Here is a 115343-nt window from a genome sequence, read left to right as displayed (position 1 = left end):
GAGAATGCTACGAAAATATTTTTGTTGATGATTTTATCATCTTTTGTTTATGCTGGTCCTATATGTGAATATAAAATTAATGACATGAAATATCAACTTGTTTATGCAAAAAAACAACATCTAGATAAACAAATCCCTTTATTAGAAAAAAATCTCCAAAAATTTAAAGATAAATGCAAGGATTCTGATATCCTTAATGATATCTATCAAAATATTGAGATGACTCGTGATAATCTTAAAAATGCAAAATCTGATTTCAGCCAAGCTCAAATTGAAGGGAATGCTTATAAAATCAGACAAGCACAAATTCATCTTGAGATAGCCAATAAGCAATATATCGCAGCACAACAAGAATTATTACGCATGAAAGATTTGCTTAGGACAGAAAAATAAATCATAACCTACTTTTTCTTCAGGTTATAGTATAATAGTTATGTAATTTTGTAAAAAATAAATTTTTAGGGAGAAAATATAGATGAAAAAAGTAATTATTTTGGGTGCTTTAGCCCTTAGTATTTTAAGTGCTGGACCAATATGTGATTGGAAAGCAAAAGATGTACAATCCCAAATAGATTTTGCAAATAAAAATGGGCATAAAGATAAAGTTGATGGTCTTCAAAAAGCACTCAAAGAGCTTAAAGATCATTGTTCTGATGCTAAAGTTCTAAAAGAGAGTCAATTGCGTGTAGATAAACTTGAGAAAAAATTTTCTGAAGCTACTGATAAGCTCAAAGAATCAAAAAAGAAAGACAAAGCTTCTAAGATAAAAAAAGCAGAGATGAAACTTAAGCTCATACAGACCGAGCTTGAAAGTGCTAAAAAAGAACTCCAGCAGATGAAAGATTTGCAGGCAAGCAATAAAGCATAATTAAAAACACAAATATAAAAGGCTTGAGTACATTTTGGTATGATTCCATTTTTGTAAAATCTAAATATGGGGGATTTGATGAATTATGCTGATTCTGTCTTGAGTTTATGTGTACCTATTTGTGTAATTTTAATGGTTTTTTTCACCAAAAGAGTATTACTTTCTTTATTTGTAGGTATTCTAATTGGTGGAATTTTTATGCATCATGACAATATTTTTGAGGTATTGTTTTATGTTTATACAAGAATATCTTCTGTCCTTTATACTCTTCAGACTAATGAGCAAGGTCATCTTACTTTAGATTTTAATTATTCAAGTGTATATGTTTTTGGTTTTTTGATTTTACTTGGTATTTTGAGTCAAGTGATTTTTTATTCTGGTGCTGTGAATGCTTTTGTAAAATGGGCTAGAAAACGTGTCCAAAGTGCTAAAGGATCAGAATTTATTGCTTTTATTGCAGGTATTGTTATTTTTATTGATGATTATTTTAATGCTTTGACTGTAGGGCAAATCTCAAAATCCTTAAATGATGCTAATCATTCTACGAGGGAAAGGTTAGCTTATGTTATTGATTCTACTTCTGCACCTGTATGTATTTTGATGCCTATTTCAAGTTGGGGGGCTTATATCATTGGGATTATGCAAACAAGTATTCCTTCAACGGCTGGGACTGGAGATAGTTTGTTGGTATTGATAAGTAGTGTATGGAGTAATTATTATGCTTGGTTTGCTCTTTTGGCTGTATTTTTGACTATTTATTGGCAGATTAATCTTCCAGTAATGTCAAAAAATAAGAATGTAGGGGTTGTTGATTTTCTCCAAGACAATGATTTGAATAGGCAGTCTTCAAGCTCAATTTGGTTGATAATAATCCCTGTATTTGTCTTAATTTTCAGTATTGCTTTTATGCTTTTATGGACAGGTTACAAGGCTAGTGAAGAAATCAATATTTTGAATATACTTAAAAATGCTGATACTGCTTTTTCTTTATTTTATGGAGGTCTTTTTGCTGTAGTGATAAGTATTGTTATCTCTTTAAGGTATTTAGACAAAAGTTCTTTTTTGCCAATGTTTTTACAAGGGATAAAAAGTATGTTGCCTGCAATTTTTATTTTGATTTTAGCTTGGGCGATTGGACCAGTGATTCGTGATGATATGCAAACAGGTTTATATTTGGCAAATTTAAGCAAAGAGTTTTTATCTCAGGGGACTGTTGTTATGATGCCTGTGATTTTATTTTTAATATCAGGATTCATCGCATTTGCCACAGGTACAAGTTGGGGGACTTTTGCGATTATGTTGCCTATTGGAGTGAGTGTAGTGAGTGCTTCAGGGGGTGATATTATCCTTTCTATTTCTGCAGTGCTTGCTGGGGCAGTGTATGGGGATCATACTTCTCCTATTTCAGACACCACTATCCTTTCAGCTACTGGAGCAGGATGTTCGGTGCAAAGCCATTTTATCACACAGCTTCCTTATGCTAGCACTGCAGCATTAGCAGCATTAATGAGTTTTGCTATCGCTAGTGTGAGTTCTTCAATTTTGGCAGGCTATATTGTGGGTATTATTTTTTTGGTAGGTATATTTTATTTTTATAAAAGATTTTATAAATAGTTTAAAATCTTGCCTTCTAAAACAAAACAATTTTCTCTAAAACCATATTTTTAAGTATTCATTAACAACATTCTATGACAAAATAATTTTATTTAATTTTTCTTATGTTCTAAAAATTTATATTTTGATGAGCGTTTTTATGTTTTTTCAAACCTTTTAAGACATGTCTTAAATTTTATTTTTTAAGCATTATAATGAATACATCAATTATAACTACCATTTATTTGTTTGAGTCTTATTTAAGCACCTTTAGCTTCTTGTTATAAATACGAGTAACACCGCTTTAAAGAACAGATTTGTTCTATTATCAGTCCAAGTTGGGATAGAAGTTTAAGACTTTATCCCAACCAGAAAACATTTTATTTGCTAAGCACTTATAGAAAATTTTTTATTTAAATTTAAAATAAGCTTTTTTATGGGTCTAAAAATAAAATCTATAATCTAGATAGATTTTTGAAGTATTTGCTATTGCTTGAGATAATCAATATTCCCGCAATAAATCCTTTTTCGTTGAGTGTCAAAATCAGGACTAAAAATATCTTTGTTTTTGATATTATCTTTTGTCTTGATATCAATGAGGGGTAAAAGAGATTGAGAGAAATCATCTGTCATGAAAGGTTTTTTGAGGGCAGATTTTATAGATTTTATTTTATCTGGGTGGTTGTGTTTGAACTCATCAGTTACAAAAATCATAAATGGTATTTCCACTCCATAGTTATCGCAAGTGTGTCCGACAGAATTCCTACTTTGAAACACATCTTGAGCATGATCGCTGAAATAGAAAATGATGGAATCAGTGTTTTTGAAAAGATTGAAAATTTTATTCAGTATTGCATCTGTATAGTAAAATGAATTCACATAATCAGCGACTATTCTTAAGTCACTTTTATGTGTTATATGCAGTTTTTTAGTATCAATATCACTTGGTTTGAATTTTGCATATGATTTTGGAAATCTATTTTTGTATGGAATGTGAGATCCTTGCAGATGAAAAATAATGAAATTTTTATCGCCTAAATGTTGTTTGTTTTTTTCATATAAAGGGATTAATTCTTCATCATAATTATTGCTCACCCCATTTGATAAATGTGTCCAAAAGGCAAAATTTGCTCGAGTTGAAATAGCTGTTGGGGCATTTCCCCAAACACTTATTTTTTCTTGATTAGAAAACCAAAAGGTTTTATACCCTGCTATCTTCATGATATCTAAAAGATTCATTTGTTTGTACCAAGGTATTTTTCTATTTTCATAATCGCTAAAATTCAATATTGTTTCAAAAACACCTGATGTATGTGCTTGAGGGCTTATAACATCATCAAATACAAATAAATTGCCCTCCTTTTTTAGTTTGTCTGTATTGGGTGTATTGTCTAAATCATAGCCATAGATATGCATAAAATTTCTTGAAGCACTCTCACCTATGATGATGATGACATTAGAAATTTTTGTATCGTTTTGTAATATGTAGTTATTAAGGTTTTTGAGGTTTGCTTCTAGACTTGATTTATAGGTTTGATATTCTTTGATATAAGTTTTAGTATGGTATGCACTAAGACTTAAAGAATATATAAAATTAGTCATATTTACGAGTTCTGCAAATTTTCTAATTGTATGAAAACTATCATTCCTTATATAATCTTTGATACCTAATCCTGATAAAATGAGCAGAGCAATAGCTAAAAAAATGCCTGCAAATTTTTTGTTTATTTTTAAAATAAAATCTTTTTTAATGGCGAAAAATGCAATACAAATGCTTGTATAAACTATAACGAGAATAATGTTATTTTCCATTTGAAAATAAAACTTCAAAAAACCATCAATTTCAAATTTTTGAGTAGCAAAAATTGTATCGGTAAGACCTTCTGAAATGGGTGTGTTGAAGTTCAAGATACAAAATAAATCAATGAAACCTAAAATCATACAGAAAATAACGATTATATTTTTAATCATAATTTTTAATTTTTTAGATTTGATAAAATCTAGTAGAAAATATATTGCCAATAATAAGATAAAACTATATAATACTATTCTAAGATAATTGCTTATTTTAGTGAATGGTTCGAAGAATGGAATGATGATATTTATTAAAATAAAAATATAAAATCTTTTATCTAATATCAAAAAACTATCCTAAATTTAAAATAGACAGAATTTTAATATAAAATATAAAAATATGCAATATATTATTTTATTTTTTATACAAATTATTTATTTTTTGAGATTCTGATAGTTTTTGGGATAAGGCTATTGCCAAAATATGCAATAATTTGATTGAAAATTAAAAACATAAAATTTATCCTAAGGTCTATAATGACATTTTTAGAGCTTTTAAAAACCAATGATCAGGAAAAAATTCAGTCTGAAATTTCATATCGATTTTCTAAAAATATGGAGTTTTTTCATCATACTTCTCCTAGACTTTTTGATGCATTGAGATTGCCTCCAGATGAGTATAATTTACTCTTTGATGAAAAAGGGTTTAATATTATCCACCTTAAAAATCATCAACTGACTTATCCTTGTAATGATAATAAACACACTATGGTTGAGGTTTGTGAGGATATTGCCAAATCACCTATTTCTAATCCAAAATGGAAGATACATACTAATAATATTTATTTGCATAAAATGGATACATCAAAGCTTTCTATCACAGGATTTGCTTGTAATCAATTTATTGATTTATTGCATAAGCATGGAGGGATTAAAGAATATTATTTGAGCCGATCTTTTTTGCCTTCAACAACTATTTTTGGATTACTTGGAGGATTATTTTTAGAATTCATACGTGAAAGGGGAGTTTTTTTTCATTCTCTTTTGATTTTTGAAGAAAATATAGATATTTTTAGGATTAGTTGTTATTTTGTTGATTATGAAAAGCTTTTTGAAAATACTTCTCCAAAGAGTTGTTATATTTTTGTGAAAGATTTGATAGACAAATTTTTTATCCGTAATTTTTTTACCCAAAAAAAAATCACTAATAATTTTTTAAGGCTTGAGCTTAAACTTTACTCTAGTCCAAAACTGGATGCGACCCAAAAGATTATTGAAGAAGAATATGCAAGCAATGCTCGAGGTTGGGGTAGTTTTGAAGATGAGATGATTGGTGTAGATAATGCGTTTAAAAATCTTTCATACAAATCACTTAAAAATCCTGTTTTGAATTTACCTAAGAGGGTGAATGCTCCTATTTGTGTCGTTGGGAATGGGGCAAGTTTGGATAGTTTATTGCCTTTTATTAAGGCTAATGAAGACAGGATGATAATTTTTAGTTGTGGGACAGCACTCAAACCTCTTAAAGATTACGGAATTCAACCTGATTTTCAGATAGAGATTGAGCGAATAGATTATCTTGTAGATGTGCTTAAAAATGCACCTTTAGGTGAAACGTCTTTGTTGTGTGCAAATATGGTCAATCCTTCTGCCCTTGCCCTAGCTAAAGAAGCTTATATTTTTATGCGAGGAGGGAGTTCAAGTGGCTACCTTTATGGATCTAAAAGCGTGATAGAGTTTAGTGCTCCTTTTGTCGGTAATGCAGGTTTTGCGTTGGCTTGCCAGCTTGGTGGTGAAGTCTTGATGTGTGGTTTAGATTGTGGCTATATTGAAGGGATGGGCAAACATGCTTCTTCTTCATTTTATGGTAAAGAAGAGTTTGTATTGCCTGCTGATGCATTTCTAGTCAGAGGAAATTTTGATAAAACTGTTTATACAGATTCTATTTTTTTACTTTCTCAACACCAAATCACGCAAGCTATCAAAACTTTCTCCCCTAAAATGGCTTTGAATCTTGGCGAGGGTGCTTATATTGAAGGGGCTAGACCGACTCGACCAGAAGAGTTTAATTTAGTAAAAATAAAGAAAAAAAAGATACTTAGACAAATGAAGAGTTACTTCAGTAAAAATTCTAAAGATATTTTTAGTGACTTTAAAGAAGATCTTTATACATCAGAAATTTCAAATTTCAAAGATCAATTGATGAAGTGTTTTAAAACCCGTATTAATACTAAAAAAGAGCTTTTTGGTTTGATTGATGATATAAATACAATATGTGCGAAAAAAAGTTTTGTTTCGCCATTTGTTGGTATTTTATTTGAAGGGTCTTTGGCACATATTTCTCAAAGCTTGATGATAGCGTCTTTACACTTGCCAAATGATGAAATCAGTTCTTTTTATGAAGATGCCAAGTTTATTATTTGGGAAGCTTTAGACAAGATGATGTTTAAGTATCGTTTGAGGGCACTAATGGAACCTAGTTTGTAGTATTTTAGCTCGATATTTTATGCATCCAAATAATTTTTGTCACTGAAACTTTCTGCATGGATATTTGAAAAAGCATTTTTAAGTGATTTGAAAAATTCAGGATTTGTGTTTTCCATATTTGAGAGGAAATTTTTTGTACTCAATCTAGCAATAGGTGGTTTATCTGAATCAGGTTGTTTGGCAGGGCAGTTGCAGTCTGGAGCTGTCGGGATATTTTGAGAATGTACAAAATCAATACTTTGTCTTTCACGGATATGGATGAGGGGTCTGATGACTTGAAGTCCATTTTCAGCTCTATATATTGGTGCCATACTCCTTAAAGATCCATTATAAGTTAGGTTCATAAAAAAGCTTTCTGCAGCATCATCTAAATGATGAGCGATAGCAACTTTATTGTAACCCATTTCTAATGCTTTGCTATAAAGAGCTCCTCGACGCATTCTAGAACAAAAGCTACAATATGAACTGCCTTCTCGTCGTTTTTCTTTGATAGTTTCTGCGATGCTAGTATAGTGGATTTCGTGTGGGATGTTTTGATCTTGGCATAATTTTTTGAGCCATTCAAACTTTTCTCCCAAACCATAATGGATAGTGATGGCTTTGAACTCGAATCTAAAAGGAGCATGTCGTTTCATTCTTGCCAATATACAGGCTAATAAAATAGAATCCTTTCCTCCGCTCAATCCTAATAAAACCTTGTCTCCTTCTTGAATAAGTCCATATTCGGCATTGGTTTTGCCTACAATATTGAGGATTTTTTTGCTGATTTGATATTTTTGAGGTTGGTCATTTGAACATATTTGATTCATCAGTTGGATTCCTTGTTGAATTTTTTGCAGATTTGAATGATTTGCTCTTCTGTATGGATTTGTGCTTCATATTTTACAATGATTATTTTTTCATTTTCATTCACATACCATTCTATGATGCCTTCAATTTGATTGAGTGCTTTGAATTTTTTTTTGTCATAATCATCCAATGCAAGATAAACATTTTTTTGTTTGGCAGGATTTTTTAAAAAAATCAATGTCAATATCCAAAATATACAGATACATACAATGAGCAAGGCTACTTTTTCTACACCTAATTGATGATAAAGGATACCACCAGCAGTCCCCCCCACAAATGAACCTATATAACCATATGTGGTGAATATGCCTAATGCAGCTCCTCTTTGATGAGCTTTAGCATATTTACTTGCCAAAGATTGCATTATAGGTTCTAAAGTGGCAAAACCAATAAAGAATATCATAATACCTGTAATAAAAAGCCAGATTTTAGGAGTATGGATATGGATATCAGCCAATGCAATGCAAGTGTAAGCAATCAAAAACATTGCCACTCCATAAAACATTACAAATTTAGCTTTGCTATATTTTTCAGCAATAATACTTGCAGGAGCCATTGCAAGTACTCCTATGATTGCACCAGGGGTATAGATTTTCCATAGATTTTCTTCGCTCCAGCTAAATTCTTGCACAATCACCAAAGGTATGATGACAAATATCAATGTCATCAATGCTTTTTCAAAAAAAGAACTTAGATTGATGACCCATAGATTTTTATCTTTTAAGGTATCTTGCCATTTTGGTTTCCCTTCGAAAGAATAAGTGATTTTTGGGGTTGAGGGGACTTTAGTGTAAAGTAATATTATAGAACAGAGGGTCAAAAATGCAGTGATACTGAATAATAATCCTACCCCCAAATTAGCAGCTATGATGGGACCAATAAGCATAGCTAGGGTAAAGCTAGCGAAGATCCCACCACCCATTATTGCCATGGCTTTAGTGCGTTGTTCTTCTCTGACAATATCAGTGATTTGTGCACTGACTACTCCTCCAATGGCTCCTGCTCCTTGAATAAGTCTTCCAATTACAAGGAGTTCAATATTTTTTGCAAGTGCACAAATAATAGATCCAACTAGGAAGACAAAAAGCCCTAGCATAACAATTTTTTTTCTATCATATCGATCGCTTGCAATTCCAATAGGTGTTTGGAATATTACTTGAGTCAGGTAAGCACCACCTACAGCAAGTCCGAGCATTGTTGCAGAAGCATTAAAACTCACTGCATAAAGTGAGATAACTGGTAAGACAATAAAGAGTCCTAAGAATCTGAGTACCGCAATTCCTGTTAAGGGAAGAATATTTTTTATCATAAAAGCGACCTTTTTGCGGAGTGGGTTATTATTTTAGGTATGATTATACTAAAATAATCTGTTAGATTTTGGGGATTTGATAGTCAAAAGAAAGGAAAAATATTTAGAAATGAATCCAAAAATTTTAGTTGGTAGTTCTAATGAAGGGAAAATCAAAGAAATAAAACAGATTTTAGATCAATTTGAAATCATTTCTAATGCTGAAATTTTCAATACCCTTGAGATTGTCGAAAATGGAGATACATTTGAAAAGAATGCTCTTTTGAAGGCAAATATTTTTTATGAAGCTTTGAATATTGTGGATGAAAATTTGATCGCAATAGCTGATGATAGTGGTTTGTGTGTAGATATTTTGGATGGAGAACCAGGAATTTATAGTGCTAGGTATGCTAATTTAAGTTCAGGTATTTTAGAGAATGCAAGCGATGGAGAGAATATAAAGCATTTGATTGAAAATTTACATAAAAAAGGTGTGAATTCTTCAAATGCAAGATTTGTTTGTATGATTGGCATGATAGGTAAAATAGAGGGAAAAAAGGTTAAAAAAATATTTAAAGGTGAATTGATTGGTAAGATTATAGATACCCCTTGTGGTAAAAATGGATTTGGATATGATCCTTTATTTATACCAGAAGGGTATGAAAAATCACTTTCACAAATGGAAGATAATGAAAAAAATAAAATTTCACATAGGAAAAATGCTTTAGAAAAATTTAAATATTTTTTGATAAACTATTTGTCTATCTGAATATTTTTCATTTCAAGTTTTGAGAATAATGTTTTGCTTTCAGATTCTAGTGCTTGAATATCTGTAATGATATTTTTAGAAATTTCAGGAGTAAGAGGTTTAGAAATAGCTGAAAAAGCATTGTTTGAGTACTCTAAGATTTTATTTTTTATTTTTTTTACTTCATCTTCATTTATAAATCGATAGAGGACAATTTTTGTTTCTTTGTTTTCAAAGAGTTCAGAAATGGGATTTTTTGTCGTATCTTGGATTTGTTTTTGATAGTTAAGGCTCAAATAAATATAAGATTTATATAAAATATGATCAAGCTTAGCGATATTAATAATTAGATGTTCAGAAAGGTTGGCAAATACATTTGATAGATTATTATTATCTTGTTCCATTTCATCAAAAATTCCATTAAAATCAGTAATTTTTTCTTGAGAAGTGATGGCAATTTCATAGACTGTTTGACTATTTGTTTGTATGCTATCAATTTCTTGTTGCATTGTTTGGATGGACATAGAGATTTCATTGGTAGCTTTATGGGTTTTTTCAGCAAGTTTTCTGATCTCATCAGCTACGACGGCAAACCCTTTTCCATGTTCGCCTGCTCGTGCAGCTTCTATGCTAGCATTGAGTGCTAAAAGATTAGTCTGTGTGGCAATATCAATAATGAGACGAATAACATTACCAATATCTTGAGATTTTTCTGCAAAGCTTGAAATGGCAGCATTGCTTTGATCCATTAAAATCATTAGATTATTTATAGATTCAGTGATAGAAATGACATCTTTTTTACTTTTTTCTGAAAGGTTTTTGACAACATTGATTCGGTGGTTTACATCGCGTATTTGCTCTACATCCTTACTCATTTCACCTGATATTTTTTCTAAATTATTATTTTGATTTTCTAAGCTCATATTCATCAGAGATTTTGATAGTGCATTTTTGATATTTTCTTTATAGTTTTCTTCAATATCATGGAGTACATGATTGATGTTAAGGATATTTTGATAAAATGATCCCTTCAAGCCTTCTTCAATACCTTTTCTATAGAATTCATTTTTTGAAGAACATTCTATAGAGGTTTTCATTTCTCGCAAAAAGGCTTCTAAATGATCAAGTAAATCATTGATATTGTGAGTGATTGAGATTAATTTTTTTGATCCTTTAGCTTTAATGATTCGATTTTCAAAATTGCCTTCTCTAAGGTGTTTTGAAATAGTTAATATTTTTTGAGTCATTTTTTCATCAATGTTATTTTGATAAAATCTGATTGCTTCAAAAAAGATTAAAATCAATAATAAACCATCAATGATTAGGTTTTGATTTATTTGTGCATTGAAAATAGAATTTAAAATTATTGACATAATTGCTAAAGAGATGATTGCAATTGAAGTTTTAGTATTCATTTCAAAATCCTTTTTTCAGTAATTGTATTTACAGATATTTTAATCCTGTTGCATTTCAAAAATGATTTGATTGTAAGGTTTTTTTAATTTTTTGATGAGGTCATGAATTATTTTTATCCCACCTGCAATTCCTTCAATTTTTTCAGATTCTAGCATTTGTTTGTAGATACTTGAGATAGTTTGGATTGCTTTGGGGTTAGCTTTACGTCTGACTGAATAATACCCAATGATATTTTCATTAGCATCAAAACTTGGTGTGATATTGGCAAAGACCCAATAAAAATTATGTTCTTTATTTCTATTCTTTACGAAAGCAAAAATTTCTTGCTTGTTTTGGATATAATCCCATAATAGTTTAAAAACAGCTTTTGGCATATCTGGATGGCGGATAATATTATGAGGTTTGCCAATGAGTTCGGATTCAGTAAAATGGGCATATTGTAAAAAATCTTTATTGCAATAGGTGATTTTTCCTTTTGTATCTGTTTTTGAAGTGATAAGGGTAGCTGGCTTTAAGATCAGTTCCTGCTCCATAGTTTTGACTCCTATTGAATCATTTAAGTATTCATTAATACTATTAAAATATCAATTTGATTATTTCATTATAAAGATAAAAATAATATTAATTTTTCAAAACAAGGAGATTTGTTTGGATATTTTGTTATCAGCCTTTAAGCCTGTCCACATTTCTTGTAATTTTTTTTTAAATCAGCTTAAGCATCGTTATGGTATCAAAAAAGCAGGTTATTCAGGGACTTTAGATCCTTTTGCACAAGGAAGTGTTATTGTTGGATTTGGCAGCTATACAAAGCTGTTTCCTTTTATTTCTAAAACACCTAAAATTTATGAGGCAGTGTTGTGGTTGGGAGCAAAAAGCTTGAGTTTGGATATGGAGAATATTGTCTCAATTGATATTTTAGATGAATTTGATTTGAAAACCATAAGGACTGTTCTTGCACCTCTGAAGGGAGAGATTTATTATATTCCCCCTAAATATTGTGCAAAAAAGATTGATGGTAAAAGGGCTTATGAACTTGCTAGATCTGGAAAAGATCCGATTTTAAAACAAATAAAAATGCAAGTTTTTGACCTGCAACTTTTGAGTTATAATCATCCTTATATCACTTTTCGTATTAGTGTGAGTGAGGGGGCATATATCCGTAGCATAGGAGAGATAATAGCAAATGCTTTGGGCGTAAATGGAGCTTTGTGTGCTTTAAAGAGAGTCAGTGAAGGAGGTGTGGAAGCATTGTGGGGCAAGGATAATGTGATTGATCCTTTTGATGTCTTGCCTTATCCTTTAATATCAGATTTTTCTAGTCAAATCAAAGAAAATTTATGGTTAGGTCGAAAATTTTACCTAGAGGATCAAAAATCTGGAATCTATATAGCTGATTTTGAGGAATTTTTTTCTATAATTGAAATCAAAGAAGATAAAACTGTTAAGTATCTATTGAATAGGATGAAAAAAAATGTTGATTTTATCAAGAAAACCTGATGAAAGTATCGTTATTGGAGAGAATATTATTGTAAAGGTAATATCTGTAGATAGGGGTAGTGTGAAGCTTGGTTTTGAAGCCCCTCCAAATACATTGATACTTAGAGCTGAGCTTAAAGAAGCTATTGTTTTTGAGAACAAAAAAGCTTCTGTTGATGTTACTCAAGATACATTGAGCACTATAGGTAAACATATAAAACATTAAAAGAGGACAAATTGATATTTGATGTATTCCCAAAATTAAATATATTTTTAAAAATTTTAGGTTTTAGAAGTTCTTATCATTTGATAGATTCAAGATTTGTTTTGGCTAAAGGGAAACTCAAAGATATTATTGAATTTAAAATTTCTGATAGATTTTCTTTGAAAGGAGATTTTGATTTTCCTATAGAGGAAAATTTAATCTATCGTTGTGTTAAGGCATTGAAAAAATATTTAGACAATGTAAATAAAAATTCTTCAATGCTAGAATTTCTAAGCATAGAAGTTGAAAAAACTATCCCAAAAGGTGCTGGTTTAGGCGGTGGGAGTGCAAATGCTGGGGTTTGCCTAAGTAAGATAAATGAGTTTTTCAATCTAGGATTGTCTCAAGAAGAGCTGTACTCAATAGCAATAGGGGTTGGAGCAGATGTATCATTTTTTGTAAGTGGTTATGCGAGTGCAAATGTCGGTGGTATTGGTGAAATTTTAGAAAAATTTGATGAATCAGAATATAATTTTGATATTTTTATCCCGGATTTATTTTGTGATACTAAGATTGTTTATGCAAAATATGATGAATTGTTAGCAAAAAATATAATTTCTTTTAATCCTGTTTTTGAAAAGAGAAAAAATCATAGTGATGAGATTTTATCTTCTTATAAAGGTAGGGCTTTGAATGATTTGTTCATCCCTGCAATTCAAGCTTATCCTATACTTATGAATATTAGTGATGAGCTTGGAGATGAGTGGTTTTTTAGCGGGAGCGGGAGTAGTTTTTTTCGTTTGAAGGGTTGTGTTTGAATATTATTGCTAGGAATAAAAAAGCTTTTTTTGATTATGAAATTTTAGAGACATTAGAAGCTGGTATTTGTCTTTTGGGTTCAGAAGTCAAAGCATTGCGAAAAGCTAGGGTAAATCTTAAGGATAGTTTTATCAAGATCATACGTTCTGAAGCATTTTTATTTGGTATGCATATTTCTTATTTGGAAACAACCAATCCTTATTATAAGCCTAATGAAACGCGTGATAGAAAATTGCTTTTGCACAAAAAGCAAATTGATAAGCTTTTTGGTAAAGTAGGTTTAGAAGGACTGAGTATAGTGCCTTTAAAAATCTATTTCAACCAAAAAAATAAAGCAAAAGTACAGATCGCACTTGTAAAGGGTAAAAATCTTTATGACAAAAGGCAAAGCATAAAGAAGAAAATATTAGATAGGGAAATTGCAGCAAATTTGAAAAATTATAATAAGGGTTTGTCATGAAAGAATGGCTTGATTATGGGATTTTAGGTTTTTTAGGTTTTTTATCTGTTATTGTCATTGCTATTGGGATTGAAAGGGTATGGTTTTATGCTACAGTGCGAGTTGATGATTATGCTGATAAAAGAGAACTTGAACTTGATTTGCATCGCAGACTTACTCTAATAGCTACGATTGGTTCAAATGCTCCATATGTAGGACTTTTAGGTACCGTAGCGGGGATTATGATTACATTTGTTGATATTGGGTCTGCTTCTTTTGTTGATACTAAAGCCATTATGACAGGACTTGCTCTGGCACTCAAAGCTACAGCAATGGGGCTTATTGTAGCGATACCTTCAATAGTGATTTATAATATGTTGGTAAGGAAAAGCGAGATAATTGTCACCAAATGGGATATTTATCACAATCCTCCTGAATATATCAAGTCTGCCCCTAAACGTTTGGATAGAGATTCTTGAAAGGATAAAAATGAAAAAAATGGATTCTATGAATCTGGTTCCTTTTATTGATATAATGCTTGTACTTTTAGTTATTGTACTTACAACAGCTTCGTTTGTATCAACATCAAAATTACCTATCAATATCCCTAAAGTAGATGAAAATTCCTCACATAATCAAAAAGAACCTAATAAGAAGCAAGTTCGTATTAGTATTAGCAATGATGGAAATTATTTTATTGATGATAAAAAAGTAAGTTTCAATCAGCTTAAAAATACAATAGCTTCTTATTCAAAAGATACACCGATTGTTTTGCAAGGCGATAAAGACAGCAATTTGGATAGCTTTATTAAGGTAGTAGATTTGCTCCAAAGCAATAACCTCAAAGAGCTTTATATTTTGGTTGAGGATAAAGATAAGTCAAAATAATATTAAAATCCTTTCAAAGTATCTTTAAGTAAAAAGTCATTATAATAAGGGTTTTATTTTGTATAAAAGGTATATTAATGAAGCGAACATATCAACCACACAATACACCAAGAAAAAGAACACATGGTTTTCGGCTCAGGATGAAGACCAAAAACGGCAGGAAGGTCATCAATGCAAGGAGAGCAAAAGGAAGAAGAAGGCTTGCAGTTTAATTGTAGTGGATTCTTTAAAAAATAAAAAAGAATTTGATTTTGTTTATAAAAAAGGCAACAAAAGGTATGCAAAGAATTTTACTCTCTATTTGCTACCTTTTTGTTCTAAAACTTCATTCCCCTTTTTTAGAGAATTTGGGAATGATATTTTTTTACTTGGTCTTAGTGTTTCTAAAAAGAATGGCAAAGCAGTTCAACGTAATTTTATTAAGCGAAGGATAAGATTTTTGTGCAGGAGTCATCTTGAAAAACTTAGGAATTATGCTTTGATTTTCGTAGTTAAACAGGGAATGCTTGAGCTTTCTTATAAACAACTTGAAGAAGATTTTTTAAAATGCTTAAAAGGTTTATCTCAAAGAGAAAGATTTTAGCAACACTAGCAGTTGTTTGTAGTAGATTTTCTAAAGGATATTGGTAGGAAAGATGAAAAAAATTTTTTTTGATTTTTGGATATTTTTTTCTGAAGGTTTCATAACAATCTATCAAAATTTTTTTTCTCCTTTGTTTCCAAATAGCTGTCGATATTATCCAACTTGCTCTCAATATGCCCTTTGGATATTAAGATTTAATCATCCTTTTATTGCAGTTTGTAAAATTTGTAAAAGAATCTTAAAATGTAACCAGTTTTTTAAAGGTGGGATTGATTATCCTATAGGTTATGGAGTTTTGGATGCTAGGTATTTAGCTCCTCAGAAAATTATCTTTTGGCTGATACCTTTAGAGAAGCTTCAGTCATCAAAGATTAAATTTTATATCATTAAGTCATTGTAAAGGTATTGGGAAGTGAAAAAAGACAATTCAAATTTGAGGATTATTTTAGCAGTAGCTTTTGCATTTTTGTTTATTGTTGTTTATAGTTATTTACAAAAGCCTACGCAACTTCCTGCTGAACCAGTAAACCAAATTACACAAGATGGAGTTACTCAAAAATCTTCTATACCTTCAGCTATCAATACTTCTGACCCAACGATTTCAAAAACAGATACAGATAGTTTGGGTTTTGGAAAAATAATTGCGACTGTTGTTTCAAAAGATGTTGAAATACAGATTGATTCATTGGGTAGGATAGCTCAAGTTTATTTAACCGATAAAAAATTCACTGCTCCTAAACAAGAGGGATTTTTTGATCATATCAAGAGACTTTTTGGTTTTGCAACTAAACCACAAGAGGTTATTGATAAATTACCTCTTCTGGGGCAGGATGCACTCAGGCCTTTAGAGATTAGATTTTCAGATATCGCTACTAATAATGAAGCCTTTTCTGAACCTTATACATCTTCAACAAACAAACTTGAGCTTAAAGATACTCCTCAAACAATTATTTTGATCCAAAAACTCAAAAATGTAATCGTAAAAAAAATAATCACTTTTTATCCAAACCTCAAATATGATATAAAAGTCGAAATGGATAATAAAAATTTGCCCTATGCCATTACAAATGGCTCTAGACCTGTTGCAGATGCAGATGGATATGCTTTTCATGGGGTATTGCTAGAGACAAATGAAGGTAAAATCACAAAAGTAGAAGATAAAGATGCTGAGAAAAGAGAGAATTTTAGTAATGTGAAGTTTATAGCCAGCGTAGATCGCTATTATACTTCACTCCTTTTTAGTTCTTCTTCAAATGGTTTTCAAACAATTATAGAGCCAGAAGCGGGTACTAAAAATCCTCTCCCATTTATTTCGTTAAAAGGTGATGTTGATTTAGAAGGCTATATAGGTCCAAAATATTATAAAGAACTCAAACAAATCAATCCTATATTAACAGATGTTGTTGAATATGGCATGATTACTTTTTTTGCTAAGCCAGTGTTTTTATTATTAGATTTTTTGCATACTTACATTGGAAACTGGGGTTGGGCTATCATTTTTTTAACTTTGATTATTCGTATTATTTTATACCCATTGAGTTATAAAGGTATGGTGAGTATGCAAAAACTCAAAGATATTGCCCCAAAAATGAAGGAAATACAAGAAAAACATAAGGGAGACCCTCAAAAAATTCAATCACAAATGATGCAGCTTTATAAAAAACATGGTGCCAATCCAATGGGTGGATGTCTGCCTTTATTGCTTCAGATACCTGTATTTTTTGCTATTTATCGTGTGCTTTATAATGCTGTGGAGCTTAAGAGTGCTGGTTGGATTTTATGGATACATGATCTTTCAGTGATGGATCCATATTTTGTCCTTCCAATTTTGATGGGTGTTTCAATGTATATCCAACAAACGCTCACTCCAACCACTATTGCCGATCCAACTCAAGCAAAGATATTTAAACTCCTGCCAGTAGTTTTTACAATCTTTTTGATTACTTTTCCAGCAGGCTTAGTGCTTTATTGGACATTGAATAATATTTTTTCAATCATCCAACAGTTGCTTATCAATAGAATGCTTGATAGGAAAAAAGCTTTAGAGATTCAAGAGCATAAATATCCTCAAAATGGTGAGAAAAAATGAAAAAAATTGTTGCTAAAACTTTACAAGAAGCTATAACTCAGGCTTCATCAGAATTAGGTTGTTCGGTCACTGAACTTGATTATGAAATCCTCCAAATTCCTTCTAAGGGATTTTTGGGTGTAGGTAAAAAAGATGCTATTATTGTTGCAGCTGTTATAAAGGATGTTTCAAGCCAAAGACACTTGGGAAATTCTTCAAATACAGATACTTTTTTGCAATCTAACAAGAATCATCCTTCTTTGATGAGTGAAAATAAAGAATCTTTTGTGCATATCCAAAATAATTCAAATACATCTGAAGAGGATGATATTAAAGATATTGAGCTTGAACTCAAAGAATTGTTTTCTTTTTTGCCTTATAAAATCAATCATATTGAGGTAAGTCTTTATGATCCCCAAACCCTTTTGGTTACTTTTGATGGTGAGGATTCAGCACTTTTGATTGGAGAGAAAGGTTATCGTTATAAAGCACTTTCTTATTTATTATTCAATTGGATACAGCCTAAATATGGTTATAACATTCGTTTAGAAATCGCACAATTCTTAAAAAATCAAGAAGAGGCAATGGATATTTATCTTCAAAGTATTATTACTACTGTATATGAAACAGGTAAGGCTCAAACAAAGCCATTAGACGGAATCTTAGCATATATTGCATTAAAAAAGCTCCGAGAAACTTTCCCTACTAAATATGTTTCATTCAGAAATAATGCTATGGATGAACGTTATATTATTGTGAGTGATTTTATCAGGAATGGATGATACTTCCACTATCGTTGCTATCAGCACATCTAAAGGGAATGGTGCTATTGCGATTGTTAGAATGAGTGGATCTAGGGCATTTGATATCACTTGTCTTATCACAAAAAGAGATAATTTTTCTCCTCGTTATGCTACTTTATCTTCAGTATATGGCACTGAAGGCGACCTTATTGATGAAGCGATAGTTATCTATTTTAAAGCACCTCATAGCTATACGCGTGAGGATTTGTGTGAAATCCAATGTCATGGAGGTTGGGTGAGTGCTAAAATGATTTTAGAATCTTGCTTGCACAATGGAGCACGTTTGGCTAGACCTGGAGAATTTAGCAAGAGAGCATTTTTAAATGGACGGATTGATTTTTCTCAAGTCAATGCTCTTTCCAAGCTTATGAATGTTGCTAATGAAAATGTTGCTAAAGCTCTTGTAAGACAGCTTAAGGGTGAATTGAGCATATTTGTATCTCAAATAAGAGAGTCTTTAATGCGTTTGCTTGCTCATAGTGAAGTGATGATTGATTATAGTGAAGAAGATATCCCTAGTGATATGCAGGTACATATCATTTCTACTTTAGAGGACATAAGGCAAAAACTAAGCAATATTTATGAATTTTCTAAAATGCGTCAAGGGATTGTGCAAGGGTATTGTTTGAGTATCATTGGCAAACCAAATGTTGGTAAAAGTTCAGTCCTTAATGCTATTTTACTTGATGAAAGAGCAATTGTTAGTCCTATTGCTGGGACGACAAGGGATACCATTGAAGAAAATATTCACATCAATGGAGATATAATAAAACTTATTGATACTGCAGGAATCAGGGAGACTCAAGATATTGTAGAGTCTTTAGGGATACAAAAGAGTCTCTCTGCTATAGAGCAAAGCGATATTATTTTAGCTATTTTTGATGCTTCAAGGGTTTTGGAAAATGAGGACAGAAAAATTATTGAATTGCTCAATACTCAAGAGAAAAAACATTGTATCATTGCACTAAATAAAAATGATTTACCACAAAAACTACAACTCAACGAGATTGAAACACTCTTAAATATATCTTATCAAAGTGTTTCTATTACAACTAAAGATACCCAAGATTGCTTGTTGAAATTAAAACATCTTCTTTCTTTGATTTTGAATCAAGAAGATTTGAATAATGAAATCCTTTTGACTTCAAGTTTTCAGATAATGGCAGTTCAAAAAACTCTAGATCATATTCAGAATGCAATAAAAGTTTTTAATACCTTTGAGTTGGAACTTTTTTCCTATCATATCAAAGATGCAGTTCAATCAATATCAAACATTACCCAACCTTATGATATTTCAGAAATGTTTGATAAGATGTTTGGAGATTTTTGTTTAGGTAAATGAGTTTTTTATCAACTCCTTCACCACTACAACAATATATTTGGCGAGATAGAAAATTTTATATTAAGCGTGATGATTTACTCCATCCTTTTATCAATGGCAATAAGGCACGCAAGTTTGAAAGTCTTTTAAATGTATCATTGACCGGAAAAATACTTTTGAGTTATGGAGGGCATCAGTCAAACTCAATGCTTGCACTTTCTTATATTAGCTCTTTAAAGGGTTGTAATTTTGTTTATATTACTAACCCTTTGAGTAATTATCTGAAAGAAAATCCAAAGGGTAATTTTGCTATAGCTTTGCATAATGGTATGTATTTAGAGTTTTGTAAAGGGGATATAGGGGTTTTGAGAGATAGGGCTTATGAGATTTGTAGAAGTTTGGGAGAAAAGGTTATTTTTATCCCTCAAGGAGGTGCTTGTCAGATTGCTAGTTTGGGGATAAATAAGCTTGCTTTGGAATTATTTTTAGATATAAAGGATTTGAAAAATCCTATGATTTTTTGTACTTCTGGAAGTGGAACAAGTGCTGCTTATTTGGGGCATTATCTCCCAAATGTTTATACGACTCCAGCCTGTGGAGACAAAGCATATTTACGAGTATTGTTGAATAGCATTTGTTTTGGGACACCTGTTGAAATTTTGTCCTTAAAAACAAAACCTCCGTTTGCAAAACCTGACATAAGACTCTATAAAATTTATGAAGAATGGTTGAAATTGGGTGTTGAATTTGATTTGATTTATGATTGTTTGGGTTGGTTATGTTTGAGTGAACATATGAAATTATTTGAAGATAGAGAAATTGTTTTTATCCATTCAGGTGGTTTGAGTGGAAATGGGACTCAGAAAGAAAGGTATAAGAAAGCAGGGATAATTTAAGGATAAGCATTCAAATGAGTTATAAAATAATCAGGCAGGTAAAATCTAATTCTTTTCTCTTTCATAGATAGTCTATATACCCATCTTTTGGAAGGTGTATGTTTATATTTTTTGGTAAATAGTGTAATATTTTGTCTAAAAAGATTTTTTCACCTAGCATATCTCCACAAATCAAAATATCTTTTATGGCAAAATTAGTACTTGTATCACGGATAAAATTGCCTAAAAACTCAGCCATTGAGTCGATGAAGCCATAACTCAAAGTAGCCTCATCTAATCCAGCTATCCTAAAGCTCATTGCAGATCGTATGATACGTGTATAATCTAATTTGATTTTTTCCTCTTCCTTGATGAGTTTGAAATCAATCCTTGGTCCTTTGTCTCGAACGAATTTTTTTGCATGATCTAAAATATTATTAAGTTCTAAGTCAAACTTTGATTGATACCCTAGTATAAAAGAAGCACTGCAGAATATATCCATAAGGTTTTGGCTTTGTATGGGTATATCATCTAGATTGTAGATATTCTCTAAAATTTCTTTGAAATATTCATTGAAATTTTTTAATAATTTATCACCATTTTTATAATCATTTTGTATTTTTTGAATTATTATTTTCGGATTAGCTTCAAAAGAAATTTTTAGCGGTGTTTTATATGATATTCCTTCTTTTATCAAAATATTTGTTGGGTGATTTTTGCTTAAAAAAATGATGAGTTTTTGGTGATTATTGAGGGGCGTATTTTTTTTGGGTCTGGGTGGGGGCAAATCTTTTTCATCAAAGTGCTTTGAAATGATATTGAAGATATTTTTAGAATCTTTTTTGATGGTTTTGTTTATCAAAAAACCACTTTCGCTAATAGTTATGTCTTGTTTTTTAACTAAAGGATAATGTTCATAGCTCAAATCATAATTTTTAGATTTTGGATGGTTTTTGAAAAATACATATCCCATATCCATTTTCAACACAAATATTCCTAGAGTAGAAAGAAAAAGATCATCAGCTAGGATTGTATTGATTTCAACATTTTTATCTTGTAGCAATGAAGGAACAAAAACTTCTTTAGGGCAGAGTTTGGTCATAGGTTTTTCATAGCTTGCTAAGAGATGAGATTGTGTATTTTGAAGACGCATATAAGTTGATAGATTTGAAAGATCCCAAAACATAATATTTTCACTTTTGTTGATAAAAGAAAATTCTCTGACCCCATTAGCAGTTTTGATAAAAAGTGATTCAGCATTTTTTAGCTTTGAAGCTGTCTTTTTAAATGCTTCAATCAAACTGATTTTATCTGTGATATTTTGTCCATAAGCTTGGATATTTTTTACCCAATCAAATAGATCACAAAAAGTTTTAGAATTTTCATTTGAAATTTCTTTTGTTTGGAGCACATCTATGAAAGCTATTTTTTTTATTGGATTTTTTTTCCATTTTAAGGATAGATTTTGATGGGTTTTGATTTCAACAAAATTAAAATCAATAGACATTGGCAATCTATTTGCAATATCATTGGCAAAATCTAGTGCAATTTGAGGCTCTGTATCAATAAAAAATGAATAAGAATAATGATTTTTTTGTTTTTCAAACATATCGCTAAAATCCAAATTTCTTTTGTTTGCATAGAACTGAAGGAAATGAATAAAATGCTTGATAGAAGATTTTGTTTTGGTCGAAGAAAAAATAAACTCAAATATCATCAATAGCCTTTGAAAGAAAAATTAGCAATGTCTTGTAAATCTTTATTCCCTATTTTTTCTATTTTCACTCCCAATTCTTGAAGGTATGTGATAGCTAATTTTTCTGCCAATACGGATCCTTTTTTGACTTTATTAGAAAGTTCAAAGGTAGTATTTTCTCCAATCACTTCAGGGATGATGCCTATGATTTTTACTGGTGGGAGGTCTTCTAAAAGTGCAGTGAGTTTCAAGGTTTGTAACATTTCTACTTCGTGGGCACTACCTGCCCAAGTGATAGTCTCAGGGACATTATCAAAATCAAAAAAATATACTTCTCCTACACATTCATTCTCTACACTGACGCAATCAAGTATCAAAACCCTGTCATAAGAGATGATGATAGGGATAAGGGTTGCTGCCATTGTCCCACCATCGATAATATCAATTTGGTGTTGACCACTTAATTTGTAATTAAGTTTTAAGAGATTAGAGAGGTGCACTCCAATACCTTCATCACCAAATAATATATTTCCAATCCCTAATATTAAAATTTTCAATATTATACTTTTAAATCTTTTTTATACCGCAAACCACTTATCATAGCATCAGCACCGCCATTAGGATATTTTATTGAATTCCATATCACCATATAAATATGAACAGGGATAAATATGATAAATCCCCAAGTTGCAATATGGTGAATGAGTCTTATATTTGGCAATCCTCCACACATTACTTCAAACCATTTGAAAGAGGTTTGTAATATTGCTCCTAAACCGTTGTGATAGACATTATAATACAAAACAATCCCTGTGAGGGAAATAATCAAAACCAATATAGCTAGAGCAAAATAAGTTACAAATTGCAGTGGGTTGTAGGCACCTTTGATATGTGGATGTTTACCTATCCATAGATAAGTTTTGATTTGATCTATCCAGATTTTTATGGATAGGCATTGTGCAAAAGAGATGCGTTCAGGTTTAGAATCTCTATCAAATATGAATAAATAAAGTCTGAAAATAGACACCCCAATCAAGGCAAATCCTAAAAACAAATGCCAGCTACGTATATAAGCTTGTAAAAAATTTGTTGGGTTTGGGTTAGAATCAGGCTGTAAAAATGGATAGGCAATGTAGAATCCAGTGAATATGAGACCAAAAATAGAAAATGCTCGAATCCAGTGGAAGATTCTAGTCAAACCAGAAAATTCTTTTTCAACTTGAAACTCTTGAGTGTCTTTTTGAAGTGTATTTTTCATTTCTCTCTCCCTATATCCTTGCAAATGCAGGGTCTACTTTATATTCCCCGATTTTATTTCCTTTGGCATCTATCATATGAACTGAACATGCAATACAAGGGTCGAAAGAATGTATAGTTCTAATAATTTCTAAAGGCTTGGTAATGTCTGCAATTTTGGTACCAATAAGGCTCATTTCATAAGGACCTTTTTGACCTTTTGAATCTCTAGGTCCTGCATTCCAAGTCGATGGAACAACAGCTTGATAATTTTCTACCACACCATTTTTTATCCTCACCCAGTGACTAAGCATTCCTCTAGGGACTTGACCAATGTATCTTCCTTTGTATTCTTTATTTTTATCAATGACATAAGGGGCACAGGTTTGTTTATCAGATTTTAGGTTTTCTATCAAAGAATCCAAAGTTTTTAATCCATTATTTGTGATGACTTTTGCTTCAATACATCTAGCTGCTGTCCTTCCAAGTGTGCTAAAAAGTGCTTCAATAGGTAGCCCACTATCTTTGAGGAATTGTGTGGCTACTTCGGTTATATAGGGATTTTTTGCAGCCAGACCAACAACAACTGCTGCTAAAGGTCCTACTTCCATAGGCATTCCGTTGTATCTTGGAGATTTTATCCAAGAATATTTTCCTTTCATATCAAGCAATTTGGTATCTATAGGTTTGCCATCAGGTCCTATACTTTGACCATCTTTAAATCCTGTATATTTAGGATTGGTTTGACCATCGTAGGGTTGAAGTTGGATTTCTTGAGTATTTTCATATTCATACCAAGAGTTAGTCACTTCTTCTTTGATAAGGTTTTCATCAATTGGGTAAAGTTTGCTCAAATCACCATTCAAGACAATCCCACTACTGAGCAGATTGTGATCTTTTGAAAGTAGAATCTCTTCATGAGCAATGAAATTTGTAAGCCCACAACCTTTTGTTACTGATTGCTCATCTTTAAAGGTTTTGCCTGCCATAATGAGATCTGGGTAATAGGCACGATCAACAAAATCTTTGACTTTTAAGAATTTTGCTTTCCATTCAGCAAGTCTGGTAGGATCCATTATATCCATTACTGAAGTTATACCCCCGACTGTTAGGCTTTGTGGATGGGGTTGTTTGGCACCAAAAATAGCTGTCATTTTGGCAGCTTCTCTTTGGATTTCTAAAAGTTTAAGGTAATGCGAAAGTACTATGAGATTTTGTTCAGGAGAGAAATGGTAAGTTGAATGCCCCCAATATCCATTATTAAACGGACCTAATGCTCCTTGTTTTACAAAATCACTTACTCTTTTTTGTACTGCTTTTAATTCATCTTCGCCTGCTGATAAAGGATAATCAGTGTATTTGAAAGCAAGTTTAGCTGCTTTTGCAGGGTCTGCTTTCAAAGCAGAAGTAATATCGCACCAATCTAGTCCATGTAAGGTATAAAAATGCACAACATGATCGTGTAAAATCAATGCAATGTTCATCAAACTCCTAACTAAAAGTGCATTCAGTGGAGGATTGATACCTAAGGCATCTTCTACTGCTGTTATCCCAGCTTTGTAATGAGAATATGTACATACTCCACAAATCCTTTGAGCGATAAAGCCTGCATCTCGAGGATCGCGATTTTTTATAATTGTCTCTAGTCCTCTAAAAAGTGTTGAAGAAGAAAAAGCATCTTGTATGACATTATTTTCATCTACGATTACCTCAATCCTTAAATGTCCTTCTATCCTTGTGATCGGATCTACTACAATTCGTTTTGTTGTCATTAAACTTTATCTCCCTTTTATTGTTCATCTTTGTTTTTTACTAGACTAGAAACTATAGCGTGGGCAGCAATACCAACAGCTGTTGCTGCTAAAACTACAGTACCTATAGTGTTTGCAGTCTTATCTGCTCCAAGACCATTATAAGAAGTATGGAATAGATGATTGCCAATGGGTTCTTCAAATGGACTCATTGTATCCCAAAAATTTGGTTCTGAACATCCTATACAACCGTGTCCAGCTTGTATAGGCCAGCTTGTATGAGAGTTAAATCGTAGTTTTGAACAGTTATTGAATGTATAAGGACCTTTGCAACCTACTTTATAAAGACAGTATCCATTTTGTGCATTTTCATCACCAAAATGTTGCACGAATTCACCTGCATCAAAATGCCCGCGTCTTTCACAGAGATCGTGGATTCTATGTCCATATGCCCAAGTAGGACGATTGTAGGCATCCACAGCAGGTAATGTCCCAAACATTATGAAATACATAATATTGCCCACAATGTTTTTTTCACTTGGTGGACAGCCAGGTACATTAATGATAGGTTTATTGATGATTTTACTCAAAGGTTTAGCATTGGAAGGATTTGGATAAGCAGCTTGCACTCCACCAAAGCTAGAGCAAGTTCCAATCGCAAAAATAGCTGCAGCACCTTCTGCAGCTTCCCTGCATTCATCTGCACCTGTGTGTGCATCTGCACCAATAGTGAGGAAATATTCAGTACCTTCAGGGATGCCTCCTTCAACCATTAGGATATAGTTGCCTTTATGTTTAGCAATGGCATTTTTTAGATTTTGCTCGGCTTGGTAGCCTGAGGCTGCCATAATGGTTTCATGATATTCAAGATTGATGTAATCAAAAATAATACTATCAATACTAGGATCCTCACTCCTCAAAAGACTTTCGCTACAACCCGTGCATTCTGCCATATGTAGCCAAATTACGGGGACTCTATTAGCTATTTCAGCAGCCTTGAGTGTCAAAGGAGCAAAACTCGCTGGCAATGCTAATGTGGCTGTCATTGCTCCTGCCCATTTTACAAAATCCCTTCTTTGAACACCTTTTTTATTGAGTTCTTCATTGAGATTTTTGTCTGCATTGTGTGCTTGCAATAAGGAAAGTTTCTCAAGTCTTTGGGAAATTTTTTGGAATAAATGTCTGTCTTTATCGTGATTGTGCATTGTTCTTCCTTTTTGGTGTTTGTTTAGTTTGAAAATGTTTTTGCCACTGGTTACTTTATATCTTTTTTTCTAATAAAACAATATAAATGAGAAAAATAATTTAAATTTATAATATTTATTGGAATGGATGTTTGTGACCAAATTAATTACAGATAGAGGATTATTAAGAAATTTTTAGGTAGACTCATAGGTTAAAAACTTGGATATAAATCCACCATAGAAAACATAGTTTGAGGAGAAAAGATTGAAATTTGGGATTTTATTTGGAGGTGTTAGCTGGGAACACGAAATCAGTATTGTGAGTGCTATTTCACTCAAGAAAGTTTTGAAAGAAAAAATTGAATATTTTATCTTCCTTGATCTAGCTCGTAATTTTTATTTGATCCCTACTGAAAATATGAAATCAAATTTTTTCTCTTCCGGGGATTATGAAAAATGCCCCCAGATAAGCCTCAAATCAGGTGGATTTTACAAGCCTTCATTTTTTGGGCAAAAAGATATCTCTATAAGAACACTCATCAATCTTATACACGGAGCTGATGGAGAAGATGGCAAAATTGCTTCTATTTTGGAATTTTATAAAATCCCCTTTATAGGACCTCGTATTGAAGCTTCTGTGTTGAGTTTTAATAAACATTTCACTAAGCTTTATGCTAAAGAGAGGGGAGTAAAAACTTTGCCTTTTGAAGTGGTGCAAAAATACAGTCCCAGAGTGATTGATGATAATTTTCCTTTTATAGTTAAACCAAGTCGATTAGGGAGTTCTATCGGTGTGAATGTGATTGATAATGCTAGTGAGATTGATTATGCCCTTGATAGTGCTTTTGAATTTGACGATGAGGTTATCCTTGAACCTTTTATAAAAGGAGTGAAGGAATACAATCTTGCAGGTTGTAAGATAAGTTATGGTGATAATACAGATAATGAGTATATTTTTTCTATTATTGAAGAACCAAGAAAGAAAGATTTATTAGATTTTGAAAACAAATACCTTGATTTTGCTCGTACTGAGCAAGTCATCAAAGCAGATATTTCCAAAACGATAGAAGAAAAAATAAAAGAAGCTTTCAAGAAGCTTTATATACACAAGTTTGAAGGTGCTCTAATTCGCTGTGATTTTTTTGTGATTGAAAATGAAGTGTATCTCAATGAGATAAATCCAATCCCAGGCAGTATGGCTAATTATCTCTTTGAAGATTTTCAAAATACATTAGAGCAACTAGGTTCGAATCTTCCAAAGAAAGATCCAATAAGGGTTTCTTATAAATATATTGAGAAGATACAGGGTATCAAAGGCAAATAATGGCTATTAGGAATATCTTTTATAAGGATAATGAATTTGATATTTCTTATGTTTTTCAAAACAATCATTCACAAAAAAATATTGTATTTTTGCATGGATGGGGAAGCAATAAAGAGCTTATGCAATTAGCTTTTAAGGATACTTTTAAAGATTATAATCATTTTTATATTGATTTACCCGGATTTGGAAATAGCCCTAATGATATTATAATCTCTACTTTTGATTATTCTAAAATCATTGATTTATTTTTCGAGTCTTTAGATGTCAGTGTTGATATTATCGTTGGGCATAGTTTTGGGGGAAAAATAGCTTTATTGTGCAAATGTGATGAAATTATTTTATTGGGTTCAGCAGGCATTCCTACGCCCAAACCCCTAAAAATAAAAATAAAAATATTGTTAGCTAAAATATTGAAAAATTTAAAAATCAAATCAAGGGTTTTAGCAAGTGCAGATGCCAATAATCTTAATGATGCTATGTATGAAGTATTCAAGCAGGTCGTGAATGAAGATTTTAGTGATATTTATGCAAGATATGATAAAAAAGCGACTATTTTTTGGGGTGCAGATGACAAGGCTACACCTTTATCTTCTGGGTATAAAATTTCAACACTTCTTAAAAATAGTCGATTTTTTATTTTTGAAGGGGATCATTATTTTTTTCTCAAACAAGGTAGAGTAATTGATAAAAAATATCATTATGAAGGAAAATCATTGAATATAAAAACAATTAAAATCATTATAAAAGGCGTTGTTCAAGGGGTAGGGTATCGTAAATTTTGCAAAGCTATAGCCGATGAGCTTGGCATAAAAGGAAATGTAAAAAATCTTTCTGATGGGAGTGTAGAAGCTTATGCACAAGGTGATGAATCTGTTTTAAATGATTTTATAAAATCTTTAAAAATGGGACCCAATAGAGCCCAAATACAGAGTGTTGAGTTTGAAGATATTGTTGATATGTTTTTCAATGATTTTGAGGTTTTGTGATGATATTAGGAGTTAGTGTGGGTTGGTTAGAGATTGTGGATATTATTTCAAGATGGGTTTTTATTTTTTGTCTCAGCTATTATTTAATAATCAATCTCCAATGGTATAACTATAGTCTGCATCGTGTTGTGACAAAACATCACAAACAAAGGTGGCATTTGATTCATTTTCTATTGCCTATTTGTGTCTTTTTGATTTCAGGGTTTTACCAACAAAATATTATTTTTTATCTCTATCTTTATTTGATACAGGTGCCATTATTAGGTATATGGACTTTAAAAATTGATAAAAAGCTTGTTTTTACCAGACGAGTGACAAGATTTTTTGTTATTTGTTTTGCTTTTATGGCTTTCAATGAAATATTGACATTTATTTCTAATAATTTTAATCATAATTTACGTTTTCTTTATTTGTTGCCTTTGGTATTTGGTTGTATTTTTTCAAGACTTTATGAAAATATTTTACTCAATCGGTATACTCAAATGGCAAAAGAGAAGCTTGCTAAAATGTCTTCTTTGAAAATCATTGCCATTACAGGCAGTTTTGGTAAAACAAGCATTAAGAATTTTATTTCCCAGATTTTACAAAAAAAATATAATGTGTATGCTTCTCCAAGAAGTGTGAATACACTCAAAGGATTGATTGAAGATATAAATAAAAACTTAGATACGGATATAGAAATTTATATTGCTGAGGCAGGTGCACGTCAAAAAGGAGATATCAAAGAGATTTCTTTTTTGTTGCAACATCAATATGCCATTATTGGGGAAGTTGGCAACCAACATATAGAATATTTTAAAACTTTTGAAAAAATTTTACAGACAAAATTTGAGCTTTTGGATTCAAAGCATTTATTGAAAGCTTTTGTTTATGATAAAAACCCACTTACTTATGTAGATGATGATAAAAAAGCTTTGATACATCCTTATTCTAATCAACTTAGGAATATTCTTGCTACCCTTGAGGGTACTTCATTTGAAATGCAGATTGGGGATGTTTGGTATCCATTTGAAACCAAAATTTTAGGAGAATTTAATATTGTCAACATCAGTGTGGCAATTTTAGTAGCCCATACATTTGATATCCCTATTGTAGAGATTCAAAAGTCTGTTTTGAATCTCCAGCCTATCCCTCATCGCCTCAATCTCCTTACTGTGAATCAAAAGGTTATACTTGATGATAGTTTTAATGGCAATCTTAAAGGCATGCTTGAAGGCATTCGTCTCTGTACGCTTTATGCAAAACGGAAAGTCATCGTTACGCCTGGTTTGGTAGAAAGTGATGAAGATTCTAATATAAAACTAGCTAAAGCGATTGATGATGTATTTGATATTGTCATCATTACTGGCGAACTGAATTCAAAAATACTTGCTCAAAATATCCAGAAATCTCAAAAAATTATCCTTAAAGATAAGACACAATTAGAAAATATTCTAAAGGCAAGTACTGCCGAAAATGATTTGATATTTTTTGCCAATGATGCTCCAAATTATATTTAGGAAAATAAATGGATAGGGTATATTCTCCTTGGCGTAGTGATTATTTTAGCTCAAAGATTGATGAATGTGTTTTTTGTCAAATCAGTCTTGCCAAAGAATCAGATGAGGAAAATAGAGTTTTTTATCGTGATGATATTTGTTTTGCATTGATGAATCGTTACCCTTATACGCCTGGACATTTTATGATAATCCCTCATTTGCATATTGATAGTCCAGAGATTTTGCCTCAAGAACATTGGTTGCATATCCATAAGCTTTCTCAAAAAGCTATTCCACTTTTGTATGAATATGGAGCTAGTGGTATCAATTTAGGGATGAATATTAAGCAAGCTGGTGGTGCTGGTATACCTGAGCATATTCATTTGCATATCTTACCCCGGTATATGGGCGATACAAATTTTTTTACTACTATTGCAGAAGCTAGGACTTATGGAGTAGATTTTGATGATGTCTATCAAAGGATAAAAGAATTGTCTAAAAAATATTTTGAGGAGTGAAGATGAAAAAAGTCTGGGTATTTTTTATCTTGAGTGTATTTGTTTGCAATCTTTTTGCTAATAAATATGACTATTTGCTTTTTAGCAATAATTATACTGATGTGCGCAAAGGGATTGATTTAGGTGCAGATGTAAATGCACGTCTTCGTGGTAGTACGCCTTTATATGATGCCTCACGTAAAAATAATATGGATATTTTATATCTGCTTATCCATCGGGGTGCAAAAGTTAATGCACTCAGTCATGGAGAAACTGCTTTGCACAAAGTAGTTCAATTTGGCAATCTAAAATTTGCTCAGATTTTATTGAAAGAAGGTGCAAACCCTAATATCAAAGATTCCATTAGAGGCAATACACCTCTGCATTATGCAGTGAGTCGACATGATAAAAATATGATTTCTCTTTTGATGAATTATGGTGCGGATATGTATATTGAGAATGATAGTGGTGATACCCCAGCACGTTATATATTGTCCAAAGTGAATGTGCCATCAATGAGGGTAAATAATAATGACATTATGCTTACTTCAAGTTCGTTTAATATTGGACAAGGTTCTGCAGGTATCCAGATTTCTAATTTGACACAAAATTTTATTACCATCACTTATGCTGCCCTTTATATCAATGGCGATTTGATTTCAGAAACACAGCTCAATCGCACCTTGCCACCAGAATCAGCGAGCAATGTCGGAAGTTTGCCTATCACAAGAGATGCTTACAAAAGTCTTTCTATTAAAAAGTCTGGAAGTTTGGGTATCAAATATGGATTTGCTATTGAATATAGCATCAATGGTAGCACAGAAAGCATGTATAAAACCACCAAAGTTGAAATGCAAATGTGGTGATTTATAATTCTTATGCTGATTTTATCTGTATGGATGGGCAAAATCAATTACTATGTAAAAAGAAAATCAAATATTACAACACTACAAGATAAAAAGATTTTATATGAAAATCAAAATTCTCATTTTGGACTCAAAAATATTTAAGTATAATTGATTTAGAATTACTAGATTTTTCTACTGAGTAATAAAAATCAACTTGACAAATTAGGCAATTCTATACTAAAAGGAGAATAAGCAATGGCGGAGATTAAAAGACGCGATTTTCTAGGGATGGCCTTAGGGGGGGTAACTGCCGTAGGTGCAATCGCATCCCTTGTGGCTATGAAAAAGACTTGGGATCCTTTGCCAAGTGTAGTTTCTGCTGGTTTCACGACCACAGATATTGGTGGTATGAAAGAAGGTGATTTTTCTACTGTAGAGTGGAGAGGTAAACCTGTTTATATCATCAAAAAAAATAAAGATGCTGAATTCAATCCTTCAAGAGATTTTAAAATCAATGATGAAATTTTTACTGTTGGAATTCAAATTTGTACTCATTTGGGTTGCATTCCAATTTTTCACTCAGATTTGAAAGAATTTTTATGCCCTTGTCATGGAGGTAAATTTACCATTGATGGTATCAATATACCCGGAACTCCTCCTCCAAGACCTTTTGATATCCCACCTTTTAAGATTGATGGGACAAAAATAGTTTTTGGTGAATCAGGAGCTGAATATCAAAAAATGATAGGCAAGGCATAAGGAGGATAAAATGGCAGAAATTAAGAAAGCAGATGGGCTGATTGATTGGCTTGATCAAAGGTTGGGTGTCAAAAAATTAGTAAAAGTTTTGATGACTGAATATTGGATACCTAAAAATATTAATTTTTTATGGGCAATGGGAGTTGTGCTTACAGCATTATTTACACTCTTGATTGTTTCGGGGATTTTTTTATTGATGTATTATAAGCCAGATGCAAAAATGGCTTTTGATAGTGTCAATTATACAATCATGCAAGAGGTCGCTTATGGTTGGCTATGGAGACATATCCATGCAGTAGCAGCAAGTATCATATTTGTCATCATTTATATCCATATGTTTGTAGCGATTTATTATGGTTCTTATAAACGAGGGCGTGAGATGATATGGATAAGTGGGATGCTTTTATTTGTAGTGTTTTCTGCAGAAGCATTCAGCGGATATATGTTGCCTTGGGGTCAGATGAGCTATTGGGCAGCTACAGTTATCACGAATCTTTTTGGTGGCATTCCTTTTATCGGCAATGATGTGGTAGAGTGGATAAGAGGGAATTATGTCGTAGCTGATGCAACATTGACAAGATTTTTTATGTTGCATGTATTTTTGTTGCCTGTCGTTATTATGTTACTTATCGTAACACATTTTTATTCACTTAGGATCCCTCATGTCAACAATCAAGATGGTGAGGTGTTTGATTTTGAAATTGAAGAAAAAAAATACATTGAAGGTAAGAAAAAAGAGTCAAAAGTTATTCCTTTTTGGCCTGTTTTTCTCTCAAAAGATATTTTTGTCATTTGTGCATTCATGATATTTTTCTTTTATTTGGTCGCATACCATTATGATTTTGCTATGGATCCGGTGAATTTTGATCCTGCTAATAGCCTAAAAACCCCTACTCATATTTATCCTGAATGGTATTTTTTGTGGAGTTATGAAGTATTGAGGGGATTTTTCTTCAGTGCGGATTTAGGGTTGATTGCTTTTGGTGTGGTTCAGGTTATCTTTTTCTTTATACCTTGGTTGGACAGGAGTCAAAAGGTTGCTCCTGCACATAGAAGACCTGCGTTTTTTGTTTGGTTTTGGCTCGTGGTTATTGATTTGATTGTATTGACTGTTTTTGGAAAGCTCCCACCAGAGGGTATAAATATTTATATAGGTTTTGTGGCTTCAATTACATTTTTGGCATTGATGATTATTGTTTTGCCAGTCATTACCATTATTGAGAGAAAAAAAGGAGGTGCCCAATGAGGGAGCTAAAAATTTTAATCCTTTTGATCGTCATCTTTGGTATTACTTATTGGGGAGTGGAGCCTTTGGCACATTCTATCATGCATCCAAAAGTAGCTCCTGCTGATTATGAATTCAGCGATTTGGAAAAAATTGATTTGAATGGAGGGGATGCCCAAAAAGGTAAAAAACTAGTCGAAGAAAACTGCACTGCTTGCCATAGTATTAAATCTCAAAATATCCCTGCACCTATGGATAATGTGAGTGCTGCTGGAGCTTATGGAGTTGTGCCTCCTGATCTGTCTAATGCAGGAGCGGTTTTTGATACTAATTATTTAGCCAATTTTGTAAAAAATCCCATCAAAACAACATTGCTCACGCATAAATTTGGTGATAGTAACCCTTATCCAATGCCTGCTTATGATTGGATGAGTAATGAAGATATTTCAAATATCGTTGCTTATTTGGTTTCTATAGCACCTAAAACACTCACAGATAAAGAGGTATTTGCACAGGCTTGCGAACGTTGCCATAGTGTAGAATATAATAAAACTTATGCTTTGACTCCTGAAGCAGATTTAGAAAAATATTTGGGGACAAAGGCTCCTGATTTGTCAATGATGATTAGAAGTAGAGGTGAAAAAACTTTGAGTGTCTTTATCAATGACCCTCAAAAGATACTTCCAGGAACACCTATGCCAAGAGTAGGGTTAGATGAAAAAGCTGAAAAACAAGTCATTTCATATTTACAAAAAGTAGGTGATAGCAAAAAGGACCAAAGGAATTCTTTAGGAATTAAAATAATGATATTCTTTGCAGTGATGGCACTACTTGCTTATGCATGGAAAAGAAGAATCTGGAAAGATTTGCATTAAGCCTATCTTCAATCAAAAATCCTAGCTATCTAGCTAGGATAAATTTAATACTCTTTTTATCTAAACTTTTATCTTTAAAGATTATTTTTTCTATTAAAATAAATGAAAATTATCAGAGTTTTTTAGTAAGTGATTTATGAAAGATTTTTTGACAATATAATTTTGTTATAATTTATAAATTTAATTATTAAAACTAAGGGATTTTATGGAAAGTGTTCAACAGAGGGCAAAACTGCATAGAGCCATTTGGAAAATAGCAGAGGATTTGCGTGGGAGCGTTGATGGTTGGGATTTTAAGACTTATGTTTTGGGTTTTTTGTTTTATCGATTTATCTCTGAGAATTTAAAAGCTTATGCTAATAAAAATAAGGGAGATATAAAACAAGATTATTCTCAAATGGATGAAAAGATAGCTGAAGGTTCTAAAAAAGAACTTGTCAGTGCAAAAGGTTTTTTTATCTATCCTAGTGATTTATTTGAAAATATCTTAAAAGAAGCACAAGAAAATCAAGCTAAGAAAGCAAATCTAAATGAGAGGCTTAAAAATGCATTTGATAATATCCAAGCATCTTGCATAGACAATGAGAGTGAAGAGAATTTTAAAGATCTTTTTAGTGATATTGATGTGAATTCAAATAAGCTTGGTGGTAGCACTATTGCACGCAATGAAAAATTGCTAAAGATTATGGAGTCAATCAATGCATTAGAACTCAATTATAACAACAATAAAATTGATGCTTTTGGCGATGCTTATGAGTTTTTGATGATGATGTATGCTAGCAATGCGGGTAAAAGTGGTGGTGAGTTTTTCACTCCTCAAGAAGTCAGCAAGCTTTTAGTAGAAATCACTCTAAGCAATAATCAAAAACCAAATAAAGTCTATGATCCTGCTTGTGGATCAGGTTCATTGCTATTACAATACAAAAAATCTTTAAATCAAGATCCAAAGAATGGTTATTTTGGGCAAGAAAAAAATATCACTACTTATAATTTAGCCAGAATGAATATGTTTTTGCATGATGTTGGGTATGAAAAATTTCATATTGCACATGGAGATACATTGATAAATCCTTGCTCTAAGCATGGGGAAGAAGAGCCTTTTGATGCTATCGTTAGCAATCCTCCTTATTCTACGAAATGGGAAGGCAAAAATAATCCATTATTGATTAATGATACTCGTTTTTCTAAAGCAGGGGTTTTGGCACCGACTTCAAAGGCGGATTTGGCATTTGTGATGCATATACTTTCTTGGCTCTCAGAAAAAGGAAGTGCAGCGATTGTTTGTTTTCCTGGTGTGATGTATCGTAGTGGAGCAGAAGAAAAAATCAGAGGCTATCTGGTAGATAATAATTATGTTGATTGTATGATTTCATTGAGTGATAATCTATTTTTTGGCACAAGTATCGCTGTTTGTATAATGGTATTGCGTAAAAACAAGCAAGATAATAATATCCTTTTCATCAATGCTTCTAATGAATTTTTAAAAGTTACTAATAAAAATATACTCAGTGAACAAAACATACACAATATTTTAAATCTCTATAAAAAACGCCAAAATATACCTTATCTTTCCTCATCAGTAGACAAAAGAGAGGTCAGGGCAAATAATTATAATTTGAGTGTTTCAAGTTATATAGAATCTGAAGATACACGGCAAAAAATTGATATCAAATCCCTCAATAAAGAGATAGGAGAAATCGTTAAGAAGCAATCAATCCTAAGGACACAGATAGATTCTATTGTTATGGAATTAGAAAAAATTTCTTAAATTAGCTATATTAGATTCTTTTAGCGGAGGGGTAGGTTTTTTCTCATATCTTTAAACCTTTCAAAGAAATTTTTGAGCTTTGAGATGATATTCTCCCTCTTTTCTCTATTTTTTGCCTGTATTTCTGGAGGTTGAAATAGTGGGATTTCTGGAAGAGCGTTATCTATATCAGTACCTAAATCTTGAAATTTATTGATTTCAAAGGCATTTTCTAAAAATTCTTTTGTTTTTTCTTCATTGAGATTTTCATCTTTTATGATCTTTTGGAGTTCATTTTTTTGTTTTTCTTTTATGAAGTTCTCAAAGAGTTGATTAAACTCTTCATCTTGTTTTTTATCAATTTCTTCTAAAAATGAATGTATCAAATCTCTTTTATTACGCAAGCTGATGCTAGAGTCAACCATACGCAAAATACTTTTTTTGGAGTTTTCTTCTTTGTTTTTGTAATACCCTTCTAGTAAAAATAAAATATAATCCACATCCACTTCTACTTGCCTGATGAGTTCTATTTCAAAGCTAATGTCATTTTCAATAGAGGCTTTTTCTTTGGCATTTTCTATTTGTTGGTGTAGTTCAATATATTGACTTTGATAATCTTGCTCTAGTGCTTTATCTAAGGTGTTTTGATCGCTAAAATCATCAAAAACATCTAAGATATTTTTTAATTTGAGCAACTGACCAAAGCATTGGATGAATTCCTTTTTTTGTTTATCAGATTTGAGAGGAAAATTATCTAAACTAAATTTTTCTTCTAATTCTATTACCAGTTCATTATATCCAATCTGATGCTTGCCATTCTCATCATCATAGCCTTTCAAGTATTCTTCAAATGTCCTCAATAAAACGATATTTTTAGCATCCTTATCCCCAAACATTTTTAAGCTATCATTTGTCGCTTTTTCTAGGTTCCTAAAACACACGATATTTCCAAAACTCTTAACATCATTGAGTATCCTATTGGTACGTGAAAAGCTCTGTAAAAGCCCATGATGACGCAAATTTTTGTCCACCCATAATGTATTGATAGTTTTGGAGTCAAATCCTGTCAAAAACATATTCACCACAATCAATAAATCTAATTCTTTATTTTTAAGTCTGAAAGAAACATCTTTGTAATAATCATCAAAGTTATTTAAAGAAAAATTGCTTTTAAATATTGCGTTGTAGTCTTGGATGGCAGATTCTAAAAATGTTTTAGAATCTTGATTTTCTGCTCCTGGATCTATATCATCGTCTATATCTTCATTAGGTGCATAAGAGTAGATGATGCCTACTTTGATACCATCTTGTTTCCCTGCTAATTGTTTTTTGAATTCAAGATAATATGCTTTGGCAAATTCTACGCTTGCAGTAGCAAAAATAGAATTGAAACCTAATATTTTTTTATTATTCAAATTGTAGTGATTTTTTCGCTTTGTTTTTTGGTCGAAATGCTCTAGGGTATAATTCACGATTTTGTGAATCCTATCTTTGTGCAATAAGGCAGATTCTTTTTGGATATCTTCTACTTGCTCATCAGAGATATTTTCTTCTTCTTTCATTGTTGATAAGTATTCAACTTTGAATGGCAAAACATTGTGATCGCCAATAGCATTTAGGATTGTGTAAGCGTGTAGCTGTGTCCCAAAGATGAGGTCTGTGGTTTTTATGGTAGCTTTTTGTATGGTTTGTCCTGATAGATTTTTTGTTTTGATTGAGGTGTAGTTTTTAGCAGCATTTTCTTGGAATATAGGGGTCCCAGTGAAGCCAAAAATATAATATTTTTTAAATTTTTTCTTGATTTGGTCATGCATGCTGCCAAATTGACTCCTGTGGCATTCATCAAAAATAAAGACTATTTCTTTATTGAAAACATCAGAATTGCCATATTTGGTTACAAATTTTGAGAGTTTTTGAATGGTAGTGATGATGATTTTTTCATTGTTATTATCAGATTCTATTAGTTTTTTGAGTGCATCTGTGTTTTTGGTTGCATTCGCAGAACCTTTTTGGAATGAATCGTATTCACGCATAGTCTGATAATCCAAGTCTTTTCTATCGACTACAAAGATGACTTTTTTGATGAATTTAAGCTCACAGGCTAACAGGGCAGTTTTGAAAGAAGTTAAGGTTTTACCACTCCCTGTACTATGCCAGATATAACCACCTGCTTGCACTTTTCCATAAAGTTTTTCATTATGTGCTAGGATTATCCTATAGATGATAGATTCACTCGCTGCGATTTGGTAGGGACGCATCACTAGGAGTTCTTTGTTGGTATTGAACACACAAAATTTCGTGAGGATATTCAGTAGGGTGCGGTTTGCAAAAAATGTTTTTGTAAAATCTTCAAGCTCTTCAATGATGTTGTTTTCAAAATCTGAAAAATTAATACAAAAAGCAAAATGATTATTTAGGTTTTTTGAGTTTTCTAATTTATTGCGTGTGGAGTTGCTATAATACTTGGTTTTTGTCCCATTACTGATGACAAAAATTTGTACAAATTCAAACAATCTATTGCCTGCCCAAAAACTCTCTCTGTTGTAACGTTTGATTTGATTGAAGGCTTCTTTTAAATCTATCCCTCTTTTTTTCAATTCAATATGCACTAATGGCAAGCCATTCACTAGTATCGTGACATCATAACGATTTTTGTATTTCCCTTCGTTGTTTTCTAATTGAGAAATCACTTGTAAAGAATTGTTAAAAATATCTTCCCTGTCAATGAGTTTGATATTTTTTATACTCCCATCATCTCTGGTTAATGGCTCTGTATGCATTTGTGTTTGTAACATTTCTGTTTTATCTTCAGGGGTTTTTTGTGGATTTGTCAGGATATTTTTATAAAATCTATCCCATTCATTTTGACTGAATGTAATATCATTTAGTTTTTCTAGTTGTATTTTTAGATTGGGTTCTAGTTCTTCTAGGGATTTGATAGGTTTCCTTTCATAACCTTGTGCTTGTAAGTCTTGTAAAAGTTTTTCTTCTAGCTCTGCTTCGCTTTGATAACTTTTGTTTTTTCTTTTTTCTCTGACATAGTTTGCGATGATAGTGCTATTTGGGTTTTGTGAAATCAAATTATTTATCATTATAATTCCCTGAGATATTTTTATTTTATTTTATCTAGTTTGGGATTTAAAATTTATAATTTTGTATATTTTTTACCTTTTTTTAAAAAGAAAGCAATTTTTCTCTGTAGTAAACATATTGTTGATGACGAGCAGTGATTTCAGCTTTTAATCCTTTGTTTGAATCATTTATCAAATCATCAAATTTATCTAATATCTTGACAATCTCTTTTTGCACTTCAAGAGGCGGGATGGGGATTTGGAGATTCCATAAATAATTTTTATTTAATTTTGGTATTGAACCACCATAAAGATGTTGTTGTAGTTCATATGATTTTGTTTTTAAAAAATAAAAAACAAATTTTGTCACAACATCTTTACCAATTGCTACAAAACAAACATCTGTAGCCCAGAATTTATTTTTTTGAAATCCTACAAAACCAGCATTTGCTCCTGCTCTTGAAATCGTGATGGCATTTTCAAAATTAAAATCAGAATAAAATCCTGTTGGTTCCACCCCTCCACCAATAACGGGATATTTTAAATTATTTCTCATCATTGCTTTAGTGATTCTATCACCTGCTTTCAAATCACAAGCTTTATATAACTCTTTAAACTCTACCTTTGTGGAGTCATACCCCCCCCCCATTTGTCTGATAACTGACTCAATGTTTCTATACTCAAAAGTTTTTCTCTATAGAATTCGTATTGCTTTTTCCTTGCTTGTAGCTCTGCTTGTAGCTCTGCTTGTAGCTCTGTGAATTTGTCAAGTATCTTGACAATTTTTTCTTGGATTTCAAGAGGGGGGATGGGGATTTGGAGTTGTTTGAATTTGTTTATATCAAGATGAGTGATAGTTGTCCCTTTCACAGTTCTCATTTTTAATTTTTCAAACCAGCTTGAATTCAATAAATAGACTAAAAAACCATCATTTTGCTGATGTCTTAATAGTACTGCATCTCCACCTAAAAAAGCTTCATTATCGCAACGATATGCCGAAACTTTTCCTATTTGGGCATTTTTTGTGGTGCTAGAAAGAGGAAGCAATAAATCACCTTTTGAAATCATAGGGCTATTATTTATATTTTCCCTTTGAGTACTTGATTTCACTTCATTGATATAATTACCATAAATAGTATAAAGTTCACCATAATGGATAATGGGGATATTTCCTTTACCAGTATTTTTTTTACTTAATCCTTTTCCTCGAATAAATTTTGCTATATCACCAAGAGTTTTAAACTCTACCTTTATAGAAGAAGAGTCATATGCCCCCCCCCCCCTCATTCATTGCTTTTAGCAATTCTTGTATTTCTTTCATTTTTTTCCTTAAAAATTTTGGTTTATTCTAACCAGTTTAGAATGCTTGATTTGATTTTATCTTTGTCTAAAACCTCTGTATGGACAATGGGTTTGGAAAAAAGATTTTTTATAAAAGGATGGATTTGAATATCTTTTTGTTTTTGCATCATATTGATAGCTTCTTTGTCATTGAGCTGTTTTTCAAAGATAGCTTGTATAACAGTGGGGGCAAATTTACTCCATTCTGCTGTGGAGCAAATAATAATCGGAGTATCTTCACAGAATGTTTTTGCAGCCTTGAGTCCTGTAGCAGTGTGTGGATCAATCAGGTAGCCTTTTTCAAAAGATTCTTTGATGGTTTGGAGGCATCCTTTGTCATCACAAAAAGTAGCTAAGAAATGCGATTGGATTTGAGATAATTCTTTTGGTTTTAGCTTGTAAAAAGAGTTTTCTTCAAGGTTTTGCATCAATTCTTTGGTGCGTGAGGCACCAAAAAGGGCAAAAAGTAGTCTTTCTATATTGGAGCTTTTTAAGATATCCATTGCAGGAGAATAGCTTTTGATTAGAGTTTTATCTTTGATATTATAGATCCCTGTTTGGATAAATTCTGTGAGGATGTTGTTTGGATTTGAAGCGATGATGATTTTTTCAATGGGTAAGCCCATCATTTTTGCATAAAAAGCCCCTAAGGCATTGCCAAAATTGCCACTAGGTATGACGATATAAATTTTTTGCCCAAAAGGGATTTTTTTGTCCCTCACTAAGGTCAAATAACCCCAAATATGATAAATAATCTGAAAAGCAATGCGCCCAAAATTAACAGAATTTGCCGCTGATAGGGAAAAGTTTTTAGCTTCTAGGGCTTTTTTAAAATCTTCATCTTTTAAGAGGGATTTGAGTATGTTTTGAGCAGTATCAAAATCCCCCTTTATGCCTAGTATTTTTAGATTTTTTGCCTCTTGGGTGATCATTTGAAGTTCTTGAACATCACTTGTCCCACCTTTTGGATACAGACAGAGTACAAAAATATCAGCTTGATTTGCGAAGGTTTGGAGGGTCGCAGGTCCAGTGTCTCCACTTGTGGCTGTGAGTATAAGGTATTTTTTATTTTTATTTTGTGCGAGTTTGGAAAAGATGATTCCAAAAGGCTGCAAAGCCATGTCTTTAAACGCTCTTGTTGGTCCGTGATAGAGTTCTTGAAAATAAATATTTTTTTCTGTTTGTATCAAAGGGGCAGGATTTTTAGGATTATCAAAAGTTTCATAACTTTTGAGGGCTTCTTGTAAAATCTCTTTATCAAGAGTTAGTTGAAGTTCATCAAAGATTTTTTCACTCAGTTGTGAATAATTTAGATTCAAAAGTGGCTTGAAATCTATTTGAGGCAATTTTTCAAGTGTATAGAGTCCCCCAAAAGAAGCATTAGGATTTAATATTACTTCTTCAAAACTTGCTTTTTGATTTCTTGAATTGTCATTGCCACGAGTTTGTATAAAGTTATTCATAAAAATCCTTATTTTTTAGATTTGTGATAGTGTGATTTTAACAAATATAATATTTTTGTGGTAGAGTTTCTTTTAGTGAATGAATGTATATTTTACTGAAGGCTATAAAAATGGATTTTCAATACAAATTGATGATGTTTGGTTTTTCAGCTTTGTGTGAAGATATCGATGAAGTCAATCAAAGGCTTCGTCAAATACCTATTGAGAGAGCCCTAGCAGAAACAATTGAGCAATGTTATCTTATTGATCTTGATAGTGGAGAAAAATATGATGTTGTCTATAATGAAAAGGGATTTTATATCAAATACTAGTTTTTGAGGATGATAGAATGAAGCAGACACTTTTTTCTACTTGGAATATAAAAGATTTGGAAATCAAAAATCGCATTGTGATGGCACCAATGGATCAATACAGTGCTGAAAATGGAATGATAAATCAATGGCATCATACCCATTACCTCACTAGGGCAGTTGGTCAAGTGGGCTTGATTATTGTTGAAGCAAGTGCAGTGTCTGCAGATGGAAGGATATCCAATCAAGATTTAGGCATATGGAGTGATGAACATATTGAAGGGCTAGCTTGTGTTGTAAAAGCTTGCAAACATTATGGAGCCAAAATGGCTATACAAATAGGGCATGCAGGTAGGAAATGTGAGTGCGAGTGTGAAGAGATCATTGCACCATCTCCTATTGCTTTTTCTAAGGATTCTAAGATTCCAAGAGAAATGAGTCTTAATGACATACAAAATACCATACAAGATTTTGCCAATGCTGCACAAAGAGCGTTAAAAGCTGGGTTTGATGCTATTGAAATCCACGCAGCACATGGGTATTTGGTGAGTGAATTTTTGTCTCCATTGAGCAATCGACGTCATGATAGTTATGGTAAAGATAGGGCACTCTTTTTAAGGGAGATTCTTGAGGCAGTCAAATCTGTTTTGCCTAAAGATTTTCCCTTAATGATTCGTATATCTGCCAGAGATTATATAGATGGCGGAAATGAGATTGAAGATTGCATAAAATTATTATCCCCATTGAAAAATCTTTTTGATGTTTTGGATGTCAGTACAGGCGGGGTTATTGAAGCTAGTATCAAGACATATCCGGGATATCAAATAGAATGTGCAAGGATTTTGAAAGAAGCACTTGAAATCTCTTGCATCGGTGGGGGTCTCATCACAGAAGCAAAAATGGCAAATAAATTGATACAATCAAATATTATAGATTCAGTTTTTTTGGCTAGAGAGTTGCTTAGGAATCCATATTGGAGTATTCAAGCAGCTTTGGAGCTTGGTGTTGATATAGAAATCTCCAAGCAATATGAAAGGGCAAAATATTTTTAAAAATTAAATTTTATTAATTGATAAATTTTTAATTTAAAAATCAAAATTGTTTAATAGTTGACAAAAACTATAAATTCACTCATTATAATTTAGTTTTATAAAAAATGTCTCAAAAGGTAAGTGATGAAGAAATTACTTGTTTATTTATTTATTATTTCTTGTGTTTTTGCTGATAATTGGAGAGATCTCAATGAATTACACAAAGATTTAAAAGAGGCAGATTTAGACCATCATCAAGAAAAAGAAGTCAAAGAGTTATTCAAAGAATATCATCATGAGCTTAAAGAATGGTGGCATGAGAATGAAAAAATAGATGCATTGGCAATGAGGTCTTTTAATAAAAAAGATTTTGACACAAAAGAAATTGAAATCAAGATGAAAATGATTACTGATAAGAAAATTAAAATTGATTTGAAGTTTTTGAAAGATTTGCATGTAATCCTTAATGATGAACAAAGGAGTAAGATTTCAAAAGAATATAGTGAAATAGATTAAAATTTAAATTCATTGAAGGAGAAAAAATGAGCAAATTGTTGTTAGTCGAAGATGATTTGGAAATGCAAGCATTGATAAAAACTTATTTAGAACAGGCAAAATTTGAAGTTTTGGCTACAGATTCACCTAATAGATCTATTGATTTGCTTAGAGAAAATCAGGGAAATATTGATTTGATTATTTTGGACTTGACATTACCTGAAATGGATGGTTTTGAACTTTGTAAGAAAATCAGGAATATTTCACAAATTCCTATCATTATTTCTACTGCTAGAGGGGATATTTATAATAAGATTCAAGGTTTTGAAAAAGGAGCTGATGATTATTTGGCTAAGCCTTATGAGCCTGCTGAGCTTATCGCACGAATCAATGCAATGTTAAGGAGATTCAAGCCAAAAGAAATGTCTTTTGATAACCTCAATATCAATATCCAAAAACGAGAAGCTAAGCTTTCTGGTCAAGTGTTGGACTTGACAAATACAGAGTTTGATATTTTGATATTTTTGATAGAAAATAGATTGCACCCAGTTTCAAGAGAAGTCATCGCCAATACGATCAATGCTATCCATGAAGACAGCTTATTGCGTAGTATTGATACTCATGTTAGGAATCTCAGAGCAAAACTCAATGACAATGCCAAAGAACCTAAGTTTATCCAATCAGTATGGGGGATAGGGTATAAATTTTGTTTATAGGTAGTTTACGTTTAAAATTCAGTTTGCTTTTTGGGATGGCATTTTTATTTGTGATTGGTCTGTGGTATCAAACTGATAGGATTATTTTAGAAAAGCAAAATGAACGTGCTAAAAATGAAACAATGCTTTTTATTCAAAGTATTCTGCCCAATTACACCACAGGGAATCTTAATGCGGTAATGTTGGCTGTAAAAAAATTCGAATATATCAGATTGCCTCAAATGCCAAAAAATTATAAAGTCCTTGAAGTCGTCAAAGATGATATGTTGCGTATAACGATTTTTCGCACCAAAAATAGGATTGGTTTTAGTGTGAATTATTTTGGTGATACTTTTATTGTAGTGAAAGATTTTGAAACTGATTTTTGGGAAGAAAATAGACTTCAGGTTTTTTTCTTGCCTATTGTTTTGATTTTGATTATCTTATATATCATATCTTTTACTCTTTTGGCACCTTTGAATAAACTCAATTTTGCTATCAAAGAGTTTGCGAAGGGACAATACAATAAAATCCTCCATACTTGTCGCAAGGATGAGATTGGAGATTTGATAAAGACTTTTAATTTAATGGGGGATAAAATCTCAAAAATGCTTAAAAGTCGAGAGTTGATTTTGAGGAATATTGGTCATGAACTCAAAACACCTTTAGCAAAGATGAAATTGATTTTAGCTATGGAGGGCAATAAAACCCCTGAAAACAAAAAACTTGAGCGATATGTTTTAGATATGCAAAAAATTTCAGATAATATGTTGGAATTTGAGAGGGTTAATAGTGGTAATATTATCATTGCTAATGAAGAATTTTTGAGTGAAACACTCGTGTTTGAATCGCTTTTTAGTTTTGTTGATGAAGAGAATAGGATTGAGGTGAATTTTGGGGAGAATTTTTTCATTCAAGGTGATTTGAGGCTTTTATCTGTCGCATTAAAAAATCTAATTGAGAATGCACTTAAATATACAAAAGAAGATAAAATCTTTATTGAATGCATTCAAAATAAAATTGTCATTAGAAATAAAGGCAATAAGCTTGAACACGACATTAGCTATTATCTGGAGCCTTTTTGTAGAGATCCTTCACATAATGCTGTGAGCGGTCATGGACTTGGGCTTTCTATTGTGAGTGAGATTTTATCTTTGCATCATTATAGATTGGAGTATGTTTATGAAGATGGATATCATATTTTTGGAATTTCTTTCCATACCCATAAACTTGTTTGACAATTCTTTGACTTTTAAGTATATTTTCATTCCAAATACTAATGTATTTAAAAGTTTTTAAGATTATGCCCCCCCCCCTAAGGAAAAATATTGAGATTAGTAAATATTGTTTTTAAGGATAAAATCCAATTACAGGCTGAATTAAAACATTATCAGGTTTGTCATAATAGTGGAGAAAAATATTTCATACAGATTTTTGGCTCTTTGGGCAAAGAGATGTCAGAATATCTCATTGATATCCTCAATGAATTTTTGCCCGGTAGTGAAATTTTGCTTGCATCAAGCTCTTATCAATTATTTGAATCTAAGGCATTGAGTGAAATTTGTTTGGGCATATCTTGTTTTTTATATTCTGATGTGAAGACTGCACATTTTTCTCTCCAAACAGATGAAAAACAAATGGCTCAAAATATTATTTCTTCTTTGGTGAGTCCTAGAACAAAACTTTTGATCATGTTCATAGAATATTTTAGCATTTTGGGTGAAGAGCTTTTGAGTGAGATTTATCGTTTGGTTCCTGATTTGATTGTGAGTGGAGGGAAGGCAGCTGCAAGTGATATGAGGGCAGTGAGGACTGTGATAGGCAACACACAGGGCGTGTATACAGATGGGGTTGTTTGTGCAGCGATTGATTCAGATGTGTTGAATGTTCAAAATAGCTATATTTTTGGCTGGAAACCTATTGGTTTGGGTCTTAATGTCACTAAGTCTTGTGAAAATATTGTTTATGAGATAAATGGTATACCTATCAAAGAAATTTATAAAAATTATCTTGGTCAAGAGGTTTTCAATAATCTTGAAAAAGAAGGCTGGAATTTCCCTTTTGTTTTTGAAGATTCTCAAGGTAATTTAGTCGGGAGGGTGTTAGATAGGGTTTGTGATGATGGAGGGATTGCATTTTTAGGCAACATCCCAGAGGGCACTCAAGTAAAGTTTTCTTTCGGGTTCCTTGAAAATGTCAAAAAAGATCTTTTAGAAGAAGATAGTAAACGTCCAAGAAGACCTGAAGCTATTTATATGTATTCATGTATTGGTAGGATATTGTTTTTAGGTTTGGATGGCATTAATGAGTTGTTAGGTATTTTTACAGATACGACTTCTGTGTGTGGTTTTTTTACTTTTGGTGAGATATTTCATTTTGAACAATCTAATGAGATTTTGAACCTCACAAATACAAGGGTCATATTAAGTGAGAATGAATTTGATTTTTCTTCAGAAAAAGATTCTTTAGGATTGACTTGGAGTAAGGAATCCTCTATTTTAAATGCAATCACACATTTATCACAAGTAACTTCTAAGGAGCTTGATGCTACTACGCTTTCATTGAGGAGTTATCGTGAGCTTGTTATTGAGGCTATCCAGCATCTTGAAACCGATAAGGATTTGAACATCACTTATGTCAATGATAAGATGTCTAAAATATCAGGCTATACAAGAGAAGAGACTTTAGGTAGGAATGCTTTAGAATTTTTGAATCAAGAGATGATTGATTTTACATTGAGCGAAATTGTCCCGACTCTAAAGAAAAATGGTGTATGGAGTGGTAAAATGACTCATCTTCGCCAAGATGGTAGTTTATACTATGTCAATACCTTTATTAAGGCTATTTTTGACAATAATGGAGAAGTGATTTCTTATATTGTTGGTGAAATTGATCGGACAGATGAAGAGATGAGGCAAAAGAGACTTGAAAATGATATCAAATTTTTGCAATATTCCGAGGAAGAAAAACAATACCTTTTGAAACAATATGAAAATGTCATTGATAATAGTCAAATCCTTTTTCGTCTGAATATGAATCGTGATTTTATTTATACCAATGAGACATTTTTAGAAGTATTTGGGAATAAGGAAAATGTTTTGGGTAGGAATCTTTATGATTTTTTAGATGAAGAGCAAAAAGAACAATTTTTAAGTATTGGCAAAATCTTAAGTCAAAAAGGGATTTATAAGGGTGTTTTAGGATGGACAAGATCTGATGGGAAGGAATTTTATATCAATAGTTTTGCGGTGTGGATTTATGATCTTGAAGGCAATCCTATTGAAATTATGGCTACAGGTACAGATATTACAAAAATTATTGAAGCCCAAAAAGAGATTGAAAATGTCCAAAGGGATGTTATTTTTTCTATGGGTGCAATATGTGAGGGAAAAAGCAGAGAAACAGGCAATCATATCAAGAGGGTGGCAGATTATTCTAAACTACTTGCCAAGCTTTATGGTTGCTCAGCTCAGGATCAAGAACTCATACAAATAGCTTCTCCAATGCATGATATTGGAAAGGTTGGTATCCCTGATTCTATTTTGAATAAGCCTGGTAAATTGACCCCTGAAGAATTTGAAGTGATGAAAACACATACAACATTGGGTGCTGATATGTTAGAAGGCTCTAATCGTTCAATTTTGCAAGCAGCATCTATCATAGCAAGGACACATCATGAATGGTGGGATGGGAATGGTTATCCCAATAAGCTTAAAGGAGAAAATATCCCTCTTTTTGGTAGGATTACAACTGTTGTAGATGTTTTTGATGCTATCAGCAATGATAGGTGTTATAAAAAAGCTTGGCCTTTGCCTGAAGTAGTAGAATACATTAGGAACCTCAAAGGCAAACAATTCCAGCCTGAATTAGTGGATTTGTTGTTAGATAATATTGATGAATTTTTACTTATCAGTGATAAATATAAAGATGAAATGACAAATTGATATGAAGTTTTTCCTACGATTTTGGATAAAAAAAGAAAATAAAAATTTTTTAGGCAAGGGTAGGATTGAATTACTTGAGCATATCAAAACGACTGGCTCAATCTCAAAAGCAGCTAAAAATATGAAAATGAGCTATAAGGCAGCTTGGGATAGTATTGATAGTATGAATCGTCTTTCTAAAGAGCATTTAGTAGAAAGTAATAATGGTGGTAAAGGAGGGGGAGGGACTGCCATCACTCCTGAAGGACAAAGACTCATAATAGCTTTCAAAAGGCTTGAAAAAGTAATGGTAGGAGTGGAATCTTATTTGGATAATATAGTAGACTTAGACGATTTAGAGGAGAGAATCCAAATCCTTGAAAAAAAGCTTGAAATTTCTTAAAATCGTTATATATAATATTATATAATGAATCTAAGGCATAAAATAAAGCAAATAGGGTTAATATGAGGGTGTTTTTCTTAATTTGGATTTTATTGAGTGTGGGATTTGCAAGAGAAATTAATGTAGCAGCAGCAGCGAATCTTTCACATGTATTAGGTGAAATTCAAAAAGAATTTTTATCTACTCATCCGCAAGATAAGATTAATATTAGCTATTCTTCATCAGGGAAAGCTTATATTCAGATTATGCAAGGGGCTCCTATTGATATATTTCTTTCTGCGGATGAGGAGTTTCCTCATAGGTTGTATATGGAGGGCAAAGTTCCTGATAAAGAAGAGGTCTATGCTCAAGGAGTTTTAGTACTTTGGAGTGCTGATCCCAAAATCAAAATTACTTCATTAAAAAATCTTACTGATAAAAAAATTTTTCATATTGCTATCCCTAATCCTAAACTTGCTCCTTATGGTAGGGCTGCAAAGCAAAGTTTAGAAAAAAGTGAATTGATGAGTATTGTAAGCTCTAAACTTGTGAACGCAACATCAATTTCTCAAGCCCACCAATTTGTAGCTACTCGAAGTGCAGAAGTAGGGTTTGGTGCATTTTCTTTGATAGATAAATACAATAAGAATGTCAGCTATATTTTAGTTGACAAAACTCTTTATGCACCTATCAATCAAGCTTTGGTTTTGACAAACTATGGTAAAAATAATCCTTTAGCTATAGAATTCAAAGATTTTATTTTAAGTGCAGGTGTAAAAAAAATATTCAAGAAATATGGGTATGGGTTTGATGAATAGAATCTTGTGCAAGATAGAAAGTATTTTTTATGATGAGGGTTTGATTTTTATTAGGCTTAGGTCTGGAAAACATTTTTTGAGTGCGATGCTTTTAGAAAGTCAACATATCCTTGAGGTTGGTAGAGAGGTTTATGCAATCTTTAAGGAGACAGAAGTGATGGTTTGTGATGAAGGTTATTCAAAAATCAGTGCAAGGAATCGTTTTGTTTCAAGAGTTGTGAAAGTAGAGCTTGGAGGGGTTATTGCTAGGGTAATTTTTATGTTTGAGGGTAGAGAGATTTCTTCACTCATCTCTTTAGAAGCTTATAGAGAACTTGAAGTAGGGATAGATAAAAAATTTGGTTGGTTTGTAAAATCTTCTGAAGTGATGCTTGAGTATGTTTGATATAGAATTTTTACAAACGATGCGTTTGACTTTTGTATTAGCATCTATTACGATGTTGATTTTACTGCCTATTGGGATTTTTTTAGGTACTTATTTGGCTTTTAGCAGAAGTATTTTGAGGACTTTCATAGAGACTTTGATTTGGATGCCATTGGTTTTGCCCCCAACGGTTTTAGGATTTTATTTGTTGATTTTATTTTCTCCTCAAAAGCCTTTTGGAGCGATTTTGCAAGATATTTTTGGTGTGCGATTGGTTTTTAGTTTTTGGGGTTTAGTGGTGGGGAGTGTGATTTTTTCTTTGCCATTTATGGTTGGACCCATTAAAAATGGACTTAGCTCTTTAGATACATCTTTAAGGGAAGCGAGTTATACATTGGGTAAAGGCAAAATTTATACTCTTTTTTTCGTGCTTTTGCCTAATATCAAATCGAGCATTTTAATGGCAATGGTAACGACTTTTGCACATACTGTTGGAGAATTTGGAGTGGTGATGATGATAGGAGGCGATATAGCGGGGGAGACTAGAGTTGCTAGTATTGCTATTTATACACAAGCAGAAGCAGCAAATTATTCAATGGCTAATCAATATGCTATGAGTTTGGCTTTGGTGAGTTTTATTTTGCTTTTTGTGGTCATTTTTCTCAATAAGAGAGGCAAATATAAAGGCATTTTATGATTGAGCTAGATTTTGAAAAAAAACTTGATGGCTTTAGTATTGAGGTTTCTTTACGATTGCCTATGGGGGAATTTTTTTCTATTTTTGGTAAATCAGGTGCTGGGAAGACAACGATTTTACGCATTATTTCTGGATTGGAGAATCCTGATAAGGGAAGGATAGTAGTTGGAGATAGGATTTTTTTTGATTCTTCTAAAAAAATCAATCTAGCACCAATGAAAAGACGAATAGGATTTGTTTTTCAAAATTATGCTCTTTTCCCTCATTTGAATGTTTATCAAAATATTATTTTTGGGCATAAAGGTGATAGGCAACGTCTTGAAGAAGTGATTACTCTGATGGAGCTTGAAGAATTATATCAAAATAAAATACATACCCTCTCAGGTGGACAGGCTCAAAGAGTGGCATTAGCTAGGGCAATAGTGAGTTCACCAAATATTTTACTTTTAGATGAACCTCTGAGTGCTTTGGATGGAGGGATGAGATTGCGACTTCAAAGAGAATTGAAAAAATTGAGTCGATATTTTGGACTCAGTGTTTTTCTTGTCAGTCATGATCTCGCTGAGGTCTTTAGGCTTTCTGATAAAATCATTATGATTGAATCTGGAAAAATTAATAAAATTGGCACTCCTGATGAGGTATTTTTGAATGAACGGCTGAGTGCTAAAATACAAATTACAGGAGAAATATTGCAGATTGTGAAAAATTCTATTGTTTTTATTGCTGATGTGCTTATCAATCAATCTATTGTCAGGGTTGTTTTGGATGAAAATGAGGCTGCTAGGTTTAAAGAAGGTGATCAGGTCGCTGTTATAACAAAAGCATTCAATCCTATGATCGTGGCTTTATAAAATTGGCATAGATTTTGCTTTATACATTCCAAACAATATTTCAAAGGATGTTTTTATGACAAGAAGGTTATTGAGCGGTTCAGCTTTTTTAGCGGTAAGTTTAGTATTGGCAGGGTGTAATTCTTTGGTAAATCCTTCAGATGATACAAGCCTGATACCTCCATCAGCAGTTTATCAACCCGGTGTCCAAGCCCCTATTTATCCTCCTACAGGTTTTAGTAATCCAAACTTGAATGCAGGTAATATTCGTTCTTCAAGGAATGATGATTTGCCCCCTCCGGATACTCGATTTGATAATTCTAATGAATCATTAGCACCTAAAAATTCTGATCCGATGATACCTAATGCTCCTATTTTGACACCTACAAATGTCATTGAGCTTAGTGCAGTAGGTATGGGTGTGGCTCCAGAATCTACTATTTCTCCTTCTCAAGCTTTGGCTTTAGCAAAACGTGCAGCTATCGTGGATGCTTATAGACAGCTTGGTGAAAAGATGTATGGTATCCGAGTGAATGCACAAGATACTGTAAGAGATATGGTATTGCAAAATTCTACTGTTAAGACAAAAGTCCAAGCCCTTATTAGGAATGCTGAGATTACTGAAACTGTTTATAAAGATGGTTTATGTCAAGTGAGTATGGAGCTTAAGCTTGATGGAAGGATATGGTATCGTGCCCTTAGTGGTGGTCGTGCTTAAAAATGCCTTTTTATAAAACATTCTTAAATAAACTCAGTTTAGTTTTTGGAGCAAGTTTACTTTGTTTGATACTTGCTTCTTGTGCTTCTCTTGGGGATTTTTTTTTAAATAAATCTCCCAAGGAATCTCAAAAAACTAACATCCAAACTCAAACCCAAAAACCAAAATTCAAGCTAGTTTATATTAAGACTGCGATGTTTAGATTTTATGATTATGGTATTTTAGATGTTGAACCTAATGAGATAAAATTAGAGCTTTTTCAGTTAGGCAAAAGCATTGGTAGTATTCGTGTGAAAAAAACTAAAATATGTTTTTTGAATGATTGTGCTCCAAAATGGCCTGCTGCAAAAAATTTTTTTGGTAAAGTGAGTTATGGAGATTTGTTTGATGATATTTTGTTGGGTAAAGATATTTTTGGAGGGATTGGCAAACAGATAGGACCAAATGATGCAATGATACAAAGATTCCAAAAAAGTGGTGAAATTATATTTTATGAAAGGAAGCCTGGTCATGTGCTTTTTCGTAATATGAGTACAGGTGTAGCGATTTCTATTGATGATTATGATGAAGTTACAAATCCTCCTGAACAAGAATGACTATCCATTTGTGTGGGGATTAGGGAGTGTTTTAATAAATTCATTCATATCAATGAATCCCTTAAAGTAGAGTAGTTTTAATCCTAAATCTTTGATTTTATCAATGATATTTTTATGCTGCTTTCATACGCCCCCCCCCCCTCTCTCATTCATTGCTTTTAGCAATTCTTGTATTTCTTTCATTTTTTTCCTTAAGATAGATGTTTTTTAGATAATAGGAATTTTAACGATATTATTATAAAATAGTCAGCAAAATTCAGTTGTCTATGCAACTATAATATCTAATATAATTATTTGGGATGAGATGAAAAAGATTTTATCATTGCTTGTACTGTCTTCTTTTGCTCTTGGAAATGGATTTAAAATCCAAGAACAAAGTCTTAATGCCACAGCCCTCAGTTCTGCCTATGTTGCAGGGGCTAGAGGAGCAGATGCAACCTATTATAATCCTGCTAATATGGGATTTAAAAATGATTGGGGAGAAAATAAAAGCGAGTTTGAGATCGCTACTTCTATCATCACAATACCAGGATTTAAATTTGACGTGCCTACGACTAATCAAGGATTGTATTCGTCTACAAGCTTAAAATTTGATGATAGCAAGATTGGAAAAATTGCTTCAGGGATTATGAAAGATCCTATCAATTTATATCATTCTTCTCCAGATGAGCAGGTAGTCTTTGGCTCTACAGGTGATACGAACTTTATCTTACCAAAGTTTTTTTATAAGTCAAAGACTCATAATGGATTCACATTTGGAGCTAGTTTTGTTGCTCCTTCGGGTTTGGCAATGAATTGGGAGGGTAAGGGTGGAGAGTTTTTGCAAGATGTTTTTATCATGATGGTTGAATTTGCACCCAGTATAAGCTATACGATAGGAAATCGATTTTCTATAGGCTTTGCACCAAGACTTTTATATGCAATGGGGAGTTTTAATAATGTGGTTTATGTCCCTTTGGACAAAGATGGCACAGGCATTTCATTGAGCAAAGATCAGGTTTTAAATCTTGATGATGATCAATTGAATGCCTTGATACCCAAAGATAATCCATTGATAAATTTAGCATTAAAGTTTTGTAAGGTATTTGATTGTACAATGAAGGATTTGATGGGTTCTCTTGAGTCTGAAACTACTAATCTTTATGGCACTGCGAAAGTTTATCAAAAATCTGATGGTAAAGCCCTATCCGGCGGATATCGTGTGGCTGCTTCTTTAAAGGTTTTTGATCATGGGATGTTTTCAGTCGTGTATAATTCACCTGTAAAATTTGATATGAAAGGTAATTTATCTGCGACTACTTATATTGGTGGGGCTATAGGGAATGTTTTGACTACAGGTGATCTTAATATTGCTGTTACAATGCCAGAGATATTGACTATTGCCTATGCACAGACATTTTTTAAAGATAGATTACGGATCGAAGGTGTGTATGAGAGGACATTTTGGAGTCGTGGGAGTAAATTTTTAGTCACACCTGATTTTGCTAATGCAACTTATACTGGACTCAGTGGTATGGTGGCTAATCAAAATGTTTTCACAAGCAATACTTTGAAAAATATGGTTGGACTTGCTGATTTTGCTGGCGTGATGAATATGGGTGCTGGCTGGAGGGACACCAATACTTATCGTTTAGGTGTTACTTATACCAATAGTTTAGTGCGTTTGATGGGTTCTTTGGCTTATGATGAGGCACCTAGCCCACAAGATAAAATAGGTATCCCAGATTCAGATGGTTATATGGTAGGTTTGGGGGCAAAATTTAATTTCAGAGGATTTGATTTGGGTGTAGCGTATTCAGTAACTTTTAAGGATAATCGACGGAGTATGTATCAATCTGATGGGTTAGGACAGCTCAAAATTGCTACAATGAGTTTAGGTTATCGCTGGTAAAGGAAAAAAATGCCTCATTTGATTGATGATAAAACAATTTTGATTACTGGAGGCACAGGGAGTTTTGGCAAGAAATTTGTTTCAACAATCCTAAGAAAATATAACCCTAAAAAAATCATTATTTACAGTCGTGATGAGCTTAAACAATATGAAATGGCTAGGGTTTTTTCTGACAGACGGATGAGATATTTTATTGGCGATGTACGGGATAAAGAAAGGCTTGATAGTGCTTTGAGGGGGGTAGATATTTGCATACATGCAGCCGCACTCAAACATGTCCCTATTGCTGAGTATAATCCTATGGAATGTATTAAGACTAATGTTTATGGTGCGTCTAATGTTATTGATGCTGCTTTGAGTAATGCAGTAGGATATATCCTTGCTTTGAGTACTGACAAGGCTGCTAATCCTATTAATCTTTATGGGGCTACTAAATTATGTAGTGATAAGCTTTTTGTCACAGCAAATAATATCAAAGGTGTTCAAAAATCTAAATTTGGAGTCGTGCGTTATGGCAATGTTGTTGGGAGCAGAGGGAGTGTTATCCCTTTTTTCAAGCATTTGATTGCACAGGGAGCTAAAGAGATTCCAATCACAGATGATAGGATGACGCGTTTTTGGATTACTCTTGAACAAGGAGTAGATTTTGTGCTTGATAGTTTGGAAAGGATGCAAGGGGGAGAGATTTTTATCCCAAAAATTCCAAGCATGAGGATTGTAGATTTGGCGAAGGCTTTGGCACCAAATCTACCTATAAAAATCGTAGGAATCAGACCTGGTGAGAAATTGCACGAAGTGATGATACCTAAGGATGATTCACATTTAGCATTAGAATTTGATGGATTTTTTATCTTAAGACCAACGATTAGTTTTCAAACCCCTATTGATTATGCTTTGACTTTAAAAAATGAAACTGGTAGGAGTGTTAAGGAAGGATTTGAATACAGTAGTGATGGTAATGATAAATGGCTGGGCGAAAAGGAGATTTTAAAAATGAGTGAGAATATATCTTTTTGATTCCACAGGATGGGCTGTTTGAAAAATAACTCAAATGTAATGACAATGATGCAAAATCTCAATGTTTTGGATAATAAAAATATATTGATTTTGGTGAGTGGCTCTATTGCTGTATATAAAGCTATAGAACTTGTCAGTATGTTCAAAAAACTTGGTGCAAAAGTCCGAGTGGTGATGAGTGAGGAAGCCAAAAGATTTGTTACTCCGCTTAGTTTTGAAGCTATAGCACATACCCAAGTTTTGCATGAGCAGACAGAAAGTTGGGCAGATGAGATTGATGGGATTGCTTGTAATCACATTGCTTATGCTAGATGGGCTGATGTAGCTATCATCGCACCTGCTAGTGCCAATACATTATCAAAACTCTCTGTAGGTATTGCTGATAGCTTGATTTTGAGTACTGTTTTGGCTTGTAAAGCACCTAAAATATTGGCTCCTGCTATGAATACAGTGATGTTTGAATCCAAACAAGTTCAAGAGAGTTTGAGGCGATTGGTGGATTTTGGATTTGATATTATTGAGCCTAGGGTTGGCTTGCTTGCTTGTAATATATATGGCAAGGGGGCTATGCAAGAAGTCCTTGAAATAGTCTTTAGGGTATGTCAAAGGTTAATAACTTCTGTATATTGGAAGGATAGAGAGGTTATCATCACGGGCGGGGGAAGTGTTGAATGTATAGATTCAGTTCGTTACCTTTCAAATCATTCTAGTGGTCTTCAGGCAAGCACTTTAGCTTTAGCTCTTTATATGTTAGGTGCAAAGGTAAGTTTGGTGTCTTCAGGTTTTCCATTTGAATTGCCCTTAGGGGTGCATAGAGTCGAGGTTGATGATACATCTTCTTATTTGATGGCTATTAAAGAAAGGATACCTGTAGATAAAAAAGTGATTTTGTTTATGGCAGCAGCTATCAGTGATTATGTTCCAAAAATACGTTTTGAATCCAAATTGAAAAAAGACAAAATTGGTGATGATTGGCAGATAGATTGTAAAAAAAATATAGATATTCTTAAAGAACTTGATGATGAAAATCTCTTTAAGATTGGATTCAAAGCAGAATCTGATAGCCAGGAACCTCAAGAGAGTGCAAAAAAGATGTTAGAAAATATCCACAAGGGTGGGAAAAGCTGTGATATAGTATGCTTGAATATCATTGGCAAGCATAATCCATTTGGATCGCAAAATAATGAAATGATACTTTTTTCTAAGGATAGTGTTCATCATACTGGATTGAAATCAAAGTTTGAAATTAGTTTTGAAATTGCTGATTTTGTCAAACGAACACTATGTTAGAACAAATTGCCTCTATTGCTCATTTAAATACCTTATCAAGTGAACTCAAGGGAGATATTAGCTTTAATGCCACTTTACCATTATTGTTAAAAGTATTGGGCAAGGATAAAAATGGTGAATATATTTTGACATTGGGTAATAAGACTATACGGACAAAAAGCCATAAAGAGCTTTTGATAGGGCAAAAATATTGGGCAAATATGTCGCGTAGTTCAGTGGGTGCTATCATATTGTCTGATCTCATTAGACAGCCTAAAATGATTGAAGTGATTGAAAAAAGTCCTTTGAAGTTTATTTTAAGTGATTTAGAAAAGATTTTAAAAGAATCTAAAAAAGAACCATTAGAAGCTTATAAAGATTTTTTGATTGATAAATTTGCAAATGCTCAAAATCGTTATGATTTTTTGAATTTGGGGAATTTATTGCTTTCATTACATAAAAATGTGCTTTCTTTTGTCATTTCAGATTCTAACAAAGACGGTTTGATACAAATCAAACCATCCAAATTCAAAAAGCAGAGTTTGGAATTTTATGCTATTTATCCTCATTTAGGACCGCTTGAAGGGAAGGTATATCTTAATGATAGTGGAGTGAGTGCTTGGATTTATGTTTCTTATGAAAGTGTTAAGAAGATTTTGGAGAGACATAAGGGGGAACTCAGTGGCTTTGACTCTGTTAATATTGAAGTGAAGAAATCAATTATAGAACCTTTGTTTGAGTTTGAAGAAGGGCTTTTAGATGTAAAAGGTTAGATGACCATTTTGATTTCTGGGTGTTTGGAAAGTTTTGTAAAGATTTCATTACGTTCTTCTTCGCTATTAGTGATGATTTTTGCGTGTAAGCTGATGAAGCGACCTTTAGAAGATCTATTTTTTGTTTCTAATTGATAAACTCTTGGCATTGTTTCAAAGACAGCTTCTTTGATTTTATCTTCATTTTCTCCAATGATTCGGTATTCCCATTCACAAGGATAAGTAATATTTGGTTTGCCTTCTAAAATATTTATAGCTTTATTTTGCATTTAAAACCTCCAAGAAATGTTTTGGTATAGGAGTTGGTATGTGGGTTTTGAGATTGATATAACCTAGTTTGATTTCCATTTCAAATATTTTATTTTGATTTTTATGTATTTCTTGTTTGAGCAAGATAGATACATTTTTTACTTGAATGACTTGTGTGGATACATCAATTTCATCTCCGAGTGTCGCACTACCTAAAAAATGAGCTTCTAAAGAATGTACAACAAAACCATTTGAATTTTCATAAGGTCTTAGCCCTAGTGAGAAAAATTTTTCACTCCTTGCCCGTTCGCAATATTTTATATAATTTGTGTGATAAACAATCCCACCACAATCAGTATCTTCATAATAGATTTTGATTTTCATAGTCTTAAAATCCTTTTGGTTTTAAAGATTATGCCAAATTTTTGTGATTTTTGGTTGGTGGATTGAATTTATTCTATTAAATATAATATTGTGAATGCTATAATAAGGAAGCAAATGGATGGACAAAATTATTCAAAAAGCAAGTTTATATTAAAGATATTTTTATTTTTGATTCAAGGATTGGTTTGTGATTTTTGAAAAGCAAGAGTACCAACAGCATTGTATTGATAACATCATCTCAATTTTAAAGGATTTTGATTTTAAAAGACAAAATAATGAAAATCTAAAAGAATGTTTAGAAAAATTTTATAATTCAAGTCGTTGTAAAATACCGCTTAGGGATTTGAGTCCTAATCTGAACATTGATATTTTAATGGAAACAGGTACGGGCAAAACTTTTACTTATCTTAATCTTATTTTTGAACTCAATAAGATTTACTCACAAAATAAATTCATTATTTTTGTTCCGCGTAAGGCGATTTTAGAGTCAGTCAAGCAAAATATCAAGCTTACAAAAAATTATTTTTATACACAATATAAAAAATATCTGAAACCATACTATTATAATGATTCTAAAAGTCTATTAAATATCATCAGTCATTATATAAAAAATACTGATGAACTTTCAGTCTTGATTTTGACTAATAGCTCTATTGACAAGGATCAGAAAAATCTTCTTCATAAACAAAATGAAAATCTTTTTAGTAATCAAAGTATTTTTGAAGAAATCATTTCCCTCAAGCCAATTTGCATTATTGATGAGCCTCATTTGCTCAAAGGCGAAAAATTTTACAATGTATTTAAAAAATTCCAAAATCTTTATTTTCGATTTGGTGCGACCTTTCCTAAAGAAGAAAGTCATAAGCTTAGCAATCTTGCTTATTGTTTGGATTCTATCAGTGCATTTAATACTTTTCTTGTCAAGCAGATTTATGTTCATACCCTTTGTGGACAAAATCAAGCACCTTCGCTTATAAGAATAGATTCAAGGGATAAAAAAGCAACATTTTCTTATTTTCTTGACAATATTGAGTATAAAAAAGATATTTTTTATGGACAGGATTTAGGTGCTAATCTTTATTACCCTAAATTCAATGGGATTGAATTAATAAAGGTGAATACTAAAGATGGTGCAATATTGAGTAATCAAACCAACATTCCTTTATCTAAAGATAGCTACAGATTAGATGAAATTCAAACTGCAGAGCTTATTGCTTTGAGTATTGATTTGCATTTCAAAAAAGAACAAAGCCTTTTTGAAAAAGGTATCAAGGCTTTATCACTCTTTTTTATTCCTGATATTGAATCATTTCGTGGACAGAATCCATTTATTAAAAATGAATTTGAACGTATTTATAAGCTAAAAAGAGCAGAGATTTTAAAACTTGATATACCTAAAGCTTATAGAGAATACTTGGCAAAAGATTTTGATTCTAGTGGAGATTTGTGTGTCCATCAAGGATATTTTAGTGGAGATGGAAAGAGTAAGGAAGAAAAAGAAGCAGAAGGCGTGAAGTTGATTTTAGAGCAGAAAGAAAAATTACTTTATTTGGATACACCATTGCGTTTTATCTTTAGTGTATGGGCATTACAGGAAGGTTGGGATAATCCAAACATCTTCACTATCACAAAACTCGCAAGCTCAAGTTCTGAAATCTCACGTCATCAACAAATTGGACGTGGTTTAAGGTTGTGCGTGAATGATGAAGGGAAAAGAATCACATGTGATTATCTTGGTGGTGATAGCAATGTGTTTTATGATATCAACTATCTTGATGTCGTAGTAAGCGGAGAGGAAAAAGGTTTTATTGAAGGATTGCAAAAAGAGATTGAAGAATCTAGCTTTAGCTTCAATCAAAAGGCTTTAGATTTTGATATGCTTAAATCTTATGGACTTAATCAAATGCAAGCCAATAAAATAATAAATATGTTAGAAGAAGCAAATGTTATTGTATATGATGAAAAATCAGATAATTTTAAAATTATCAATCCAATTTATGAGCTTATGAATGAAAATTCTAAAATTAAAGATATTTTGGGCGATAAATTTGATTCTATTTTAGAGATTTTTAGACCAAGTAATAATAAACATCTCCAAACAAATAATGCTAATAAACAAAAATCAAAAGTCTCTATCAAAAAAAATCTAGCACAAGAATTCAAAGAGCTTTGGGAATATATCAATGCAAAAACTAAAATAGTTTATCAAGATATTCAAACAGAAAGACTTATAGAAGAGATTGTAAATGCTTTCAATCAAGAAGAAATCCCACAAGATTATATTTTTATTCAAAGCAAGCATTATGATACTTTTAATAATAAAATCACTATAAAAGAAGAAAAAATCCTTCCACAAAAAGATATTAATAACAATACTTTTATTGCCCAAAATATTTTAGAATTTTCAAAAGAGCAAAATTTATCTTTGGATTTTGTGATGAAGGTTTATAATGCACTTAACCACAGGCATTTTTCCAAAAATCCAAAGTTTGCTTTTGGGGTTTTGAAAAATATCATAAAAGAACAGATTCATAAAAATATTATCCAGTCAGTTTCTTATGATTTTGAACCCATCTTAAACATAAGCAATCAGGATTTGCTTTTTTATCCAAATGGAAAACCAAAAGAAGAGATAGAAGTGCAAAAATTAGGGCATTTTGTAGATGAAGATAGTATCCCTCAAGCACATTATCTTTATGAAAAATGTGTTTATGATAGTGATATTGAAAAAGAAGCTATGGTAAATGATCCAATGAACATAAATGATAAAACGATTAAAGTTTTTGCTAAACTCCCTAAGTTTTCTATCCCAACACCTTATAAAAACTATGAGCCTGATTTTGCTTATTTGATAGAAGATAAAAATGGCAGTAAAATCTTTTTTGTTTGTGAGACAAAAGGCTATGATAGCATCAGAGGAATTTCTGATGACGAAGTGAAAAAGATTGATTATGCTAAAAGGTTTTTTGAAGGATTAGATAGGCGTTTGCCTAATATTAAGGTGATTTTTCAAACAAGAATCAATAAACAAAAACTTATAGATGTATTAAAATCCACATTACAAGAAGATAGCAATGATAGATAAAAACAATTTACAAAAGCAAGGTATCAAAATAATAGATTCAAGAGAATCTAAAAATCCTCTTTTTGAAAACCTCAAAAAACATTTTCCTCAAACTATAGATTCTGATAATCAAGTGAATTTAGACGCTATTGCTACCTTATTGGGTGTGAATAAAAATGCTAATATGCAAGGTTATGAACTCACTTGGACGGGGAAGGGATTGGCAAATGCACTCTATTCTACCCCTATTCACAAAGAACTCAAGCTTGAAATCACACAAAGTAAACTAGCCCCCCCCCCCCTAGAATCTAAGTGCAAAGAAACACAAAATGTTATCATCAGGGGGGATAATTTAGATGTATTGAAACTCCTTAAATCTGCTTATTATGAAAAAATAAAAATGATTTATATTGACCCTCCTTACAATACTAAAAATGAAAATTTCATTTATCCAGATGATTTCAGGAAAGATTATAAAAAGATTCTGATTGAAGTAGGGTTGTTAGAAATCAATGAAAATAATGAAGAAATACCAAGCGAAGCTTTGAAATTTTTTAGGAATATCACTTCTGCTAGGAGCCATACAGGTTGGCTTGCCTTTATGTTGCCAAGACTCAAATTAGCCAGAGATTTACTAAGTGAAGATGGCGTGATATTCATCAGTATTGATGATAATGAGCAAGCAAATTTGAAATTGCTTTGTGATGAGATTTTTGGGGAGGGAAATTTTGTTTATTCAATGAGTATTGTTAATAAACTTAATGGAAATGATAATTCAAGTGGAATGATGGAAACTCAAGAATATTGCTTGATTTATGCTAAAGATAGTGGTTTATTTAAAATGGGTGTTTTACTCATAGATGAAGATTCTAGTAGTGAGTGGGAACAAGATGAAATAGGTTGGTGGAAAGAAGGTGGGAGCTTAAAAGCGACAGGAAAAAATGCTCCTAGATCGGCAAGACCAAAATTATTTTTTCCAATTTTCATTGATGAAAAAAGTTTGACTTTTAGTTTGCAAAAAGATGCTACACATACTTATGAATTATTGCCTATTACTGATAACAAAGAAATGAGTTGGTATTGGAACGAAAAAAAATTTCAAAATGAAGTTTTTGAAGTGATAGTTAAAAAAACAAAAGAAGGTTATTCTTTGTATAAAAAACAACGACCAAGCTTAGGAGATATGCCAAGTAAAAGAGGAAAGACAACATTTTATTCTCCTAAATATTCAACGGCAAATAGTAGTGCAGAAATTAAAAATCTTTTCAATAAAGATATTTTTAACTATACAAAATCTAAATATTTGATTAAAGATTTAATAAGTTTAGGTGCCAAACATTCAGATATTATCCTAGACTTTTTTGCTGGTTCTGGGACTACCGCACAAGCTGTAATGGAGCTGAATGAACAAGATAATGGCAACAGACAATTTATCTTAGTGCAGCTTGATGAGCCTATTGATAAAAAGAAAGATGAGGTTGCTTATGATTTTTGTAAAAATGAATTAGGTTCTAAAAACCCTGTTATCAGTGATATTACGATTGAAAGGGTGAATCGTGCAGGAGAAAAGATTAAGAAAAGTTTAGAAAATGATTTGATCAAAATCAATCAATCTTTAGATATTGGCTATAAAGTCTATAGCCTTTGTGATAAACCAAAGATTATAGCTAATGAATTAGGTAGCTTGAAGCTTGTTTCAAATAGAAATGAGATGAGTTCATTGGATATTGCTAGGAATCTTGCCCTTATTAGTGGCAAAATATTGAGTTTGCCTTTAGAAGAAATCATAACAAATAAGCTTTATTTTTGTGAGGATTCTTATTATCTTTTATCAATCAATGATGCAGTCAGGAAAAAACTTCAAATAATGAAAGATTTTGTGATTTATATTGATGGTTATAGTGATATTGATTTGGAGGATTTCCTTAATTTAGCGATTGTCAATAAAGAACAAATCAGGATAATTTATTGAATTTTGTTGTAAGTTTAAAATTTTAGAGGTTATAAAATTTGATTTAGCAATATTTTAATTTTTTTAAAAAATCTGATGCTTGGATTGTGTATATTGCTCAAATTATATTTTATTGTATTATTATATTTTCTAATGTTTCACATTTGCTACAAATTTTATTAGTTTTTGAATCTTCAATAAAATCAAAATATAATATATTTTTTCCAATTAGTATGCAGGATTACCACATTTAGTACAAACTAATGAATGCCTTTTGCTATCTAAATTAGGTATTTTGCATAATCCATTTTATGTATCGTTTTGAGTAATAAATTTTTTATTTAATCAAAATTTAATTAATTTAAAATTAATAGTATTTGATTGGTATAACTATGCAAGATATATAAGTATTATATATTTGGTTTATTATTGAGCAAGGTTATTGAAAGTATTTTAATAATTTCAAACAATGTATTTGATTTTATTATTTATTGAAAACCACTGCAAGTTTTAAAATATAATTGAGTATATTTTTGTTTTTAAATTATTTTGAGGCGAAATGATGAGTAATTTTTCAAAATTTGGTTTTATATTGGCGACTTTAGGGAGTTCTATAGGGTTAGGGCATATTTGGAAATTCCCCTATATGGCTGGAGTGAGTGGAGGAGGTGGGTTTGTAATTTTATTTTTATTCTTGTCTTTGAGTATTGGGATTTCAATGTTAGTCGCAGAAATGATCATTGGTCAAAGCACGAGGAAAAATACAACTGAAGCTTTCAAACAGCTTGATCCGAGTAAAAAAAAGCGATGGGGATATGCTGGCATCACCCTTATTGGTGGACCTTTTATTTTGACTTTTTATTCTATTGTGCTTGGATGGGTTTTGTATTATCTTTTTGTAGTTAGTTTTGATTTGCCTCAAGATATAGGTGCGTCTGAAGCTAGGTTTGATAATCTTTTGACTCATTCAATTTGGCCTCAAATTTTAGGTTTCACTGCAGTATTGGGCATTACCGGTTGGGTTGTCTCAAGGGGTATCAAAAATGGCATAGAAAAGCTTAATTTTGTCTTGATGCCTTTGTTGTTCATTATTTTCATTGGTTTGCTCATTTATGCCATGAGTATGTCTTCGTTTGGGAGGGCTTTTGATTTTATGTTTGCCTTTCGTTTTGAAGACATCACGACAAATGTTTTGGTTGCTTCTTTAGGGCAGGTATTTTTTTCTCTGAGTCTTGGGGTAGGGATTATCATCACTTATTCAGCTTCAAGCACTCAAGAGCAAAATCTATTGAAAAGTGCTATTTGGGTTGTGATACCCGGTATCCTTATCTCTTTGATAGCTGGATTGATGATATTTACTTTTGTTTTTGAATATGGAGCCAAAGTTACACAAGGTGCTGGATTGGTTTTTGTATCTTTACCTCTTATTTTTGGTAAAATGGGTTTGATTGGCAGTGTGATTTCAATTTTATTTTTATGTGCATTGGGTTTTGCCGGTATTACTTCGACAATTTCTTTACTAGAGCCTTCTGTAATGTATATTATTGATAGATTTGGATTGAAAAGAGCTAATGCCACTTGGCTTATTGTATTAGGGATATATATTGCGGGGATTGTGTTGATATTATCTTTGAATGCAGACTATCAGGCAAAGCTTACATTTTTTCACAAAAGCCTTTTTGATTGGGTAGATTTTTCTTCTTCGGCTATTGTGATGCCATTGGGTGGACTTTTATCCGTGATTTTTGTAGGATGGATTGTGGGTAAAAAGAGAGTTTATGAGCTTTCTGAAAACTTTTTATCAAAAAATATGTTTGAATTATGGTTTTTTATCCTTCGCTATATTGCTCCACTTGTTGTTATTGTGATTTGGGTTGCTAAGATTTTAGATTTGTTTGCATAAGGATTTATTTTGGCTAATTTTTCAAAATTTGGTTTTATATTGGCGACTTTAGGGAGTTCTATAGGGTTAGGGCATATTTGGAGATTCCCCTATATGGCTGGGAGTAATGGAGGAGGAGCTTTTGTTATCCTTTATTTATTCTTGACATTTACTGTAGGTGTATCAATGTTGTTAGTTGATATGATTATTGGCAATAGAGGCAAAAAAGATATGGTCTCTTGTTATGAGCAATTAAGTCCTAAGCCTATGAAATTTTGGAAAGTTAGTGCGATACTCTTGATTGGTGGACCATTGATTTTATCTTTTTATGCAGTCGTGCTTGGTTGGATATTTTATTATTTATTCGTAGTTAGTTTTGATTTGCCTTTGAATCTTGATTATTCTCAAGCCCAATTTGCTCATCTAAGAGACAATAGCCTTTGGTGGCAGATTTTAGGTTTTAGTGTTTGTTTGTTTTTGACTGCTTGGATTGTATGTAAGGGTATCAAAAACGGCATAGAAAAGCTTAATTTTGTCTTGATGCCTTTGTTGTTCATTATTTTCATTGGTTTGCTCATTTATGCCATGGGTATGCCTTCATTTGGTAGGGCTTTTGATTTTATGTTTGCCTTCCATCCTGAAAAAATCAATTTAGGAGTTATTTTTGCTTCTTTAGGGCAGGTATTTTTTTCTCTGAGTCTTGGAGTGGGGACTATTGTTACTTATGCTGCTTTTACAAAATCAAATGAAAATCTTTTGAAAAGTTCTTTATGGGTTGTGATACCCGGTATCCTTATCTCTTTGATAGCCGGATTGATGATATTTACTTTTATATTTGCATATGGAGGTAAGCCCGAAGAAGGTGCTGGATTGGTTTTTGTATCTTTACCCCTTATTTTTGGCAAGATGGGTTTAGTGGGGAATGTGATAGCCATTTTATTTTTTTGTGCTTTGATTTTTGCAGGCATCACTTCTACGGTTTCTTTATTAGAACCTGTGGTGTTATACCTCATCAATCGTTTTGGATTCAAGCGATTGAGTGCTACTTTTTGGACAAGTTTATTTGTATATATCATAGGACTTTTGGTGATATTTTCCATTGATAGTCATTATGCTGATAGATTGACTTTTTTTGATAAAAGTTTTTTTGACTGGGTAGATTTTGTAACTTCAAGTATCTTGATGCCATTGGGTGGACTTTGTTCGGTAGTTTTTTTGGGTTGGTTTCTTGGGAGGAAAAAAGCCTATGAATTTAGTAAGCATTTTTTTGGTCAAAAGTTATTTAAAATATGGTTTTTTATTGTGAAATATATTGCTCCATTAGTGATCTTGGCTATTTTGCTTTTGCATTTTAAATAAAATTAATTTTTGGCTACATTCAGTGCTGCGGGTGCTTGAGTTGTAGGCATCATTTCAATCCTATTGATATTGATGTGTTCAGGCAAAGAAGCTACCCACCATACAGCTTCAGCAATGTCTTTAGGTTGGAGTGGTTTTGTATTTTCATAAACTTTATTTGCTTTGTTATTATCGCCCTTAAACCTGATGAGGGAAAATTCACTCCCTCCGGTTAAGCCTGGTTCAATATTGCTCACTCGGATATTTTTATCATACAAATCTGCACGAAGATTTAAGCTGAATTGTTTCACAAATGCTTTTGTAGCACCATATATGTTTCCTCCAGGATATGGATAGGTCCCTGCAATCGATCCAATATTGATGATATGACCTTTTTTATTTGACACCATTTGGGGCAGGAAGAAATGAGTGAGCTTTATGAGTCCATTTATATTCGTTTGAATCATCTTTTCCCAATCATTAATATCAGCTTTTTCTGCAGATTCTAAACCAAGTGCTAATCCTGCATTATTGATGAGTATATCAACTGATTTGAAATCTTGAGGGAGTTTTTTGAGTTGATTTTGTATTGAAAAGATATCATTAACATCACTGATGATGATTTGACAAGCTTCCCCAAGCTCATTTTGAAGTCCTATGAGTAGATCTCTCCTTCTAGCAAGAGCGATTATTTTATGCCCTTCTTTTATAAATTTTTTTGAAATCTCTTTCCCAAATCCGCTTGATGCTCCACTGACAAAAACTACCATTTGGTATCCTTTGAAATCTATTATTGATAAGCATTATATACCTAAAGGGATACAAATATGCAAGATTTGATATTGTAATGAAATGTTTCATATTCAATGCCTTCAATCTCACCCCTCACCATAACATAGGATCTCAAACAATAAAAAATATCAGTTTATAAAAATTGTGCATGCTTGGAATGTATAGGTAAAATTTTTTAAGCTATTTGGATTATTTTTTTACCTACTTGTTTTGGGTTATCAAGGATTTTTATTTTTGATTCTTTTACTAGAGTATTGATAATGGTTTTGAAGCTTTTTTTGCTCATTCGACAGATTTTTTGAATGATTTCTGGTGAAGAATTGAAATCTAGTTCTAGGATTTTTTTGTCTTTGATGAGTTCTAAGAGTTGGTGTTTTTCTTCTGATAAATGCTGAGGAGATTTTATGCAAAGATCAAGTTTGCCATCAGCTCTTATATTTGTAATATAGGCATTTTGGTATTCACCTAATTGTATAGGGCTAAATATTTGGTTGTGATAAAGTAAGCCATAATATTTTTCATTCACAACACAGCCAATCCCAAGTGGTGTTTTTTCAAATGGGAGTATATTTACCTTGAGGTGTTTTCCATTTCCTTTGAATGGCAGTAAAGATTCTTTGAATCCTAGCCTTGCGATGAGTCTGTTTTGTTTGTCTGTGTTGATTTTGATGACTATATTTTCATTGAGTTTGAATCGTTTTGGATTTTTTGTAGGCATAAAAATATGCTTGTCAATCCCCATATCTAAAAAACATCCATTATCTTGAATCGATACAACTTTGAGTGGGCAGATTTGCCCTAGGATAGCAAAGGGCTTTTGTGTTGTTGCCACTGGTCTGTCTTCAGAATCTGTATATAAAAATACTTCTATGAAATCTCCTATATCAAGAGTGGAGGAGAGAAATTTATTGGGCAATAAGATTTCTTCATCATCATCGTTAGATTTTAGGTAGGCACCATGTTGGGTGAGTCTATTGATTTGAAGTGTTTGGATTTTTCCTATTTGCATTGATTGCCTTAATATATTTGGGTCTTTGGATTATATCAAAAGATTTAGGATTGATTTTCTTTAATAAAATCTTTGATATTTTGGATAACTAAATCTAATAATTTTTCTCTTGCATTCCCGTAAGCCCAAGCAATATGAGGAGTGAGGATTAGTTTATTTTGAATTTTAGGATTTAAAAAAGGATGGTCATCAAGCATTGGTTCGACTTCTAAGACATCTGTAGCAAAAAAAATATTTTTTGATTGAAGTGTGTTTGCCATATCATTTTCATTCACAATACCTCCACGACCTACATTGATAAGTATGGCTCCTTCTTTTAATAAGGATAATTCTTTTTGGGTGATGATATTTTTTGTTTTGTCATTCAAAGGTGCATGGATAGAGATAATATCACTTGTTTCCAAAAGTCCATAGAGTGATTTTTGAGTATAAGTATCATCAAGATTTTTACCGCTTGTAGAAGTATAACTGATTTGAGCACCAAAGGCTTGAGCTAAACTTGCGGTTTTTTTGCCAATGCTTCCAAGACCTATGATACCCCATTGTTTTCCATCTAATTCATTGAGTCCTCCATTGATATGAGTGAAAATATCACTTTTGCACCATTTACCACTTTTGCAATACTCATCATAATAATTTAGTCTTGACATTAAATTTAAGGCAAGCGTAAGGGTATGTTGTGCTACACTTTGTGTAGAGTATCCAGCGACATTTTTTACTGCAATACCTAAATTTTGTGCTGTTTGTGTATCAATAATATTTGTCCCTGTAGCTGTAACACAGATAAGTTTGAGTTTTGGCAATTCATTGAGAGTCGAGGCATTCAAGACAACTTTATTTGTCAGGACAATATCAGCTTCTTGGCATCTTTGGAGGGTTTGATTTGGCTGTGTAGTCTCATATACTATGAGTTCACCAAGCTTTTTTATCGGATCTAAATTTGATTGCCCAAGTGTTTTGGCATCTAGAAAGACTATTTTCATTTTTTACCTTGTCTATGTATAACTTTGAAGGCTGTTTTTTATATAATATCACAGTTTATTGAAAGGGGGCTAAAGCCTTTGATAAATTTTAAACAAAAAGCTCAATTTTCTTATATAGAAAAATTTTTAATAAAATGGCAAACTCGATCTTTAGGCACCAAGATTGATACGACAATCATTATCCTTTCGGTGTTGGTTTATATTGGTAGACCTGATTTAGAAGGTCAATTAGATAGAGCTAAAGGAATCGTTAAAAATATAATAAAACCCCAAAATTTAGCCCTGAAAATTTTTGATCGTATAATGATTAGGGTTTTAGAATATACAAAAGATGAAAAAATTTATATGCAAGATAGGGATAAAGCTTTGAATGCTATCGTGCAAGATATTCAATTTTATTCTATTGTATTGGATATGCTTGATGGCAAGGGATGTGATACACAAAGGGATATTATCCGTTCTGTTGTCCAAAAAACTTATGACGAAGAATATTGTATTAGTGCAGAAAATAAGCGGATTTTAGAATATCAAGAACAAGCTTTTAGATAAAATATAGCTTAAATTAAGCTTTTTATAAGATTTTTATCTTATAATAGCTATCTTGTTTTTATGAAAAGTTTTGAAAATGAAATCAATTAAAGGTCATTGATATGGATATTACAAAAGCCATTAAAGCTAGTGAGATAAAACGTGATTGGGTAGTCTTGGACGCCAAAGATAAAACTTTTGGTCGTCTGATTACTGAGATAGCTGTTCTTTTAAGAGGGAAGCATAAGGCTTGCTATACACCAAATGTAGATTGTGGAGATTTTGTTGTAATTGTAAATGCTACTGCGGTTAAGTTTTCTGGAATGAAGCTTGAAAATAAGGAATATTTTTCACATTCTGGTTATTTTGGTAGCACAAAAAGCAAAACACTCAAAGAAATGTTGGATAAATCGCCTGAAAAGCTTTATCATCTTGCTGTTAGAGGGATGTTGCCAAAAACCAAACTTGGACGAGCAATGATCAAAAAACTCAAAGTTTACAAAAGTAGTGAACATCCTCACACTGCTCAAATTACAAAAAGTAAATAATAAGGAATCTTAAGATGGCAAAAATTTATGCAACAGGAAAAAGAAAAACAGCAATAGCAAAAGTTTGGCTTGCTTCAGGTAGTGGAAAAATAATCATCAATGGTCAAAATTTGAATGAATGGCTTGGTGGACACGAGGCTATTAAAATGAAAGTAATGCAACCTTTGATATTGACCAAGCAAGAAAAATCAGTAGATATTCAAGCAGTTACTTTAGGTGGTGGCTATTCTGCTCAGGCAGAAGCACTTAGACATGGTATTTCTAAGGCATTGAATGCTTATGATTTATCATTCCGTGCTATTTTGAAGCCAAAAGGACTATTGACCAGAGATTCCAGAGTAGTTGAGAGAAAAAAATACGGCAAGAAGAAAGCTAGAAGAAGTCCTCAATTCTCAAAAAGATAATTTTCTTAATATACAGAGACTTTTAGTTTTTGTATACCATACCCTCAATTTCAAAAGTTATCCAATTTGATTATTTCTTATGATAGTTGTAGAATTCTAAGTTGACTCTCTTTTTTATTGCTTTGATTTTAAAATTAGACTATTGTTGAAGTTGATAATATTTAGGTGATTTTATGTTTAATATTGACTTAAGAAATGATCCCATAAAAAAATTATTTTTTTATTATTTTATTCCTTCTTTGTGTGCGATGATAGCACTTTCTACTTATTCTACCGTTGATGGTATTTTTGTAGGCAAAAAATTAGGCGAAGAAGCACTAGCTGCTATCAGTATTTGTTGGCCAGTTTTTCCTATGTTGATATCATATGAATTGCTCTTTAGTTTGGGTGCTGCTTCAATTATTTCATATTTTTTGGGCAAAAATGAAGTCCATCGTGCTAGGTTGATTTTTAGTTCAGTTTTTTATTTTGTTATTATCAGTACTTTGGTGATAGGCATAACTTTATGGTTTTTTGTTGATCATATTGCTTTGTTGCTTGGCAGTAGTGAAAATTTAAAACCTTTGGTTGTGGAATATTTGAAAGTGATTTTTTTGGGTTCTATTTTTCTTGTATTGCATCCTTTGAGTGATATGTTTGTTATCAATGATAAACAACCTATATTGGCTATGGTTGCTATGATTATTGGTTCTTTAATGAACATTATTTTGAATTATTTATTTTTATTTGTTTTTGAAATGGGTATTTATGGGAGTGCTTTAGCCACTGTTTTAGGTCATGCTATAGGTTTTTGTGTTCTTTTGCAACATTTTTTATTCAAAAAAGGAAAATTGTATTTTATAAGACGTTTTAATTTTGCTTCTGTGATTTCTTCTGCAAAAAGTGGTATCCCACAATCAGTATCTGAGTTGAGTGCAGCTGTAGTGATGTTATTGTTCAATACTACTATCATGGGGATAGCTGGTGAGAGAGGTGTCTCTATTTATGGTATTGTGATGTATAGTGGGATTATTTTTTTTACAGTGCTTCTTTCTATAGCACAAGGTATTCAGCCTATAGCTAGCTTTAGCTATGGTGCAAGGAGCTTGGAACGTGTTAGGAATATTTTTTTATTTGGTATTAGTGTTTCTGTGATTGTGGGTATTGGTATTTATTTTATTTTTTATAGTCTTGATATTCATCTTGTTAGGTTGTTTTTAAAAGATGATATTGCTTTGCGAGATCCTTATTTATTGGAAGATACACTTAAGGCAATGAATGTTTATTATTTGGGTTATATTTTGTTAGGTATTAATGTCGTGTGTGCAATATTTTTTCAATCTGTACAGAGAACGAAAAGTTCTTTTTTGATTACTATTTGTTATACTTTGCTCTTTTTAGTGATTTTACTCCCTATTTTAAGCAAGCATTATGGTATTGAAGGTGTATGGATTTCATATCCATTTTCACAATTTCTAGCATTTCTGGTGGTATTGGGAATTATTTGGTATGAAACAAAATATGGGATTTTTTCTGCTGGTTTTATTCAAAAAGACTTATCATGCAAAAAGAAAAAATAATTTTATTTGATTTAGATGGGACGCTTATTGATTCTGTAGAATCAATTTATGAAAGTTGTTGTGTTGCATGTGAAAAAAATCACATACAAATACCAACTTTAGATTCTGTAAGGAAGGTGATAGGATATACTTTAGAAGATATGTTTTTCACTCTAGGGGCTTGTGATAATAATATTAATTTTTGTGTAGAGGCTTATAGGTTGTATTATAAAAGTATTTACCTGCAAAAGACAAAAATGTTACCTAATGCAACAAAATCTATTCAGATAGCAAGTGGATTTTCAAGATTAGGTATTGTGACTACAAAAACTGCGAAATACTCCAAAGAATTGTTAGAATATTTGGGTATTTTAGAGTATTTTGAGGTCATCATTGGTATTGAAGATGTGAAATTTCCAAAACCTCATAAAGAACCTATATTAAAAGCTCTTGAAAAGATGAATGCAAATATTTTAGATTACAAAGTTTTTATGATAGGGGATACTATTTTAGATGTCCAATCAGCCATTGATGCTAAAGTGTTCCCTATAGGGGTAAGGAGTGGATATGGAGATTATGAGGCTCTGAATAAGGTTTGTGAGGATTTATTTGAAGATACTTTAGAGGCTTTAGAATACATCAAAACTCTTTAAATGTTACAATTTTATACAAAATAAATTATTATTTAAACTTATATTTTTACAGATTTTGATTGTTTAGACAAAATAAAGTAGAATTCTAAAAGAAATAGTTTAGAATTGTATCGTTTTTACAAATTAGAATGATATTCATTCTTAGGCAGAGTTACGATTATCTGCATTTAGATTATTTAAAACAACAGCAACTTGAAAATACAGGCAAGGAGATAGTGTATGTTTGAAATCAGATGGCATTCGCGTGCCGGACAAGGAGCTATAACTGGTGCAAAAGGTTTAGCTGATGTCGTCGCTGGAACTGGGAAGGAAGTCCAAGCTTTTGCTTTGTATGGTTCTGCAAAGAGAGGGGCTGCTATGACAGCTTACAATCGTATTGATTCTGAACCTATCTTGAATCACGAAAAGTTTATGAGTCCTGATTATATTTTGGTGATTGATCCTGGACTCACTTTTATCACAGATATTTGTGTGGATGAAAAACCAACTACGCAATATATCATTTCGACACATTTAAGCAAAGAAGAATTGATAAATAAAAAACCTGATCTTGAAGGCAAGAAAATATATATTTTAGATTGCATTCAGATTTCTATTGATACTTTAGGTAAACCTATTCCAAATGCTCCTATGCTAGGAGCATTTATAAAGGTTTCAGGTATGCTTGAAATTGAGTTTTTTAAAGAAGCGTTTAAAAAAGTTTTAGGCAAAAAATTACCACAAAAAATAATTGATGCAAATATGCTTGCTATCCAGCGGGCTTATGATGAAGTGAAATGAAGGAGTCTGTAATGAAGGGTTGGAATGATTTTGAAATTGGTGCTATTTTGTTTCCTTTTGAAGAAAAAGGTCAAGAAGCATTAGATTTTCATAATGATGAGCGTGATTATACTCAAGAAAGCTCTTTTAAGGCTAGTGTTGCTCATTGGAGGGTTGAAAAACCTGTTCACAATAGCGAAATTTGTATAAATTGTTTTAATTGCTGGGTTTATTGCCCTGATGCTGCAATCCTTTCTAGGAATGAAAAGCTTAGTGGGATTGATTATGTTCATTGTAAAGGGTGTGGAATCTGTGTGAGTGTATGCCCTACAAATCCAAAATCTTTATTGATGTTTAGTGATCATCAAGATAATGTATCTGCTTTGAATAACTGGCCTAAAAAAGAAGAGAAAAAAAGGGATTGAAGGAGAGATAATGGCAAATCCGATTGAATTACAAGAAGTAGAGGTTTGGGATGGAAATATGGCTGCTTCTCACGCCCTTAGACAAGCTCGTATTGATGTAGTGGCTGCTTATCCCATCACACCTTCTACCCCCATTGTGCAAAATTATGGTAGTTTTATAGGTAATGGTTATGTTGATGGTGAATTTGTAATGGTAGAATCAGAACATGCTGCTATGAGTGCTTGTGTTGGTGCAGCAGCAGCAGGAGGAAGAGTTGCTACAGCTACAAGTTCACAGGGCTTTGCATTGATGATTGAAGTTTTGTATCAAGCTTCAGGGATGCGTTTGCCTATAGTGCTTAATTTAGTAAATAGAGCACTTGCTTCTCCTTTGAATATTCATGGGGATCACTCAGATATGTATTTAGGAAGAGATGCAGGCTGGATAAATCTTTGTACTTGTAATCCTCAAGAAGCATATGATTTTGGTTTAATGGCTTTTAAAATTGCAGAAAATATGAAGGTAAGAATACCTACTATTGTCAATCAAGATGGATTTTTAAGTTCTCACACTGCTCAGAATGTTCGTCCTTTGAGTGATGAGGTTGCCTATTCTTTTATTGGTGATTATCAGAGTAAAAATCCTTTACTTGATTTTGAAAAACCCGCTACTTATGGTGCACAAGCTGAAGAAGATTGGCATTTTGAACATAAAGCCCAGTTGCATAATTCTTTGATGCATTCTGATATAGTGATTGAAGAAGTATTTAATGATTTTGCCGAACTTACAGGTCGTAAGTATAATCTTATTGAAACTTATGACATAGAAGATGCAGATGTTGCTATTTTTGCATTAGGTACTACGGTGGAATCTGCTCGTGTTGCAGCAAAGAAAGTTCGTCAAGAACAGGGGATTAAAGCAGGAGTGGTGACCATTCGTGTGTTTAGACCCTTTCCATATTTGAAGCTAGGGAATGTCCTTAAGGGGCTCAAAGCACTTGCGATTATGGATAAAAGTTTGCCAGCAGGTGCTATGGGGGCATTATTCAATGAAGTTGCAGCTTCTCTTTATCAGGCTCAAGGTACGCAACATCCTGTCCTTTCTAATTATATTTATGGTTTGGGTGAGAGGGATTTGAGGCAAGTTGATTTAGTTAATATCTATAATGAACTTCAAAATAATGCTAATTTAGGAAAACTCACTCACCCTACACAGCAATTTATAGGACTTAGAGGTCCTAAGCTAAGCTTTTGCTAAAGGAGAATTGATGGTAAAAGAAATAAAAAATTTGAAGCAATTTAGCAAATCAGCAGAAAAATTTGAAGGTTCTCATCTTTTGTGTCCGGGATGTGCTCATGGGATGATTATTAGAGAAGTGCTTAATGCAGTAGATGGTCCTGTTGTTTTGGGAAATTCTACAGGTTGTGTAGAAGTATCAACAGCAGTGTATCCTCATACTTCTTGGGATGTTCCTTGGATACATATTGGATTTGAAAATGGTTCTACTGCTGTGGCTGGTGTAGAAGCAATGTATAAGGCTTTGGCAAGAAAAGGTAAATATAATGGACAAAAACCTAAGTTTATTGCCTTTGGTGGTGATGGCTCTACTTATGATATAGGTTTTCAATGGATTAGTGGTTGTTTTGAGCGAGGTCATGATATGACTTATATTTGTTTGGACAATGAAGTTTATGCGAATACAGGTGGACAAAGGAGTGGTTCTACACCCATTGGAGCAAGTACTTCTACTACGCCTGCTGGTAGGGTTAGCTATGGTAAAAAAGAAAAAAAGAAAGATATTTTATTCGTAATGGCTGCACATGGATCACCTTATGTAGCTCAAGTTGCTCCAAATAAGTGGAAAGATATGAATAAAAAAATAAAACAAGCCATTGATACACAAGGACCTACTTTTATCAACGCTATGAGTGCTTGCACGACAGAATGGAGATTTGATGCTAATCAGACAGTAGAAATAAGTGATTTAGCTGTAGATAGCCTTGTTTTCCCACTTTTTGAAATCATTAATGGTACTGAGGTTAGGATTACTTATCGTCCTAAAAATGTTATTCCAGTGAAAGATTATTTAGCTGCACAGGGTAGATTTAAGCATCTTTTCAAGCCTGAAAATGAACATATCATTGAACAATTTCAAAAAGATGTTGATTCTAGGTGGGAATATTTACAGAAGAGAGAAGAAGCCAAAGTCTGATTTGGTTTTTTGATTTTATTGGATTTTTCTTCTAATTTTGATTATACTTTTTTGACTTCATTGATTTGATTCATAAATTTTTAAGGGATTCTTATGGTTGAACGATATGCTAGGGAAAAAATGAAACAAATATGGAGCTTGAAGGCAAAATATTCTGCTTGGCTTGAGGTTGAAAAAGCAGTCGTGAAAGGTTGGAATAAATTAGGTTTTATACCTGATGATGATTGTCAAAAGATTTGTAAAAATGCTTCGTTTGATATTGATAGGATCAATGAGATTGAAACTGTTACTAAGCATGATTTGATTGCTTTTACAACTTCTGTTGCTGAAAGTTTAGGCGAAGAATCAAGGTTTGTACATTATGGGATTACTTCTAGTGATTGTATTGATACGGCTATGGCATTGCAGATTAGGGATAGTTTGAAGATAATTTTAGAGGATGTTGAATTTTTAAAAGAAGCTATAAAAAAAAGAGCCTTTGAATACAAAAATACTTTGATGGTAGGTCGTAGTCATGGCATACATGGTGAGCCAATTACTTTTGGTTTGGTCTTAGCAATATGGTATGATGAGATAAATAGACATTTAGAATCTTTGAATCAAACAATGAGAGTTATTTCAGTAGGTGCTATTAGTGGTGCAATGGGTAATATGGCACATACTCCTATGGAGCTTGAAGAGATAGTATGTGAAGAACTAGACCTTTTGCCCGCACCTGCAAGCAACCAAATTATCCAAAGGGATAGGTATGCTAGATTGATAAATGACTTGGCTTTATTGGCTTCTAGTTGTGAAAAGATTGCTGTTGCTATTAGGCATTATCAGCGAACAGAGGTTTATGAAGCTGAAGAATATTTTTCTCCCGGACAAAAAGGAAGTTCTGCTATGCCTCATAAACGAAACCCTGTTTTAAGTGAGAATATTACAGGGTTATGCCGTGTCATACGGAGTTATTCTATTCCTGCGATGGAGAATGTCGCTTTGTGGCATGAGCGTGATATTAGTCATAGTTCTGTCGAGAGATTTATTTTGCCTGATGCTTTTATCACAAGTGATTTTATGCTTGATCGTTTGAAGGGGTTGATTGAAAATTTGGTTGTATATCCAAAAAATATGATGAAAAATCTCAATCTTACAGGTGGATTAGTATTTTCCCAAAGGATATTGCTTGAGTTACCTAAAAAAGGATTGAGTAGAGAGGATAGTTATAAAATAGTCCAAAGGAATGCAATGAAGGTATGGGAGGATTTAGGACATGGGAAAAGTGCATTGAACGAAAAAGGAGAAAGTCTTTATTTGCAACATTTATTAAAAGATACTGAATTATTAAGTATTATAGATGAAAAATCTATTAAAGAGTGCTTTAATTATGATTATTATACTAAGAATGTGGATAAGATATTCCAAAGGGTTTTTGGAATATCTTAGAATAATATTTTTTTGAATATTTAGAATATATACGAATAACTTAACATAAAATTAAGATGTATCATGATGTTGTTTTGAATCATAATGTGTTCATCATCATTATATCTTTTTGTATGAGTAGTGGTAAGATCTATCCCTTTGTAAGCAGTTCCTTCATAGGCAACCGTAGTGTAAGCATCAATTGTTGGTGTGTTGATGATGTAGCGCATATTAGCTTCAAGCATATGGTGTTTGCCAGAAATAGCTCCAAGTCCTAGACTCACAACAGGACTTGCATATTCTACTACACTTGCTTTATTCCTACCGCTATAGATATCTGTAACTGTTTTTCCACTGAATATGCTTGTAGCATCATTGTTTTTATCCCCAACAGAAAATGTTCCAGCTGAGGTGTAGTTTGTATATTGATAACCCCCACCGAGTGTGAAATATGCACTAAAACCCTTGCTTTGAAAAGCACCAAGCATCAGATCGATTATCCCACCATAATACTGCACATCAAGATACCCTGTTTGAATAAAGTCATCAGTCCCAACAATCAAGCTAGATATTCTTTCGTTGAATCCTAAACTCTCATAACTAAGCCAACTTTTTCCATAATAAGCATACGCACGAAGACCTATATTTTTGAAGGTTTTTATCAATCCTAATCTTGCTTCAAATCCAATACCATCAGGGTTAAAGGAGTCTAAATAATTTGGTTTTTTGTCTTTGACATTGTAGGTGTATAAATTATTTGGAAGCTTAACATCATCATATATCAGATCTCCTCCGTAGCTAAATCCTATGAATAAACCTCCGGTAATATTATTTTCCTTAGGCTCATCATCAGAAACTTTTGTAGGTGCTGGGGGTGAAGCTGGTGGTTTTTCTTGTGCATTAACTGAAAGGATTGAAGAAATCAAAATTACACAATAAAATATTTTTTTCATAAACTTATTTCCTTGAAGATATTTTTATAAAATAATTTATGATTATAGAAGATGTAGTTTTAAGAATAAATTAATTCATAAAACTATCATCAATGAAGGTTTTATTTTTTTGAATTTTTTCTTGTGTAAATATTGATGCATTCAACTATGAGTGAGAAAGCCATTGCAAAATATATATAGCCTTTAGGGATATGGAAGTCAAAACCATCGGCTAAAAGAGCAATACCTATGATGAGTAAAAAAGCTAATGCAAGTGTTTTTATCGTTGGATAAGATTCTACAAAATCTGAAATGCTTTTTGAAGCGATCATCATTATGATCACAGCTAATATAATGGCAATAACCATCACAGATAAATGTTCAGCCATCCCCACTGCAGTAACAACTGAATCAAGCGAGAATATAATATCTAAGATAGCTATCTGAAGAAGTGCAATGAAAAAATTTGGTGATTTGATGTATTTATTTTTTTCTTGTTGGTTAGGGGTAAGTTGAGTATGGATTTCTTTTGTGCTTTTATATATCAAAAACAAACCACCAAGAATGAGGATAATATCTTTGCCTGAAATTTGATTACCAAGAAGCTCAAAAATTGGATCAGTAAGTTTCATTATCCAAAAAAGAGATGCTAGTAATGCTATGCGAGTGATCATCGCTAACATCAATCCTAAAATCCTAGCTTTATTCCTCTGATGTTCTGGAAGCTTTCCTACAATGATAGCAATAAAAATAATATTATCAATACCAAGTATGATTTCAAGAAGGGTTAGTGTCGCTAAAGCAGCCCAAGCATTTGGATCTATAAGCCAAGTGGTCACAACCAACCCTTCTTTTTAAAATAAATCACAGGGAGTATTGTAGAAATTATCATCACAATAATGGCAATAGGATATCCAAATTCCCAATGCAGCTCAGGCATATGTTCAAAATTCATCCCATAAATTGTGCCAATGAGAGTAGGAGGCATCATTGCCATCGTAGCAACTGTGAAAACCTTGATTATTTTGTTTTGCTCGACATTGATTTGGCTGGTGAATAGATTTTGAATATTATCTAAGACGTTCATATTTACGGTTGTAAATTCTACGAGTGAATTGATATCTTTGAGGACGATGGTAAGATTTTTTTTGACATCCATATCGACTTTATCGCTTTTTAGCAATGCAGTAATGGCACGACGTTTGTCAAATAAGGAGTCACGTAGATTCATATTGATTTCTTGTAGGATTGAGAGCTTGGTGAGGATAATATCATGATTAATATTTTTGTCATTGAAAACCACATTTTTTCTTAATTCACTTGTCTCTCTACCAGCACCTTCTAACATATCAGCATCTTTTTCAATACGAACTTCAAAGATTTTACTCAAAAGATCAAATCCATCTTCAAAGTTTTTTGGACTGGCTAAAACTCTTTCTTGAATTTCATCAAATACTTTAAATTCATTGTATCGGATAGTGAATAGGATGCCTTTATATAGGATAAATGTAACGGTCTTATTGTGGAGTTCAAATTCTGAACTGCGTATCAAAAAATAGGTATTGATGGTTATACTGGTGCTATCTTCCCAATACCTTGCACTTTGTTCAATCTCTTCTCTTTCTTCTTTGGTTGGAATATCAAGCATATATGTTTTGGCAATATAAGAAACTTCTTCAATCGTAGGATGTAAGAGATCAATCCAAAGGATGATTCCTTCTTCAAAGTGAATATGTTGAGTATTTTGGAAACTTTCCCTAGCTACAAGCGATTTTTTTTTCATAAATACATTCATCATATCAATACCTTTATTAAGAAAATTTCCAACAAGTTTATAAAACCAAAATTATCCTCATAATCTTATTTTTTGTCCAAGACTTCAAATGCTGGGAGGATTTTACCTTCAAGTAATTCTAATGAAGCCCCACCACCTGTAGAAATAAAGCTCATATTATCTCTTTCACCAGCCTTATCAATAGCATCAGCAGTATCACCACCACCAATCAGAGAAAAAGCATAGGTGTCAGAAATAGAATGTGCAATATGAAATGTACCACGTGAAAATTGAGAAATCTCATAAATGCCTAAAGGTCCATTCCAGATAATTGTCTGGGCTGAATGGATAACTTCAGTGAATAATTTTGTGCTTGCTGGTCCTATGTCTACTGCCATATAGCTTTCAGGTATATCTTGAGAAGGGGTGATTTTGATATTTTTATGTTCTTCAATATTATCTGTATTTACAACATCTACAGGTAGATAGATTTTGACATTTTTTGTTTTTGCTAGTTCTAGTATCTTGATAGCATCTTTTATCAGAGCGTCTTCTGTGAAAGATTTTTGCATATTATAACCCATTGCTTTGAGGAATGTATTGCTCATTGCACCACCAATGATGATTTTATCAACCACATCTAAGATATTAGATAATAATTCAAGCTTTGAGCTTACTTTGCTTCCACCTACGATGAGTAATACAGGTTTGAGTGGATTTGCCAAAGCTTTGGCAAAAGAATCAATTTCTTTTTTGAGTAAAATCCCTGCAACCTTTTCTTTAGCAAATTCTGCTATGCCATATGTGCTTGCATGGGCACGATGGCTAGTTCCAAAAGCATCATTGACATAAACATCACATAAACTAGCAAGTTTTTGACTCAAATCTTTAGAGTTCTTCTCTTCTCCCTCGTAAAAGCGGATATTTTCTAGCAAAATAACACTGCCTTTTGGCAATGTGTTTTGAAGGACTTGGGCAGATTCAATACTGTCAGCAAAAGCGACATTTTTTCCTAATAGTCGTTCAAGTCTCTTTAATACATAAATCAGAGAAAATTCAGGATTCTTATCTTTTGGACGTCCTAAGTGACTGACTAAGACAATTGATTTGATATTGTTATCAATGCAATGATTGATAGTTGGTAAAGCCTCTCTGATACGTGTGTCATCAGAAATATTGAAATCTTTGTCCATAGGGACATTAAAATCTACTCTAATGAGTATTTTTTTATCATTGATATCAATATCACGGATGCTTTTTGTTTGTTGCATCAATGTAATACCAGCTACTTGTAGCATTTTGTCTCCTTAAAAAATTAGCAATTAAATTAAGTGATTGAAATTTATTTGAGATTTTAACAAATTTAAACTTTTGATAAGTTTTTAAAACATTTCACGGAGGCGAATTTTTCCAAATTCTACACCAGGTTGATCATAAGAATTGATGTTGAAAATCCCTCCTACACAAGAGGTGAGTAACTCAAAATAGATAATGAGTTTCCCTATGCTTTCTTCACATAATTCGTCAATTTCAATTTGATCGGTAGGGATACCTTCATTTTGTATAGTCTCCATTGTAGCTATTTGTTGTAGATTGAGTAATTTTGCAAATGAGGTTTTGTTTACAAAATCTGTAGATTCTAGGTATTTGAGTTTGATATTAGGGATGATAGGTTCGGTATATTTATTGCGATTAAGGCTAATAAAAGTGATAGTTTTATCCATTAATCCTTGTGTGATGAGCTGTAAAAAAGAGTGTTGATCAATGCTACCTATAAGACTTATAGGGGTTAGCCCAACTTTTTTACCATAAATATCAAGTTTACCTAATGATTCTCCCCATAATTGAACATACCAAGAATTAAAATCCCTAAAAGCACTTGAATAAGAAAAAAGTATATTGATAGGGAATCGGTCGCGATTTTTGGCTAAAAAAATAGCTTTTTTAAGCAAATGTTCTTCTTTGCGTTCAAAAAATCTTTTTTCAAAATCCCCAGCTCCTTTTAAGAGTGCTTTTACATCATATCCTAAGAGCATTAGTGGGAATATGCCTACAGTACTTAAAACTGAAAATCTTCCACCAATATTTTTGTCTATAGTTAAAACATTAATATTTTCATCTTTAGCCAAAAAATGAAGTGGAGAGTTTTCATCAGTGATAAATACAAGATGGGTTTTATTTAAGTTTTCCAAGAGACTATAACGTTCAATAACATATTTCATCAAAGATGAAGTTTCAATTGTTGTGCCAGATTTTGAAATAATAAGGAATAATGAGTTGTTCATTTCAATTTCAATGAGAGATTTTTCAATTTCAATTGGATCGGTATGTTCCAAAAATGTCAACAAAATATCTTTCCGACAGGGCAAGTGCGATAAAATACCCTCAATTGCCTTAACCCCTAAAGAACTGCCACCTATCCCAATAATAACGATATTTTTGATATTTTTTAAAAAGGATTGATTTTGTTGGATATAGTTTATAGAATCTTGGAGTGCTTTTTTTTCAAAAGGGAGTTCAAAATAAGCACTTTTTTTTTCTTGTCTTTCCATACAAATAATATCAAAAACATTATCCAGAGCTTTTTTGGTTGGGTGAGATAGATGCTTAAGTTCAGGATTTTTATCAAAATATTGGTTGAAAGTTAACATTTTAATTTAGTGAGTCAAAGCCCATATGCTCATATCTACAAGTCTATGACTATAACCCATTTCATTGTCATACCAAGCGAGTATTTTTGCACTTTTTTCTTTGACAACAATCGTTTTGTCTGGTATAAAAATCGCACTATAAGGTGATCCGATAAAGTCGCTAGAGACACATTTATCTTCATCTATTTTGATGAGGTCTTTCATTGAATGTTGAGCAGCATAATTGAATATTTCATTGATAGAATCTTTATTTGTTTTTTTAGATAGATTCACGCTCAAGTCTACCAAACTTACATCAGCGGTAGGTACACGGATGGAAAATCCATTGAGTTTACCTTCAAGTTCTGGTATGATCAGGCCGATTGATTTAGCAGCACCTGTTGTTGTTGGTATCATATTGAGTGCAGCAGCTCTAGCACGTCGAATATCTTTGTGTTTGACATCTAGGATATTTTGATCATTGGTATAACTATGGATTGTACTCATCAAGCCATTTTCTATACCAAAATTTTCATGCAAGACTTTTGCAATAGTAGCAAGACAATTAGTAGTGCAAGAAGAATTTGATATGACACTTTCTCCTTTATATGAAGTGTGGTTTACGCCGTAGACAAAAGTCGGAGTATTGTCTGCAGGTGCAGAAATTATGACTTTTTTGATATTATTTTTTATATGAATAGAAGATTTTTCTAAAGAGTTGAATTTACCTGTGCATTCAATCACTCCAATAGCATCATATTTAGAAAAATTCAAATTGGCAGGGTCTCTATCAGATAATATTTTTACATTTTTACTTTTACCAATTTGCAATGTATCCTCATCAATTTTTTGAGCATTGTAGTGCCTATGGACAGAATCATAACGGATGAGGTGTAAGAGGGTATCAATATCAGCAGTTGTATTGATAGCTACTAGCTCAATGTCTTCTCTCAGTCCAATAATCCTGCTTGCACAAAGACCAATCCTTCCAGTTCCATTGATAGCAACTTTTATAGGCATTTAATGTCCTTATTGATAGAGTGTTTTTGAATGGTATTTTATATTAAAATGTCTTAAAAAGTCGCAAAATTCTCAATAAGTTTTATAAAATTCCCTAAAATACTTGATTTTAAAACAAAATATATGTAGAATAAGTATGTTTTGAATAAAAACAAAAAAATTCCTATTTTAAACTGGAGGTTTATTATGAATAAAGCAGAATTTGTAGACTTCGTAAAAGAAGCAGGCGAGTTCTCTACAAAAAAAGAGGCTGAAAATGCAGTAAATGCTTTCGTAGCAGCTGTAGAAAAAGCTCTTTCAAAAAAACAAAGTGTAGAGCTTGTAGGTTTTGGAAAATTTGAAACAGTTCTTCAAAAAGGCAAAACAGGCAAAGTTCCTGGAAGTAATAAAACTTATAAAACAACTGATAAAATGGTTCCAAAATTCAAACCAGGTAAAGGTCTTAAAGATCTCGTTGCCAAAGCAAAAAAATAATTTTTACCGCATTTTAAGCTTATAAAAGCTTGAATGCGGTTTTTTTATGCAATCGTCCCCGTAGCTCAGCAGGATAGAGCGTATGATTCCTAATCATAAGGTCATGGGTTCGAATCCCGTCGAGGACACCATTTTTTCTTACTTATTCATACTCTTTCATTACATTTCACTACATATTGATACACATTTTTAGCTTCAAATTTCCTCATTCAGGCATTTTATTCTTAAATATTGCTTAATCATATTGCAGTCTATAAAAGTGGTTCTGATTTGGCTTTAAGGATGTTTAGGTATGTCAGGATTTTTAAAAAACTGAGATATCATTTTAATCCAGTTATTAAAAAGAAAAACTAGCTCAAAAGCTTAGTTGTAAAAATTCTCAAGAACTCAAATCAAAAGGAAATATTTATCAAATTATTAATTCTAAGGGCGGAAATATAAAAAATACTGAAAATTATTTTAAAAATTGTCCTTTAATCTTCAGTAAAGAATTAAGATTATCTCAAGAATATCAAAACACTATCCAAAGTAATTTTTATTATTTTAGAGATTATATTAATAACATAGTATGAAAATCTTATATTGATAAGATTTTAAGTTTTAAGTTTCAGATTCTAATTTTTTTGTCCATAAAACTCAAAAATATCTATTTGTGTAATTTTGTAACTTAGATATTTAATTATTTTTTCTCCTATTTATGGGAATTAATCTTAATTTTATGAGGTATTTTTATTTTTTACTTATTTGTTTATTAACGATTCATTAAAATTTTCTTGACTACCCCCCCCCCCATTTAGATTATAATTCAGATTTTAAAAGTTCAAGATAGTTTTTATTTTTATAGTTATTGTTTCAAAAAATAAAAATATAACCCTTTATTATAAAATTTATGGACAAGCTTTAGAGCTTTTATAAACAACCAATCACAAAGATTTTATTGCAGTGTTTGATGATATTTTTAATGAGGTAAATGAAATTGAAAGAATTAGAATATTATTTTCAAGCTTTTAAAAATTATTTTAATTTTAGAGGTCGTGCTAATAGGAGTGAATTTAATTGGTTTGTATTAATAGATTTAGTTATTTTATTTGGACTTATAGAATGGGTTGGATTCATCTATCTCCTCATCACCATCGTGCCATTTTTTTCTTTAAATGTTCGTCGTTTGCGTGATGCTGGTTGTAGTGGTTACTGGGTATTGTTCTATTTCCCCTTCTGCCTGTATGCAATTTTGGTTAACTATATGCAAATACATTTAGTCTTTCCAACATCTTTGGTTATTTTATATTTCTTGAGTTTGATTGTATCTTTGATAATTTTTGTGTTTTCAATGTTCGCAAAAAGTAAAAGATATTAGTGTCTTCTTGGTTGATTGTATAACCTAAAATCAAAGTAGATGTATTTGCTTAGATTTTAAGCTGCAAATGACCTCTATTTTATATGGCGTTTTACAAATTTTCATCAGGCTTAAAAAAATTGATAAAATTATAAACTTTACAAGAAGATTGAATTTTCAAATAAGAATGTTGAGGGAGAAGAAATGAAGCCAAAAGTTGCGATTGGTTCTTTAGGTGGGACAATTGGTATGATTTCTGAAAGTAAATCTAGAGGCATTGCTCCAAAACTTGATGCGAAAGATTTTGTAGGGATGCTTAATGGGATAGACAATGTTGTGCAACTTTATGGAGAAAGTCTTTTTAATTTGCCTAGTGGACATTTGAAGTTTGAAATATTGTTACAAAGTATTCAATGGGCAGTCAAACAGGTAGAAAATGGTGCTAGTGGAGTCATCCTTACACAAGGAACAGATACATTAGAAGAGAGTGCATTTTTTTGTGAATTGTTTTGGGATAAGCCCGAACCTTTAATCTTAATGGGTGCAATGAGAGGACATGAAGAGATTGGAGCAGAGGGAATGAGGAATCTGTATTGTTCAATCCTTTGTGCTATAAGTCCTAATAGTAGGGATAGAGGTGTGATGATAGTGATGAACGATAAAATTCATATGGCAAGATGGGCGAGGAAATCTCACAGTCTTTCGGTAGATGCTTTTTGTTCTGGTGGAAAGAACTATGGATTTATAGCTGAGGGGAAGGTGGAATATTTTTATCCTGCTATAAAAAGAATGGTTTTACCAAAACCCTCAACTTGTGAGAAAAAGATATTTTTATGGGAACAGACATTAAGTGGAGATGCTAGAGTTTTGGAATGGATTGAAGATTATCAGGATGGATTAGTCATTTCAGGATTTGGAGCTGGACATGTGGATATAGAAACAAATAGGCTTATTGGTAGTATTGTTCAAAAAATACCTGTTGTTATTTGCACTGGCACAACCGATGGTCCTACTGTTTATAATACTTATGGTTATGAAGGGGCTGAAATTGGACTTATTAAATCAGGTGTGATAATGGGAGGTTATTTGAGTGCAAAAAAAGCTAGAATTCTTTTGTGGGCTATTGTTAATAATGGTTTAGATATTGAGATTTTTAAGGACTATTCAAAAATGCTTGTGTGTTGAGAGGATAAATTCATAGTATCTTGATTAAAAGTCCTAATTTACATATACTTTCTATGAAGGGTTTTTAATATTTAAGGAGATTATAGATGCAAAAAAGGCAGCTTTGGTCAAATCGCCTCACTTATATTTTGACTGTGGCAGGAGCTACTGTAGGATTTGGAGCTACTTGGAGATTCCCTTATTTGGTTGGAGAAAATGGAGGAGGGGCATATGTGTTGACTTTTATTATAGCAATGTTGGTGGTTGGTATACCGGTTATTTTGGTCGAAAACGTTATTGGTAGGCGAGCTCATATGAATTCTATAGATGCTTTTGGAGGCATGATAAGAGGCAAAAAAATATCAAAGTATTGGAAAATTATTGGCTATATGGGATTATTAGGATCTTTTGGCATCCTTGCATATTATATGGTGCTTGGTGGATGGGTTATTGATTATATTGTGAGTATTTTAAGTGGGAGTTTGAATCTTTCTGCCCCTGTTACAAAAGAGATTGCTTCAGGATTTTATACAATTCATATTGAAAACTCTCCAATGACTATAGGGATTTTTACGTTTATTTTTGTAAGTGTGAATTGGTTGATTTTATCTCAGGGTATTATTGATGGCATTGAACGATCAATGAAATATTTGATGCCTTTGCTTTTTTTGTGTTTGCTTTTAATGGTAATCCGTAATTTGACAATGCCAGGTGCAATTGAAGGGGTAAAATTTTATCTTTCTCCTGATTTTTCTAAGATAACACCCAAACTTTTTATATTAGTGTTAGGACAGGTATTTTTTGCTTTGTCTTTGGGATTTGGAGTGATGATAACGCTTTCATCTTATCTTGATAAAAATGAAGATTTGATAAAAACTGCTATAACAACTGGAATTTTGAACACTTGTATTGCTATTATGGCAGGATTTATGATATTTCCTTCTTTGTTTAGTTTTGGTTTGAGTCCTGATTCTGGACCTTCTCTTGTTTTTAAAACTTTGCCAATTGTTTTCTCGTATATGCATTTTGGGAATTTTTTTGGAGTTGTTTTTTTCTTACTGCTTATTATTGCAGCTTTGACAACATCTTTACCTATTTATGAAGTTATCATCACTGCAATAGTAGAGAAACTCAAATGGAGACGTAAAAATGCTATTCTTGTGACTTTGGGTTTTGTATTTATTTTTGGAAATATCCCTTGTGTATTGGCTTATGGACCCTGGAATAGAGTGGAAATTCTTGGAAAGAATATTTTTGATGCTTTTGATTTTATTAGTGGGAATGTTTTTTTTGTTTTAACTGCATTAGGGGCAAGTATTTTTGTTGGCTGGATTTTAGGAAAAGAGGCTATTTTTGAAATAAAAAGTGGTAATACTTTAGGGGATGGATTGATAAAAATTTGGTTTGGTTATGTTAAATATATTATCCCTATTATTATTTTAATAATTTTTATCAGTGGCTTTATGATTTCATTTTAGTCATTGATAATCAATCATCAAGATATTGATAATATTTTGTTAATATTTTGTTAATCATATTATTTATAAAAAAATATGATTAACAAAATACAAGGAGAAGTTAAGGTTGTGAAAAAAGGTTTTTTATTATCATTGATTTGTATCACAATGGGGAATGTTTATTCTGCACAAGCACAAGAAACTAAGGATTATCAACTCAATAAAGTGGTTACTTCTTCTAATCGTATGCCAACTATTATTTCAGATGCTCCAGGTAATGTCACGATAATGGATAAAAAAGAAATAAAAGATAGAACTTCTCAGCAGCTTAGTGATATGTTGAGGGTGATGGCAGGCGTGAAGGTTGATAAAGATGCTGGATATAATGGTCGACCTCAAGTTTTTATGCGTGGGATTCCTTATGGGACTTTGATAATGCTTGATGGAGTGATTTTAAATGATCTTGAGGGTGAAACTCGAGTTATTCAATCTATCTCTAGTATGGATATCGATCATGTTGAAGTGGTCAGGGGTCCATTTTCTAGTCTCTATGGGACTGGAGGAATAGGCGGTGTGATTAATTTTATTACATCAATGCCTACTAAACTTGAATCAAGAGCTGAACTTGGCTATGGTAATGAGATTGTTTCTGGAGGTGCGGAAAAAAATAGGACAAGGGGTTATTTTAGTATTGGTGATGCATTTTTTGATAAAAGATTAAGAGTAAAGGCAAGCTATGGGTTTACATTAAGCGATGGGTATGCAAGGGTTCCAGCAGTGATGTCTAAGACTTTTAATTCAACTGACAATATTACGATAAATGGTCAAACTCCTGCAAAAGGAGATATTGTAGGGAAATTAGGTCGTAGTGGTTATATTACCAATAATGGGCATATTAAAATAGCTTATGATTGGAGTGATAATGACACTACAAATATTTCATTCAATATTTCAACAATCAATGAAAATCAAAATTCAACCACGACAAATTTGAAAAATCTACAGGGACAACCTGTTTATGGAGGATTGACTAGTTCAGGATTTTATAGTCCATTTTATGGGATTGGTTGGGCAGGGTTTCGTTTTGAGGAAAATTATATTGCTTCAATTTCACATAAGCATTATTTTACAGAAAATCAGTCTTTGATGGCTAAGTTTTCAACTGTGGATTTAGTATCACATTTTGCTGATGGTGATTCAAAAAGTCCTATTACTAGTATTTTTGGAGGTCCTGGAGAATCTTTGGATAATAATGCTACGAGTAATTATTTGGATATGATTTATCAAAATAATATTTCGGATAAACATACTTTAATGATAGGTCTTCAAGGAAGAATAATGTCAGTTTCTAATGAACGTCATTATATAGGAAATTGGACACAACAAGATTTTTGGCACGATTATACCGGGCTTTATGCACAAGATAAAAGCAGTGCTTGGACAGGAGCTATTTGGACACAATTTAGCAGTAAATGGAATAGAAAAATTAGCACAAATTTTGGATTACGATTAGATTATTGGCAAACTTATAATATGAGTACATTAGATATAACTGATGTTCATAATCCTACCAAACAGAATTTAAAAGGTATTAAGAAATTTTTCCCTTCACCAAAATTTGCTATTAATTATAAACCATTTTCTCATACTGTTTTAAAGGGTTCAATAGGCTTAGCCTTTCGTGCTCCTAATACTAGAGAAATGTATGCTCATGCTCATAGTGGGGATTATCAGGTGAGTAATCCTTTGCTTTCTCCTGAATATGGCTTGGAATTTGATTTAGGGGTTGAGCAAGGGAATAGATATGGAGGATTGTTTAAAGTTTATTATTATCAAACCGAAATGTTTAATGCTATTTATAAAAATGGTATAGGGAGTGTTGATGATCCTTATGAAAATATCAATGGTGGACATGAACGTATTAATGGAGTAGAATTGGAGTTTGATCAAAAAATTTATAGTGATTTGAGTGTGATGGCTAATTATACCTATACGAATGCAAAAGTAATAAAGAATATCCATAGACCTGATACGGATGGGCATTATATTCCTTCTATTCCTCCACATATGGGACATTTAGCTTTACTTTATGGCGGAGAAGATAAGGTAGGTTTTTTTGGTTCTTTGCAAATGAATGCACAATCTGGAGCCTATACAAATATTGATAATATCAAGAAACCAAGCCATACTTTTGGTTCTATTGATTCAAGAGTGACTTTTGATGCAAAATTAGGTTATGAATTTCCAAACAAAACATCACTTTCATTGAGTTTTTTAAATTTTACAAATGCACAATATTATGATTACTATAAAACTGCAGGAGCTTCTTTTTATGTTCAGATTGCCAGCAAATTTTTTTAATTTGCTGATTTTATATGATTTGACCCCAACTGAAAAATTTTAGTTACAATATTATATTTAATAATTAATATTATTAGAAATTTATTATAAAAGGACAACCAAATGAAAGGTATTTGTTTATTTTTAGTATTTTTTTTCAATATAGCTTTTGCTGTTCAAAATGTTACTCCTAATGAAGCTGCTGACTTTTTTTATAAACGTTTTGGGGATAAAACCAATGTGCATAAAAAGGTCAATCATACTAAAGGTTTTTGCGTGAGTGGTGAATTTGATGCACGTATAGATATCAATGAGTTTGTAAGAATCCCATTGCTTGTAGGTAAAACTAAGGTTTTGGCAAGGTATTCTACAGGAGGAGGCAATCCTAATGCTAGTGATATTTTTAGTGCCCATGGCTTAGCTTTAAAGTTTACAAATGGAAAAGAGAGTTGGGATTTTGCAACACTTAATGGTGTTATCAATGCTGGAAAAACTCCTGAAATTATTTTAAAATTTTTAGAGGTTGTTGGCGATCCTGCTAAAAATAAGGAACTTGAAGCATTGGCAAAAAAATATCCAAGTGTGAAGCAAGTCTTAGAATATAACAAAACTATTGGTGTGCCAATTAGTCTTGCAAATGTTCAGTTTAATTCTCAACATGTATATAGAATCTTAAATGCTAATGATAAATTCATCAATGCTAAAATCATTTTTGTTCCTCAGGCAGGAATTATTGAGCTTTCTCCCAAAGAAGTTCAAAAAATTGGGGATAATTTTTTGCAAAAAAGATTTCAAGATGATTTGAAAAAAGGCAGTGTGAATTATTATATGTATTTATTAGTGGCAAATCCTAAAGATGCTGTTGATGATATCAGTGCGGTTTGGGAAAATACAAATAAAAAAATCTTTTTAGGCACTTTGAAACTTTCTAAGTTTGAGGGGAGTTCTTGTAATTTAGATGTATTTTTACCTGGTATTTTGCCTACAGGAGTAAAGTCTCCTATTGATCCTGTATTTGAATTCCGTAATCAAACATATGAAATCACTCATCAGAAAAGACAATAACTTTTCATAAAGCTTTAACAAACCACATAAAGAGTCCAATGCGATTCTTTATTTTCTTACTAATGGTATTATTTTTAGACAAACCATAATAAGGAACGCCAATGAAATTTTTTCGTGCATCAATAGCATCAATTTTAGCCACAATGGCAAGTATGGAGGGTGAGGAATCTGAAAGTTATTTACTCAACCGTCAAGTCAGTACTGCTACCAGAATAGAAACAACTACAGAAAAAGCACCTGGGAATATAAGTGTTATCACCTCTAAAGAAATGAAAGAAAGGAGTCCTCAGAAAGTTAATGATTTTATAAAAAATTATGAGGGCATCCACATCATTAATGATGCAGGGCTTAATCCTCGTCCAGCTGTTACTATAAGAGGTATTTCTAAAGGAACTTTGGTTATGCTTGATGGAATAATATTAAGTGATTTAGAAGGAGAAAATAGAATCCTTGATGAACTGTCTCTTTATGACATTGAACGTGTTGAAGTGGTCAGGGGTCCATTTTCTAGCCTCTATGGGACTGGGGCAATTGGAGGTGTAGTCAACTTTATGACTTCAATGCCTGTCAAATTTGAAAGTATGGCATTGCTGGGGTATGGGAATGCCTTTAAGAATAGAGAAGCAGATATGAATTTAGTACGTGGCTATGTGAGTGTGGGGGATGTATTTTTTGATAAAAGATTGAGAGTAAAGGCAAGTTATGGTTTTACTAATTCAGGGGGATATCCAAGCGTGCCTGCTTTTGGAGGAAAAAGTTATTTTGATAAACTAGTAGGTATTGATGGATATTTTATTGATAAAGCAGGGAAATATATAGCAGGGGATACTGGGAGGAGAGAATATGTGCTTAATGATGGCAGGGTCAAGTTAGAGTATGATTGGGGAGATAATGATACGACAGGTGTGATGGCTTCGGTATCTAATCATCATTACAATTTTGTTGACCCTAAGAGTAATTTGAAGAATCTAGAAGGACAACCTGTTTATGGCAATAGTGAATACAATCCATTTATAGGGAGTGGATATGAAGGTATAGGGAGTTATACACATTATATTGCTTCAGTTTATCATACCCATAATTTTAGCAATGATGCTACCCTTAAGACTACTTTTTCAAGCGTAAATCTTGATAGTTATTGGTTGGATGCACAGATTTCGGCAACTCCTGCTCCAAATTTAGCTGGTGGTAGGGGATATTCCCAAGATATTGATACTTCAAGTAATTATCTTGATATTATTTATACAAAGAATTTCGAATATCATATTTTGAGTGTAGCTTTACAGGGAAGATATATGTGGCTTGATCAGCTTAATTATGGATTGAGTGATTGGAAAGTGCGTGATTATGATTTGGGGTTACAAAATGCATTTGGTGGTAAGGCGTTTTTGGCAGCAGGGTTTATGCAATTAGATAGCAATTGGTTGCCTAATTTAAGTACAACGCTCGGGTTGCGTTATGATTATTGGCAAAATTTTGATAATTATATACAGACAAATGAAAAAATACCTGTAAATAATATCACTCAAAATTCTTTTTCGCCTAAAGCTTCTATTAATTATAATTTGTTTGAAGGGTTTGTTGTTAAAGCTTCTGCTGGTTCAGCATTCCGTGTACCAACTTTAAGAGAGATTTTTAGGATAAGTACTTCGACTCAAAAATGGGAATATAATACAAATTTACGTCCAGAATATGGTATTTCTTTTGATATTGGTGCGGATATAAATACATTTTTGGATGGTTTGTTTAAAGTTTATTATTTTCAAACAGAGCTTGATAATATTATTTATAGGAGTGGTGCAGGTAAGATTACTAATCCTTTTAAGAATGAAAATGCAGGTCATGGTCGGATAAATGGTGTTGAAATTGGCTATATTCAGCCTTTTGGTCAAAAATTGAGCTTGAATGTGAGTTATACTTGGACAAATGCAAAAATAATAAAAAATTCTGCTAAGCCATCTATAGAAGGAAAATTTATCCCAAATACTCCTGAACATATGGCACATATTGCTTTGCTTTATGGAGGGGGGTATGGATTTTATGGATCGGTGGCAGGAAATTTTCAATCTGCTGCTTACAATGATGATACCAATAGCACTATATACACACATACTTTTGGTTATCATGATACACAGCTTTATTTTGATGCGAGGTTGGGTTATGTGTTAAAAAATAATTTGGATTTGAATATTAGTTTTTTAAATTTTACCAATAATAGATATTATGATTATTATCAGGTTGCTGGAGCATCCTTTTTTGCACAAGCGAGTGTAAAATTTTAAAAGGATGAATGTGCTAGATGAAATAAAAAAATATTGGAGCGATCGTTCAGAAAGCTATGCAAATGAGAATCTAGCTGAAATTTTAGATCATAGAGGGAAAAAATGGCAAGAGGTTTTTAAAACCTATGCTCCCATTGCTTTTGAAAAAATGAAAGTTTTAGATGTGGGATGTGGTCCTGGAATTTTCTCTATTTTACTTGCTTTGCTTGGTGCAAAAGTCAGTGCTGTCGACTACACGCCAAAAATGTTAGACTTTGCTAAGAAAAATGCTTCAAGTTACAAAACAAAAATAAACTTTTTTCAAGCAGATGCTCAAAATCTTGCTTTTGAAAATGATTGTTTTGATTTGGTGGTGTCTAGAAACCTTACTTGGAATCTAAGTCATCCTCAAAAGGCTTATAAAGAATGGCATCGAGTACTCAAACAGGGGGGAAGATTTTTGAACTTTGATGCAAATTGGTATTTGCAGCTTTATGATGATGGGCAAAAGAAGGCTTATGAAAAAGATAGAGAAAAAACACAAAAAATAGGCATACCCGATCATATGACCACACTCTATCCTAATGCTAAAAAAATGGAAGAAATTGCCAAATCTCTTCCATTAAGCAAGATTCATCGCCCAGAATGGGATGAAAAAATACTCAAAAATATTGGATTTGAAATCCTTGTTTGCGATAAAAATTTTTATCAGCAAATTTGGAATGAAGAAGAAAAAATTATGTTTGCCTCAACACCAATGTTTTTGATAGTAGCACAAAAATAAATTCATAATGGATTTGTATGATTTGATAGATTTTACAAATGCAGGCTAGTATAATTTTTCTTTGAATATCTTAAAGTGAGTCGAATGCTTAAACAAAAAAAAATCAATTTTATTGGGATTTTGGGTCCTACTGCAAGCGGAAAGTCTGATTTAGCCATAAGGATTGCTCAAGATATTGATGCTGAAATTTTTTCTTTGGATTCTTTGAGTATATATCAAGAGATAAATATCGCCTCTGCCAAACCTAAAAAAAATCAACTTCAAACAATCAAGCATTATGGAATTGATGAGCTTAGAATACCTCAAGTCAATAATGCAATAATCTTTAAAAATCTTTTAGATTTTGCTATCACAAATACAGGCAAAAAAACACTTATTATAACTGGAGGCAGTAGTTTTTATCTCAAATCAATCATTGAAGGTTTAAGTCCAATACCCTCGCTTGATGTAGCACAAAAACAAGGATTTGAGGCTTTTATCAAAAATCATAATTATGATTTTTTACTTCAAATTGATCCTGTTTATGCTGCAGTGATCAAACCTACTGATACCTATCGTATTTATAAAGCTCTTGAAATATATTTTATCACTAATATGCCTCCAACCCTTTATTTTAAGTCCCATCCAAGAATCCCATTCCCTTATCCTATCAAAATTTATGTCATCAAAACAGATCGAAAACTCCTCAGAGAAAATATCCAATCACGCACTTCTAAAATGCTAGAAGAAGGAATAGTTGAAGAGATTTCTGCTTTGGTGCAAAAATATCCTTTAGATTCACAACCTTTTAGGGCTATTGGTCCTAAAGAATGCATTGCATATTTGAAGGGTGATATTGATAAATTAGAAGAGTTAAAATACTTGATTTTCACTCATACTGCACAATTAGCAAAACGACAAGATACCTTTAATCGTACTCAATTTAAAGATATAATTTTAGAGAGTAAGGAACAAATCTATGAATCTATTCTTGCTTATTCCCAAAGGAAGGGTTTGATTTGAGTATCTTTAAGGTCAAAAACGACTTGATAGTAATCTTTTAAAAGTGTGTTTATGTCTGTGTCTTTGAAGGCTTGAGGGTAAGCTTTGAGTGCAATGAATAATGAAATGAGTGGTGTTCTAGGACCACCAATATCAATAGGAGGGAGTTTGTAGACTTGATGGTTTTTGATCGCATTGATAGTTTGGAGCTGTGGATTTTGAAGTAAATCTTGAGGGTTATAAGGGCTAAGCCACCAGATATATATAATATCAGGGTTTTCAGAAATTATTCTTTCTAGGCTAATTTCTGAGCGACCATTATCAATATATTTTAATCCAATATTTTCTACTTCTCCATAGTTTAAAATATCTGAATCAAGGCTTTTTTTACCGCTAATTTGATTAGGTTTGTGAAAGATTTCAATGACTCGTTTTTTGTGAGTGATATTTTTTGTTTTTTCTTTGATGATAGCTAGGATTTCTTCCATTTTGGCTATTTTGATATTAGCTTGAGCTTCTTTTTGGAGGACTTTAGCTTGTGTTTTGATATTATCAATGATGCCTTGAACACTCCTATCTTGAAAAGATAAGAAATTGATACCAAATTTTTTGGCAAATTCTACTGATTGAGGATTGCCTACATAGGTGATGATGATATCAGGAGAAAGGCTTTTTAATTGTTCAATATTGAGGGCAGCATAATGATCATCGCTGAGTTTTTTGATTTTATTTAGATTTTTTGCTGTGGCTTTGACGATATCACTTTTGAATCCATAAGCCGCCATTCCTACTACTTTATCCCAGATGCCAAGCATTGCAGGTACTTCCGCATAACTCCCTAGATAAATGACACGGTTTATAGGTTCTTTGAATGTTTGGACTCCAAAGTAGTCTTTCACGCTCACAGAATCATTGCCTGATGATAAGCCTAAGATGATGAGTGATAAAAAAAATATTTTCTTCAAGTTTATCCTTTTGATGATATATTTTATAGAGCTTCCTAATGATTAGGCTTTTGTGTATGATAAAATAATAATAAAAATTAAAGGGAAATACAAATGGAGGATTGTTTCACACGGACAAGATTTTTGTTTGGTGATGATTTTGAACTTTTTAGAGATAAAAAGGTAATTATTTTTGGTCTTGGGGGTGTGGGTGGTTTTGCTCTAGATTGTCTATATCGTACAGGGATTGGACAAATAACGATTGTAGATAAAGATACTTTTGATATCACTAATCAAAATCGACAAATTGGCTCCCATCAAGTTGGTCAAAATAAGGTAGATGTTTTGGCTGGAATGTATCCTGGAGTAATCCCTATAAAAGATATTTTAAATAGGGAGTTTTTGAAAGATTTTGACCCACAAAGTTATGATTATATTATTGATGCTATTGATGATATTCCTGCTAAAGTGGAGCTGGCAAAAAAATGTAGCCATATAGCTTATGGCAAGTATATTTGTTCAACAGGTAGTGCAAAAAAATTAAATCCTTTAGAAATCAAGGTGGATTCTATATGGAAGAGTTACGGCGATAAGTTCGCAGCGAAATTTAGAGTTTTGCTTAAAAAAGAATCTTTTTTTGGTGATTTTAAGGTAATATTTAGTCCTGAAAATCCAAAGTGTAAACCATTAGGTAGTTTTAGTGCAGTGACTGGAAGTTTTGGTTTACAAATTGGGAGTGAAGTGATTAGAGATATTTTAAGCAGGAGGAAATGATGTCAAGGGATTTTATATACAAAATGTATGGAGATGATGAATCAATAGTAGATGATGGTTATGATGATGATTTTCCTGAATATGAAGAAGAAGATGAAGAATCTCCATTTTATAGGGGTTATGATGATGATGATTATCAAAACTCTGATGATGAATATGAAGAAGATTGATTGATGAGTATTTTAAAGATCGCTGCTTTGCAACATAGTTTTAAAAGCAATAGACTTGAGACGATTTCTTATATAAAATCAATGATAAAAAAAGCCTCTGAGGGTGGTGCAAAATTGGTAATCCTTCAAGAGTTGCATTCTAGTGAATATTTTTGTCAAATTGAGGATGTGGCTAAATTTGATTATGCTGCTTTTTATGATGAGGATATAGATTTCTTTAGCAAAGCTGCTAAAGAATATGAGGTGGTTTTGGTAAGTTCTTTATTTGAAAGACGTACTAATGGGCTGTATCATAATACAGCTGTCATATTTGAAAAAGATGGTAGTATTGCTGGGAAATACAGGAAGATGCACATTCCTGACGATCCAGGATTTTATGAAAAATTTTATTTTGCACCGGGTGATTTGGGTTTTAACCCAATTCCTACAAGTTTAGGCAAGCTTGGTGTTTTGATATGTTGGGATCAATGGTATCCTGAAGCAGCTAGAATCATGGCACTTAAGGGTGCAGATATTCTGATTTATCCGACTGCTATTGGTTGGTTTGATACTGACAGTGAAGATGAAAAAAACAGGCAAAAAGATGCGTGGATTGCGGTGCAAAGAGGTCATAGTGTTGCAAATTCTTTACCTGTAGTAGCAGTAAATCGTGTAGGCTTTGAAAAGGATCTTTCAGGTGTTTTAGAAGGGATACGATTTTGGGGATCTAGTTTTATTTTTGGAGCACAAGGAGAACTTCTTGCTATGGGAAGTGTAGAAAAAGATGAAATCCTAAGTGCGGAGATTGATTTAAAAAAATGCGAAGAAATTCGTCGTATTTGGCCATTTTTGCGTGACAGACGCATTGATGCATATGGAGATATTTTAAAAAGATTTTGTGATTAAAAGGAGAGGAATTTGTTATTGTTCAATCCTGTAGTGATTGCTGTTATTTTGATGTGTATTTTATGTTTATTTCGCTTGAATGTATTGCTTGCTATTATCGCAGCTGCTCTTGTAGCTGGTTTGTTATCAGGGATGAATGTTGTTGATACTATGTCAATAATGATAGGAGGAATGAAGGGAAATCTTGAAACTGCTTTGAGTTATGTGCTTTTGGGTGCTTTGGCAGTAGGTATTGCACGTGGAAATTTTACAAAAATATTGATTTATAAAATGACGAAATTTATTGATAAGAAAGCAGTATTTTTATGTTTTTTTATCGCTTTTATTGCTTGTTTTTCTCAAAATCTTATTCCAGTTCATATTGCATTTATTCCAATCCTTATCCCTCCTTTATTGGGTTTGATGAATAAGCTTAAAATTGATCGTAGGGCGGTAGCTTGTGCATTAACTTTTGGGCTTGAAGCTCCTTATATTGCTATCCCTGTAGGGTTTGGACTCATTTATCATACAATACTTAGAGACCAGATGAATCAAAATGGTTTTAATGTGAGTTTGTCTGATGTTGCTAGTGTGATGTGGATAGGTGGTTTGGGCATGTTTTTTGGTCTAGTAATTGCGATATTGGTATTATATAGAAAACCTAGAGAATATCGTGAAGAGATTTTTATCCAGCAAGAGATCAAGCTTCAAAATGCTCGTTTAAATATTCAAGATTATTTTACGATTCTAGGGATTGTGGTTGCCTTTGTTACCCAGGTATATACAGGCTCTTTGCCATTTGGTGCATTTTTAGGATTAGCAATAATGCTTGGAGGGAAGGCTATCAAGTGGAATGAAATGGATAGCGTTCTTGATGAAGGCATGAAGATGATGGCGTTTATAGCATTTGTAATGCTTATTGCAGCAGGTTTTGCCGAAGTACTCAAGCAAAGTGGAGCGATTGGCGAATTGGTGAATATGACAACAAGTATGATTGGTGGAAAATTTGGAGCTGCTGTATTGATGCTACTTGTAGGGCTTTTTATTACCTTAGGTATTGGGACTTCTTTTGGAACTATCCCAGTGATAGCTGCTTTTTATTGTCCTTTGTGCATACAGCTTGGTTTTGGGAGTGAAGCTACGATTTTGTTGCTTGGTATAGCAGGTGCTTTGGGGGATGCGGGTTCTCCAGCTTCAGATAGTACGATGGGTCCTACTTCAGGACTCAATGCTGATGGACTCCACGATCATATTCGTGATACTTGCATTCCAACTTTTATTGTTTATAATATTCCCTTAATGATTTTTGGGGTTGGTGGAGCAATGGTGTTAGGTTGATATGAAGATAAGGAATTTGATTGTTGGTGCTGAAATTTCTGGATTAGTCCTTGCAGAGAGGATTGTTAATGATCTTAAAGAAAAAGTCCTCATCATTCATAGACGTAATGATATTGGTGGGAATATTTATGATTATGATAAAGAAGGTATTTTATCTATCAATATGGTGCCCATATTTTTCACACCAATCATCAAGAAATATGGGATTATTTGAAAAAATTCACATATTTTTATCCTTATATGCATGAAGTGAAGGTTTATGTAAATGGTTGTTTTGTGCCTGTGCCTTTCAATCTGAATTCTCTTTTTATGTTATTCCCTGCAAGCATGGCTTTGGAATTACAATCAAAATTATTAAAAAAATATCCTTATGGGAGTAGGATTTCTATCCTTGATTTGGTTCAGGTTAAAGATTTGAGGTTTTTGATTGATTTTATTTATGAGAATATTTTTATAATATTGTTTTATATTTTGAGTGCAGGTAAGGTTAGTAAATGATTTAAAAATTCTTTTTTAGAGTTTTTAGGTATGATTGATAAAACTTTATTGGGGTTAACATGCAAGCAGATGCTATGAAGTGGGATAAAAAATATTCACAAGATCTCATGCCTCATACCCCAAGTAATTTTTTGTTGGAAATGGTTGATTTTTTATCTCAAGGAAGGGTTTTAGATATTGCTGGAGGAAATGGGAGGCATTCAAAGTTTTTGGCTCAAAAGGGTTTTGAATGTGAATGTGTAGATATTTCCAAAGTCGCGCTTGCTCCTCTTATAGGATTAAAGGGTTTGAAACCTATTTGTGTTGATTTAGATGATTATAAAATTAATGCAGATTATTATGAAGCGATTTTAGATTTTTATTTCTTAGATAGGAGGCTTTTTTCAGGGATTAAAAAAGGCTTAAAAGTAGGAGGTGTATTTTTGATGGAAACATTTTTAGCTGATAATGATTGTATTGGCTTAGATAGCCAAAAAATATTGAATAATGGGGAACTTGAAAAAATATTTTATGATTTTGAAATCTTTTTTAAAGAGGAGCGATTGAAAAAACATCTTGGCAGAGAAGTCAAAATTATTGTATTTGGAGCACGCAAAATATAATGCAACATTATAGTTTACCTCAAAAACTCAAAAAAATTTTTAAGATTGCTTTGCCTTCGGGGGCAAATTCATTTTTAGATATTTTTGTCATCGCTATTTCAATGTTTTTTATGGGAAGACTTTCAGATGAACATATTGTAGCTATTGGTGTAGGGATGAATTTTTTTATGCTTTTTTATACCTTTAATGCAATTTTTTATATAGGTACAAATGCACAAATTTCGAGATTTTATGGTGCTAAAGATAGAGAGAAATCAAATCTAGTTTTTTCTACACTTTTGATCGGGACATTTTTTGTTTGTATTCCTGTTTTGGCACTTGCTTTTTGGGGGTATCCAAGATTTTTAGATTGGATAAACACAGGAGCAAAGGCTAGAGAGCTTGCAGGGATTTATCTTAAGGTTGTTGTTTTTTCTTTGCCTGCTATGTTTTTAAAAAATATTATGATTTCTGCTTTGGCTGCTATTGGTGATACTATAAGTGTTTTTATGATCCGTATTTTTACTACAATTATTTGTGTTGGGCTTAATTATGTTTTGATATTTGGCAAGTTTGGCTTGCCACGTCTTGAAATTGTCGGTGCAGCTTATGCGAATATTATCATTGCTTATTTAGAATTGATTGTTTTGTTGATTTTGATGCTTTCAAGAAGCAGGTATTTGTGTTTTCGTTTGAAGTTTTGCTATGAGTTTTTTAAAAATGCACTTAAAATCGGTACGCCAGCAGGATTAGAGAGACTTTTAACATTATTTTCTTTAGTATTGACGACAAAATTTTTATCTGGATATGGGGATAGCGTTTTGGCAGGCAGTCAAATTGGTACTCGTATTGAAGCTTTTTCATTTATGCCTGGTTTTGGGTTTATGGTAGCTGCAATGGCGTTGATGGGACAGAGTTTGGGTGCAAATCGTATAGAAGTTGCTAATGATTTTATCAAAACAATTTTAAAAGTATCTTCGTTAATTATGGGTGTTTTGGGTCTTATAATGGCGATATTTGCTGTGCAATTTTCTTCAATTTTTTCACAAGAGTCCAATGTTCTTTATATATCTAAACTTTATCTTTGGGCTGTGGGGCTTTCCCAGATACCTCTTATTTGGGTTTTTGTCCTTGATGGTGCATTGAGGGGAGCTGGTATTACAAAGATTTCATTAGGTATTAATGCTTTGAGCGTTTGGGCGTTTCGTATATTTCCTATGTGGCTTTTTTTGCATTTTGGTTTTGGGGTAGAGTGGATTTTTGTGATGATTTTTATTGAGACTTATATCAGGGCATTGTTTTTTTGGTTTGCTTTCCGCACAGGAGTTTGGAAACGTCCTGGCAAGACTATTTAGATTTTGGAATTTTGGAGCAAGATTTAGGTAGCATTTTGTGGTGCAAAGCACTCTTTTCTAAGACTTGATGGATAGATGAAGGAATGATTTTATTATTTTCGTCAATGAATACTCTGTATAAATACCCATCTATACATTTATCAATATGATTTGGAAATTTTGACTCTTTATTAGCAGGAGCACCTAAGAGGAATGGACAGATTGCTAAGTATAGCAAAAGATTTTTTTTCATTGTATTCTCCTTATGTTTTATGATGTTGGAAATTTAGTCTGCATATTATCATATTTGATGAAGAATATTAGAGTTTGTTTTTGTTTAAGATAAACCCACATTCAAGATGATGTGTGTATGGGAATTGATCAAAAATAGCTTGATGTTTGATAGAGTGAGTTTTTAATAATATTTCCAAGTCTTTTTTGAGGCTATTTGGGTTGCAAGATATGTAGATGATGTTTTCAAAATTTTGTATGAATTGTAGCATTTCTATATCCGAAATACCATTTCTTGGTGGATCTAGAAAAATATGAGAGAAATCAAAAACTTTTAGGTCAATATTTTTAAGTCGAAAAAAATCCCTTTTATAGCTCAAGGCTTCTATCGTTTCTAATCCGCTAAGTCTAACAGGAGTGATATTATTGATATGGTTATTTTTTATATTGAGTTGTAATGTGCTTATGGCTGATTTGACAATTTCTGTGCTTAAGATTTTTTTGAATCTTTTTGAAATTGGCAGGGTGAAATTTCCACTCCCGCAATACAATTCTAACAAATCGCTTTGAGGTGCTTCAGGGAGCTTTGAGAGGATAAATTCTATCATTTGGATATTCATAAAAGGGTTGGGCTGAGAGAAGCTGCCTTCTTTTTGGATATAGAAATATTTTTTGTGGTTGATTTGGAGGGTTTCATTGATAAAATCTTGTGTGATGATTATTTTTTGACCTCTACTCCTGCCGATGATATGACAGTTTATTTTTTCAGAAAGCTCATTGGCTTTATCTTGCCATTCTTGTGATAGTTTTTTATGATAAATCAAAGTGATTATTACCTCTGAATTCAAACTACCAAGTATTTTTACCCCATAGAGTTTGTGTTCAATGATAGATACTGAATTGATAAAATCCAAAAGCAATGAGAGTTTTTCTTGTAGTATTGGTAGCAATATTGGACAAGAGGAAATTTTAATGCGGTTGTTTTTTCCATAAGAGTTCATGGAGAGATAAACTTTAGAGTTTTCTCTATGTAGCCGAAATTCAGCCCTTGCTCGGTAACCTTTCGTGGGAGATGTAAAAATTTCTTCTTTCTTGAGTTGATATTCAAAGAGATTTTGGAATGTTTGGATTTTGTATTCTAATTGTGATGTATAATCCATATCTAAGATACATCCCCCACATTCAAAAAAACTTTTACAAATCATTTTATCTCCATATTTTTTGTATACAAAACTCTAAAATTTAACATATATCATAAAATCGTAGGGTTAAAATTATTTATGATTAGATTTTTTATCGTGGTATTTTTGACTCAAGTATTTTAACACCACGACAACATTCAAGCAGATTATAACTCCGATGATGTAAGGTATCGCTAAAAATATCTTTTTTGACATTAAAAATAGAAGTAAAAGAAGCAAAATCAAATAAGAACAAAGTCTAAAAATACCCATTGATACTTGCAAGCCCAAGATGACATTTGAAAAACTAAATTTTGATTTAGGTTTATTGGTATCTTCCTCATCTATGGGTTGTATGTTGGAAAGTTCTTTTTTGATTTTTCTTTTTAAGCTAAAGTAAGTGCTATAAATCACTGCCAAAAAACTTAAAAATCCAGATTCAAAATTTATCAAACCTATCTTGCCCCACAAAAAGATACAGCATATGCCAAAAAAAATATTCATAAGGATAAAAATAATCAAACAGCGGTATTTACAATTCATCAATTATTTTCTTTTTGATAGCTGTATTTAGGGTCTTTTGCCAATTCATCAAGTTCTTTTTTTGTTTTTTTATAAGCCTTATAGATATTGAGTAAGGCTGCACCTATACCCCAAAAAATACCTAGCCAAAGCAGCCAGACAATGCCAGTGATTTTATAAAGCCCCCAACCAATACCAATGCCAATCAAGGTAGCTATGACAATGGAAATACCTAGACTAAGGTCATTGGCACCTACGATGATTTTCTTTAGTCTAGGTTCTTTTGACATTGTCTTTAGCCATTTGTGCGAATGAATTTTCTGCTGCTTTTATGGCAGTTTGTATGATTGATTCATTCATTGGAGTGCAAATGAAGCCAGTTTCAAATTGTGAACAGGCAAGGTAGATTTTTTGTTCTAGCATTTTTTGATGGAATTTTGCAAATAAGGCAGTATCACTTTTTTGTGCATCTTGGAAATTTTTGACTGTAGAATTGTTGAAGAAAAATCCAAACATACTGCCACGTACAGAGGTTTGTAATGAAAATCCATATTTTTCTGCGTTGTTTTTGAATCCTGACATAAGGGTATTGGCAAGCTTTTCTAATTGGGGATAAATTTGGGGGTTTTGCTTGATTTTGCATACAGAAGCAATGCCTGCTGATACGGCAATAGGATTCCCGCTGAGGGTACCTGCTTGATATACAGATCCAAGAGGTGAGAGGATGTTCATTATCTCGCTTTTACCTCCAAAGGCTGCTAATGGCATTCCTCCTCCAATGACTTTACCAAAAGTTGCCATATCTGGGATGGTATCATAATATCCTTGTGTACCTTTTATGGAAGCTCTAAAACCACTCATGACTTCATCAAAAATTAACACAGCTTTATATTTATCACATAAAATCCTCAGTTCTTTTAGAAAATTGGCATCCGCAGGGACTAAGCCCATATTTCCAGCAATAGGTTCTATGATGACACAGCCTACTTCACCGACTTCAAAACATGATTTTACAGAATCAATATCGTTGTATCTTGCTACAAGAGTGTGTTTACTAAAATCTTTCGGGACACCCGGAGAAGAAGGGAAGCCAAAGGTAGCACAACCACTCCCAGCACTTACTAATAAAGAATCACTGTGCCCATGATAACAGCCTTCAAATTTTATAATATCATCTTTCTGACTATAGGCTCTAGCTAGACGAATTGCACTCATTGTAGCTTCCGTGCCACTATTGACCAAGCGAATTTTTTCTATGCCTTCATAAAGAGATATGATTTCTTTAGCGAGTGTAGTTTCAAGTTCTGTAGGGGCACCAAAACTCAGACCATTTTGGATTGCAAGGGATACATTTTTTTGAATATCTGCATCACAATGTCCAAAAATCAGTGGTCCCCAGCTTTGGACAAAGTCAATATAGCAGTTCCCATCAGCATCAAAAAGATGACAACCTTTCCCTTTTGAGATAAATGGTGGTGTACCTCCAACGCTTTTAAAAGCTCTTACAGGAGAATTTACACCACCAGGAATGACTTGTTTGGCTTCATTGAAGTCATTAATACTGTGTAATAAATCCAAAATATTATCTCCTATTTTATAATTTGTGAGGATTATAGCATTTATTTAGGATTTGAAATATTTTAATTAGGGCTTAAGCCCTAATTTTAGGATGGATTTAATTTTTGATTGGAGCTGAAAAAGTGATAGTTACTTGCGACCATGTAACACCTTCATGAAGATCATGACAGCCTAGTGCAAGTTTTTTGAATGCATCATTGAGTGCAAATTCCATAATATCAAGTACACCAGTAGCGATAAATTTTCCATCTTTAATGGTATATTGCATAGGAACTTTTACATTTTTTTCATTCATTTTTACCATTGCTAAAATAGTGCCTTGATCTTTACCTTCCATTACATTTTTGAAAGTAACTTTTATGCCACCTTTTTTGAATTGAGAAAAGAAAAAGTCTTTTACATTTTTATTTTTGACATCATCATGAAGGTTTACTTTCATTGGATCAATAGTAGCTGTAGCACCTTCTAATGTCGTAGAAATGCTGTTGTTTTTTTTACCAAATTTATATTGGATATTGTCAAATGTCCCAGAAACAGCGACTTTATCTGTAGTTTTGTAAGCTGTCCAAGTTGTCTGTGCTTTTGAAGTGTCAATTGTTGTAGCATTGGCTAACATTCCAAATGCTGCTATCATTAAAATACTTGCTATAGATTTTTTCATTTTATTCTCCTTAAGAATTTAATCTAGCTTTTTTACTTTACTTAAGAATAATTAATGGCTAACAAATATCTTTATTATTTTATGTTTTTTATAAAAATATAAGAATTATTTTTTAAATAATTTTGCATGCCTTTGATTGGTAACTTTTAATGAATCTAATGTAAAAAATGCCTGATACCAGTGAAATACAAGGCAATATTATGCTCATTAGCACTTTGGATCACTTCATCATCCCGTATACTGCCTCCTGGTTCTATGATAACAGCTACGCCTACTTTTGCTGCTATATCAATGCTATCACGAAAAGGAAAAAATGCCTCAGAAGCTAAGACTGCTCCTTGTATGTCTAATTCAAAATCCTTCGCTTTTGAGATCGCAACTTTAGCAGCATCTACACGGCTTGTCATACCCATCCCAATCGCGAGTAAGGTTGAATCTTTTATATACACGACACAATTTGATTTGGTCAAAGCTGAAATTTTATAGGCGATTTGCATATCTTTGAATTGTTTTTTAGTCGCGGGTGTATTGCTCATTAATGAAGCTTGTAAGATTTCCTCATCATCAACTTTGTCAGCATCTTGATAAACAAATCCTCCTTCTATGTGCTTGAAATCAAAAGAGTCTCTTGGAAAATTAAGGGTTTTTAAATCTTTTGAACATTGAAAAATTTTCATTCTTTTTTTGTTTTCAAAAATTTTGAGTGCTTGAGGCGTAAAATTTGCAGCAATAAGGACTTCAATAAAAGTTTGATTGATTTGTATGGCTAGGGTTTCATCTACAATACCATTGATAGCAACGACACCGCCATAGGAACTGACAGGATCACATTTGAGGGCTTGAGTATAGCTTTGATGAGCAGTTTCTTTGAGTGCGAAGCCGCAAGGATTTCCGTGTTTGATGATACATACAGCAACACCTTCTGGGAAGCTTGTGGCAATTTTTAATGCAGCATTCATATCAGTGAGGTTGTTAAAACTCACTTCACCTTTTAAGGCTTTAAATGTATTTTGATAAAAATCATTAAATTCATATAAAACTCCTTTTTGATGAGGGTTTTCCCCGTATCGCGTTTGACAAACTTTGTTGCCTGAAATGAAGATTTTTTCACCTATGTCATTGTGGAAGCGATGATTGAGGTAGTTTGCGATAAAGGAATCATATTGTGCAGTGTGTTCAAATGCTTTTATCATCATATTACGACGAAATTCTATGGTGTTTTGATTGTTTTTTATGGCATTGATTGTAGGAGCATAATCATTAATATCGGTAATGATAAGTACATTTTTGAAATTTTTGGCAGCTGCCCTTATCATTGCAGGTCCTCCAATATCAATATTTTCTATGATAGTATTTATGTCCTCAGTTTTTTGTGTTGTGTTTTTGAAGGGGTAAAGGTTCACACAGACAATATCAATAGAAGGAATATCGTATTTTTTCGCTGTTTGTATATCATTTTGATTATCTCTACGATAAAGTATCCCCCCATGTATTTTGGGGTGAAGGGTTTTTACTCTGCCATCAAAAAGCTCTGGACTTTGAGTGAAATCTTCTATATCAATAGCAGGTATAGAATCTTTCAAAAGGAGTTTGAATGTCCCTCCTGTACTCAAAATATTATAACCAAGTGCTTGGAGGCTTCTGGCAAAATCAATGATACCTGTTTTGTCACTCACGCTTAGAAGGGCATACATTGTTTTCCTTAAAATATTATTTTAAATTATATCAAAAAAGTTAAATACAAATAAAGAATTTATATTTGATAGTGCACTAGAGAACTTCAATTAGGATTTTGGTTTTAGGGGTCGTGTTGTACTTGTTTTTATCTGTGTCTTTTTGATTAAAAAATTTGTATTTATTATATAATAATAATTGTTATTAAAATTATTAATAAGGAATTTTGATATGAAATTTATAAGCATTATCACCATTTGTTTTGTCGGAATGAGCGTAATCCTAAATAGTCAAGAAAATGATAAAAATTATTTTTTGAGTCCAATCATCACATCAGCGACAAAATTTTCTCAAAACTATCACGAAGTATCCGGATCTGTACTTTCTGTTTCTGGAAAGGAGCTTGAGGATTTATCTATCAGCAATACCACACAGCTTGAAAAAATATTTCCTGGTTTGCAACTAAAAGTTGGTAATGGTGCTGGATATGTAGGTGGGGCTATTCGTGGGCTTGGCACGACCCTTTTTAGGAATGCACGATTAGCCATCTATGTAGATGGAATCCCACAAGATTCTGCCTTTTTGTCTCAAGAGCTTAGTGATGTAAAAAGTGTAGAAATGCTTCGAGGTCCTCAAGGTACGCTCTATGGAGTGGGTAGCTATGCGGGACTTATCAATATTATCACCCATAATATTGACTCACCCATACTTCGCATCAGGGGTAAATCTGAAGTGAGCTATTTGTCAGAAAATATTACACTTTCAGCCTCTTCTCCAGTTGTGTCAGGTTGGTTTTATGCAGGTGGAAATTTTGCTTATGTGCATAATAATGGGATGCTTACAGATATTTCTAGACATCAAAGAGTTGATAATGGAGACACTTGGAGTGGAACTGGTAGTCTTGCCTTTGTGCCAGATGGGAGTGGATTCAAAGCTTTGTTTAAATATAGTCATTATATTTTGAGGGATAATCATTATATTTTTTATATCCTTCAGGATGCTTTTGATAAAAAAGACCTTGATATTGCAACAGGGTCTTTTATCCCTTATAATAATACCAATACACAAACTTATTCTTTGAGGATTGAGCAAAAAATAGGACAATCAATCCTTTCAAATACAACTTCTTATCAAGATTATGATTTTGGATGGCATCCTTCAAAAACTTACTTTGCCTATGAAAAAAGGAAAAATGTGAATGAAGAATTAAGGCTAAGTACTTTGTATGATAATGGTGGTTATTCTATTTTTGGGTTTTATTATCAATATGGTGGGTTTAAGAGTACTAGTGGTGCAGATACAAATACTTATAACCATACGATTGCTCTTTATGGAGAGGGTAAGATGGTATTTGGAAATTTTGATGCAACATTAGGTTTGCGTTATAATTTTAATCGCTCTTTATTGGACTATGAGGGTGATGCAATAAACCCTTCTTTGAATGGAGATTTTATCCAGCATATTTTGACCCCAAAGCTCGCATTAGGTTATACTTTGAATGAGAATAATCGTTTTTATACATTGTATTCTTCTGGGTATTCTCCTGGAGGATTTTTGTATTATGCTTCTAATGCCACTGCTGCTAAACCTTACAAAGCAGAACTATCTCACAATCTGGAAATAGGTATTTATAGTAGTTTGTGGGGGAATAAAGTTGATTTGAGTGCTGATATTTATGGTATTTATATCACTGATAAACAGATTTTTATTACCAATCCTGATGAAGTCAACAGGAAGTTTTTGAGCAATGCTGGGAATGCTTATTCTGCAGGACTTGAGTTTTCTATTAAAAGCATCCCTATTCCTTCTTTGATGTTGTCTTTAGGAGGTGCGTTTGGACATGCTGCATTCATAAAGGCAGAAGACCCTATAACCAAACAAAACTACAATAACAAAACTTTGGTATTTGCTCCAAATGCGAGTGTGAATGCAAATATAAATTGGAATTTTATTAATATTGCTAAAGCAAAATTTTTCCTCAATCTGAATGGAAATTTTTATTCTAAGATTTATTTTCAAGATGATGATAATGAAAATTCAGCTCAAAAGCCTTATTTTTTACTTGATACAGCTTTGCGTATGGAATATGATAAGTTTGTGATGAATCTTTCAATCGGTAATGTATTTAATGAATTTTATAATCGATATGCTTGGGATTATGGTGCTAGCGGTGTGAGGCATTATATCGGAGATGTGAGGAATATAGGGTTGTCTTTGAGGTATGAATTGTAATGTATTTAAACTTAACGCTGAAAGAAGAATAACTGATTTATTGTAGAACATTGCATTGTATTGCTTGATAAACATTCAGAAGAATCTGATTTAAATAGAATATTAAAAATAGTTATTTTAGATAATAAATTATTAAATTAATTTTTAATAATTATATTATTTAACTTGATATTATAGTAAAATTACCCCATGATTAAAAAATCATTCTGATATTATTTTTTAATCATAATATACCTAAAAATACATAAAATATAATATTATAGGCTTAAAATAAATCAATTTTACAAATAAAATTCATCTGTATACTTTCCTACTTTATCAAGCATTTTATAGAATAAATCAAGATTTATAATACGATTATATCAATAAAAGTAAATTATAAATTATATTAGTAATAATAAATAATTTACTTTTATTGATATATAATAAATTTAAGTTTTAATTAAGCATATAATAGATTAAATTACGCATAAAGAATTTGATTTGAATTTTAAAATTATAAATTTTGCTATAAATATCAAGGATTAATTATGGATATGAATAAAAAAGATTTAAAAGAAAATAGTTATTCGACAAAGACATTGTGTTCGGCGGCTTCTATTATTTTATCTGCATTTTTATTTCCATTTTCCGGAGAGCTTCAAGCAGATACGATAATGAGTGCTACTGAGGTAGAGAGGAGTCCAAAGCTAGATTATACCGGAGGTGACATAACTTCTGAAAATCCTGGAGATACGAAAAATTATGACTTAAATGATCAAACAGTAAATGGAAAAGTTCTTAACATTACATCTAATTTATCAGTAAATTTTAATAATAATTCTCAATTGAATGGCGATATTATTACACGACACGGAAGAGTTGGTTACAATGTTGTAGCAACTACCACAGTAAAATTTGATAATTCTTCTATGCTTGGAAATATAAAAAATATTCCATTTCCTGGTGCAAGAACAACTCTAAGTACGACAGTAAGTTTTAGTGGCACTAATGCTTCTAATGATTATGCATTTAAGGGTAATATTGAAAATAGTATGGGCATAATGAATGTGTCATTTAGTAATGATGCGAATATGATTGGAGATATTATACTTGGTCAAAGTACTGATGCTGACAAACCGACTATTTTAGATCTTAAACTGAATACAGGTTCTCTTACTGGGGATGTCAATTTAAACTTCAATTCAGATTATAACAGTACTTTAAAAGCATCATTGGGGTTTGTCAATAACCATTCTAGTGATGGGTATGCTTGGAAAGGAGATTTGAATACTTCTTTAAAGGGTGAAAAAAGTGATATTAAGATTTCTTTTGATTCAGAAGCAAAATGGTTAGGCAATGCAAATATCCAATCAGGAATTTTCTCAATCAAATTTGCCAATAAATCGACAATGGAAGGCAACTTGAATTTAAAAGGAGGGAAGTCGACTATAGATTTTAATAATAGTTTGTTTGCTGGTAATGCTGTTTTTGAAGGTGGTGATACAACTTTAAATTTAGCCAATACTGGGAATATGAAAGGAAATATTGGTATTACGGGTGGCAAAGCAAATATTTTTGTCGGCTTTAGGAGTTTAATTGAAGGTAATATTGTTTCACAAGGTGGCAATACAACTTTAAAATTAAAGAATAATGGAACGATTAAAGGTGATATTGTGGTAAAGGGAGGAGAATTGGCTTTAGAAACTGATAACACCGTTTTTGGAGGAAGTATTGCAGTAACTACAGGCAAATTTACAATAACAGCCAATGATACTATCATGAGTGGTTCTATCAATTTACTTGGTGATCAAAATACTTTTAGTCTCATCAATTCTAACATAAAATCTGGTATTTATCTTATGGGTTCATCATCAGCCACGATTAACCTTTCAAAAAAATCCAACATAAATCAAATCAGTGGAGTGGGCAAGGTTGATGTTACAATTGATGGTTCTTCGGTAGGTAGTATTGTGAATGAAAATGTTAATTCAATTATCACTTTTGCTAATACTGATAATATTGATAGCCTTACAATCAATAGTATTGAGGGTTTCAAAGGTAAAATAAATGGGACGATTCAAAATACAACTATAGATAGCATGACAGGAGATAATGTTTGGACACTTGCTGTTAGTAATTCTACTTTGAAAAATATTGTTAATACTAATGTCAGTTCTTCTTTAACTTTAGGAGAAAATGTGAAAATTGATGATCTTGCTTTTAGTGGTGTTTTAAAGGGGACTCTTAAAAATTCTACTTTTGGCGATATCCTCAATACTAATGCTAATTCAGATTTAGTAATAGAAAATACTGCACCTTCATCTGATGAAGGAAGCGATGAGACAACACCAATAGTTACAGATACTTATCGTGAAAATGGTAATCTTGTTTATGCTGGCAAGCTCAGTGGAACGGTTCATCAAACAACATTTAAAAGCATGACTTTAAGTGGTACAGGGACAGATTTTTATTTAAAATCAAAAAGTCAAATTGAAAATTTATCCATTACATCGGGAAAATCAACTATTAATTTAGATAATTCTAGTGTGGCAGGCAATATTGTAATCAATGGCAAAGATACTGAAGGAACTTTGAATTTAGATAATGGAGCTGAATTGATTAAGCTTATTTATTTAAAGGAAGGCACAATTAATATCAATGCAAAAAATCAATCTTCCTTAGGAACTCTTTCTGTTGATGGAGGGGTTGCTAAGATAAATGCAAGTGCATCTATATTGCAAGGAGGTGTTTTAACTACAACTGGAAATACAAATATTAACTTAATAGCGGATTCGCAAATAAAAGAAGGTATTTTGACAAAAGGGGGTAATGCTACTATTACGCTTAGTGCTTCTAAGATTGTTGGAACTATCGTCACAAGCGGTGGAAGTATGGCAATGAAAGTCCAAGATAAATCACAAATAACAGATAAGGTTTTGACGCAAGCTGGAAATACAAATATTGATATTATTGAATCATCCTTAGATGGAAATATTTATACTATAGGGGGTACTTCAAATATCACGATCCAAAATGCTATTTTTTCAGGGAATGAGATTCAGACACAAGGAGGTGTTTCGAATGTTGCGTTTAGTTCAGATGTTTCTAAAATCTCTCTAACTGATGATATCCTTCCAGAAACAGGAATACTTGGGTATTTGCAAAAATCTAACATATCTGCATATTCAGGTAATGTTTTTACTGTTGGTGGAGTGAATAATGTTGACTTCAAGGATTCTATTTATATAGGTGGCTCTATCAACACAATTGATGGGGTTTCTAATGTTACTTTATCTTTTTCTGATGCTTTTGTCCAAAAACTCAAAGAAAGTGAAGTTACAAAGGCTTTTTTGACAAGTGGATCGGGTCCAGAATTTAATATCCTTACGAGTGGTGGTACAGCAAATATAGCATTGACAGGTAGTTTTAAGGGTATGGCTAATATTAATTATCAAGGTGGTGTTACAAATCTAGTATTTGCTGATCGTGTCAGCGCTGGAGATGCTTTATCTGGCGATGCTTTGGAGGAATCTTATTCTATTAATCCAGTCTTTAAATCTTCCGATGCTCTTGCTCCTATAGTTTATAGCACCACTATCAATGGACAGACCTATGAAGATGGGGTTTTGGTTTCTCTTGATGGTTTGAAGGCAAATACTTTGTTATCTCCTTATCGAAAATTTTTTAAAACCAACACAGCAAAAATTTCAGTCGATAAAATCACCAATCCAGATATATATACAGCCACTATCACTGGGATAGTAGTAGGCGAAGTCCATTCTTTGGCTACTACTTCACCAATCACTTTGGCAGAAGGGGATACACCAATTATTCCAAAATCTTATGAAGCCATTTTCAATACAGATTCTGTCTTCATCGGTAAACTCAACATCACTGATCGTAATGTTTCTGTCAAACTAGCACAAGGCAGTAAGCTTGTGCTTGAAAATGGATCTAAGATAGCTACACTTTCTTCAAGTGATAATTTTGTTTTGAATTCTCAAAATATTCAGGGTGATACATTGCTTCAAACCAATACAATTATAGATTTGGCAACAGGTGGTATGCCATCTATAGGGGGCAATATCAAAGAATCTTTTTCAACTTTAACAATTGATAATATTAAAGATGTAAATAATGCAATTTTTCGTATCAGTTATAGTCCAACTGTGAGTATTGACTTGCCAAATACTGAAAAAGCTGATCATATCATTATCAATGCTACTACAAATACCGTAAATTATGCTCCTTTAAGCAATTATCTCCAAGCTTATCAAAATGTTTCTTCTCCTATATTGGGGGATTTGAGTGATAAGAATATTTTAGTGGCTTCGGTGAAAAACAATAATGGTGGTGTTGCAGGGCTTAATTTCAATGAGGTTTCTGTTGTTGAGCAAGGTTATGATGTTATCACTACGGTATTTGAAAAAAGAGTAGAAAGCACCTCGGGTGTAACGCCTCCTGGTGAATCGACTACGCCTACTGCTGATGAATCTTGGACAAATTATTATATTAAGAGTGCTAATGGTGTGGTTGGAGATAAATCCAAATCCCTCACCCAATCAGCCATCAGTTCTAATTATGCTATCTTCTTATCCAATATCAATGATTTGAACAAAAGGTTAGGAGAACTCAGGACAAATCAAAAAGCACAAGGGGGATGGG

The 115343-nt window shown here is 32.4% G+C and carries 110 protein-coding genes, 1 tRNA gene and 1 pseudogene (1 of these 112 running past the window's edge); 79 read left to right on the top strand and 33 right to left on the bottom strand.

All coding sequences use genetic code 11. The features are described from left to right. The 3 genes from BKH44_RS01980 to BKH44_RS01970 form a co-directional block, all read left to right on the top strand. Nucleotides 1-393: the 3' portion of a DUF1090 family protein gene (locus BKH44_RS01980; RefSeq protein WP_095269574.1), read on the top strand. 6 nt of this gene lie to the left of the window's left edge; only the last 393 of its 399 coding nucleotides appear in the window; the start codon falls outside the window, past its left edge; its stop codon occupies nucleotides 391-393. 82 nt (nucleotides 394-475) lie between these two features. Further along, nucleotides 476-868: a DUF1090 family protein gene (locus BKH44_RS01975; RefSeq protein ID WP_095269572.1), complete on the top strand. Its 393-nt coding sequence runs from the start codon at nucleotides 476-478 to the stop codon at nucleotides 866-868. A 132-nt stretch (nucleotides 869-1000) separates the two neighbouring features. Then, on the top strand, nucleotides 1001-2482 hold the full coding sequence (locus BKH44_RS01970; RefSeq protein WP_095269625.1) for a Na+/H+ antiporter NhaC family protein: 1482 nt from the start codon (nucleotides 1001-1003) through the stop codon (nucleotides 2480-2482). Between the two features lie 465 nt (nucleotides 2483-2947). Here the strand turns inward: BKH44_RS01970 and BKH44_RS01965 are convergent, their stop codons facing one another. Further along, nucleotides 2948-4432: a phosphoethanolamine transferase gene (locus BKH44_RS01965; RefSeq protein WP_143428286.1), complete on the bottom strand. Its 1485-nt coding sequence runs from the start codon at nucleotides 4430-4432 to the stop codon at nucleotides 2948-2950. Nucleotides 4433-4792: 360 nt separating this feature from the next. On the opposite strand from BKH44_RS01965, the gene BKH44_RS01960 reads away from it, so the two are divergent. Beyond that, the gene (locus BKH44_RS01960; protein ID WP_095269569.1) at nucleotides 4793-6742 is read left to right on the top strand and encodes a 6-hydroxymethylpterin diphosphokinase MptE-like protein; all 1950 of its coding nucleotides are present in this window, start codon (nucleotides 4793-4795) and stop codon (nucleotides 6740-6742) included. Nucleotides 6743-6759: 17 nt separating this feature from the next. Here BKH44_RS01960 and BKH44_RS01955 read toward each other — a convergent pair whose 3' ends face one another. Both BKH44_RS01955 and BKH44_RS01950 read right to left on the bottom strand, forming a co-directional pair. Further along, a complete protein-coding gene (locus BKH44_RS01955) occupies nucleotides 6760-7551 on the bottom strand; it encodes an ATP-binding protein (RefSeq protein ID WP_095269567.1) in 792 nt (263 codons plus the stop codon). Further along, nucleotides 7551-8900 (bottom strand): MFS transporter, encoded by a 1350-nt coding sequence (locus tag BKH44_RS01950; RefSeq protein ID WP_095269565.1) that lies wholly within the window; start codon nucleotides 8898-8900, stop codon nucleotides 7551-7553. The genes BKH44_RS01955 and BKH44_RS01950 overlap by 1 nt, the downstream gene beginning before the upstream one ends. A gap of 109 nt (nucleotides 8901-9009) precedes the next feature. Here BKH44_RS01950 and rdgB point away from each other — a divergent pair, with 109 nt between their 5' ends. After that, nucleotides 9010-9648 (top strand): RdgB/HAM1 family non-canonical purine NTP pyrophosphatase, encoded by a 639-nt coding sequence (rdgB, locus tag BKH44_RS01945; protein WP_095269564.1) that lies wholly within the window; start codon nucleotides 9010-9012, stop codon nucleotides 9646-9648. Here rdgB and BKH44_RS01940 read toward each other — a convergent pair. Both BKH44_RS01940 and BKH44_RS01935 read right to left on the bottom strand, forming a co-directional pair. Continuing rightward, the gene (locus BKH44_RS01940; protein WP_095269562.1) at nucleotides 9633-11042 is read right to left on the bottom strand and encodes a methyl-accepting chemotaxis protein; all 1410 of its coding nucleotides are present in this window, start codon (nucleotides 11040-11042) and stop codon (nucleotides 9633-9635) included. The genes rdgB and BKH44_RS01940 overlap by 16 nt on opposite strands. A gap of 39 nt (nucleotides 11043-11081) precedes the next feature. Continuing rightward, a complete protein-coding gene (locus BKH44_RS01935; protein ID WP_095269560.1) occupies nucleotides 11082-11576 on the bottom strand; it encodes a PAS domain-containing protein in 495 nt (164 codons plus the stop codon). 115 nt (nucleotides 11577-11691) lie between these two features. On the opposite strand from BKH44_RS01935, the gene truB reads away from it, so the two are divergent. From truB to BKH44_RS01870, 13 genes are all read left to right on the top strand, one after another. Then, nucleotides 11692-12540 carry a tRNA pseudouridine(55) synthase TruB gene (truB, locus tag BKH44_RS01930; RefSeq protein WP_095269558.1) on the top strand — a complete coding sequence of 283 codons (849 nt, stop codon included), beginning with the start codon at nucleotides 11692-11694 and terminating at the stop codon, nucleotides 12538-12540. After that, nucleotides 12515-12745: a carbon storage regulator gene (locus BKH44_RS01925; RefSeq protein WP_095269556.1), complete on the top strand. Its 231-nt coding sequence runs from the start codon at nucleotides 12515-12517 to the stop codon at nucleotides 12743-12745. The genes truB and BKH44_RS01925 overlap by 26 nt, the downstream gene beginning before the upstream one ends. Nucleotides 12746-12756: 11 nt before the next feature. Beyond that, entirely contained in the window at nucleotides 12757-13542 is a 786-nt protein-coding gene (locus BKH44_RS01920; RefSeq protein WP_095269554.1) for a 4-(cytidine 5'-diphospho)-2-C-methyl-D-erythritol kinase, read from the top strand. Beyond that, nucleotides 13539-14003, top strand: coding sequence for an SsrA-binding protein SmpB (gene smpB / locus BKH44_RS01915; protein WP_095269553.1), 465 nt, complete (start codon nucleotides 13539-13541; stop codon nucleotides 14001-14003). Before BKH44_RS01920 ends, smpB begins: the two co-directional genes overlap by 4 nt. Further along, nucleotides 14000-14461, top strand: coding sequence for a TonB-system energizer ExbB (exbB, locus tag BKH44_RS01910; RefSeq protein WP_095269551.1), 462 nt, complete (start codon nucleotides 14000-14002; stop codon nucleotides 14459-14461). The genes smpB and exbB overlap by 4 nt, the downstream gene beginning before the upstream one ends. A gap of 10 nt (nucleotides 14462-14471) precedes the next feature. Continuing rightward, nucleotides 14472-14870 (top strand): biopolymer transporter ExbD, encoded by a 399-nt coding sequence (locus BKH44_RS01905; RefSeq protein WP_095269550.1) that lies wholly within the window; start codon nucleotides 14472-14474, stop codon nucleotides 14868-14870. Nucleotides 14871-14947: 77 nt separating this feature from the next. After that, nucleotides 14948-15082 carry a 50S ribosomal protein L34 gene (gene rpmH, locus BKH44_RS01900; RefSeq protein ID WP_095269548.1) on the top strand — a complete coding sequence of 45 codons (135 nt, stop codon included), beginning with the start codon at nucleotides 14948-14950 and terminating at the stop codon, nucleotides 15080-15082. A 5-nt stretch (nucleotides 15083-15087) separates the two neighbouring features. Continuing rightward, nucleotides 15088-15453: a ribonuclease P protein component gene (rnpA, locus tag BKH44_RS01895; protein WP_095269547.1), complete on the top strand. Its 366-nt coding sequence runs from the start codon at nucleotides 15088-15090 to the stop codon at nucleotides 15451-15453. A gap of 52 nt (nucleotides 15454-15505) precedes the next feature. Further along, a complete protein-coding gene (gene yidD / locus BKH44_RS01890) occupies nucleotides 15506-15853 on the top strand; it encodes a membrane protein insertion efficiency factor YidD (protein WP_095269545.1) in 348 nt (115 codons plus the stop codon). Between the two features lie 12 nt (nucleotides 15854-15865). Further along, on the top strand, nucleotides 15866-17542 hold the full coding sequence (yidC, locus tag BKH44_RS01885) for a membrane protein insertase YidC (protein ID WP_095269544.1): 1677 nt from the start codon (nucleotides 15866-15868) through the stop codon (nucleotides 17540-17542). After that, nucleotides 17539-18303, top strand: a complete 765-nt coding sequence (locus BKH44_RS01880; RefSeq protein WP_095269542.1) for a Jag N-terminal domain-containing protein — start codon at nucleotides 17539-17541, stop codon at nucleotides 18301-18303. Before yidC ends, BKH44_RS01880 begins: the two co-directional genes overlap by 4 nt. Next, the gene (gene mnmE, locus BKH44_RS01875; RefSeq protein ID WP_095269540.1) at nucleotides 18296-19666 is read left to right on the top strand and encodes a tRNA uridine-5-carboxymethylaminomethyl(34) synthesis GTPase MnmE; all 1371 of its coding nucleotides are present in this window, start codon (nucleotides 18296-18298) and stop codon (nucleotides 19664-19666) included. Before BKH44_RS01880 ends, mnmE begins: the two co-directional genes overlap by 8 nt. Beyond that, a complete protein-coding gene (locus BKH44_RS01870; RefSeq protein WP_095269538.1) occupies nucleotides 19663-20541 on the top strand; it encodes a hypothetical protein in 879 nt (292 codons plus the stop codon). Before mnmE ends, BKH44_RS01870 begins: the two co-directional genes overlap by 4 nt. A gap of 61 nt (nucleotides 20542-20602) precedes the next feature. Here the strand turns inward: BKH44_RS01870 and BKH44_RS01865 are convergent, their stop codons facing one another. Genes BKH44_RS01865 through BKH44_RS01845 form a run of 5 tightly spaced genes read right to left on the bottom strand, consistent with a single transcriptional unit; the run spans nucleotide 20603 to nucleotide 26408 of the window. Next, on the bottom strand, nucleotides 20603-22237 hold the full coding sequence (locus tag BKH44_RS01865) for a hypothetical protein (RefSeq protein ID WP_095269537.1): 1635 nt from the start codon (nucleotides 22235-22237) through the stop codon (nucleotides 20603-20605). Then, entirely contained in the window at nucleotides 22237-22773 is a 537-nt protein-coding gene (locus BKH44_RS01860; RefSeq protein ID WP_095269535.1) for a HyaD/HybD family hydrogenase maturation endopeptidase, read from the bottom strand. Before BKH44_RS01860 ends, BKH44_RS01865 begins: the two co-directional genes overlap by 1 nt. A 2-nt stretch (nucleotides 22774-22775) precedes the next feature. Continuing rightward, nucleotides 22776-23474, bottom strand: coding sequence for a Ni/Fe-hydrogenase, b-type cytochrome subunit (gene cybH / locus BKH44_RS01855; RefSeq protein WP_095269623.1), 699 nt, complete (start codon nucleotides 23472-23474; stop codon nucleotides 22776-22778). A 10-nt stretch (nucleotides 23475-23484) separates the two neighbouring features. Continuing rightward, nucleotides 23485-25224, bottom strand: coding sequence for a nickel-dependent hydrogenase large subunit (locus BKH44_RS01850; RefSeq protein ID WP_095269533.1), 1740 nt, complete (start codon nucleotides 25222-25224; stop codon nucleotides 23485-23487). A 17-nt stretch (nucleotides 25225-25241) separates the two neighbouring features. Beyond that, a complete protein-coding gene (locus tag BKH44_RS01845; protein ID WP_095269531.1) occupies nucleotides 25242-26408 on the bottom strand; it encodes a hydrogenase small subunit in 1167 nt (388 codons plus the stop codon). A 244-nt stretch (nucleotides 26409-26652) separates the two neighbouring features. On the opposite strand from BKH44_RS01845, the gene BKH44_RS01840 reads away from it, so the two are divergent. From BKH44_RS01840 to BKH44_RS01800, 10 genes and pseudogenes are all read left to right on the top strand, one after another. Further along, nucleotides 26653-27711, top strand: coding sequence for a D-alanine--D-alanine ligase (locus BKH44_RS01840; RefSeq protein ID WP_095269529.1), 1059 nt, complete (start codon nucleotides 26653-26655; stop codon nucleotides 27709-27711). Next, nucleotides 27711-28400 (top strand): annotated as a pseudogene (locus BKH44_RS01835) (alpha/beta hydrolase); the annotation flags it as partial. The gene BKH44_RS01840 and the pseudogene BKH44_RS01835, both read left to right, overlap by 1 nt. Before the next feature lie 24 nt (nucleotides 28401-28424). After that, nucleotides 28425-28697 carry an acylphosphatase gene (locus BKH44_RS08925; RefSeq protein ID WP_257842568.1) on the top strand — a complete coding sequence of 91 codons (273 nt, stop codon included), beginning with the start codon at nucleotides 28425-28427 and terminating at the stop codon, nucleotides 28695-28697. Further along, entirely contained in the window at nucleotides 28697-30196 is a 1500-nt protein-coding gene (gene murF, locus BKH44_RS01830) for a UDP-N-acetylmuramoyl-tripeptide--D-alanyl-D-alanine ligase (RefSeq protein WP_095269525.1), read from the top strand. The genes BKH44_RS08925 and murF overlap by 1 nt, the downstream gene beginning before the upstream one ends. Nucleotides 30197-30204: 8 nt before the next feature. Beyond that, nucleotides 30205-30693, top strand: a complete 489-nt coding sequence (locus BKH44_RS01825; RefSeq protein ID WP_095269523.1) for an HIT domain-containing protein — start codon at nucleotides 30205-30207, stop codon at nucleotides 30691-30693. Nucleotides 30694-30695: 2 nt separating this feature from the next. Next, nucleotides 30696-31538: an ankyrin repeat domain-containing protein gene (locus BKH44_RS01820; protein ID WP_095269521.1), complete on the top strand. Its 843-nt coding sequence runs from the start codon at nucleotides 30696-30698 to the stop codon at nucleotides 31536-31538. A 237-nt stretch (nucleotides 31539-31775) separates the two neighbouring features. Then, a complete protein-coding gene (gene petA / locus BKH44_RS01815; protein WP_095269519.1) occupies nucleotides 31776-32279 on the top strand; it encodes a ubiquinol-cytochrome c reductase iron-sulfur subunit in 504 nt (167 codons plus the stop codon). Nucleotides 32280-32289: 10 nt separating this feature from the next. Continuing rightward, nucleotides 32290-33525 (top strand): cytochrome bc complex cytochrome b subunit, encoded by a 1236-nt coding sequence (locus BKH44_RS01810; protein WP_095269517.1) that lies wholly within the window; start codon nucleotides 32290-32292, stop codon nucleotides 33523-33525. Beyond that, complete coding sequence (locus BKH44_RS01805; RefSeq protein WP_095269513.1) at nucleotides 33522-34379, top strand: c-type cytochrome; 858 nt, start codon at nucleotides 33522-33524, stop codon at nucleotides 34377-34379. The genes BKH44_RS01810 and BKH44_RS01805 overlap by 4 nt, the downstream gene beginning before the upstream one ends. A gap of 205 nt (nucleotides 34380-34584) precedes the next feature. Beyond that, entirely contained in the window at nucleotides 34585-36147 is a 1563-nt protein-coding gene (locus BKH44_RS01800; protein WP_095269511.1) for a type I restriction-modification system subunit M, read from the top strand. Between the two features lie 20 nt (nucleotides 36148-36167). Here the strand turns inward: BKH44_RS01800 and BKH44_RS01795 are convergent, their stop codons facing one another. The 4 genes from BKH44_RS01795 to thrC form a co-directional block, all read right to left on the bottom strand. Beyond that, the gene (locus BKH44_RS01795; RefSeq protein WP_095269509.1) at nucleotides 36168-39218 is read right to left on the bottom strand and encodes a type I restriction endonuclease subunit R; all 3051 of its coding nucleotides are present in this window, start codon (nucleotides 39216-39218) and stop codon (nucleotides 36168-36170) included. A gap of 82 nt (nucleotides 39219-39300) precedes the next feature. Further along, nucleotides 39301-39846 (bottom strand): restriction endonuclease subunit S, encoded by a 546-nt coding sequence (locus BKH44_RS01790; protein ID WP_095269507.1) that lies wholly within the window; start codon nucleotides 39844-39846, stop codon nucleotides 39301-39303. Then, nucleotides 39816-40484, bottom strand: a complete 669-nt coding sequence (locus tag BKH44_RS01785) for a restriction endonuclease subunit S (protein WP_095269505.1) — start codon at nucleotides 40482-40484, stop codon at nucleotides 39816-39818. Before BKH44_RS01785 ends, BKH44_RS01790 begins: the two co-directional genes overlap by 31 nt. Before the next feature lie 56 nt (nucleotides 40485-40540). Next, nucleotides 40541-42001, bottom strand: coding sequence for a threonine synthase (gene thrC, locus BKH44_RS01780; RefSeq protein WP_095269503.1), 1461 nt, complete (start codon nucleotides 41999-42001; stop codon nucleotides 40541-40543). Nucleotides 42002-42111: 110 nt separating this feature from the next. Between thrC and BKH44_RS01775 the strand changes: the two genes are divergently transcribed. From BKH44_RS01775 to BKH44_RS01695, 17 genes are all read left to right on the top strand, one after another. Then, nucleotides 42112-42312, top strand: coding sequence for a hypothetical protein (locus BKH44_RS01775; protein ID WP_095269501.1), 201 nt, complete (start codon nucleotides 42112-42114; stop codon nucleotides 42310-42312). A 17-nt stretch (nucleotides 42313-42329) separates the two neighbouring features. Further along, nucleotides 42330-43343, top strand: coding sequence for an NADPH dehydrogenase NamA (gene namA, locus BKH44_RS01770; protein ID WP_095269499.1), 1014 nt, complete (start codon nucleotides 42330-42332; stop codon nucleotides 43341-43343). A 123-nt stretch (nucleotides 43344-43466) separates the two neighbouring features. Continuing rightward, a complete protein-coding gene (locus BKH44_RS01765; protein WP_095269497.1) occupies nucleotides 43467-43838 on the top strand; it encodes a hypothetical protein in 372 nt (123 codons plus the stop codon). A gap of 26 nt (nucleotides 43839-43864) precedes the next feature. Beyond that, the gene (locus tag BKH44_RS01760; protein ID WP_095269496.1) at nucleotides 43865-44533 is read left to right on the top strand and encodes a response regulator transcription factor; all 669 of its coding nucleotides are present in this window, start codon (nucleotides 43865-43867) and stop codon (nucleotides 44531-44533) included. After that, nucleotides 44524-45750 carry an ATP-binding protein gene (locus BKH44_RS01755; RefSeq protein ID WP_095269494.1) on the top strand — a complete coding sequence of 409 codons (1227 nt, stop codon included), beginning with the start codon at nucleotides 44524-44526 and terminating at the stop codon, nucleotides 45748-45750. The genes BKH44_RS01760 and BKH44_RS01755 overlap by 10 nt, the downstream gene beginning before the upstream one ends. Nucleotides 45751-45840: 90 nt before the next feature. Further along, on the top strand, nucleotides 45841-48456 hold the full coding sequence (locus BKH44_RS01750; RefSeq protein WP_095269492.1) for an HD domain-containing phosphohydrolase: 2616 nt from the start codon (nucleotides 45841-45843) through the stop codon (nucleotides 48454-48456). A 1-nt stretch (nucleotide 48457) separates the two neighbouring features. Then, nucleotides 48458-48838, top strand: coding sequence for a LysR family transcriptional regulator (locus tag BKH44_RS01745; RefSeq protein WP_095269490.1), 381 nt, complete (start codon nucleotides 48458-48460; stop codon nucleotides 48836-48838). Between the two features lie 62 nt (nucleotides 48839-48900). Beyond that, a complete protein-coding gene (gene modA, locus BKH44_RS01740; protein WP_095269489.1) occupies nucleotides 48901-49635 on the top strand; it encodes a molybdate ABC transporter substrate-binding protein in 735 nt (244 codons plus the stop codon). Continuing rightward, a complete protein-coding gene (locus tag BKH44_RS01735) occupies nucleotides 49628-50020 on the top strand; it encodes a TOBE domain-containing protein (protein WP_095269487.1) in 393 nt (130 codons plus the stop codon). Before modA ends, BKH44_RS01735 begins: the two co-directional genes overlap by 8 nt. Next, complete coding sequence (gene modB, locus BKH44_RS01730; RefSeq protein WP_095269485.1) at nucleotides 50013-50696, top strand: molybdate ABC transporter permease subunit; 684 nt, start codon at nucleotides 50013-50015, stop codon at nucleotides 50694-50696. Before BKH44_RS01735 ends, modB begins: the two co-directional genes overlap by 8 nt. Beyond that, entirely contained in the window at nucleotides 50693-51547 is an 855-nt protein-coding gene (locus tag BKH44_RS01725) for an ATP-binding cassette domain-containing protein (RefSeq protein WP_095269483.1), read from the top strand. The genes modB and BKH44_RS01725 overlap by 4 nt, the downstream gene beginning before the upstream one ends. Nucleotides 51548-51602: 55 nt before the next feature. Further along, nucleotides 51603-52244 (top strand): LPP20 family lipoprotein, encoded by a 642-nt coding sequence (locus BKH44_RS01720; protein WP_095269481.1) that lies wholly within the window; start codon nucleotides 51603-51605, stop codon nucleotides 52242-52244. Nucleotides 52245-52246: 2 nt separating this feature from the next. After that, on the top strand, nucleotides 52247-52840 hold the full coding sequence (locus BKH44_RS01715; RefSeq protein WP_095269480.1) for a hypothetical protein: 594 nt from the start codon (nucleotides 52247-52249) through the stop codon (nucleotides 52838-52840). 304 nt (nucleotides 52841-53144) lie between these two features. Continuing rightward, nucleotides 53145-54731, top strand: coding sequence for an outer membrane protein transport protein (locus BKH44_RS01710; RefSeq protein ID WP_095269478.1), 1587 nt, complete (start codon nucleotides 53145-53147; stop codon nucleotides 54729-54731). Between the two features lie 18 nt (nucleotides 54732-54749). Then, entirely contained in the window at nucleotides 54750-55748 is a 999-nt protein-coding gene (gene pseB, locus BKH44_RS01705; RefSeq protein WP_095269621.1) for a UDP-N-acetylglucosamine 4,6-dehydratase (inverting), read from the top strand. 18 nt (nucleotides 55749-55766) lie between these two features. Then, nucleotides 55767-57038, top strand: a complete 1272-nt coding sequence (gene coaBC / locus BKH44_RS01700; protein ID WP_257842566.1) for a bifunctional phosphopantothenoylcysteine decarboxylase/phosphopantothenate--cysteine ligase CoaBC — start codon at nucleotides 55767-55769, stop codon at nucleotides 57036-57038. Then, nucleotides 57032-57790 carry a hypothetical protein gene (locus BKH44_RS01695; RefSeq protein ID WP_095269474.1) on the top strand — a complete coding sequence of 253 codons (759 nt, stop codon included), beginning with the start codon at nucleotides 57032-57034 and terminating at the stop codon, nucleotides 57788-57790. Before coaBC ends, BKH44_RS01695 begins: the two co-directional genes overlap by 7 nt. Here the strand turns inward: BKH44_RS01695 and BKH44_RS01690 are convergent. Both BKH44_RS01690 and BKH44_RS01685 read right to left on the bottom strand, forming a co-directional pair. After that, on the bottom strand, nucleotides 57787-58059 hold the full coding sequence (locus BKH44_RS01690; RefSeq protein ID WP_257842565.1) for a DUF493 domain-containing protein: 273 nt from the start codon (nucleotides 58057-58059) through the stop codon (nucleotides 57787-57789). The two genes, BKH44_RS01695 and BKH44_RS01690, sit on opposite strands and share 4 nt — an antisense overlap. Beyond that, nucleotides 58049-58423 (bottom strand): thioesterase family protein, encoded by a 375-nt coding sequence (locus tag BKH44_RS01685; protein ID WP_095269472.1) that lies wholly within the window; start codon nucleotides 58421-58423, stop codon nucleotides 58049-58051. The genes BKH44_RS01690 and BKH44_RS01685 overlap by 11 nt, the downstream gene beginning before the upstream one ends. 187 nt (nucleotides 58424-58610) lie before the next feature. On the opposite strand from BKH44_RS01685, the gene BKH44_RS01680 reads away from it, so the two are divergent. From BKH44_RS01680 to BKH44_RS01665, 4 genes are all read left to right on the top strand, one after another. After that, nucleotides 58611-61508, top strand: a complete 2898-nt coding sequence (locus BKH44_RS01680) for a DEAD/DEAH box helicase family protein (RefSeq protein WP_095269471.1) — start codon at nucleotides 58611-58613, stop codon at nucleotides 61506-61508. Then, nucleotides 61498-63459 carry a site-specific DNA-methyltransferase gene (locus BKH44_RS01675; RefSeq protein WP_095269469.1) on the top strand — a complete coding sequence of 654 codons (1962 nt, stop codon included), beginning with the start codon at nucleotides 61498-61500 and terminating at the stop codon, nucleotides 63457-63459. Before BKH44_RS01680 ends, BKH44_RS01675 begins: the two co-directional genes overlap by 11 nt. Before the next feature lie 538 nt (nucleotides 63460-63997). Then, nucleotides 63998-65341, top strand: coding sequence for a sodium-dependent transporter (locus BKH44_RS01670; protein ID WP_095269468.1), 1344 nt, complete (start codon nucleotides 63998-64000; stop codon nucleotides 65339-65341). Between the two features lie 9 nt (nucleotides 65342-65350). Further along, entirely contained in the window at nucleotides 65351-66679 is a 1329-nt protein-coding gene (locus BKH44_RS01665) for a sodium-dependent transporter (protein ID WP_095269466.1), read from the top strand. A gap of 2 nt (nucleotides 66680-66681) precedes the next feature. Here the strand turns inward: BKH44_RS01665 and BKH44_RS01660 are convergent, their stop codons facing one another. From BKH44_RS01660 to BKH44_RS01650, 3 genes are all read right to left on the bottom strand, one after another. Then, complete coding sequence (locus BKH44_RS01660; protein ID WP_095269464.1) at nucleotides 66682-67428, bottom strand: SDR family NAD(P)-dependent oxidoreductase; 747 nt, start codon at nucleotides 67426-67428, stop codon at nucleotides 66682-66684. Between the two features lie 197 nt (nucleotides 67429-67625). Continuing rightward, the gene (locus BKH44_RS01655; RefSeq protein WP_095269462.1) at nucleotides 67626-68459 is read right to left on the bottom strand and encodes a S1-like domain-containing RNA-binding protein; all 834 of its coding nucleotides are present in this window, start codon (nucleotides 68457-68459) and stop codon (nucleotides 67626-67628) included. 44 nt (nucleotides 68460-68503) lie between these two features. Next, nucleotides 68504-69442 (bottom strand): D-2-hydroxyacid dehydrogenase, encoded by a 939-nt coding sequence (locus tag BKH44_RS01650; RefSeq protein WP_095269460.1) that lies wholly within the window; start codon nucleotides 69440-69442, stop codon nucleotides 68504-68506. Nucleotides 69443-69520: 78 nt separating this feature from the next. Here BKH44_RS01650 and BKH44_RS01645 point away from each other — a divergent pair, with 78 nt between their 5' ends. The 10 genes from BKH44_RS01645 (at nucleotide 69521) to purB (ending at nucleotide 77917) form a co-directional block, all read left to right on the top strand. After that, nucleotides 69521-69991: a hypothetical protein gene (locus tag BKH44_RS01645; protein ID WP_095269458.1), complete on the top strand. Its 471-nt coding sequence runs from the start codon at nucleotides 69521-69523 to the stop codon at nucleotides 69989-69991. A 101-nt stretch (nucleotides 69992-70092) separates the two neighbouring features. Beyond that, nucleotides 70093-70518 carry a 50S ribosomal protein L13 gene (gene rplM / locus BKH44_RS01640; RefSeq protein ID WP_180674077.1) on the top strand — a complete coding sequence of 142 codons (426 nt, stop codon included), beginning with the start codon at nucleotides 70093-70095 and terminating at the stop codon, nucleotides 70516-70518. A gap of 14 nt (nucleotides 70519-70532) precedes the next feature. Beyond that, nucleotides 70533-70922: a 30S ribosomal protein S9 gene (rpsI, locus tag BKH44_RS01635; RefSeq protein ID WP_095269456.1), complete on the top strand. Its 390-nt coding sequence runs from the start codon at nucleotides 70533-70535 to the stop codon at nucleotides 70920-70922. Between the two features lie 173 nt (nucleotides 70923-71095). Continuing rightward, nucleotides 71096-72481 carry an MATE family efflux transporter gene (locus BKH44_RS01630; protein ID WP_095269454.1) on the top strand — a complete coding sequence of 462 codons (1386 nt, stop codon included), beginning with the start codon at nucleotides 71096-71098 and terminating at the stop codon, nucleotides 72479-72481. Beyond that, nucleotides 72463-73113, top strand: coding sequence for an HAD family hydrolase (locus BKH44_RS01625; RefSeq protein WP_095269452.1), 651 nt, complete (start codon nucleotides 72463-72465; stop codon nucleotides 73111-73113). Before BKH44_RS01630 ends, BKH44_RS01625 begins: the two co-directional genes overlap by 19 nt. A 219-nt stretch (nucleotides 73114-73332) precedes the next feature. Further along, nucleotides 73333-73893, top strand: a complete 561-nt coding sequence (locus BKH44_RS01620; protein ID WP_095269450.1) for a pyruvate flavodoxin oxidoreductase subunit gamma — start codon at nucleotides 73333-73335, stop codon at nucleotides 73891-73893. Nucleotides 73894-73904: 11 nt separating this feature from the next. Continuing rightward, entirely contained in the window at nucleotides 73905-74297 is a 393-nt protein-coding gene (locus tag BKH44_RS01615; protein WP_095269448.1) for a 4Fe-4S dicluster-binding protein, read from the top strand. A 10-nt stretch (nucleotides 74298-74307) separates the two neighbouring features. Next, nucleotides 74308-75534 (top strand): 2-oxoacid:ferredoxin oxidoreductase subunit alpha, encoded by a 1227-nt coding sequence (locus BKH44_RS01610; RefSeq protein ID WP_095269446.1) that lies wholly within the window; start codon nucleotides 74308-74310, stop codon nucleotides 75532-75534. Nucleotides 75535-75544: 10 nt separating this feature from the next. Further along, complete coding sequence (locus tag BKH44_RS01605) at nucleotides 75545-76489, top strand: thiamine pyrophosphate-dependent enzyme (RefSeq protein ID WP_095269444.1); 945 nt, start codon at nucleotides 75545-75547, stop codon at nucleotides 76487-76489. Nucleotides 76490-76582: 93 nt separating this feature from the next. Next, nucleotides 76583-77917, top strand: a complete 1335-nt coding sequence (gene purB / locus BKH44_RS01600) for an adenylosuccinate lyase (protein ID WP_095269442.1) — start codon at nucleotides 76583-76585, stop codon at nucleotides 77915-77917. Nucleotides 77918-77937: 20 nt separating this feature from the next. Here the strand turns inward: purB and BKH44_RS01595 are convergent, their stop codons facing one another. From BKH44_RS01595 to gap, 6 genes are all read right to left on the bottom strand, one after another. Continuing rightward, on the bottom strand, nucleotides 77938-78849 hold the full coding sequence (locus BKH44_RS01595; RefSeq protein WP_095269440.1) for a hypothetical protein: 912 nt from the start codon (nucleotides 78847-78849) through the stop codon (nucleotides 77938-77940). 101 nt (nucleotides 78850-78950) lie between these two features. Beyond that, complete coding sequence (locus tag BKH44_RS01590; protein ID WP_095269438.1) at nucleotides 78951-79667, bottom strand: TerC family protein; 717 nt, start codon at nucleotides 79665-79667, stop codon at nucleotides 78951-78953. Beyond that, complete coding sequence (gene corA, locus BKH44_RS01585; protein WP_095269436.1) at nucleotides 79664-80626, bottom strand: magnesium/cobalt transporter CorA; 963 nt, start codon at nucleotides 80624-80626, stop codon at nucleotides 79664-79666. Before corA ends, BKH44_RS01590 begins: the two co-directional genes overlap by 4 nt. 62 nt (nucleotides 80627-80688) lie before the next feature. Continuing rightward, nucleotides 80689-81900: a phosphoglycerate kinase gene (locus BKH44_RS01580; protein WP_095269434.1), complete on the bottom strand. Its 1212-nt coding sequence runs from the start codon at nucleotides 81898-81900 to the stop codon at nucleotides 80689-80691. 84 nt (nucleotides 81901-81984) lie between these two features. Next, nucleotides 81985-83253 carry a glucose-6-phosphate isomerase gene (locus BKH44_RS01575; RefSeq protein WP_095269432.1) on the bottom strand — a complete coding sequence of 423 codons (1269 nt, stop codon included), beginning with the start codon at nucleotides 83251-83253 and terminating at the stop codon, nucleotides 81985-81987. A 6-nt stretch (nucleotides 83254-83259) separates the two neighbouring features. Then, entirely contained in the window at nucleotides 83260-84252 is a 993-nt protein-coding gene (gap, locus tag BKH44_RS01570; RefSeq protein ID WP_095269430.1) for a type I glyceraldehyde-3-phosphate dehydrogenase, read from the bottom strand. A gap of 186 nt (nucleotides 84253-84438) precedes the next feature. Between gap and BKH44_RS01565 the strand changes: the two genes are divergently transcribed. The 10 genes from BKH44_RS01565 (at nucleotide 84439) to miaA (ending at nucleotide 96135) form a co-directional block, all read left to right on the top strand. After that, a complete protein-coding gene (locus BKH44_RS01565) occupies nucleotides 84439-84726 on the top strand; it encodes an HU family DNA-binding protein (RefSeq protein WP_095269428.1) in 288 nt (95 codons plus the stop codon). 54 nt (nucleotides 84727-84780) lie between these two features. After that, nucleotides 84781-84857 (top strand) — tRNA-Arg (locus BKH44_RS01560). 839 nt (nucleotides 84858-85696) lie between these two features. Beyond that, nucleotides 85697-86083: a DUF805 domain-containing protein gene (locus tag BKH44_RS01555; RefSeq protein WP_095269427.1), complete on the top strand. Its 387-nt coding sequence runs from the start codon at nucleotides 85697-85699 to the stop codon at nucleotides 86081-86083. Between the two features lie 183 nt (nucleotides 86084-86266). Further along, nucleotides 86267-87247 carry an asparaginase gene (locus BKH44_RS01550; RefSeq protein ID WP_095269425.1) on the top strand — a complete coding sequence of 327 codons (981 nt, stop codon included), beginning with the start codon at nucleotides 86267-86269 and terminating at the stop codon, nucleotides 87245-87247. A gap of 86 nt (nucleotides 87248-87333) precedes the next feature. Then, entirely contained in the window at nucleotides 87334-88704 is a 1371-nt protein-coding gene (locus BKH44_RS01545) for a sodium-dependent transporter (protein ID WP_095269423.1), read from the top strand. A gap of 108 nt (nucleotides 88705-88812) precedes the next feature. After that, a complete protein-coding gene (locus BKH44_RS01540) occupies nucleotides 88813-91044 on the top strand; it encodes a TonB-dependent receptor (RefSeq protein WP_180674076.1) in 2232 nt (743 codons plus the stop codon). Between the two features lie 102 nt (nucleotides 91045-91146). Next, entirely contained in the window at nucleotides 91147-92088 is a 942-nt protein-coding gene (locus tag BKH44_RS01535) for a catalase (RefSeq protein WP_095269419.1), read from the top strand. Nucleotides 92089-92189: 101 nt separating this feature from the next. After that, nucleotides 92190-94370, top strand: coding sequence for a TonB-dependent receptor (locus BKH44_RS01530; protein ID WP_095269417.1), 2181 nt, complete (start codon nucleotides 92190-92192; stop codon nucleotides 94368-94370). Nucleotides 94371-94380: 10 nt separating this feature from the next. After that, nucleotides 94381-95133 carry a class I SAM-dependent methyltransferase gene (locus BKH44_RS01525; RefSeq protein ID WP_219349878.1) on the top strand — a complete coding sequence of 251 codons (753 nt, stop codon included), beginning with the start codon at nucleotides 94381-94383 and terminating at the stop codon, nucleotides 95131-95133. An 84-nt stretch (nucleotides 95134-95217) separates the two neighbouring features. After that, nucleotides 95218-96135, top strand: a complete 918-nt coding sequence (gene miaA, locus BKH44_RS01520) for a tRNA (adenosine(37)-N6)-dimethylallyltransferase MiaA (RefSeq protein WP_095269414.1) — start codon at nucleotides 95218-95220, stop codon at nucleotides 96133-96135. On the opposite strand, the gene BKH44_RS01515 is transcribed toward miaA, so the two are convergent. After that, entirely contained in the window at nucleotides 96108-97079 is a 972-nt protein-coding gene (locus tag BKH44_RS01515) for an ABC transporter substrate-binding protein (RefSeq protein WP_257842564.1), read from the bottom strand. The genes miaA and BKH44_RS01515 overlap by 28 nt on opposite strands. 93 nt (nucleotides 97080-97172) lie before the next feature. Between BKH44_RS01515 and BKH44_RS01510 the strand changes: the two genes are divergently transcribed. The 8 genes from BKH44_RS01510 (at nucleotide 97173) to BKH44_RS01480 (ending at nucleotide 102638) form a co-directional block, all read left to right on the top strand. Continuing rightward, entirely contained in the window at nucleotides 97173-97832 is a 660-nt protein-coding gene (locus tag BKH44_RS01510; RefSeq protein ID WP_095269410.1) for a ThiF family adenylyltransferase, read from the top strand. After that, nucleotides 97832-98002, top strand: coding sequence for a hypothetical protein (locus BKH44_RS08750; protein ID WP_180674074.1), 171 nt, complete (start codon nucleotides 97832-97834; stop codon nucleotides 98000-98002). Before BKH44_RS01510 ends, BKH44_RS08750 begins: the two co-directional genes overlap by 1 nt. A gap of 3 nt (nucleotides 98003-98005) precedes the next feature. Then, nucleotides 98006-98887 carry a carbon-nitrogen hydrolase gene (locus tag BKH44_RS01505; protein ID WP_095269616.1) on the top strand — a complete coding sequence of 294 codons (882 nt, stop codon included), beginning with the start codon at nucleotides 98006-98008 and terminating at the stop codon, nucleotides 98885-98887. A gap of 12 nt (nucleotides 98888-98899) precedes the next feature. Continuing rightward, nucleotides 98900-100204, top strand: a complete 1305-nt coding sequence (locus BKH44_RS01500; protein WP_095269408.1) for a Na+/H+ antiporter NhaC family protein — start codon at nucleotides 98900-98902, stop codon at nucleotides 100202-100204. Nucleotide 100205: 1 nt separating this feature from the next. Further along, a complete protein-coding gene (locus BKH44_RS01495; protein ID WP_095269406.1) occupies nucleotides 100206-100418 on the top strand; it encodes an NAD(P)-binding protein in 213 nt (70 codons plus the stop codon). Further along, nucleotides 100415-100702 carry a hypothetical protein gene (locus tag BKH44_RS01490; RefSeq protein WP_095269404.1) on the top strand — a complete coding sequence of 96 codons (288 nt, stop codon included), beginning with the start codon at nucleotides 100415-100417 and terminating at the stop codon, nucleotides 100700-100702. The genes BKH44_RS01495 and BKH44_RS01490 overlap by 4 nt, the downstream gene beginning before the upstream one ends. A 74-nt stretch (nucleotides 100703-100776) precedes the next feature. Further along, the gene (locus tag BKH44_RS01485) at nucleotides 100777-101304 is read left to right on the top strand and encodes a tellurium resistance protein TehB (RefSeq protein ID WP_180674075.1); all 528 of its coding nucleotides are present in this window, start codon (nucleotides 100777-100779) and stop codon (nucleotides 101302-101304) included. Next, nucleotides 101304-102638: an MATE family efflux transporter gene (locus tag BKH44_RS01480; protein WP_095269400.1), complete on the top strand. Its 1335-nt coding sequence runs from the start codon at nucleotides 101304-101306 to the stop codon at nucleotides 102636-102638. Before BKH44_RS01485 ends, BKH44_RS01480 begins: the two co-directional genes overlap by 1 nt. On the opposite strand, the gene BKH44_RS01475 is transcribed toward BKH44_RS01480, so the two are convergent. From BKH44_RS01475 to purH, 7 genes are all read right to left on the bottom strand, one after another. Beyond that, complete coding sequence (locus BKH44_RS01475) at nucleotides 102631-102870, bottom strand: hypothetical protein (protein ID WP_095269398.1); 240 nt, start codon at nucleotides 102868-102870, stop codon at nucleotides 102631-102633. The two genes, BKH44_RS01480 and BKH44_RS01475, sit on opposite strands and share 8 nt — an antisense overlap. A 67-nt stretch (nucleotides 102871-102937) precedes the next feature. Next, nucleotides 102938-104053 carry a tRNA (uridine(54)-C5)-methyltransferase TrmA gene (gene trmA, locus BKH44_RS01470; RefSeq protein WP_095269396.1) on the bottom strand — a complete coding sequence of 372 codons (1116 nt, stop codon included), beginning with the start codon at nucleotides 104051-104053 and terminating at the stop codon, nucleotides 102938-102940. 69 nt (nucleotides 104054-104122) lie between these two features. Then, the gene (locus BKH44_RS01465) at nucleotides 104123-104572 is read right to left on the bottom strand and encodes a hypothetical protein (protein ID WP_095269394.1); all 450 of its coding nucleotides are present in this window, start codon (nucleotides 104570-104572) and stop codon (nucleotides 104123-104125) included. After that, on the bottom strand, nucleotides 104572-104841 hold the full coding sequence (locus BKH44_RS01460) for an AtpZ/AtpI family protein (protein WP_095269393.1): 270 nt from the start codon (nucleotides 104839-104841) through the stop codon (nucleotides 104572-104574). Before BKH44_RS01460 ends, BKH44_RS01465 begins: the two co-directional genes overlap by 1 nt. Continuing rightward, a complete protein-coding gene (hemL, locus tag BKH44_RS01455) occupies nucleotides 104825-106129 on the bottom strand; it encodes a glutamate-1-semialdehyde 2,1-aminomutase (protein ID WP_095269391.1) in 1305 nt (434 codons plus the stop codon). The genes BKH44_RS01460 and hemL overlap by 17 nt, the downstream gene beginning before the upstream one ends. A 97-nt stretch (nucleotides 106130-106226) precedes the next feature. Beyond that, a complete protein-coding gene (locus tag BKH44_RS01450) occupies nucleotides 106227-106790 on the bottom strand; it encodes a YceI family protein (protein WP_095269389.1) in 564 nt (187 codons plus the stop codon). Between the two features lie 155 nt (nucleotides 106791-106945). Next, nucleotides 106946-108484: a bifunctional phosphoribosylaminoimidazolecarboxamide formyltransferase/IMP cyclohydrolase gene (purH, locus tag BKH44_RS01445; protein WP_095269387.1), complete on the bottom strand. Its 1539-nt coding sequence runs from the start codon at nucleotides 108482-108484 to the stop codon at nucleotides 106946-106948. Between the two features lie 211 nt (nucleotides 108485-108695). Here purH and BKH44_RS01440 point away from each other — a divergent pair, with 211 nt between their 5' ends. Next, on the top strand, nucleotides 108696-110696 hold the full coding sequence (locus BKH44_RS01440; RefSeq protein WP_095269385.1) for a TonB-dependent receptor plug domain-containing protein: 2001 nt from the start codon (nucleotides 108696-108698) through the stop codon (nucleotides 110694-110696). Between the two features lie 530 nt (nucleotides 110697-111226). Further along, nucleotides 111227-115343: hypothetical protein (locus tag BKH44_RS01435; protein WP_143428283.1), on the top strand; the 4117-nt coding region annotated here is incomplete at its 3' end.

The organism is Helicobacter sp. 13S00477-4, assembly GCF_002272785.1.
In the GTDB taxonomy this organism is placed as follows: domain Bacteria; phylum Campylobacterota; class Campylobacteria; order Campylobacterales; family Helicobacteraceae; genus Helicobacter_J.
Note: the sequence above shows the minus strand (reverse complement) of the source record. Positions and strands in the feature narration are given on the sequence as shown.

What these genes read in the sequence shown, in the direction of transcription:
- BKH44_RS01630 (WP_095269454.1), top strand. Translation starts at nt 71,096, where the DNA reads ATGTTTAATATTGACTTAAGAAATGATCCCATAAAAAAATTATTTTTT.
- petA (WP_095269519.1), top strand. Translation starts at nt 31,776, where the DNA reads ATGGCGGAGATTAAAAGACGCGATTTTCTAGGGATGGCCTTAGGGGGG.
- BKH44_RS01820 (WP_095269521.1), top strand. Translation starts at nt 30,696, where the DNA reads ATGAAAAAAGTCTGGGTATTTTTTATCTTGAGTGTATTTGTTTGCAAT.
- corA (WP_095269436.1), bottom strand. Translation starts at nt 80,626, where the DNA reads ATGATGAATGTATTTATGAAAAAAAAATCGCTTGTAGCTAGGGAAAGT.
- BKH44_RS01550 (WP_095269425.1), top strand. Translation starts at nt 86,267, where the DNA reads ATGAAGCCAAAAGTTGCGATTGGTTCTTTAGGTGGGACAATTGGTATG.
- BKH44_RS01975 (WP_095269572.1), top strand. Translation starts at nt 476, where the DNA reads ATGAAAAAAGTAATTATTTTGGGTGCTTTAGCCCTTAGTATTTTAAGT.
- BKH44_RS01675 (WP_095269469.1), top strand. Translation starts at nt 61,498, where the DNA reads ATGATAGATAAAAACAATTTACAAAAGCAAGGTATCAAAATAATAGAT.
- BKH44_RS01935 (WP_095269560.1), bottom strand. Translation starts at nt 11,576, where the DNA reads ATGGAGCAGGAACTGATCTTAAAGCCAGCTACCCTTATCACTTCAAAA.
- thrC (WP_095269503.1), bottom strand. Translation starts at nt 42,001, where the DNA reads ATGAATAACTTTATACAAACTCGTGGCAATGACAATTCAAGAAATCAA.
- BKH44_RS01625 (WP_095269452.1), top strand. Translation starts at nt 72,463, where the DNA reads ATGCAAAAAGAAAAAATAATTTTATTTGATTTAGATGGGACGCTTATT.
- BKH44_RS01810 (WP_095269517.1), top strand. Translation starts at nt 32,290, where the DNA reads ATGGCAGAAATTAAGAAAGCAGATGGGCTGATTGATTGGCTTGATCAA.
- BKH44_RS01475 (WP_095269398.1), bottom strand. Translation starts at nt 102,870, where the DNA reads ATGAAAAAAAATCTTTTGCTATACTTAGCAATCTGTCCATTCCTCTTA.
- BKH44_RS08750 (WP_180674074.1), top strand. Translation starts at nt 97,832, where the DNA reads ATGTCAAGGGATTTTATATACAAAATGTATGGAGATGATGAATCAATA.
- BKH44_RS01725 (WP_095269483.1), top strand. Translation starts at nt 50,693, where the DNA reads ATGATTGAGCTAGATTTTGAAAAAAAACTTGATGGCTTTAGTATTGAG.
- BKH44_RS01950 (WP_095269565.1), bottom strand. Translation starts at nt 8,900, where the DNA reads ATGATAAAAAATATTCTTCCCTTAACAGGAATTGCGGTACTCAGATTC.
- BKH44_RS01850 (WP_095269533.1), bottom strand. Translation starts at nt 25,224, where the DNA reads ATGACAACAAAACGAATTGTAGTAGATCCGATCACAAGGATAGAAGGA.
- murF (WP_095269525.1), top strand. Translation starts at nt 28,697, where the DNA reads ATGATATTAGGAGTTAGTGTGGGTTGGTTAGAGATTGTGGATATTATT.
- BKH44_RS01765 (WP_095269497.1), top strand. Translation starts at nt 43,467, where the DNA reads ATGAAGAAATTACTTGTTTATTTATTTATTATTTCTTGTGTTTTTGCT.
- BKH44_RS01775 (WP_095269501.1), top strand. Translation starts at nt 42,112, where the DNA reads ATGGATTTTCAATACAAATTGATGATGTTTGGTTTTTCAGCTTTGTGT.
- cybH (WP_095269623.1), bottom strand. Translation starts at nt 23,474, where the DNA reads ATGAAAAATACACTTCAAAAAGACACTCAAGAGTTTCAAGTTGAAAAA.
- BKH44_RS01735 (WP_095269487.1), top strand. Translation starts at nt 49,628, where the DNA reads ATGAATAGAATCTTGTGCAAGATAGAAAGTATTTTTTATGATGAGGGT.
- BKH44_RS01785 (WP_095269505.1), bottom strand. Translation starts at nt 40,484, where the DNA reads ATGAGGGGGGGGGGGGCATATGACTCTTCTTCTATAAAGGTAGAGTTT.
- purB (WP_095269442.1), top strand. Translation starts at nt 76,583, where the DNA reads ATGGTTGAACGATATGCTAGGGAAAAAATGAAACAAATATGGAGCTTG.
- BKH44_RS01955 (WP_095269567.1), bottom strand. Translation starts at nt 7,551, where the DNA reads ATGAATCAAATATGTTCAAATGACCAACCTCAAAAATATCAAATCAGC.
- BKH44_RS01805 (WP_095269513.1), top strand. Translation starts at nt 33,522, where the DNA reads ATGAGGGAGCTAAAAATTTTAATCCTTTTGATCGTCATCTTTGGTATT.
- purH (WP_095269387.1), bottom strand. Translation starts at nt 108,484, where the DNA reads ATGTATGCCCTTCTAAGCGTGAGTGACAAAACAGGTATCATTGATTTT.
- BKH44_RS01465 (WP_095269394.1), bottom strand. Translation starts at nt 104,572, where the DNA reads ATGAATTGTAAATACCGCTGTTTGATTATTTTTATCCTTATGAATATT.
- BKH44_RS01690 (WP_257842565.1), bottom strand. Translation starts at nt 58,059, where the DNA reads ATGCAAAATAAAGCTATAAATATTTTAGAAGGCAAACCAAATATTACT.
- BKH44_RS01620 (WP_095269450.1), top strand. Translation starts at nt 73,333, where the DNA reads ATGTTTGAAATCAGATGGCATTCGCGTGCCGGACAAGGAGCTATAACT.
- BKH44_RS01715 (WP_095269480.1), top strand. Translation starts at nt 52,247, where the DNA reads ATGCCTTTTTATAAAACATTCTTAAATAAACTCAGTTTAGTTTTTGGA.
- BKH44_RS01905 (WP_095269550.1), top strand. Translation starts at nt 14,472, where the DNA reads ATGAAAAAAATGGATTCTATGAATCTGGTTCCTTTTATTGATATAATG.
- BKH44_RS01660 (WP_095269464.1), bottom strand. Translation starts at nt 67,428, where the DNA reads ATGGTAGTTTTTGTCAGTGGAGCATCAAGCGGATTTGGGAAAGAGATT.
- BKH44_RS01615 (WP_095269448.1), top strand. Translation starts at nt 73,905, where the DNA reads ATGAAGGGTTGGAATGATTTTGAAATTGGTGCTATTTTGTTTCCTTTT.
- BKH44_RS01760 (WP_095269496.1), top strand. Translation starts at nt 43,865, where the DNA reads ATGAGCAAATTGTTGTTAGTCGAAGATGATTTGGAAATGCAAGCATTG.
- BKH44_RS01480 (WP_095269400.1), top strand. Translation starts at nt 101,304, where the DNA reads ATGCAACATTATAGTTTACCTCAAAAACTCAAAAAAATTTTTAAGATT.
- yidD (WP_095269545.1), top strand. Translation starts at nt 15,506, where the DNA reads ATGAAAAAAATTTTTTTTGATTTTTGGATATTTTTTTCTGAAGGTTTC.
- BKH44_RS01865 (WP_095269537.1), bottom strand. Translation starts at nt 22,237, where the DNA reads ATGATATTTGAGTTTATTTTTTCTTCGACCAAAACAAAATCTTCTATC.
- BKH44_RS01495 (WP_095269406.1), top strand. Translation starts at nt 100,206, where the DNA reads ATGAAGATAAGGAATTTGATTGTTGGTGCTGAAATTTCTGGATTAGTC.
- BKH44_RS01940 (WP_095269562.1), bottom strand. Translation starts at nt 11,042, where the DNA reads ATGAATACTAAAACTTCAATTGCAATCATCTCTTTAGCAATTATGTCA.
- modA (WP_095269489.1), top strand. Translation starts at nt 48,901, where the DNA reads ATGAGGGTGTTTTTCTTAATTTGGATTTTATTGAGTGTGGGATTTGCA.
- BKH44_RS01565 (WP_095269428.1), top strand. Translation starts at nt 84,439, where the DNA reads ATGAATAAAGCAGAATTTGTAGACTTCGTAAAAGAAGCAGGCGAGTTC.
- BKH44_RS01670 (WP_095269468.1), top strand. Translation starts at nt 63,998, where the DNA reads ATGATGAGTAATTTTTCAAAATTTGGTTTTATATTGGCGACTTTAGGG.
- rpmH (WP_095269548.1), top strand. Translation starts at nt 14,948, where the DNA reads ATGAAGCGAACATATCAACCACACAATACACCAAGAAAAAGAACACAT.
- BKH44_RS01510 (WP_095269410.1), top strand. Translation starts at nt 97,173, where the DNA reads ATGGAGGATTGTTTCACACGGACAAGATTTTTGTTTGGTGATGATTTT.
- namA (WP_095269499.1), top strand. Translation starts at nt 42,330, where the DNA reads ATGAAGCAGACACTTTTTTCTACTTGGAATATAAAAGATTTGGAAATC.
- BKH44_RS01655 (WP_095269462.1), bottom strand. Translation starts at nt 68,459, where the DNA reads ATGCAAATAGGAAAAATCCAAACACTTCAAATCAATAGACTCACCCAA.
- mnmE (WP_095269540.1), top strand. Translation starts at nt 18,296, where the DNA reads ATGGATGATACTTCCACTATCGTTGCTATCAGCACATCTAAAGGGAAT.
- exbB (WP_095269551.1), top strand. Translation starts at nt 14,000, where the DNA reads ATGAAAGAATGGCTTGATTATGGGATTTTAGGTTTTTTAGGTTTTTTA.
- BKH44_RS01845 (WP_095269531.1), bottom strand. Translation starts at nt 26,408, where the DNA reads ATGCACAATCACGATAAAGACAGACATTTATTCCAAAAAATTTCCCAA.
- BKH44_RS01545 (WP_095269423.1), top strand. Translation starts at nt 87,334, where the DNA reads ATGCAAAAAAGGCAGCTTTGGTCAAATCGCCTCACTTATATTTTGACT.
- BKH44_RS01925 (WP_095269556.1), top strand. Translation starts at nt 12,515, where the DNA reads ATGTTGATTTTATCAAGAAAACCTGATGAAAGTATCGTTATTGGAGAG.
- BKH44_RS01720 (WP_095269481.1), top strand. Translation starts at nt 51,603, where the DNA reads ATGACAAGAAGGTTATTGAGCGGTTCAGCTTTTTTAGCGGTAAGTTTA.
- BKH44_RS01695 (WP_095269474.1), top strand. Translation starts at nt 57,032, where the DNA reads ATGTTAGAACAAATTGCCTCTATTGCTCATTTAAATACCTTATCAAGT.
- BKH44_RS01450 (WP_095269389.1), bottom strand. Translation starts at nt 106,790, where the DNA reads ATGAAAAAATCTATAGCAAGTATTTTAATGATAGCAGCATTTGGAATG.
- BKH44_RS01685 (WP_095269472.1), bottom strand. Translation starts at nt 58,423, where the DNA reads ATGAAAATCAAAATCTATTATGAAGATACTGATTGTGGTGGGATTGTT.
- BKH44_RS01710 (WP_095269478.1), top strand. Translation starts at nt 53,145, where the DNA reads ATGAAAAAGATTTTATCATTGCTTGTACTGTCTTCTTTTGCTCTTGGA.
- BKH44_RS01960 (WP_095269569.1), top strand. Translation starts at nt 4,793, where the DNA reads ATGACATTTTTAGAGCTTTTAAAAACCAATGATCAGGAAAAAATTCAG.
- BKH44_RS01970 (WP_095269625.1), top strand. Translation starts at nt 1,001, where the DNA reads ATGGTTTTTTTCACCAAAAGAGTATTACTTTCTTTATTTGTAGGTATT.
- rplM (WP_180674077.1), top strand. Translation starts at nt 70,093, where the DNA reads ATGGATATTACAAAAGCCATTAAAGCTAGTGAGATAAAACGTGATTGG.
- BKH44_RS01605 (WP_095269444.1), top strand. Translation starts at nt 75,545, where the DNA reads ATGGTAAAAGAAATAAAAAATTTGAAGCAATTTAGCAAATCAGCAGAA.
- BKH44_RS01580 (WP_095269434.1), bottom strand. Translation starts at nt 81,900, where the DNA reads ATGCTACAAGTAGCTGGTATTACATTGATGCAACAAACAAAAAGCATC.
- miaA (WP_095269414.1), top strand. Translation starts at nt 95,218, where the DNA reads ATGCTTAAACAAAAAAAAATCAATTTTATTGGGATTTTGGGTCCTACT.
- modB (WP_095269485.1), top strand. Translation starts at nt 50,013, where the DNA reads ATGTTTGATATAGAATTTTTACAAACGATGCGTTTGACTTTTGTATTA.
- gap (WP_095269430.1), bottom strand. Translation starts at nt 84,252, where the DNA reads ATGCCTATAAAAGTTGCTATCAATGGAACTGGAAGGATTGGTCTTTGT.
- BKH44_RS01650 (WP_095269460.1), bottom strand. Translation starts at nt 69,442, where the DNA reads ATGAAAATAGTCTTTCTAGATGCCAAAACACTTGGGCAATCAAATTTA.
- BKH44_RS01530 (WP_095269417.1), top strand. Translation starts at nt 92,190, where the DNA reads ATGAAATTTTTTCGTGCATCAATAGCATCAATTTTAGCCACAATGGCA.
- BKH44_RS01610 (WP_095269446.1), top strand. Translation starts at nt 74,308, where the DNA reads ATGGCAAATCCGATTGAATTACAAGAAGTAGAGGTTTGGGATGGAAAT.
- BKH44_RS01870 (WP_095269538.1), top strand. Translation starts at nt 19,663, where the DNA reads ATGAGTTTTTTATCAACTCCTTCACCACTACAACAATATATTTGGCGA.
- rpsI (WP_095269456.1), top strand. Translation starts at nt 70,533, where the DNA reads ATGGCAAAAATTTATGCAACAGGAAAAAGAAAAACAGCAATAGCAAAA.
- BKH44_RS01485 (WP_180674075.1), top strand. Translation starts at nt 100,777, where the DNA reads ATGAAGTGGGATAAAAAATATTCACAAGATCTCATGCCTCATACCCCA.
- BKH44_RS01790 (WP_095269507.1), bottom strand. Translation starts at nt 39,846, where the DNA reads ATGGGGGGGGGGTATGACTCCACAAAGGTAGAGTTTAAAGAGTTATAT.
- BKH44_RS01535 (WP_095269419.1), top strand. Translation starts at nt 91,147, where the DNA reads ATGAAAGGTATTTGTTTATTTTTAGTATTTTTTTTCAATATAGCTTTT.
- BKH44_RS01575 (WP_095269432.1), bottom strand. Translation starts at nt 83,253, where the DNA reads ATGTTAACTTTCAACCAATATTTTGATAAAAATCCTGAACTTAAGCAT.
- rdgB (WP_095269564.1), top strand. Translation starts at nt 9,010, where the DNA reads ATGAATCCAAAAATTTTAGTTGGTAGTTCTAATGAAGGGAAAATCAAA.
- BKH44_RS01595 (WP_095269440.1), bottom strand. Translation starts at nt 78,849, where the DNA reads ATGAAAAAAATATTTTATTGTGTAATTTTGATTTCTTCAATCCTTTCA.
- BKH44_RS01825 (WP_095269523.1), top strand. Translation starts at nt 30,205, where the DNA reads ATGGATAGGGTATATTCTCCTTGGCGTAGTGATTATTTTAGCTCAAAG.
- BKH44_RS01880 (WP_095269542.1), top strand. Translation starts at nt 17,539, where the DNA reads ATGAAAAAAATTGTTGCTAAAACTTTACAAGAAGCTATAACTCAGGCT.
- BKH44_RS01965 (WP_143428286.1), bottom strand. Translation starts at nt 4,432, where the DNA reads ATGATTAAAAATATAATCGTTATTTTCTGTATGATTTTAGGTTTCATT.
- BKH44_RS01505 (WP_095269616.1), top strand. Translation starts at nt 98,006, where the DNA reads ATGAGTATTTTAAAGATCGCTGCTTTGCAACATAGTTTTAAAAGCAAT.
- BKH44_RS01460 (WP_095269393.1), bottom strand. Translation starts at nt 104,841, where the DNA reads ATGTCAAAAGAACCTAGACTAAAGAAAATCATCGTAGGTGCCAATGAC.
- trmA (WP_095269396.1), bottom strand. Translation starts at nt 104,053, where the DNA reads ATGATTTGTAAAAGTTTTTTTGAATGTGGGGGATGTATCTTAGATATG.
- BKH44_RS01555 (WP_095269427.1), top strand. Translation starts at nt 85,697, where the DNA reads ATGAAATTGAAAGAATTAGAATATTATTTTCAAGCTTTTAAAAATTAT.
- BKH44_RS01745 (WP_095269490.1), top strand. Translation starts at nt 48,458, where the DNA reads ATGAAGTTTTTCCTACGATTTTGGATAAAAAAAGAAAATAAAAATTTT.
- BKH44_RS01800 (WP_095269511.1), top strand. Translation starts at nt 34,585, where the DNA reads ATGGAAAGTGTTCAACAGAGGGCAAAACTGCATAGAGCCATTTGGAAA.
- BKH44_RS01795 (WP_095269509.1), bottom strand. Translation starts at nt 39,218, where the DNA reads ATGATAAATAATTTGATTTCACAAAACCCAAATAGCACTATCATCGCA.
- BKH44_RS01440 (WP_095269385.1), top strand. Translation starts at nt 108,696, where the DNA reads ATGAAATTTATAAGCATTATCACCATTTGTTTTGTCGGAATGAGCGTA.